Here is a 115343-nt window from a genome sequence, read left to right on the forward strand (position 1 = left end):
CCATCAAACGGCCCTGAAGGTCAACCAGACAAACCAATACCGTATCAATCTCGCCAGACGAAACCTCAGCCTTCAAATGCTCAAATGTCAGTGTCGCGCTCACGATGCGCCCTCCCTGATCGTGATATCGTTCAGCGCCGGTTCAAGCAGCGCCAGTATGTCCCGTGACATGTTGGCAACCTGTATTTCATTGCCCAAAAGATCATTGCGTACTTCGATCATCACATTGGCCAGCCCCCGGCTCAGCGCATGGAGACGGAGCGAATGCGTTACACCGTCAGCGGGGCCATAGGGCTGATTGCGTTCCGTGCGGCGATGCGGGATCTGATCCATATGATCCAGCATGGCATCGACCAGACGGCTGTCCTCGTCATGAAGAAGTCCAAGTTCAATCGCGCGCGGCTTACCAAAATAGACTGGCGTGAAGGAGTGAATAGTCACAACGACTGTATCCGGACCGCGCGCATCCAGAACCTGTGCAACAGCCTGACAGAACGGGGCATACACTGCCTGGGTGCGTGCATCGCGTTGCGATTGATCGAGGCCCACATTACCCGGCACTTCGATCAGTTCTGATTTCTCGGGCATTGCGCTTGCCGCCTCGGGCGGACGGTTGCAATCATAGACCAATCGCGAGACGGTCGAGGCCACGACTGGAGCATCGAGCGCTGTCGACAGCGCCCGTGTCAGCGCCATTGCGCCCGGATCCCAAGCAGCATGGCTGACGCGCGCGGATGCGGACAACCCCAAATCATCAAACTCTGCCGGAATGCGGTTGCTTGCATGTTCACACAGCAGAACGACGCGCCCAACGCCCGCCTGGTTCAGGATTTCGACCGATCCGGTCATCCTTTGACCTCGGTATCCGCATCCTGTTCCATCTGCGGCATTTCTTCGATCAGGCGGGTTTCAAGCAACTGCCCGTTGCGATACAGGATCGGATAGGCGACGGCCGCGATGTGACTGTTGAATTCGCGAAAGGCGCGCAGCGTTTCTAGGTGGATGTCGCTGGTTTCAAAGCTTTCTGCGCTGCCATGTTGCAAGCGTTTAAGGTGGCGTTTGCGACTGTCACGCTCGGCCCGCTTGATTTCGGTTTTTTCCAGGCTCAGCAGTCGCGCGCTTTCCAGATCGTCCGAGATCAGCACGTTCGAGGCCAGTTTCAGGTTGGCCACAATCCCCTCGTGCATTTCGACCAGCTCTGACCAACCTTCTTTCGAGAACGCGGCCCCCTTTTTGCGCATGTCATCCGCCAATGCCGTCAGGCGTTTGGCCACCACGTCGCCCGCGGTTTCCAGGCGAATGGCATATTCCATTAGGTCCCGCGCAATCTTGGCATTTTCCTTGCCGAACGCATCAGCGGGGATAGCCGCCACATATTGCCGGATACCAGAAAGGCAATCGTTCACATCAGTATCCATGTCCCGAATGGCCCGGATCTGCTCCTTGTCGCCGCTGCGATAAAGCTCCAGCGCAGGCCGGAACATCGAGCCAACCATGTCGCTCATCCGCAGAAGCTCGCGTTTGAGGTTAGACAGGGCCTGATTGGGTCTGCTGAGGGAGTCGAGATCAAGTGCGCTGATCGGTTGCCCGGGCTGCGCGCTGCTTTCAGGACTTTTCGGATCGGGCAGCAGTTTTTCGAATGGCGCGCGCAGCATGCCGCAGAACGGCAGGGCCAGAACCAGAAGCGAGGCGTTGAAAATCAGATGTGCATTCACCAGCATCTGCCCGCCTTGCAGATCGCCCAATACTCCGGTTCGCAGCGCCATGTTGGCAGCAAACAGCGAGACAATTGACCAACTGCCCCGCAGCGCCAAATTAGCGAAGGGAATGCGCCTTGCAGACAGGGCCATGCCGCGTGTCAGCCAAACCGGGATGAAGGCGGACCCGAAATTAGCACCCAACACCAGCGAGAGCCCGGCGGCAAACGGGATCGCCCCGATTTGCACCAGGGTCACACACATCAAGATCGCAGCGACCGAAGAATGCATGACAAAGGCCAGCGCTCCACCGACCAGGAACGCTGTGATGTAATCACGCGCAAGATACTCGGCGATGGCGGGTAGAAAGGCGCTGTCACGGATTGGGTCCATCGCCTCGCGCAGAAAACGCAGCGAGATCAGAATGAATGCGACACCCATCAGAATACGGCCCAACTGGCGCGGTTTCTTGGCCTCTGTCTTGACGAACAGATAGCCACCGACCGCAAGCAGTAGCGGCACCAACCAATCCAGTTTGAAGGACAGAACCTGAATGATCAGCGCCGAGCCGAGATCGCCACCCAGAACCATCGCGAGCCCTGTCGGAAAGGCCAACATCCCGCCCGCCGCAAATCCGGCGGTCAGCAATGCAACCGCGGCCGAGCTTTGCAGGACGACGGCCATTGTAAGCCCTACCATCGAGGCCTGCGCATAGCTGCGCTGCCCCGTCATCACCCGCTGAAACGATGCACCATAGCTACGCTCGATGCCCGTGCGCACCATGCGCACAGCGTAGAGCAGCAGCATCGTTGCACCAGCCAGACTTATGAGGAAACTGACAATCGCCATTCCGTTATCCGTTCACCAGATCAAGCAGCTCGGAATGCAGTTGCGGCGTGGCCGCCGATATGACTCGGCCGTCGGAGTTCAGACCTAGCGGCTTACCCTCCCAATCGCTCATGATCCCGCCCGCAGCTTCAACTACGGCGGAAACCGGCAGATAGTCATAAGGCTGCAGATCATAATCGATGACCGCATCAACATGGCCCATCGCAAGCAGTGCATGCGGGTAGCAGTCATAGGCAAAGCGTCGGGTCTGTCCCGAATTCATCAACCGATCAAACAGGGCCGGTTGATCCCGGTAAATCTTGTCGCCTTCGTTGACGAAAAAAACTGCGTCGCTCAATTGGCGTGTAACGCTGACCGAGACAGGCTTGCCATTCAGTGTGGCCCCTTGACCTTTCATGCCGATCAGAAATTCGTTCAGGGCAGGCATGCCGATGACCCCCAATCGGGGAACACCATTCGTGAGATATCCCAACAGGAACCCAAACAACGGATGCCCCGACAGGAATGACCGGGTGCCGTCAATGGGATCTACAATCCAGACATTCTGCCGATCCTGACCTTCGAACCCCTGTTCTTCGCCAAAGATACCGTCATCTGGAAAGTTCTCAGCCAAATATTGTCGCACCACGGCCTCGACACCCTTGTCCGCCTGTGTGACCGGGCTTTCGTCCGCCTTGAACTCAACCCCCAAACGTCCCCGAAAGTACCCGCGCGCAGCCTGCGCAGCGATATCGGCGATTTCGGCGGCGTGAATCGCGATATCTGACGTACCTTCGGGCGTTGCAACGGTATTAGGTGGGGTTAGCATCTGTTTTTGTCCCTCATTGCAATGCCTTAAGCAGTATTCAGAGACGCCGTCATGGTACAGGTAAACTGGATGACTAACGGATCGCCATTGCACATGGGTGTTCCGGTTGTATCGTCACTCTGCGATGCTGCATTACGCAACATCTTTTAAGCATCAACGTCACAAAACCCCACACAGCACAGCAACATTAACCCACAAAAAACAACTTATTCAACCAAATTATTCCGTTTTTGGTTGATTAGCGGTTTCGTTTGTGGATTTTTGAGCGGTGGGTATCGCCATTCCGAGGCAAAGCAGGCAATACCGCCGCGTAGTTTTGGCAGGAATACACGCGCAGGGCCAAGGATTCGGTTCAGCGATCAGGAGCACCGGGATATGACAGACAAACACAACGTCCTGTTTATCATTACCGACCAGATGCGGGCGGATTGTTTGTTTGGGGCATTGGAGGCCCATGTTGACCTGCCTCACATGCGCGTGTTGATGGAGGACAGTGTTTCTTTCACGCGGCACTTTTCCGTTACCAACCCCTGCGGGCCATCGCGCGCCTCATTGCTGACCGGGCAATACGCGATGAACCACCGGTCGGTACGAAACGGCACGCCCCTGCGCCACGATGCACCGACCATCGCCAGCGAGATGCGCAAGGCAGGGTATCTGCCGATGCTGTTTGGATATACCGACACATCACAGGACCCGCGCGTGTTTGATGCAAAAGACCCGGCGCTCAGGTCATATGAATTCCACATGGCCGGTTTTCAGGAAATGCTGGAAATGCGGTTGGAGATGTCATTCCCATGGCGTTCTCATCTGAAAAACCGTGGATATGAGTTCGAAAACTATATTGATGTGTTCAAACCGGTCGCACCCGATGGCGGTCAGCCTGCGCTGAATGACCCGGCCTTCTACGCGGCCGAGGATAGCGATACCGCCTTTCTAACCGATCGGTTTCTGGAAACCATGCCGGCATATGCGGATGATGACCGGGGATGGTTTGCGCATCTGACCTACATTCGCCCACATCCACCGCTAGTTGCCCCAGCACCATATAACCGGATGTATGACCCTGCCTCGCTACCATTGCCATCGCGACTGCCGAGCGCCGAGGCTGAAGAGGCGTTGCATCCGTTTTTCGCCCCGGCACGGGCCAACAGCACGGTTGCCGGATTTGTTGAAGGCTTCCCGGACCTTGAACCTACGGACGAGGTAGTGCAGACGCTGCGTTCAATCTATCTGGGTCTTGCCACGGAGGCAGATCATCATATCGGCCGCGTGGTTTCGTTTTTGAAAGAAACCGGGCAGTACGACAACACATTGCTGGTGGTCACCGCAGATCATGGCGAGATGCTGGGGGATCGGCACAGTTGGGGTAAGATGTCGGTTTATGATGCGGCCTATCATACACCCTTGATCGTGCGCATGCCCGATGGAGCCCGTGGCAAACGGGTCGAGGCACCCACGGAATCGATTGATATCGTTCCGACGATTCTCGAATGGATCGGGCAGACAATACCGGATTCCATGAATGGGCATTCGCTGTTGCCCTTCCTTCAGAGTGAATCCTCAACCCCGGCTAACTGGCGCCGCTATTCATTCTCGGAGCTGGACTTCGCTGATCCGCTGAACCCAACCCGCTGGCAACGCGATCTGGAAACGGGGTTAGAGGACAGCTGCCTGAGCATCCTGCGCGACGACCGGTTTACATTGGTTGAGTTTGCGGCTGATCTTCCGCCCATGCTGTTTGACGGTGAAGGGCAGGGTGAGATGGAGAACGTAGCAGAACATCCTGAACACGCCGCCACATTGGCGCGCATGACACGCGACATGTTGCGTCACCGGATGCGGAAAATGGACAAGACCCTGTCAAACTGGATGATCACCCCGGATGGTCCGCGCCATCCGTGACGTTCCTATATGGCTGAGGATCGTCAACCACCCCAGGTTACAGTCATCAGCATATCCTCGAACTCTGCGGTGTCGAAAAACAGCACGATTTCACCCGTTGGGCCTGCGGGTAACGGAACCGTCGCCAACTGACCAACCGCCAGATCGCCCAGTTCCGGACGGCGGGTCAATGTGTCCTGAACCACACCTCCGTCGCTGGTATCAGAACGATCAGACACCGTGATTGTTGCCGGAGCAGCATCCAGACTGCTTTCAGCAAAAAGATCGCACCGTTTGAGCGTCGTGAGGCGACCAGCCGACCAATAGGGATAGTGCTCGGGTCGGAGTGTCAGCCGCAGCTCGTGACGCCCACCCGCAGCGGGTGTTTCGCGGCGGAAGCGTGCCCATTCTGTCGGGAACTCGTGCCGCAGTGAAAATAGCCGCACATTTCCCACAGTCCCGTCTGCCGCAATGTCAGCCTTCAGTTGATCAACGGCTGCATTGCGCACAGGCCCACCGCCATCCCGCGCAGTGTAGCGCAGGTGCAAGACGACGTCCGAGATCGTGTCATAGTCGAACTGCTGCGGATCGCCCTGCGTTGGGTCCGCCGGCAGCTCTAGCCGCCACTCGCTGACTGCGCCCACATTTTCGAATGGTAAATAGCGATCATCGGGCATGCCCTCGAACTGACCGGTTTCCATCTGTGCCGCACTGAAAACATTGCTTTCCGCACTGTGGTTATCGGCAAAGCGGTTGTCTTCGGGTCCCGTGCGAACGTAGCCATCCCCGATGTCCGGTCGCTGCCGGATGCTGCTCTTGAGATGCACAAGTTTCGCATGGGTCCCGATATAGGGCCCGGAAACACAGGGCAGGCTGAGCGCAACACTCTTGATCCGGCGGAAATAATGGCCCGGCCCATCCAGATCGAACTGCGCCTCGGGGATTTTAAAGGTACACCGACCTGTTCTTCGCAGATTGACCAGGGCCAGCGGATCGATTTGTAGCAGGCTGACATGTTTGGTCAGCTCGTATTCGTTGCGATTGTGCTCGTGATACGCAAGCTCCATCCGCTTGACGTCCAGCAGCAGCGCCTCGCCTGAAAGAAGCCCCTTGCGACCGCCATCCCAATAGTTGAACTGCACCAGAGTTTTCTGATCCAGCTCGGGCCGCATCAGTTCGGCTTTCATGGTCTGCTCGGCACGCCGTGCGGTATCAAAGGCAAAGCGGTAATACTCGTAATACAGCTTTGACAGCTCGCCCTGCAGCCAGCCGTATAGTTCTTCGTTGGTATACTTATCCTGCAGGAAATCGCGGGTCTGTTCGGTCAGACGGATTGCCTTTTTGACGTTCAGATATTCGCGATGCTGCGCCTGTTCCGCGATCAACGATGTCAGAATCTGACGCCCGATCTGCATCACATCATGGGCCGCCAGATTGTGCTGCAATATCCATTCGTCGGCGCGGCGTTCATAGGCGGCAGCGCGAGCCGCCATCCCGGCCTGATCACGGTTCCAATCCGCGATCATCCCGGATACATCCCCCGCGATCCGCATGACCGAGGACAGCACGGTTCCCACCTTAAAGTCGATGGTGCCACCGAGGCCCCAATAATGCAGGTCCAGTTTCGGGTCGGGGATCGGGGTAAGCGTTGCCGAGATCGAGTGGAACACCGATTTGGCCAACGTTGTGTCCCGGGCTATTGGCAGCAGGATGTTAAGTTCTTCATTCTCTTTTTTCGACAGGTGAAGGTCTCCGTCCCCGGTTTGGCCTGACGTCTGCGCGCCATCGCCATCGCCCGGACGCTCAAGATCGGGAAACTCCAGCCGCTGAACCGGGACGTCATATTGCGCAACAAGTGCTTCGTAGGCTTCGTCGAAATTGGCCTTTGTCAGGGTCTGACGGGTCAGCTCCAGGGTCTCGGGCGCATTTGGATCAGCTTCCTGACCCAGCAGGCGCTTGTAATAGTTCAATCGCTCAAGCGCCGCGCCACGACTGCCTATCAGCGCTTGCGTCGCTGCCTCGGTGTTTTTCCATTGAAGGTAACGAAGATCGACCTGCAGTTTCTGCAAGCTGACTTCGTGACCTTGCCGCAACAGGGCCAGTGCCTCGGCGTCGCGTTTTTCCAAGGCGGTCAGCAACGCCGACCCGATATTTCGGACCTCACCAGCCAATTCCGCCGCCTTCTCGATCAACACGCGCGAGCGGACGGGGCTGACCGGTTGATTCAAACCCGAAACGACAGATCCGATATCCAGCCCAGCCGCCGCCGCCTTGACCAGCATTCCGGGATCGATCGGCGGGTCGAACAGGGCAAGCGGACGAACCTGCCCTTCGATATCCATACAGTTGCGGATTTTGAACAGCCGGTCGGCAACCGTATCCCAATAACCCAGCAGCTTTTCATTATGCGGGATGCAGAAATACAACGTGCGGGCCATACCGAATAACGGCGCAGCGCTGTCGCTGGTGCCCGCACCTGTTGGCGTTGTGAAATTGAAGGGGAACGCGCCTTCAAGCTCGACCAATGCATTGCCCATCGGATCAAGCCCTTGCGCCCGAAGTTGCGCAAAGGTGCGTGGCGTGGTTGTTCCACCCGCAGGTGAACGCTGCGGCTTGTCGCCCAGTAAATTCGAGGCGAGCACATAGATCTGCAGCGCTTCCATGATGGCTTCGCGCGTGAATTGCTGGAACAGGTTGTCACCCCAGGCAATCAGATTGTCGAGGTACTTCATCACCACGTGCATCATGAATGAAATCGTCCGTGTGCGCGCGACTGCAAAGGGCTGAAACGGGGTGTTTCGCACCGCTTCATACCCATTTAGGATCGCTTCTTTCTCGGCCAGCTCCGCGTCGGTGCATTCGTCGTTTGGGTTGCTGAGCAGGGTCAACAACGTATCGATGGATTGGGCTTCGCCCTCGCGAAAGGCAAGGAAACGCCAATAGCGTGTGGGCACCGGTACATCGGGGTCATTCTCGGTCGGATCGAAAATCAGATGGAACCAGCGTTGCGCTTCGGCGAAACGTTGGGTCTTGGACAAGTGCACCGCAATGGTCAGCGGCACATGGAACATCAGTTCCCAATTGTAGTTGGCATAAGGCCCACCCATCCGCGTGTCGATTTCCTTCGGGAACGAATGGATGTCGATCTTGTCGGTTTCCTGCGGGGAATAGAGGGAATTGAAGAATGACTTGCGCAAGCTTTTGTGAAACTCCGGGGACAACATCCCGGGCACACCCTGTATGTTCAGACGCTCGATCAACTCCGACACGAAGGGGTGGAAGAAGTTTTCAAACGTGTAGTCCCAGTGTTTTTCATAGCTGATAAGCTTGATCTTCTGGGGGCCGAAAATGTCCTGATCAAGCAGGTGATGGTAGCCGTAAGTGCTGATCTTGCTGGTATCCATGATCAAAGTCCTTTCCGGATCAAGTGCGACGCATGCGGACGGTGCTGCCCATCGGGCCGATGTCGCGGTCGCCAAAGCGGACCGTGCCACCGGTGCCCAGCGCTGTATGGACAAAGGCGTCTTCGGTCACGAATGCACGAAGAGTGCTCAGGTCGGCGCTGCCAAAGCCGGGGATTGCAGTCACCCGTTCAATCCGGTCGGGCTGCTCGGCAAACGGCTCGAATGCCAGCACCATGGTATCGATTGTCGGGTCAACCTCGGCCACGCGGCCAAAATCAAGCCAAGTCACAACTTCGACGATCCGCTGCTTCGTGGAAACGTAGAACACATGTCGCGGGTCGGCATAGAAGAACGGCGACTCCCAGGCTTCTCCATTGGTCGGGTGATGCGGCTGTGTGGCCTGATCGGGCGCCTTATTGGACAGCAACCGATGCGTGATCCCGTCATTGGAATAGATCGCTGTAAGGCGGTTTGACCCGGTCGACGTAATACGTTTCGGCAAGAAATGCGGCGCCTTCTTGGGTGAGCGCGTATCGGGTGTGCTAAACGTGTTGTACATAAAGAACGAAACGCCCAGCCAATCCTTGTACGAGATCGATATCCGCATCCCGTTGGTCCATGGGAATGAAGACAGGCGGATGCCTTTGCGGAAATTGCGCATCTCTCGGGCTGGCACGTTTTCGCGCAGCAACAGGGGCTCATCAGGATCCGAACTGCGCGGCGGTTGCCAAACGCCATCCACCCGTTCAGTCCAGTTCAGCATGACCTTGACGTCAAAGGTGGGTTCATCAACATCCATCAACGATGACGCCTCAACCTCGGCCAGCGGGCCTGATCCCGCATTGGGTGTTCCTTGTGCCGTGTTTTCCGGCATCATCTTGATCCAGAACAGGAACAGACGATTGTTCCAGACCAGCGGCATGACCGGATTATCCTCGATATCCAGCGGGATTTTCTCCCACGCGCTCCACGAGCCGTAGGCACGGGTCCGGTGGTAATAACTGCGTTTGGCCCCGGCGGTGCGCCCGATAACATGCAACACGTCGTCTGCAGCACCGGGATCGCCTTCGATCTTGTAGAGACCGCATACTTCCAGCTTGGCGACCTCTTCCAGTTTCTGCAGATACCCGATCAGCGAGGTGGCTGCGCGTTCCTCGGTGATGTCACCCTGCAGCAACTCACTCATCGCCTCGCGGAAGAAGGGTGACTGGTCGTCGCGCAATTCCGGCTCCATCCAGTTTTCAGGGTACAGGAAGATTTTCCGGTTTGCCTCCCACACGCGGTAACGCTTCATCCACTCCCAATGCTTGGACCGAAGGCTGGATGCAGCCACACGGGGTTCAAGGTTCATCAGGCAGCGCTCGGTAAAGATCTGTACCGAGGACAATGCGTGACGAACCCGCGAAGTGAGCATGCACGGCTCCATCTGCACATCCATCAGGAAGTATTCGAACAACTTTTCGGGCGTGTTGATATGCGCCGCATCCGGACGCCCGCGCAGATCGTGCAGGATATGCGCCACCAATGCATCACGCTGGCGCTTGCGCAGGCGGTCATTGATCGGTTGCAGGATTTTCAGCCAGTCGTCCGGGCTGTAACGCGCACGAAGGGCGGCGCGGAAATTCCGCACAATGGGTCCGGTTGGGGTGGGTGTTGCGGCGGCGATCAGCGCTGTCGCCGGAATCCCAAGTGCCGCCAGCCATTCGGCGATGTCATGAAGCCGCTCCAGAACGGCCAGATCGCCAATATCGGCTGGGGTGAGTCCGAAATGTACCAACAGGGCGGCGATATCCAAGGGATCCCAGCGCGTGACTTGGAACAACTCAGCCTCGGCGTCGGCGATGGCGACCGCTGGATTCTCGGCTATCGAAACCAGCCGGGCATTTTCAGGGGCATAAGCCGCCTTTAATCGCGCCATGCGCAGGTGCGCCGTTAGCACCCCCATCAGCGCGGTGGAGGTCGGATCATCGGGTGTACCGGTGATGGGCAGGCTGTTTGGCCAGGCCGCACCCGCAATCTGCAAATCGCCATGTGTCGTCAGGTGCAAGACCTCAGCGACGTCAAGTTTCAGCGTTTCGGACAACCGTGCAATGCGGCGCGTACGCAGGTAGGCCGCGCCCAGATGCGATACCGGATCAGCCGGGTAGAGATGCGAAGCGCCGATGACCTCAGTTCCTCGGCCCGGTGCACTCCAACGCAACGCCAGACGGTCGGTCACATTGGCCACGCCCAGCGCGATTTCGACCAAAGTGCCTGCGCGAAGCTCGATCGCGTTGGTGTTTGACCATATGCCGCCCGCCTCGGTTAGAAGAACAGGTTCGCCCGCGATGCTGAGTGTCACGGTCGCGCCCGCATCGGCCTCGACAGCAAAGTTGAAGAACCCGTTTTCAGGCGCTTCCAGATATCCCCGTAACCGGATCGAAATCGAAGAACCTGGTGTGGTTTGATTGTCTGGCAGCACTGTTCCAGTGGAGGCGAAATCAATCGCGCCAGATAAGGTTTCGACCCGCGCAGGCGGTGCAGTGTGGGCCGGACCATCGCTGATTTCAGCACTCAGACCCCCGGATTCGAGCATCAGGGCATCCTCAAGCGCGGAGCTGGCCGGATCAGTCGCCGCATGCAGAACCTCGGCCTTTTCGAACAGGACGGCTGCCAGATCAGCCTCAACTTCGATCGCGGTACCCAGAAGCTGCAGCGCCACCTGGCGTTTCCGTCTTGAGATCAGCTGCGGCAGGATTCCTTCAAGCAGGGCACGATAGGCCTCGGCCTTTGACGCAGTTGAGCTGCGGTATGCGTCGTGAAGCGGGAGCAGCTCGGGGAAGCGGGTGAAGAATGGCTGTGATTGTGCCTCGCTGGCGCTGAACAAAGCGTCAATTGCTGGCGTGAAGGCAGCAGGTGTCCCGGCGACGGCCTGCAGGGCATCTCTGACCGTCGTCGACATGAGCCCGTTGAAAACCAGAACCTTGCGGAAATCGTCATAAGCGATTTGATCGGGCGCCTCGGCCAGGATCGCCGGCTCTAGCGCAGGGGCAGAATGGTCATAGGTAACCTCGGCCGAGGATGTGGCCTCCAGATATCCGAAGAACTGCTCGGTCGCTTCGGCCCCATAGACCAGAGCCATGTGGGACCGGGCAATACCGCCATCGGGATCGTCCACCAGAACAAAGTCATTGGTGATAGCCGCAAACCCTGCACGCAGATCGCGTGCCAGGGTCGTGATGTTTTCTGCGGGCGGTGTCGTCTGGCCACTTGGGTCATGGTTCAACAGCAGCGCCAGCGCTGTTTCCAGCGACAGGCCTAGCTCGGACAGGCGATGCACCAGATCGATAACCGTCAGCAGAGCGGGTGCAGTGGCGTCTTGCGGGCCATAGGGGTCAAGACCGGTGGCTTGAAGCAAACGCTCCAATCCCGGCACGCTTTGCTCAAGCGCGCGCGCCAACCAGCCGCGACGGTAGATTGCGCTGACCGTCTCGATGGTCAGGGGTGTCGTGTCATCGAACCCCAAAACAGCGACGATCCGGTTAAATTCCGGACCCGTCAATGAAAAGGCCGCGCGCAAGGTTTCAACCTCGGGCAGCAACAGGGTCGCAGGGTCTGTAAGCACACCGCCAAAACCGTCCTCGGCAAAGGCGGGGTTTTCGCGAGCAGGCCGCTGGAACATTTCACGGAATAGCGCGGCGGTTCCATTGGTGCTGATTGGTCCAAAGAGGGCCAGGATCGGGCGCAGCGCGTCCTCGGGCCTTAGCTCCAGCGCATCAAGGGCCGACATGGCGATGCCCAACTGTGGCAGGAGCTCGGCAAAGCCGGCATCCATGCGAGCCAGGTCTACCTGCGCGTCGGCGCCGCCCGGCATCTGGTTCGTCGGATAAAGCGCCGAGATGATAGCATCCGTGTCGGCAATGCTAAGCTCCAGAACACGCAACAGGCGGACGAACCGGTTAATCCGGATAAAGTCATTCCATTCAAGGCGGTTGGACAGCGGATCAGGGTCTGGGTGACGCAGTTCAAGCGCGCTTAGGTCGCACATATCCGACGGGTCTTGCGGATTTGTAAGCACGATCAGACCCATGATCCGGTCGAAAGTAGTGTCATCAAGCAACCATGCCTCGATATCACCCCCAAAGCGTTCAGGCTCGACCCCTGCCGCCATCCGGCTTTGTAGTTCTGCGAAGTTGATCGCGCCGTCCCGGAAGGCCCGGATATCGTCGAAGCCCAGGCCAAGATGCTCAAGCTTCGGGATCAGCGCGGCTCCGGGGTTCACGAACTCGGTCTTTAGGATGTTCACGAGATCAACCGGCGTGATCTCGGTGCGGCGGCACAGGTCGCGCACGCTTTCCAAGCCATCACGCACTTCGGCTGCGCTGGCACCCGCATCAAAACCATAAAGCGAACGCACTGTCAGATCGGGTCGCGCTGACCCGGCAACTGACACGCTTTCGGTCAGGACGGCGTTGAGACCGCGCGAGATGTTCAAGCGCTGCAGCCAGATGTCGCGCCATCCGTACGGTGCATCGTCCAGCGCGTCTGACGAACGCAAGTCGGCCATAACCCGATGTAAAGGCGCGTCGAAACGATTGAACAGGGCCTTCAGTGCCTCCAACGAACGGTCAAACGGCAATGGGATGGGGAACTGGGCGGTGGCCAGCGTGGCATAGGCGGCATCGCGTACAAATTGAGGGCTGGCCAACAACTCGTCAGGCGGTGTTTGACCATCGGTCGAATGACCCTGATATCCACCCAAAGACATGCCGTTGACAACGAAATGCTCAAGCACCTCGTTCACCAAGTCGATGTATGGCACAGGCGTCAGAGTGTTTTCGCAAGTCAGAGGCAGGTGTTGAATATCAGGCCGCCGATCAAGCAACACATCAAGTGGATTGGTGAAGCCGTTCGGAATCTCGGTCGCGGGGCGATCAAGAAACAGCAGAAGATCGACAAGATAGGCTGCGGGGCTGAGGACTGACCGGCAATGCTCGCATCCGCAATAATCCATCGAACCGAAAAGCTCTTCTAATGTGGAGTATGCGAGCACATCGCCAAAATTGTCCGACCCGCCCGGGGTAGGGTTCAAAAACCCGTCAGCAGCGCCCACGCTGGGGCCGATCGCTGGCATCATCCGATGAGTCATATAGGCGGTGGCCAGATTCAGAACCGCTCCATGGACCTGTTCTGCCTTGCGGTAGATCTGCATCGCGACGGCCTCGTTCAGAACGGCCTTGTGGGCGCGCAGGAACTCATCTTGTGGCAGCGCCACGACCGTATAGGCCGAATCCAACCCTGCAGCCAACATGGCATTCATACTGCTGTCGTCGGGCGAGATCTGATAGACCCGCTGAATGCGTGAGATTTCGCGCACCACTTCTGGCGGTTCGTCCAGCGCATTTTTTGCAATAAAGCGCGCAACGGGCTGCTGGCCTATCTGGAAGGTATCGGCATGTTTTGCGAGGAAATCATGCACGTTATTCGACAGCCCTGTATCGACCAATGGCGTCTCCTGCGCCCGGACCATTTCCGCAACAACCGCAGTCGGGAAAGACAGCCGCACCTGAGCGGCCATGAATTCTGCATAGTTGGCGCGTCTTTCGGCGGCATCCCGGCCCTGAACTGCCTCTGGCACGGGGTCGGTGTCATCCATGATCGCGGCCCAGGCATCGGCTTTATGAAAACCCGCCTTCACTAGGCCTCCCAACGTACCGTCCGCATCGCCATCGGTGTCACGGTGCAAGCGTTCGACCAGCTTGGAGTTGTTGAGCGTCAGATAGGCAAGCTTGCCATCGGTCTGCAAACGGGCGGCTTTGTCCTGACCCAACTTACCCTCTACCTCGGTCCAGAATGTATCGAGATCATCACCATGCGCCGCATGGAGCGCGGCAAAAGTTTCGCGCTCGTCATCCCGCGTCAGCGAAAGTGCAAGCAAAGGCTGCATTCCGGCCAAAGCCCCGGGAGGGGGCGTATCCAGCCGCACGCGCGCGGAAACTTCGGTAAATCGGGCAAGGGAGGCATCTGTCTGATCCGCCAGTTTGGCGTCGATCAATCCTTCATCCAGCGCGGATTTCCAGATTTGCGCCACTTTAGCAGGGGGCGTGCGGAAAACCGCGGTGTCATCGGCGGGAACACCTGCACGTAAAAGCGCATAGAACAGGCCAGAGTCGATGCGTTGACCACGCCGTCCAGCGGTCTTGTCAGACAACTGCTGGGATAGCGACGCCAGTGCCACGGCGCGCGCGTCCCAACCTGTTTTATTGGCCAGATATGTGATGTCCTGACGGGTGTCGCTTTCTTCAAGTTTCGACAAGGCACCGTTGAACTGACCAGAGAGCGCCTTGGTCAGTGTGGCGTGTTCTGAAGACAGTTTTGCGGCACTTTCAGCAGGCAGAACCACGGAAAGCTCGGAATCCGGTCCGGCGTCATATTCCACCGCCGAAGCGGCAACCACATCGTCATTCAAACGCACCTGCACCTGAAGGTCTGGTGCATCCTTGCCGCGCTTGGTGATCTGATCTCCGGTAAACACAATCTCGAAGGCACCGCGTTTACCGGTTGTAGCCTTCCCCAGTTCAACGTCGCCGCCGACACCTTTGTCGACAACAACAACAGCAAGGCCATCAACAGCCGCACTTTGCGCACTTATAACGCGACCGCTGACACGGTAGGTGCCAAAATCCGTCGGCGTGTCCAGTCGAGCGACCAGATCGTTAATCACAGCTGCCGTTCTTTTATCGACACTGCCGGTCGGGGACAGATCGGCCTCTTTCTGAACCAGGCGAACGGCTTCAGTGGTGCCTTTTCCGTAGGTCGGTGTGCGGCCATCCTTTTCGCGCGACACGATATCGGCCAGCGCTCGGCGCGCGTTGATATCATTGGCCAGCAGCAAGCCTTCACGCAGCAGTGCCAGCAAAGCGGATTGCAGATCGCCCACCGTAGCGCGGCGCATTCTGGGCTTTAGCGGATGCGTAACTTTGGTCATGAGGAGGTACCCTTTCTGACAACTGCGTTCACCATTTCAAATGGCCTTTGATACCCTGGCCTTGCAGGATCGACATCGTGCCTGCCGCGCCCAGGCCAAGGTATCCAGCGGACCGTCGGAAGAAGCCGCCAACGCCGCCCTGACGATGGCCTGCATCGATTTCGTCCACCCAAAAATCGGCCGCTTCGCGCGCGGCGGTTTTTTCGCCTTTGATTGCGGAGCGAGCTTCGGTTCCGGCCAGTGCAATTGAGCCGAAAGCTGCGAGCCCGGCGGCAAGGACCGATCCGGCACCACCACCCGTGACGAGCTTGCCCGACACCGAGACCACGTTGAGAGTGCCCGAGGCTGTGCCCTCGACCACATTTGCAGTGCCCACGCCGGTCTCGCCTTCGGCGATTTGCGTGATCCCTGTGCCAACCTGAATGCCGCTGGCCGCCATACCGATCACCATGAGCCCACGGCCCATGACCCCTAGGATGGCGCGGCCCCCGGACAGGGTCTGCGACACTGCCTTGCTGCCCCGCATTGCTTTGGCGAGCTTGGAAATTGAGGTGATTTTGCCTTGCTTATTCACCATGTTCATGGTGTCGACTTTTTGCACCATCGACGCAGTATCGGGCGCAGCGCCCGGGCGGTAGACTTGCACGGTGCCCTTGATCATGCCGGTATTGGTGTCGAATGAGGTCAACATTCCGTTCCCCTGTTTCGGGATCTCGATCAGCGTCCAATTGCCGTTGCCATGCGCCACCAGGTGAGACCGGACTCCGGCGACCTTCACACCCTGGGCATGGGTGGTGTTGACGTCTGCAAAGGAAACCATGGCAGTGGGCGGGTGCGTGTGTGCGATAGCCGTCGTTCCCTTTGGAATCGAGACCTCGGGCTTGGTGGCCGTGCCCTTCAATATCTTGAACGTGTTGTTCTCTTTGATAAGGGCAAACTCCTGCACGCTGCCTTCGGTGTTCCTGACCTGAGTCGCCAGCGCATCAAGCGTCTCAAGACCCTTCTGCAACGATGCAACTTCAAGGCCTCCGTTGGGCACAGTGGGCGGCGCAGTGCCCTCGGGATCGTCGAGCGTTACCGGGTTGTTATAGGCATAGGCATAAAGGTTCAGCCCACCTTCAATTCCGATGGGATCGGCGCTGATCCATCGGCCGAGCCAAGGGGCGGCATAGCGGGCACCATGATGGTTAAGCCCGGTTTCGGCATCCCGCTCCATCGCGGTATATCGAAAACGTTTCGGACCTAGGCCAGCGGTGGCAACGCCTTGATAGGTGGTGCTGCCGAAGGGGCTGTATTCCTCGTAAGACAGAACATTGCCGTTCTCGTCCAGTTCGATCCCCACACTGCCCACATGGTTACTGTGCTGATAACGAATGACGCGGCTGACCGCACCACCGGCGATCGTCGTCTCAACCAATGCGATACGGCCAGCTTCGTCCCCCACATGCAGGGTCTCTCGGGTCCGCGGGTTTGCACCCGGTTCGCGGATAATGTCGAACCCACCCAGCGAGATCGTTTCGCGCCGAATGGCTCCTGCAGCGGTTTCTGTCACTTTTCGGATGCGAGTCCCGTCAGATGCGTAAACAAAGAATGTGCGGTCCCCTTGGTGCGCCAGGCCGTCCGCATCATCAGGTCCAACTGCCTGACGGCGGCACATGCGCAGTTGGTTGTCGTGGTCCCATGAGATCTGATCGAGATGAGAAAGGCGCAGCATGTTGCCCATCGCATCATAGCCGTCACCGCCCTGACTGATGATATCATTCAAGGCACCGACCGATGTTTGACTTAAGCGGTTCGAGGATACCCCCGCGGCCAGATCGCTGTCCTCGCCATAGGTGTAGGTCCGCGTCCAACCGGGCGCCACCGGATCAGAGCCCCGGTGGCGCATCTCAATCAAGTTGCCCGCAATGTCATAGTGAAAACGCTCAAGATACCGGCCAAGGGCGAAACCATCACCGCGGTGTGGCAGCCGGGTTCGCGCGGCGTCGTTATAGCTGTGGGCGCTGGGTGCGCCGCCTTGCTGGCCCAGATGTTCGCGGCCCGTCGCCTCGATCAAACGATGCAGGGCATCAAACGTATAGTCGTTAGAGGCATCAACACGGCGATTGCGGAAAAAGATCTGCTGTTGCGCGCTGTCGCGGATGTGGGTCACGTGGCCAGACACATCGTATATCATGTGCTGCGCCTGCAAGTGGCATCCTGGCCAGCCTGCAACTGGCGGTGTCGGACAGTCCAAGCCAAAACCCGTTGCATCGCGCCGGGTGATGATGCGTTCGGTGAGACGGGTCAACGGATCATGCAGGATTTCTGTTTCAACCGCGTTGCCATAGATGATGCGTTCGCGGTCGCCCCAAGGGTTATATGCAATGCTTGAGACCACGGCATGATCCGCAGTGGCGGGATCCAACAAAGTGTCAGGTGCCGCGGGTCGTGCGTGCCAGGTGTCCACCCGATCAAGCCGCGAGGACGGGTTATAGCGGTACTGCACAACCTGGATGCGCGCGCCCGGCGATTGCGATTGCAGCGGCACCAGTTGGACCGGACGGTCCAGCGCGTCAAAGCGGGTTTGCCCTGCGAAAATCTCGGGCTCAGTCGCCACGGGTGTGGCCCAATCGAGCGTGGTGCGAAACTCCTGCGCCAGTTGCCGCTGGCTGCGGATTGGGTTGCCTTTGAAATCATGGGCCAAAATTTCCATCGTGCCGGATTGGTCGCGGCTGATCGCAATGCGTTTGCGATGGTTCAGGGCTTCGGGCGTCGGCAGCGATTCTCCGTAGATCGTTTCATCGATCCGCAGCTCAGGACCCGCATTGATGCTTAGATGAGTGGCGATGGGTCGGCGCAATACATCGAATTCGTGGCGCAGCCGGTGGTCGCGCGCATCCCACGTAAACGCCGTTTCGCCACTTACATCCGTTAGCCGCCAACGGGTACCGCCCTCCATACTGTCGGTCCGAATGGCGGTGCTGAGCATGTCGAAAGCGGTACGCTGAACCTCGCGCCCAAGCTCATCCCAGGTTCGGCGCGTATTGCCTTCGATATCGATTTCGGTCGCAACGCGGTGGAGTGTCTCGGTCGGTAGGGTGCCCGGGGCCGTGTTGCTGTAGAGCGTGCGGTTCGTGGTGAGGCGCGCGATCAGCGCACCACGGGTATCCGCCAATGCCCGCATCGGTGTGTCATCATAAAGCGCCGATTTCGATGCAGCCTCAGTGGCGCGCTGCCGGTCTTCGGGATCGGGGAAACGGGTAGCCAACGCCTGCGCTTGCGCCGGATCAGTGCGCAGCGCGTGCCAAGTGGGTAAATAGGCAGCCTGCGGCAACCTACGGAAATGGTCGCCAAGATCGGGGTCTTGGGCGGGATCCGAAATCAGTACAGTATCGCCCGGGTCCCATGTCGTCTGGTCCCAAACAGAAAACCGGTGTTTGCTCCATGTATGATCGGGATTCAAAATCCCGATCTCTCTGCCCAATGCGTCGTAGAAGAAAATTGGGCTTACACCGATGCGGATGTCGGACTCATAGGTCGGGCGATCTGTGAAGAACGGTTCGAACTGTCGAACAATATTGCCTTTGTTGTTGCGCACTTGCCAGCTGGTACCGACCCAGCGTGGCGACGGCGATGCGGACATAACCGGTCGACCATCAGGACCCAACAGGATGTTCCCCGAGCCATCACGCGTTGGGACCGGACCGTCTTCGGCCTGAATCTTGCGTTGAATTTCCTGCCCCATCCCATCTGTAAAGGTAAGTTCGGCCAGGAACGGTGTGGTTTGACCCGGCAAAAGATCACTGTCGTGAACCTCTCGATGCAGGGAAAGACCGATGACGGGTGATGGGACAGGATCCCCACGAGAGTGATAATAGGCCCAGGGATCATAAACATAACGCATTGTCGCGCGCCCAAGTGCTGCCAGAGCTTCAGGTCCACGCGGATTAGTCAGCACTTGGGTGCGTGCTGCAGGCACCAGTGTCGGATCAAAGCCATCCAGCCTGTCACCTTCGTCGGGCCCATCGACCTTGCCCATTCGGGCCATGCCGGTCACGCGGCCATAGGCGTCAAAGACCACCTCGCTGCGATTACCGTTCTCATCGGTCAATACCAAGGCTTGCAAAACGCGATAATCCTGTCGGCGTTCGGTGATTGCGCCTGCTGGACCGGTCGAGCGTACCCCTGCCGACATGCGATTGCCCAATGCGTCCTGCGTTTCCTCGATCAGCAGGTCGAAAGCGTCATAGCGGGCTGTTGTTTCCGTATGTGTTGCAGGCTGATGGAACGGGTCCCGCAGGCGATGTGGTCGAAAGAAATGCTGTCGTGCAAATGCCAGCTCTTGCGCGGGCGTATCACCGCTTGAGGGCGACAAAAGCTGACGGTCCGATGGGCGCCACCACTGGCCGTCGCCGTCAATCTCGGTGTATCCCGCCTGCGCCATCTCGGCCGCACCAACGCGGCCTCCATAAACCTGCGTGACAAGACCCGGCGTGAAGGCCAGTTGGAAGCTTTGATGGAGAAGCCCCAAACTGCCCATCTGGCCAAGCGGCAGTGGGCCGGTCAGCGTATCATCCCTGAAGTACTGACGGCGGTGTTCGATCAGACGACGCTGCACCTGACCCGCGGTTGGGGTCGCTTCATAAGCAAGATCGGCTGCAGCGTTCGCCTCTGTCTCGATCTCATCAAAGGACAAACGCGTACCCGGCGCTGGGCTTAAGCCGGTAAGCTCAAAGCTTTGTTCTTCACATGACACCGGGGCGCGGTAGGTTTGATCTGTCGCGATCAGGTCCGTGACGCGCCGCGTGTGTAATACCGCATGTAACTGCGCCTGACGCGCCTGATCTTCAGGCGTCAGCGTCGGATCAGGTGTTTGCCGGCCATACATGACATCGACGCGGCGCAGTTCAGTCCCAAACGGGTCAACCTCCAGTATGACCTGATGCTGAAGGCGTGGGTCATCGGGGATCCGCTCATAATGCGCGGTTAGACTTTCCCGGGCATGGGTCAGAAACACGGCATGACGGTTGGGTCCACGGGATTGCAGAAGATGCACAGTCTGCGTTTGCTCGACCACCTGATAGGGGTGACCGTTGGGATAGCCGGGCTTCGCCCTGCCATCGAGCGCATAGGTTTCACGCCGAAGCACCGTGCCGCGAAGCGCGCGCGCAGCCTCGCGGGTTTCTCCGGTTGTCAATCCGGGTGGCAACACCGTGTCTGGCAAAAGCCGCCGTCGCGCTTCAACATCGTCGTCACGCCAAGCGGGTGCGCGCCAGTATTCCCCACGATCCTGCCCATCAAGCAGACCAGCCAAGACATCGGGCAGACTACCTTGGTCGAGATACACGCCGGTATGAAACCATGTTCTGGTCAGTACGGGCGGAACATGAGATGCCGGGTCTTCGTTTGATGCCAGTGGCCCCAGCGCATCTGACGAGAGCGTCGCAAATTCCTCGGTGTCCCATTGTTCGACCATGCCGAACCCGCGAAACTCGCGCTCGACCCCGTCGAAATGACCATGGTGAAAGGCAAAGCGAGATACGAACCGTGTCTGCGCCACACGATCATGTGTGACGATGCGATCAACGACCTGCACGGGGAAGGGCAGCCGGGTGGCCCAAGGACGACCCTCATAAAGGTCCTGCAGATAAAACCGCGACGACGAGGCATAGCGCAATTCGGTCTCGCCACCGAAATTGTTGACATATCGGGTCATGAGGTGCGGTTTTTGTCCGCCCATCAGATCGACGTAACGCAGAGGCTGACCTGCGTCGCGGGACAAAGTAGAGGACCACACAAGACAGGCGGTGCCCGTTCCAAATAGATCGAGCAGATCAACCGAAGTTTCGGTATCAAGCGGCGGCACATTCCCTAGGCGTCGACGCGGTGCAAGCCGGTTGCCAGACATGTTGAAATAGAGGTCGATACCTTCTGCACCCAGATAGACAATGTCGGTGGTGCCCGAGCCGTCGATATCCGTCAGGCGCAGGCGGCTGCGGTCGAACATCTCGAGGCGATCAAATTGCGGCGCGTCGTCCATAGCCACTTTGGTGCCGAAACGCCCATATCCGCAATTGGGCCAATAGGCGACTTCACCACAGCGGATACGAACCAGATCAGACAATCCGTCGCCGGACATATCCGCCAGAAAAATTGCAGCCTCAGGATCGGAAAACACAAGTCGGGGTCCGTCAGTGTCGTTCCATGGCTGCGCTTGCCTGCGCGCGGGGCCAAACCCGGCCTCGCCTTCAGAGGGGTGCCAGACAAAAGCGGTGTCCTCGGTCAGAAGAATGTCTGCAAGGCCATCGCCAGTCAGGTCAACCATCTTCATGCTGTCATTGGACGCATCTACATGTGGCCAATATTCAAACGCGCGGAAGTCGGACCAACCTGATTGCGCGTCGCGCTCATGGAACCCCGGGGTTGTCCGGTCCATTACCACCAGATCCGGGCGACCATCACCAGCAAGGTCCATCCATTGGCCTGACTCAGCAAATGCAGGCCGCTCGGCAACCAGCACGGGGGCCGCAAAGCGCGCCGTGCCGTTCATTGGCCCAAGGTTGCGAGTGTAATGCCAGGCACCCGGGGTCGAGGTCAGAATTCCACCAACACCGTCACCGTCCAAATCAACCCAGTTTGCCGGATCGGTAAGTCCGGCCGGAGCGCCTTCGGTCTGCCCGCGGTCAAGGCTGTGCACAATATCGTTCACCTCGGCCCGGCTATATGTGAATTCCACGGGCGGAATCGCCTGACGCCGATAGGCAAGGAACGTGGCTCCGTTCACATCGCGCGGTGCAACAGTATCGTCCGGAGCGAAGCCCGACTGCGCGACCGCCATGAGGAATGAGCCATAGCGCGTACTGCCGAGGTGCTGACGCTCGTCATCAGTGTCAGCACCGGGAGGGGTGAAATCGTCATAGGAAAACTCAGTTGCCTTCACGAGACCGCGATAGCCCGGTTCGCCCGTCGGCAGGTCGGGGATATCGTGAAATGTCAGAATTCGATGGCAGCGGCGATAGCGCCGAACCTCAAAGCCCGCGCGGTAGCTTGATGTGGGGTCCGGGCGCACTTGCCAATTTCGGCCGGGATCAGCGGATGCATGGACAAACTCATTCTGCGCGTCCGCCGCCACGTTGGGATCAGGTGCGATTGGCATCAGGTGGTCTTCGCCATAATCGAATACGACCGTGAACAGCCATCCAGCTGCATTCACATCCGGATCAACCAAACGAGAGACCCGATTACCATAGCGGATGCGTTTCAGGTACCGCTCGGCTGTGCGGGACCGATTGGCTTCGTGCGCCTGCGCCTGATCGATGCCAACTGCGTCTTCGGCGACATGCTCGTATCGGATGGCGTTGCCTTTGTCGTCGAAGGTCTCGGACAACAACCAGCGAAATACACGGGCGGGGTCGTTCGGGTCTGCCACCCTTGATAGGCCTGACGCGCCATAGATCGAAGTGACGTTTTCGCGCGACGTGACACGCCAATGCGCGATACCCGTCGCCTCGTCTGTCCACCGCTCAATGCGGGCAAAAGTGCTTTCGATCCGTGGGTGGAACCTGTGGATGGTCACACCTGGAAACCGCGCGCGATCTTCCCATTGTGCCCCCTGAGAATCGAGCAGCGGCACCAGATCTTCAGACCCCGAAATCAGGAAGACATCAGATCCGGCGGCATCGTCGTATTGGGGCAGGCCTTTTTCCGTTTTGCGCGTGATCTCGGGCAGCGAAAGTGACCATCCAAAGCCGAAAATGCCGCTGCTGGTGCCAGCCTCATAGCTCAGTTGCAACTCTGGTGTGAAACCACCGCGCCCGGGGCTGACAGGAACCGGAATCGTCAAAGACGCAGACCCGGTCACCGGGTTCGAGGTAATCTTTTCACCAATACCAGAAATCGCGCCACCGCCTTTCGGCAGATTGAGCGACAGCACATCTTTGTTGGCGCCATTGTCACCTGAAATGGCGGAAGCTTCCGACCTTTGGGGTCGGGAAATGGCAGTGGAGCCTAACATTTGGCCACCATAAATTCGTCATAAAAATATCAGCGCCACAGGGGTGCTTTACGTAGGGTAAGCAATCGGAAACCGCTGGGTCAATGCAATCAGATGGGATCGGCGATTGTCTGCCATACCGTTCTGGTTGTGTTGTTAAGCACAACCTCGCAAGCCTTGGACAAGGCTACAAAGTTTCATTGCGCCGGTGGTTTATCACCGGGTTGCTGGGTCCGAAAGAAACAGAACCGGTACGGGTAAGGCAGGCTTTGCGGGCGATGCCGATCCATGTGGACCAGCTAGAATCAGCGATCCGGCTAGCGGACGCGCCTGAGGTAAACGTAATAGGCGCCATCACCGCCATGGCTTATATGTGCGGGTGTTACCTGCAGCACCGCTTGTGCAAGTGGCGGAATAGACAACCAGTGGGGCACCTGATTGCGCAAGACCCCACGCGGCGTTGGAATGGGTCCCGGTTCGTCCCGGTCCTTGCCCTTGCCGGTGATGACAAGCACCAGCCGTTTGCCCTGTGCCTGTGCGGTCAGGACGAACCGAACCAATGCGGGATGGGCTGCGCTCATGCGCATCCCGTGCAGGTCCAGCTTGCCTTCGGGCTTGAGCTTGCCGCGTTTCATGCGACCAAAAGACTTGGTGTCCATCTGCACCGGATTTGTCCGTAAACCTTCGGTGATCGATGGCTTCAGGTTATTCCGTGACGGTTTGGTTGGCGCAGTCTGACCCAGTTCAAAGGCTTCTATCCGCGCCTTGGGCGTTTTGGTCGGTTTGGGCTTGGGCAAGGTAGTGGGGTGCACAGTCTGAGGCAGTTCGGGGTGCAAACGCTCAGCCTGTTTGGCCACCTTGCGCCACAAATCGATCTCATCCGCAGTCAGTTTGCGCCGGGTCATCAGAACTCATCCGGTAACAGGGCGTAGGCCCTCTGGATCGGCAACAGCACAACCATACGGCCGGGATCCTTCAAGCGACCGGCGGCCTGCCCGGCATCATCCCCTGTGCCAAAGAAAATGTCGGCACGTTGCGCACCCTTGATCGCCGATCCGGTGTCTTGTGCGATCATCAATCGGCGCAGCGGGTTTTTGCCATCCTTTTCTACCCAAACTGGCGCGCCCAAAGGTGTATAAGCCGGATCTGCCGCGATACTGCGCATCGTGGTCACTGAGCGGTTCATGGCGCCTAACGGCCCGAACTCGGGCGCGACACGCGTCACTTCACGGAAGAAAACATACGAAGGGTTGTGTAGTAACAGCTCAGCCCCGGCTTCAGGGTTTTTGCGTACCCAGGTCCGGATCATCTGCGCGCTGACCTGGTGCGCGCCCAGCGCACCCCGTCGGACCAGTTCCGCGCCGATCGAGCGATAGGGATGCCCATTCGCACCGCCATATCCAACCCGCAATGCACCGCCATCGGGCAGACGTATCCGGCCCGAGCCTTGAATTTGCAGAAAGAACAGCTCAACAGGGTCATCGACCCACGCTATCTCAAGGCCCCGACCTGTCAGGGCGTCACCGGTCAGCAGGTCACGGCGACTGAGCCACTTGCCCGCCTCTCGCGCCTCGGGCGGCATCCGGTAGAGTGGATAGCGGTATTTGTCAGTTGGGGTTTTCGACCCATCCAGTTCAGGTTCAAAATATCCGGTGAACAGGGCGTCATCGCCGTCTTCGACCAGAACAGGACGAAAGAACAGCTCGAAAAAAGCCCGCGCCGCGCCAGGTTCATAACTCTGAGCCACGCCACACAGCGCCTGCCAATCAGGATCGTCCAGATCACCACAGGTGTTCAGAAAAACCGAAAGGGCCGCCCCGTGATCGTCGGCGGCCCAGCCATCGAGGTCATCGAATGACAGGATGGATCGCGTCGCCTCGGCTCCGGCGGCGCTGGCAGTGGTCATGACGACCCCCAGAAATAGCGACCGGAGCGCTGCAATCATGCGTCCGTGGCAACAAGCAGCCAGTTCGGATCGTCCGCGCCCATGACACGGGCAAAGGTCCAGCTGTCCTTTTGGCGTTTGACGGTGTTCGGGTTGCCTTCGACAATATCCCCGCCGCGATCGCGCACGACCGACGTCAGCTCACCGATAAAGCGCATGGTGATCTCGGCCTGATTGGTATCCTTATCGAAGGTCGCATCGACCAGTGTGGTTTCACGCACCCCGATGAATTCGGCTTCGATGGTCAGACCTTTGTCTTCGCGATCCGCAACAACCGATACAAAACTGTCGAATACTTCTTCGGACAGGAACGGCTGGATTTCGTCCAGATTGCCCTTTTCAAAGCCCATCACGATCATCTCATAGGCGCCGCGCGCGCCCTGTACAAATTCGCTGACAGAAAAACTGGGTTCGACCCGCTTCATTGCGGCCAAAGTTTGCGCCTGTTCACTGTCTTCGGCTACATGGTCGGTGATGTCGTGATCTGGCCCGCCTTCAATCACTTCGAAATCACGGCGCGCGCCATTGGTATCAGGCTGTTGCTGAAGGGGCGGTTTCTCAAAACCTTCGCGTGTACCCAACACGCTTTTCAAGCGCAGGATCAGGAAAATGGCAATTCCGGCCAGCACCAGAAGCTGGATCAGGGGTGAGTTCATTTCGTCCTCTTTTCAGAACCCGGGCTTTGTATACGCTGCCCTCTGCCACTATGTAGGTGACAGTCGGGGCCAAGTCCACAGCCCGGACCATGCTAAAGGATACCGCAAATGTACTTGTTCTTGGCTTTTTTATTGGTTCCGATCATCGAGATCGCCCTGTTTATCCAGGTTGGCGGTCTGATCGGGCTTTGGCCGACGCTTGCAATCGTGGTTCTGACTGCCGTTCTGGGCACGGTTCTGGTGCGGACACAAGGTCGCATGGCGCTGGCGAATTTGCAGCGATCCTTTGCCGAATTGGACGACCCAACCGAACCGCTGGCCCATGGGGCGATGATCTTACTGTCCGGTGTTTTGCTGCTGACACCTGGGTTTTTTACCGATGCCATTGGTTTTGCGCTGCTTGTTCCCGGCATCCGGGTCGCAGTGTTCCGCTATCTCAAGTCTAAGGCGACCATCACGCATTTTCAAATGGGCAGCGGCGCACAATTCAGGTCGGGGCCAAACCCGTTTGATCAGGACGATGTGATAGATGGCGAATTCACCGAGGTTCGCCCTCGCCAGAACTCCGGAAAGCCGTCGAAGTGGGTGGAAGGCCCGCACCAGCATTGAGCTATCCGGCCCAAATTGCTAAGCAGTGCCGAATTTCAATTCCGGAGAAGTTTCATGGCTGACGAAAGCCCTGCAGAAAACACCGCCGCACAGGCAGCCCCTCAGATCCAGATGCGCGTTCTGGGACAGTTCATTCGCGACATGTCCTTTGAAAACGTCATGGCGCAAAAAGGCGTCTCAGGCGACGTACAGCCCGAGATTTCAGTTCAGGTCAACCTGGACGCAAAGAAGCGCACGACCGAGCACCAGTATGAAGTCTCGATCAAGCTAAAACTGACATCCAAGGCCAAGGGCCTGGAAGACGTCCTGTTCCTGTGCGAAATCGACTATTGCGGCCTGTTCCACGTGGAAGGTGTGCCCGAAGATCAAATGCATCCGTTCCTGATGATCGAATGCCCGCGCATGCTGTTCCCGTTCCTGCGCCGCATCGTCAGCGACATCACACGCGACGGTGGCTACCCGCCGGTCAACCTGGATAACATTGATTTCGTGGCGCTCTATCGCAACGAACTGGCGCGCCGTCAGGCGGCCGCTCAAGAGCAAAAAACCGACGCCTAAGGTTTTGGTCCGCGTCTGGTTCGTGTCAGGCGCGGGTCCACAGGGCGTTCTCGCCCAGCTTTTCAACAAATTTCTGATGTGCTGCGCGCTCATCCTCGGTGATCCGGGATGGCAGGGCATCCGGTCGCGCTGTCGGGCGCCATTCCTCACCACCGCCAGACGCTGCACTTGCCGACGTTGACAATCCAAAGTCGGGCTGACGGCCTCCGATCAGCTCCAGATACACTTCGGCCAGAATTTCCGAGTCAAGCAGCGCGCCGTGCAGCACCCTGTTCGAATTGTCGATGCCAAACCGGCGGCACAATGCATCCAACGAAGCGGGTGATCCCGGAAACCGTTTGCGGGCAATGGCCAGCGTGTCGATTGCCTGATCCATCGGGATCAGCGACACCCCCATCCAGCCCAGTTCGGCGTTCAGAAACTTCATGTCGAACGAAGCGTTGTGGATCACCAGCTTGGCGTCACCCACGAATTCACGAAACCCTTGCCCAACCTTGGCAAAGACAGGTTTGTCCTTCAGCGTCACTTCGCCCTTTTCCGGCGGGCGCGGGTTTTCCAGCAGGTCGGGGCCGATGCCATGCACACCAAATGCCTCTTCCGGCATAGAACGCTCGGGGTTGATGTAGACGTGATAAGTTTCTCCTGTGGCAACGTGGTTCCACAGCTCAACCGCGCCGATCTCGACGATCCGGTCGCCGCTTTCGGGATCAAACCCTGTGGTCTCGGTATCGAGTACAATCTCACGCATCTGCCAACCCTGCCCGTATCTGCCTGACGATATCCTGCACCTGCGCGCGAGCATGGTCCAGAGTATCCGTGACAATCACGAAATCCGACCGCCCGCATTTCTCTTCGTTTGGCATTTGCTTGGAGCGAATCTGCTCAAACTGCGCCTCATTCATCGTGCCGCGCGCCATGACCCGTCTTTTTTGTTCTTCAGCAGAGATTGAAACACAAGCAACAGCATCCATCGCCGCATCACCACCGGTTTCAAACAACAGCGGAATGTCGAATACCAAGATATCGGCGGACGACGAAGAACGAAATGAGGCGCGATCCGCCGCTACCAGAGGGTGTACGATTTTTTCAATTGTTTTTAGCGCGTCAGGATCATTCGCAATGATTTGCTTCAATGCATCCCGGCTGACCGCATCCTCGGCAATGGCGGTGGGAAACGTAATCCGCACGGGCTCAACCGCCGCGCCGCCCTTTGCATAGAGCCGATGCACCGCAGCATCCGCATCCCAAAGCGCACAGCCTTCATCTGCAAACATCTGAGCGGTCGTGCTTTTTCCCATTCCGATTGATCCGGTGAGCCCCAGCGCAAAACTCATGCCAAGGCCGCCGCGCGGGTTTCAGCGTCCACTTCGGGGCGAACACCGAACCAGCGTTCAAACCCGGGAACAGCTTGATGCAGCAACATTCCCAGCCCGTCGACCGTTGTACATCCAACCTCTTCCGCCTGTTTTAACAGATGCGTTTGAAGCGGCGCGTATACCAGATCGGTGACAACAGCGCCGGGTTGCAATCCATCCAGTGGAACGCGTAACTCTGGCTGCCCTTGCATACCCAAAGACGTGGTGTTCACGACTAGTTCTGCGTCTTCGATCACATTTCCCGCCTGCACCCAGTCAACGACCGTAATCCGTTGGCCGAACTCTTCCTTCAAATGATCCGCACGGGTGCGGGTGCGGTTGGTCAACAGGATTTCAGGCACTCCGGCTTCTGCCAGCGCTTGAAGCACCGCCCGCGCAGCACCGCCCGCACCAAATACAACCGCAGGCCCATCCTGCGGGTTCCAATCGGGCGCACCGCTGCGAAGATTGGCCATGAACCCGTAGCCATCCGTATTATCCGCGTGAATTGAACCATCCTCGCGGAATACAAGCGTATTTGCCGCCCCGATGACTGAGGCACGGTCCGAGACATGATCCGCCAACCGCAAAGCAGCCTCTTTATGCGGTACGGTCACGTTGGCCCCAACAAACCCAGCCTTGGGTAGTGTCCGCAGAACGGTTTCCAGATCGGCCGGGGCGGCATCCATTGGGATGTAGTGCCCCACCAATCCATAGGTTTTCAGCCAATGCCCGTGCAGTTTTGGCGAGCGGGAATGTGCAATGGGTTGCCCAATCACGCCGGCCAGAGGAACGCGATGCTCCGTCATTGATCGATTACTCCCTTTGCGGCCAGAAAATTGAGCAACTCTAACAGGGGCATACCCAAAACATTAAAATAGTCGCCGTCAATGGTAGCAAACAGGCGCACGCCTTCTTCTTCCAGTTTATAAGCCCCCACTGCGTGCCGAATACTGTCCCAGTTCCGCGCCACGTAATCACGTAAATAAGCATCCGAGCTGGCCCGCATCCGCAAACGCACCTGACCGACTTGCCGCCAGATGGGCTCACCATCCTGATAGATCACCGCCGCCGACAGCAACATATGTCGCTTGCCGCGCATTGCTTTAAGCTGCGCCAGTGCTTCTTCCGGCGTTTCCGGCTTCGACAGCATCTGACCTTCGAAATCCAGAACCTGATCGCAACCCAGAACCATAGTGCCGGGCACTTTGTCACTGATCTTACGTGCTTTCATTTCGGCAAGCGCATCGGCAACATCACGGGGCGGAGCTCCCTCAGCCATCAGGGCGCGTTTGGCTGTGTCTTCATCCACCCGCGCGATCTGAACCGAAAACGGGACGCCTGCGTTTCTGAGCAACTGCGCGCGGATCACGGACCCTGAGGCAAGGACTATGGGGACAGTCATGTGGAAAACCCCGTGTGCAAATCAATGAGTAGTCTCGAATGGTTTGTATGGCTTTCCGGTTGACACGCAACCCCGGGAATTTGGCGCAAGACTTCCCCGAGTCGCCCGGATCCTGTCCAGACGGGACAAGGATAAGTTGGAATACTCGGATAAGCATCCCGTCCTGGATTGTTCCAATGGTTATCCACAATTCAGCCCGAGCTTTTATCTCATAATTTATTGTTATTAATAATTTTTTTTTCTTGATCAACAGATTCTGCGCCGATGTGCTTCACTTTTTCCACCTGGGGAAAAAGGCAGGACAAAAAAGTAATCCACCGAATTTGACCTCCCTACAAAACCATCATCCTTTTTCTTTCTTATTTTTTTTATTAGGAGGGTTTCAGGTAAGCCCGGAATACCCAATGACCGATATTCTTTTCGCAATATACCCTTGGGTGAAATCGCTGCACATCATGGCCGTGATTTCATGGATGGCTGGTTTATTCTATCTGCCCAGATTGTTCGTGTATCACGTTGAAAAGGCGCAAGCCGTAGAGGGTGCGCAACAGATTTTCTTTGAAATGGAAGAAAAGCTGCTGCGTGTGATCATGCGCCCCGCAATGGTCGTGGCTTGGGTTTGCGGGCTGATCATGGTGTTCACGCCTGGTATTGTCGGATGGGATTGGAGCTGGCCGTGGGTCAAAGGCGCAGCAGTGATCGGCATGACATGGTTTCACCATTGGCTTATGGCTCGGCGCAAGGACTTTGCTGAGGGGCGAAATAAGCTGACTGGGCGGCAGTACCGCATGATGAATGAGGTTCCGACCGTTCTAATGGTTGTTATCGTTCTAGCGGTCGTTGTGAAGTTCTGAGGGCCTGTTTGACTCTTCTTAGGTAAGCGCTTATCTAACGCGTAACGCGCCCGTCCGGGCGAGGTATCTTCCGTTCTGAAATTCCACTCTGGTGCCGCGATCCAAGCGGCCGAGGTTCGTATCATCATGACAACTGAATCCCTGAATCTGGCCGATCTGAAGGCCAAAAGCCCCAAAGACCTTCTGGCCATGGCCGAGGAGCTTGAGGTCGAAAACGCCTCAACCATGCGCAAGGGCGAGATGATGTTTCAGATTCTGCGCGAACGTGCGGATGAGGGCTGGACCATCGGTGGCGACGGCGTGCTGGAGGTTTTGCAAGACGGGTTCGGGTTTCTGCGTTCGCCCGAAGCGAACTATCTACCCGGACCGGATGACATTTACGTTTCGCCTGACATGATCCGCAAGCATTCGCTGCGCACTGGAGATACGGTTGAAGGTGAGATCAAAGCGCCTGACGAGAATGAACGTTACTTTGCGCTGACAAATGTCACCAAGATCAACTTTGAAAATCCGGACAAGGCCAAACACAAGATTCTGTTCGACAACCTGACGCCTCTGTATCCGGATGAGCGTCTGAAGATGGAAATCGAAGATCCGACCATCAAGGACAAGTCTGCTCGCGTGATCGATTTGGTTTCGCCGATTGGTAAAGGTCAGCGATCGCTGATCGTGGCGCCTCCGCGGACTGGTAAGACGGTGATCCTGCAGAACATCGCGCATTCCATCGAGCAGAACCACCCGGAATGTTATCTGATCGTCCTGCTGATCGACGAACGCCCGGAAGAGGTGACCGACATGCAACGCTCGGTGAAGGGTGAGGTTGTGTCTTCGACCTTTGATGAACCCGCGACTCGCCACGTGGCCGTGTCGGAAATGGTCATCGAAAAGGCCAAGCGCCTGGTCGAGCATAAACGAGATGTTGTTATTCTGCTCGATTCGATAACAAGACTTGGTAGGGCATTCAACACTGTGGTGCCATCTTCGGGTAAAGTTCTGACCGGTGGTGTGGATGCAAATGCTCTGCAACGGCCCAAGCGCTTCTTTGGTGCTGCGCGGAACATCGAAGAAGGTGGATCGCTGACCATCATCGCCACCGCCCTGATCGACACCGGCAGCCGGATGGACGAAGTGATCTTCGAAGAATTCAAAGGCACCGGTAACTCGGAAATCGTTCTGGATCGTAAGATCGCAGACAAACGCGTGTTCCCGGCAATCGACATCCTCAAATCCGGCACCCGGAAAGAGGATCTGCTGGTCGACAAGGGTGATCTGGCCAAGACATTCGTTCTGCGCCGCATCCTCAATCCGATGGGCACAACAGATGCAATCGAGTTCCTGTTGTCGAAGTTGAAACAAACCAAGACGAACGGCGAGTTCTTCGATTCAATGAACACCTGACAAGGTTCTGGCACTGACGCGGGGGCTATCAATGGATACGATTTTCGCCCTGGCCAGCGCCAAGGGCAAAGCAGGCGTGGCTGTGATCAGGCTTTCTGGTCCGCAGGCACATGCCTCCGCCAATGAGTTGTCTGGCGGGGGCCTGCCAAGGCGTGGAATGACAGTACGAACACTCAGCGCGTCGGATGGATCGCGGTTGGATGAGGGCTTGGTTCTGACGTTTCAGGCCCCGTCCAGCTTTACCGGCGAAGACGTGGCCGAGCTTCAGATTCACGGAAGTATGGCGTCAGTCAACGCTGTGCTGACCTCTCTTTCGGATATGGACGATCTTCGGCTGGCCGAACCTGGTGAGTTCACGCGTCGTGCACTGGAAAACGGCAAGATGGATCTGGCGCAGGTCGAAGGCCTTGCTGATCTGATTGATGCAGAAACCGAAGCACAACGGAAACAAGCGCAGACGATTTTGGCTGGTGCTTTGGGCACATTAGCAGAAGGTTGGCGGCGTGATCTGATCCGCGCGGCCTCCTTGTTGGAAGCCGTGATTGATTTTGCTGATGAAGAGGTGCCGACAGATGTATCACCTGAGGTTCGGACGTTGATCTCTGGTGTGATGGCCGAATTGACCCAAGAAGCCAAAGGTGTTCGGATCGCCGAGCGCATTCGCACCGGTTTTGAGGTCGCCATAGTTGGTCTTCCGAACGCAGGAAAATCGACCTTGCTGAATGCGTTGGCAGGGCGGGAAGCCGCTATTACCTCGGAATATGCCGGGACAACCCGTGATGTGATTGAAGTTCGTATGGACTTGGACGGATTGCCTGTCACGCTGCTGGACACGGCTGGTTTGAGGCAAACCGATGATCACGTTGAAAACCTGGGAATTGAACTGGCGCGCAAACGGGCAGAGGCGGCCGATCTACGAGTATTTCTGTCGGATGAGCCTGATCAGCTAGGTGTACCGATGCAGGCAGATGACATTCATGTTCTGCCAAAATCTGACCTGCGTGAGCCCTTTTCCGGTGGTATATCGGGGAAAACCGGGCACGGGATTGACCAGTTGATAGACAACATATCGCGTGTACTGACTGTTCGAACAGCTAGCCATGGTGTTGCAACGCGGGAACGTCACCGTATTGCGATGACTAAAGCATCGGACGCACTTGCGGCTGCGCGAGATGTTCTGGAATCAGGTCCGGACATGTATGATATAGCTGCTGAAGAGTTGAGAACGGCAATTCGGTCGCTTGAATCTTTGGTTGGCAGGATTGATGTCGAAACCCTTTTGGATGAAATCTTCGCAAGTTTCTGTCTGGGAAAATAGGGAGTGTTTCACGTGAAACATTCGAGATTTGATGTTGTAGTCATTGGCGCTGGACATGCCGGTACCGAAGCTGCCCATGCGGCAGCACGGATGGGTGCGAACACGGCGCTGGTTACTTTGTCCGAACAGGACATCGGTGTCATGTCCTGCAATCCTGCGATCGGAGGGCTAGGGAAAGGTCATCTGGTCCGTGAAATCGATGCAATGGACGGGGTCATGGGTCGTGTGGCTGATCGTGCCGGCATTCAGTTTCGTCTATTGAACCGACGTAAAGGACCAGCTGTTCAAGGCCCAAGGGCGCAAGCGGACCGTGCGCTTTATCGGACCGCGATGAAGGAAGAAACGAAAAAACAAGACAATTTGTCGGTGATCACTGGGGAAGTGATCGATTTCCTAATGGATGGTGACTGCGTAATCGGTGTCAAACTAGCCGACGGTTCCGAGGTCCCAGCTCAGACAGTTGTTCTGACGTCGGGTACATTTCTGCGCGGTGTAATTCACATAGGAGACGTTACAAGGCCAGGTGGACGCATGGGGGATCGTCCATCGGTTAGGTTGGCTGAGCGCCTTGACGCTTTTGAATTACCGACGGCACGGCTGAAAACAGGTACGCCACCGAGGTTGGACGGACGAACCATAAATTGGGATATACTTGAACGACAGGATGGCGATGCAGAGCCAACACTGTTTTCATTCATGTCCCAAGCGGTGACGGCGCCGCAAATCGCCTGTGGAATAACTCATACCAATGCTCAGACGCACGGAATAATCGAGAAAAATCTATCGCGATCAGCAATGTATGGAGGTCATATTGATGGTGTTGGTCCCAGATATTGCCCTTCAATCGAAGATAAAGTCGTCCGATTTGCGGAAAAGGAGTCACACCAGATATTTCTGGAACCAGAAGGCGTGCGGGATCATACGGTGTATCCAAACGGGATTTCAACGTCTTTGCCCGAAGATGTACAAGTCGAATATGTCCAATCCATCGTAGGATTGGAAAGCGCGGTAATCCTACAACCCGGATACGCGATTGAATACGACTACGTTGACCCGCGCGTTCTATCTGCGTCTTTGTCTGTGCCCGATGTTCCTGGTCTATATCTTGCAGGACAGATCAATGGGACCACAGGATATGAGGAAGCGGCCGCGCAAGGCCTCGTTGCAGGTTTGAATGCAGCTCTGGAAACACAGGGACGTGCGCCAATACATTTTACACGCTCAGACAGCTATATTGGCGTGATGATTGACGATTTGACAACTCGGGGCGTTGCCGAGCCTTATCGGATGTTCACATCCCGTGCAGAGTTTCGCCTATCACTTCGTGCTGACAACGCAGATCAAAGACTGACTCCGATTGGCGAGCAGCTGGGCTGTGTGGGTGAACTCCGCCGCAAGGTTTTTGCTGAGAAATCAGAAAAGCTTGAAAAAGCAAAGAATAAACTGACAGAGACCACATATACGCCAAAGCAAATTCGCGAAGCTGGTATCAGCATAAATCAAGACGGAAACCGGCGTGATGGAATGGCGGTTCTTGCTTTTCCAGAAGTATCGTTTGAAGACATGGTTTTGCTCGAACCCGATCTACAGAATACAGACGATGAAATTCGCCGTCAGGTCGAGCGCGATGCGTTGTATGCAAACTATATTGCGCGCCAACAACGGGATGTCGAAGCAATGAAGCGCGATGAGGCGCATGAAATTCCTCGGGATTTCAATTATTTTGCGCTTGATGGTCTGTCGAATGAAATGAAGCAAAAGCTATCGCAGGCGAAGCCTGCGAATATTGCGCAGGCGAGTCGGGTAGAAGGTGTCACGCCTGCGGCTTTAACTCTCGTCCTGGCGAAGCTCAGGCGTGATGTGAAAGCCAGAAAAGCATGATTTATCAGAACGTCGCTTCTGCGGAGGCTCTGGATGTTTCACGTGAAACATTCGAACGCCTGGTGATCTATGTATCTCTGCTTGAAAAATGGAACCCAAAAATCAATCTGGTTTCAAGAAATAGTCTTGAAGAGATTTGGATTCGCCATATCAAAGACTCCATTCAAGTTTTTCAGAACGCAGATCGGGTAGATCATTGGGTGGATTTAGGCAGCGGAGGCGGCTTTCCTGGCATGGTCTGCGCCATCATGGCAATTGAATCTGCGCCTGAAACGCGTTTCACACTAGTCGAAAGCGACCAACGTAAATCCGCATTTCTTCGAAGTGTGACCAGAGAGAGTGGCGCCAATTGTTCCGTGATCTCTCGTCGAATTGAAGCCATTGATCCCTTGCATGCGGACGTGCTTTCAGCTCGGGCTCTGGCTGATCTGACCACTCTAATGTCATTTTGTGACAGGCATTTAAGTAAAAACGGTACAGCGTTGTTGCCAAAAGGCGCAACCTGGAAAAAAGAGCTGGAAGATGCGCGCAAAGAATGGAAATTCGAGGCTGAACCCATTAAGAGTTCAACAGAACCCCAAGCCGTTATCCTGAAAATCAAAGGAGTTGCACGTGGTTGATCTGTCTCGTCCTGCTGGGCCTCGGATTATCGCGGTTGCTAATCAAAAGGGCGGGGTCGGGAAAACCACTACAGCGATCAATCTGGCAGCCGGATTGGCCGAGGCCGGATGCAAGGTTCTTGTGGTCGATCTCGATCCTCAGGGAAATGCCTCTACGGGTCTAGGGGTCGAAGATCGCGACTGGACGACATATGATCTTCTTCTCGACGATGCACCCTTGGAAGCTGTGGTGCAGGAGACCGAGATCGGTAATCTTTTTGTGGTTCCGGCGACCGTAGATCTCAGCTCGGCAGATATTGAGCTGATCTCGAATGAAAAGCGCAGTTATTTGCTGCATGACGCGCTTCGACAGACTGCAATTGATGCTTTCGATCTGGACTTTGTGCTGATTGATTGTCCGCCGTCCTTGAACCTGCTCACCGTAAACGCAATGGTAGCAGCACATTCCGTCCTTGTACCATTGCAAAGTGAGTTCTTTGCGCTGGAAGGCCTGTCACAATTGATGTTGACCATTCGCGAGGTTCGTCAGACCGCCAATCCTGACCTCAGAATCGAAGGTGTTGTGTTAACGATGTATGACAACCGCAACAACTTGTCCCGTCAGGTCGAAAAGGATGCGCGTGACAATCTGGGTGAGATGGTATTTAAAACCAAGATACCCAGAAATGTGCGGGTCAGCGAAGCACCATCTTACGCGCTTCCTGTGCTGCAATATGATTCGGGTTCGCTCGGGGCGATGGCTTACCGGTATCTCGCCCGAGAGGTTATGCACAAGAACAACAAGGTAGCCATTTAAGTGGCCGTGAGGAGGGCAACATGAATGCCAGGAAAGGAAAACCCCGAGGATTAGGTCGCGGGCTATCTGCGTTGATGGCTGATGTCGCGCCAGAAGCTGACGGTCGGATTGTATCTGAACCCCGCCGTCCGGATCTCACGGTACCGATCGAAAAACTGCAGGCGAACCCAGATCAGCCGCGCCGCCGTTTCGCGCAAGAGCAATTGGATGAGCTTGCGGCCTCGGTCAAGGAAAAGGGTATTATCCAGCCGCTGATTGTCCGCAGCATCGATGGTGGCCAATACGAAATCGTTGCGGGTGAACGGCGCTGGCGTGCTGCGCAGATGGCGCAACTGCATGATATCCCAGTTATTGTTCGCGAATTTGATGACACCGAAGTGCTTGAGGTCGCGATTATCGAGAACATTCAGCGCGCAGATCTGAACGCGGTGGAAGAGGCGGCAGGCTTTAAGCAATTGATGGATCGCTTTGGTCACACGCAAGAAAAGCTGGCCGAAGCGCTTGGTAAAAGCAGAAGCCATATCGCTAATCTGCTGCGTCTTTTGTCACTCCCATTGGATGTACAATCCCTTGTAATAGAAGGAAAATTATCCGCCGGTCATGCAAGGGCATTGATCACGGCAGAAAACCCATCGGAGCTGGCGAAACAGGTGGTTCGTGAGGGCCTTTCGGTGCGTGCGACCGAGGCATTAGTGAAAAAGCAGCAAGGTGGAGCGGATAAGCCGGCTCCGAAATCCAGAAACCTGAATGCTGGGAAGGACGCAGACACCCGAGCGCTTGAAAAGGATTTGTCTGCGATTCTGGCGATGAAGGTGACGATCAACCATAAGGCCGGATCTGAATCCGGGCAGGTTGTGTTGGCTTATGAGAACCTGGATCAGTTGGATGATCTGTGCGCGAAGCTCAGCCGTTAGGTCGGGTCCAGATAAAGAGCATCACAGCGCTGAGCACAATGGCCTGAATGATCAGGACGTGAGAAGGAACCGACAGTAGAACCGATAAGCCAAATACGGCGGCAACCGAAAGGGTGGCCGCCTTTTTTGCGCCGGGTCTGATTGCGCCAGAGCTTTGCCAATCGACGATCATGGGGCCAAAGGTTCGATGGCTCAGCAACCAGTTATGCAGCCGTGACGATGAGCGGGCAAAAAAGAACGCGGCCAACAGTAGAAATGGTACCGTCGGCAGCAGCGGTAGAGCGACTCCGATCATGGCAAGCGCAACGCATAGTAACCCCAATCCGGCCCAGAGAAATTGCATCTGTTACTCCAACAGCTCTCGGATTACCGCATTGAGCACGGCGCGCCCATTTGAAGTGGCGCGCAATTGATTGCGATCAAGGGTTAGCATGCCCAGATCGATTAGTGAATCAAGTTTGTCATGCGAAAGTTCTTCACCTGCAAGCTGAGTATATCTGTCTATATTAAGGCCCTCGACCAAACGCAGACACATCATAAGGTATTCTGAGGCTTGTTCACGTTGGCTAAGCTCGAACCGATTGCTTTCGCCGTGCCCGTTGGAGGCAGCCTTCAGCCATTTGTTTGGTGAAAGGTGAGTTTCTGTTGCGAATTTTTGGCCACCCTTTGTGATCCGCCCGTGCGCGCCGGGTCCAATACCGATGTAATCACCATAGCGCCAATAGATGAGGTTATGCCGTGATTCCGCTCCGGGCCGGGCGTGGTTTGAAATCTCATAGGCAGGCAGCCCATGCGCTTCGCAGATTTCCTGCGTTGCCAGATACATATCTGCGGCGTTGTCATCCTCGGGCAGACCGCGCAGCTTGCCCAGGGCATAGCGATCACCAAACGCTGTGCCTTCCTCAATGGTCAGTTGGTATAGCGACAGGTGATCAACTGCCATCGATAGGGCTTCGGTCAGCTCAGCACGCCAGGCGTCCAGAGTTTGATGCTGGCGGGCATAGATCAGATCAAAGCTCACACGGTCAAAGCAAGAGCGCGCGATATCGAAGGCAGCGCGAGCCTCGGCAACCGTGTGAATGCGCCCCAGACGACGCAGGTCATCGTTGTTCAAGGCCTGAACACCCATCGAGATGCGGTTCACGCCCGCATCATGATAGGCGGCGAACCGCCCGGCCTCGACCGAGCCTGGATTGGCCTCAAGCGTGATTTCCATATCGTTGGCCGATCGCCAAATGGCGCGGGCCTTGTCGATGATAGCTGCGACGGTCTCAGGCGCCATCAGTGATGGAGTTCCGCCGCCAAAGAAGATTGTGTTCAAAACCCGGTCAGGAGTTTCTGTGGCCGAGAGGCTCAGTTCACTGAGATAACACTCAAGCCATTGTTTTTGATTAATATTCTTGGAAACGTGGCTGTTGAAATCGCAATAGGGGCACTTGGCCTCGCAAAAGGGCCAATGCACATAGAGGCCAAAGCCCCCGTTTCGCCAATCATCCGCCAAAGCAGCCTTTCACGAACATCTCCACCGCGCGCCCGCGATGGCTGATCTTGTTCTTTTCCCAGCGATCCATTTCAGCAAAGGTAATGTCGTGCCCCTCAGGGACAAACATCGGGTCATAGCCGAACCCGTCCTTGCCACGGATCGGCCAAGTCAGGTGACCGGGCGCGATGCCCTCGAACACTTCGTCATGCCCGTCGGGCCAGGCCAGAACCAGAGTGCAGCGAAACTGGGCCATACGCGGGTGGGGGGCGTTTTTCGCCTCTAGCTCATTATGGGCGCGAGTCATCGCCATCAGGAAATCGCGGCCACTGCCGGTTTCGGCCCAATCGGCGGTGTAAACACCGGGTGCGCCGTCCAATGCATCGATGGTGATCCCGGAATCGTCCGACAAGGCAGGTAGGCCGGTCGCCTTTGCAGCTGCGTGGGCTTTGATCCGGGCGTTACCGACGAAGGTGTCCTCGGTCTCTTCCGGTTCTGGCAGGTTCATTTCGCCCGCGCCGACAACCGTTACGCCAAAGGGCTCAAGCAGATGCGCCATCTCCTCGAGCTTGCCTTTGTTGTGGGTGGCGACCAGCAGTCGATCACCTTCGAACCTGCGAGTCATGCGGTTGCAGCTTTCTGGGCAGCAGCAAGTTCACCCACGCCTTTCTCGGCCAGGTCCATCAGTTGATCCATTTGCGCGCGGCTGAAAACGGAACCTTCGGCGCTCATCTGCACTTCGATCAGCTTGCCCGAGCCGGTCATGATGAAATTGCCGTCAACGCCAGCTTCGCTATCTTCGGGATAGTCCAGATCTAGCACGGGCTGACCGGCATAAATTCCGCATGAAACGGCGGCAACAGGGTCTAATAAAGGGTCAGAGATCACATCGCCTGTTTTCATCAGCTTGTTCACAGCCAGACGCAGCGCCACCCAACCGCCAGTGATCGAGGCACAGCGGGTGCCGCCGTCGGCTTGAATGACATCGCAGTCAACAGTGATCTGCCGTTCTCCCAAGGCAACCCGGTCTACACCGGCGCGCAAAGCGCGGCCGATAAGGCGCTGGATTTCCACGGTGCGTCCGCCTTGCTTGCCGCTGGCAGCCTCGCGCCGCATCCGCGTATTGGTCGCGCGGGGCAGCATGCCATATTCAGCGGTGACCCAGCCCAGGCCCGAGCCCTTTATAAAAGGCGGCACCCGATCCTCAATTGTGGCGGTGCACAGCACATGCGTGTCGCCCATCTTGATCAGGCAAGAGCCTTCGGCATGTTTGGTGAACCCCGTTTCAATTGAAACGGCGCGCATTTCGTTTAGATCACGTCCTGAGGGTCGCATGAGAAATCCTTTATCTGCTGGGTTGGGGATACCGTCCTGCGGCGTTACGATGCAAGCCCGATTGACCTTTCATTTGCCTGCGATTTAATGACGATCCAGCAGAGGGCCGCCGATGAGCGAAGCAAGCAAAATTCTGGACGAGATGAATGACCGGTCGCGTGAGGTGTTCCGGTTGATTGTCGAAAGCTATCTGGAAAGCGGTGAACCCGTGGGCAGCCGGACTCTGACGCGCACATTGTCCGAGAAAGTCAGTGCTGCGACCGTACGCAATGTGATGCAGGATCTTGAATTTCTGGGTTTGCTCGACAGTCCGCATGTCAGCGCTGGTCGAATTCCAACACAGCAGGGGCTGCGCATGTTCGTGGACGGATTGCTGGAAATGGGCGATCTGGGTGCGGATGATCGGCAGAAGCTGGACGAAACACTAGGCTCTAACGCGGGCGATGTAGGGGGTATGCTCGATCGCGTGGGCTCGGCTTTGTCACACGTGACACAAGGGGCTTCGCTGGTTCTGACGCCAAAGCATGAGGCCGAGATCAAGCATATCGAGTTCGTCTCGCTTGGTCATGACCGGGCCTTGGTGGTTTTAGTGTTTTCGGACGGGCAGGTGGAAAACCGGCTGTTTACACCTCCGCCTGGCCAAACACCCAGTTCGATGCGCGAGGCAGCCAATTTTCTGAATGCACTCATCGAAGGTCGAACGCTTGGCGAAGTGCGGCGGCAGATGCTCTCGCAGATCGACGCGCGGAAACAGGAAATCGATGTTCTGGCGCGTGAGATGGTCGAGAGCGGCATTGCCGCATGGGACGGGGACGGTGGCGACTCGGCCCGGCTGATCGTGCGCGGGCGTGCGAATCTGTTAAATGAGCCGGGTCAGGCAGAAGAGCTTGATCGAATCCGCACCCTGTTTGACGACCTTGAACGCAAACGCGATATCGCCGAATTCCTTGAATTGACCGAAGAAGGCGAAGGTGTGCGCATTTTTATTGGCTCTGAGAACAAACTTTTCTCACTTTCGGGTTCCTCTTTGGTGGTGTCTCCATATATGAACGCTGATCGTAAGATAATCGGTGCGGTTGGGGTCATTGGACCCACACGTCTGAATTACGGGCGAATCGTACCAATCGTGGATTATACGGCGCAACTGGTCGGCAAGCTGATTTCCGACCGGAGCTAGAGGGTAAGAGATGGCAGAGCCCAAGAACGAAGATTTTCTGGACGACATCATGTCCGCCGAGGCGGAAGAGTTTGCCGAAGATTTTGCTGAGATCAGCGATGAGGCGCTTGAGGTCGATCAACTGCGTGCTGAGCGCGATGATTACAAAGACAAGTTCATGCGTGCGCTGGCCGATGCCGAAAATGCGCGCAAGCGTGGCGACAAGGCGCGTCGGGATGCGGAACAGTATGGCGGGTCAAAACTGGCCCGCGACATGCTTCCGGTTTACGACAATATGAAACGCGCGCTTGAGGCCGCGACGGATGAGCAGAAAGAGGTTGCCGCCGGCTTGCTGGAAGGTGTCGAGTTGACCATGCGCGCGCTGAAGGATGTGTTCCAGAAGCATGGGATTGAGGTGATTACGCCTCAGGTCGGGGACAGGTTCGACCCGAATGTGCATGAGGCGATGTTCGAGGCCCCTGTGCCCGGAACCAAGGCCGGCGACATCATTCAGGTGTCGGCAGAAGGCTTCATGCTGCACGACAGGTTGTTGCGACCGGCGCAGGTTGGGGTGTCGTCAACGCCCGCAAGCTGAACAGTTCCTGGGTCAACCGGGTTCGAGGCGGTCAGGATCTGGCCGCCTCTTTCAGTTTGTAGATCAAGTCCAAGGCTTCGCGGGGGCTGAGTTCATCTGGAAGGATGGTTTCCAGCATATCAGCAACGGGCGAGGTTTTTGGCGCAGGGGGAGGCGGCGGCGCAGCTGAAAACAGGGGCAGATCGTCGATCAGTGCTTTCTGCTTACCGCCTTCACGTTCGGTTTTTTCTAATTGATCCAACACGATACGGGCGCGGTCCACGACCGAGGCGGGCAAGCCAGCCAATTGTGCAACCTGGACGCCGTAAGACCGATCGGCAGCGCCTTTATGTACCTCATGCAGAAAGATGACTTCACCCTCCCATTCTTTGACTGCAACGGTCGCGTTTTCTACACCGTTCAGACTTCCAGCGAGTGCAGTTAATTCGTGGTAGTGGGTGGCGAACAATGCGCGACATTGGTTTGCCGCGTGTAGGTGTTCCAGTGTGGCCCAGGCAATGGAAAGGCCGTCGTAGGTCGCGGTGCCTCGGCCGATCTCATCAAGGATTACGAGCGCGCGGTCGTCGGCCTGATTCAGAATAGCTGCGGTTTCGACCATTTCGACCATAAAGGTCGAGCGGCCCCGCGCCAGATCGTCTGACGCTCCGACGCGGCTGAACAATTGACTGACTAATCCGATTTGCGCCCGTTCCGCCGGAACATAGCTGCCCATCTGCGCCAGTAGGGCGATCAGCGCATTCTGGCGCAGGAAGGTTGATTTACCGGCCATGTTGGGACCGGTGAGCAACCAAATTGCAGCGCCTGCATCGGCGCTCAGATCGCAGTCGTTGGCGATGAAAGCATCGCCGCTTTGCTGCCTCAGGGCATGCTCGACCACCGGGTGACGGCCTCTTTTGATGTCGAATGCGCGTGACCCGTCGACCTTTGGACGGCACCAGCTTTCGCCGCGAGCCAGATCGGCGAGTGCAGTGGTTAAATCCAGCTCAGCCAGTCCGCGCGCGGCCTGATTTAGCCGTGCGGCAACATCCAGAATAGCCCTAGAAAGTCTTTGATAGAGCCGTTTTTCGATCTCTAACGCGAGATTTCCGGCATTGAGAATCTTTGTTTCGATCTCGGACAGCTCCACCGTGGTGAAGCGCACCTGATTGGCGGTGGTTTGGCGGTGGATATAAGTCTCGCTAAATGGCGGGTTCAACATTTTCTCGGCATGGGTTGCCGTGGTCTCGATGAAGTAGCCAAGCACATTGTTGTGTTTGATCTTCAGTGACGTGATGCCGGTATGCTCGGCGTATTTCTGTTGGAAACCTGCGATGACCGAACGGCCTTCGTCACGCAAGGTGCGCGCTTCGTCCAATTCGCTATCAAACCCGGGGGCGATAAAGCCGCCATCGCGGGCCAGCAAGGGTGGATCGGCAACCAATGCTTCGTCCAGCAAGGTCAACAGATCGTCAAATCCGACAAGGTTCTGGACGGCAGTGGCCAGCAGAACAGGCAGATCCTGTGAGGCACAGGTTTCGGCGATTGTTGCGGCTTGTTCCAATCCATTGCGGATAGCGGCCAGATCACGGGGGCCGCCTCGATCCAGCGAAAGACGAGACAAAGCGCGATCCAGATCGGGTGTTTTGCGTAAAGCTTCGCGCAGATCTGAGGCGATCAGGCTATCTTCGACCGCTAAAGATACTGCGTCCAGTCGGGCGTGGATCACATCCAGATTACGCGAGGGGCTGGACAGTCGCTGTTCCAGAAGTCTTGCGCCACCTGGCGTTACTGTTCGGTCGACCACGGACAGCAGCGACCCGGCGCGTCCACCAGACAGTGACCGGGTCAGCTCCAGATTGCGTCGCGTTGCGGCGTCGATCTGAACCACGCGATCCTCGGATTCCTTCAGGGGAGTTTGCAGCAGGGGCAGTTTGCCCTTTTGCGTGATCTCCAGATAATCGATCAGCGCGCCCATGGCCGAAACCTCGGCGCGCCCGAAGTTCCCGAATGCATCCAGAGCGCCCACGTGAAACAACCCGCAGATGCGTTTCTCGGCTGCAGCGCTGTCAAAACTGGCGCGTCCGACAGGCGTAAGCGATATGCCAAGGTCCATGACGGTTTCATGCAGCTTTTCCTCGGACCCATCGGCCACGATCAGCTCAGATGGGGCCAGCCGAGCGAGTTCAGGGCTCAACCGGATTGACGTCAGCGGCATCACGTGAAATGCACCGGTTGAGATATCGGCCCAGGCCAGTGCGGCTTCGTCCCGAACCTCGGCATAGGCGGCCAGAAAGTTGTGCCGCCGCGCCTCTAGCAAGGCATCTTCGGTCAGTGTGCCGGGCGTCACCAGACGCACAACACCGCGCTTTACCACCGATTTAGAGCCTCTTTTCTTGGCTTCCGCCGGGCTTTCCATCTGCTCGCAGACCGCGACGCGGAACCCTTTTCGGATCAGGGTCAGCAAGTAGCCCTCGGCAGAATGCACCGGCACGCCGCACATCGGGATATCGTCGCCATTGTGTTTGCCGCGCTTGGTCAGCGCGATATCCAACGCCTCAGCCGCGTTCACCGCATCCTCGAAGAACATCTCGTAGAAGTCACCCATGCGATAAAACAGCAGGGCATCTGTATGAGCCTCTTTGATCTCAAGGTACTGCGCCATCATCGGCGTGACTATGGACAAATTCGGTCCCCTTCTGGCGTGTTCCGGGCGCGACCTTACAAATCCCGCATCTTCAGTAAAAGGTGAAAACTCATTCTCGTTGAGGCGCGGCCCCGCCTGCGTTATGAGGCAAAAGCCCCAAAGTCATGGAAACGACCTGTAAGATGCCCAAAGCGAAGATCACCAAAGAAGAGGCGCTGGCCTTTCACCTAGACCCGACCCCCGGCAAGTGGGAGGTGCAGGCCACCGTACCCATGACCACGCAGCGCGATCTTTCGCTAGCTTACAGCCCTGGCGTTGCGGTTCCCTGTGAAGCCATCGCTGAAGCACCAGAGACGGCGTATGACTATACAAACAAAGGCAATCTGGTTGCCGTGATCTCGAACGGTACCGCCGTTCTGGGCCTTGGAAATCTGGGTGCGCTGGGCTCAAAACCGGTGATGGAAGGCAAATCGGTCCTGTTCAAGCGGTTCGCTGATGTGAACTCGATCGATATCGAGCTGGATACCGAAGACCCTGACGAGTTCTGTCGCGCTGTGCGCCTGATGGGTCCGACCTTTGGCGGTATTAATCTGGAAGATATCAAAGCACCCGAATGTTTCATCATCGAACAACGCTTGAAGGAAGAGATGGATATCCCGGTCTTCCACGATGATCAGCATGGAACAGCAGTGATCTGCGCGGCGGGTCTGCTAAACGCATTGCACATCTCGGGCAAGAAGATCGAAGACGTAAAAATCGTCCTGAACGGGGCAGGCGCTGCAGGAATTGCCTGTATCGAACTGCTCAAGGCCATGGGTGCACGGCATGAGAATTGCATCGTCTGCGACACCAAAGGCGTGATTTATCAGGGCCGGACCGAGGGTATGAACCAGTGGAAGTCGGCCCATGCCATCACGACTGATCTTCGCACTTTGGAAGAGGCCATGAAGGATGCGGATGTATTTCTGGGCGTGTCGGTCAAAGGGGCGGTGACACAAGACATGGTCGCCAGCATGGCTGACAATCCGGTGATTTTCGCCATGGCGAACCCTGACCCGGAAATCACCCCGGAAGAGGCGCACGAGGTGCGCGTTGATGCGATCGTCGCGACGGGCCGTAGCGATTATCCGAATCAGGTGAATAACGTTCTGGGTTTTCCCTACCTGTTCCGTGGTGCGCTGGATATTCATGCCCGTGCGATCAATGACGAGATGAAAATCGCCTGCGCCCACGCTCTGGCGCGATTGGCGCGTGAAGATGTTCCGGATGAGGTCGCAATGGCGTATGGCAAGTCGCTGACTTTTGGGCGCGACTACATCATTCCAACGCCTTTTGATCCGCGCCTGATCCACCGTATCCCGCCTGCGGTTGCCAAGGCTGGTATGGATACCGGCGCGGCGCGACGTCCGATCATCGATATGGACGCTTATGAGCTGAGCCTGAAATCCCGCATGGACCCGACGGCCAGTATCCTGCGCGGCTTGAACGCGCGGGCGCGTCAGGCGCAAAGCCGGATGATCTTTGCCGAGGGTGACGATCCGCGCGTATTGCGCGCGGCCGTAATGTACCAACGCTCGGGCTTTGGTAAGGCTTTGGTTGTGGGCCGGCCAGACGACGTAAAGGAAAAGCTCGAATCCGCTGGTCTTGGGGACGCGGTGCGTGAAATTGATGTGGTGAATGCCGCCAATACCGCGCATCTCGAGGCCTATAAGGATTTTCTGTATCAGCGCCTGCAGCGTAAGGGCTTCGATCACAAAGATATTCACCGACTCGCTGCACGGGATCGGCATGTGTTTTCGTCTTTAATGCTGGCGCATGGTCATGCGGATGGTCTGGTGACAGGGGCCACTCGTAAGTCGGCGCATGTGCTGGACCGTATCAACCATGTGTTCGATGCGGATGCCGCCCATGGCGCGGCGGGGGTTACCGCATTGCTGCACAAAGGACGGATCGTTCTGATTGGCGACACGCTGGTGCATGAATGGCCGGACGAAAATGATCTGGCCAACATCGCAGAACGTGCCGCTGCCGTGGCGCGCCACATGGGGCTAGAGCCCCGGGCGGCCTTTGTCAGTTTCTCGACCTTCGGTTACCCGGTGTCTGAACGTGCTGAGAAGATGCACCGTGCTCCGGCGGTGCTGGACGAGCGCGGCGTCGATTTCGAGTACGAGGGCGAGATGACGGTTGATGTGGCCCTGAATGTTGATCAGCAGGAAGCCTATCCGTTCCAACGACTGACCGGACCAGCCAATATCCTGATTGTTCCTGCACGACACTCGGCCTCGATTTCGACCAAACTGATGCAGGAAATGGGCGGCGCCACCGTGATCGGCCCGATCCTGTCCGGCGTCGACAAGCCGATCCAGATCTGTTCGACGGTCTCGACCGCAAATGACATTCTGAACATGGCCATCCTGGCCTCCTGCGATATCGGGTAAATCATGACAATCTGGAACCTTGGCTCAATCAACGCGGATATGGTCTATGCCCTGCCGCATTTGCCCGAAGCGGGTGAGACACTGGCGGCCAGCGGGCTACAGAGGTTTCTGGGTGGCAAGGGCGCCAACATGTCTGTGGCGTCTGCACGAGCCGGATCGCGGGTATCCCATATCGGCGCGGTGGGCTCGGATGGCCTTTGGGCGCGGGATCGGCTGACCGAGTATGGCGTTGACACGCGGCATATTGCCGAGGTGGATGTACCGACCGGTCACGCGATCATCGCGGTAGATGCGCAGGGTGAAAACCTGATCGTTCTGTATCAAGGCGCCAACCATGCCATCTCGAACGACCAACTTGGGCAGGCGCTGTCCTCGGCGGTTTCAGGTGATCTGCTGGTGATGCAGAACGAAACCAATGCGCAGATTGAGGCCGCTAAACTAGGTTGCGAAATGGGGCTGACTGTCTGCTACGCCGCCGCCCCATTTCAGGCAGACGCAGTTCAAGCGGTTTTACCGTATCTGGATTTTCTGATCCTCAACGAAGTCGAGGCCGAGCAATTGCAGGATGCAACGGGTCTCGCCCCTTCAGACCTGCCGGTCGAACATGTGATCGTCACCTTTGGCTCAAAAGGTGCGCGCTATTATCAGCAAGATCATCAACCCCAAGCGTTTCAGGCCCATAAGGTCAACGCTGTGGATACCACCGGGGCAGGTGACACATTCACCGGCTATGTGTTGGCTGGAATGGACCGGGGTATGCCGATGGCGCAGGCGATTGCCCAAGCAAACCGTGCCGCGGCCCTGATGGTCACGCGGCACGGCACTGCAGATGTCATTCCTGATCTGAAAGAGGTGTGCGAAGCGCAGTTTGACTAGGACCCTGCAAAGGGCGCTTCGTTGCCCCACAATTGTTTGACCCGCGCATCGCGACCGCAGGCTTCGCGGTAGGCCTTATAGGCGTTCTTTTGGCGCTTGGGGCCAAAGCGGGTCAGTACCAGCTTGCTACCCTTGTAATAATCCTGGTGATACGCCTCGGCTGGATAAAACGTTCCGGCTTGCAGGATCGGCGTGACCACGGTCTGCCCCAGCGCGTTTTGTGCGCTGGTCTTGGCTTGCTGTGCCTGCGCCTTTTCCCCTTTGTTAGAGACGAAAATTGCTGTGCGATAGCTGTCGCCGCGATCGCAGAACTGGCCACCCGCATCCGTGGGATCGACTGAGCGGAAGAACATGTTCAGCAAGGTTGCACGGGAAACGCGGGCGGGATCGAAGGTGATCTGGACCGCCTCGTAATGCCCTGTTCCGCCTTTCGAGACCTGATCATAGGTGGGACTATCCGTCTTGCCACCGGTATAGCCCGAGACCGCGCCGATCACGCCGGGCACGGACTCGAAATCGGATTCCACGCACCAGAAACAGCCACCGGCGACTGTTAGCGTTTCAGTGCCAGCGGCCGGAGCAGGTAAAGCGCGCAGCATTGCTGCCAACAAGATCAGCACAAACAGAAGTGAAGGTTTCAGGCAATCAAGGTAAGTGATCCGGGTCATGGCAGGTCTCCTTCCGAAACCAAGCTGCCCGCAGATTTTTGCGCTTGCAATGCGCTGACATGATTTGTCACGCGCTGGTGAGACGAGTTTATCAGCCCAGCAGCTGACCCAGCTTCATCGCAACACCCATGTTGCCCGAGATTTTCAGCTTGCCCAGCGCAACCCCGGTCATTGGGTTCAGCTTACCGGTCAGCAACTTAGAGAGGTTCTCGCGCGAGATGCGGATAGTGCAGTCTGTGTCCCGATCCTGGGTTGAGGCAGTATTCTCCGCCAGAACGATCACGCCCTCGTCGCCACAATCGAACTTAAGCGATCCGTCAAAGTTTTTGCCGTTCAAACCCTTTTGAATTCCGTCGGCGATGTCTTGCAGCATTATTCGTCCTTCCCTGACTGACGTATGCGTAAAGACAATCGCCTGATCCGGGCAAGCCCGACCCGACGGAAACCCGGCAAAGAAAAACCCCGGTGCCTGATCAAACACCGGGGCCAGATCTAAAATTCTAAACGCTTACTTGCTCAGCCGTTTGTCACGCGCGGCCAGAAGCTTCAGGCGCAGTGCGTTCAACTGGATGAAGCCTGCCGCATCTTTCTGGTCATATGCACCAGCGTCTTCCTCAAAGGTCACGTGCGCCTCGGAGTACAGCGAATGATCCGACCAGCGGCCCACGGTTGAGGCAAGACCTTTGTACAGTTTCACGCGAACGGTGCCGGTGACATGCTCTTGCGACTTGTCGATGGCTGCCTGCAGCATCTCCCGCTCGGGCGAGTACCAGAAGCCGTTATAGATCAGCTCGGCATATTGCGGCATCAATTGGTCTTTCAGGTGCATCGCGCCCCGGTCCATGGTGATGGACTCGATCCCACGATGCGCTTCCAGCAGGATGGTGCCGCCGGGGGTTTCGTAAATACCGCGCGATTTCATGCCCACGAACCGGCCTTCAACCAGGTCCAAACGACCGATGCCGTGCTTGCCGCCAAATTCGTTCAGCTTGGTTAGGATGGTCGCGGGGCTCATCGCCTCGCCATTGATGCTGACCGCGTCGCCTTTTTCAAAACCGATCTCGATAAACTCCGGCTCGTTCGGCGCATCCTCGGGGTGGACGGTGCGCTGATAGACATAGTCGGGTGCCATATCGGCGGGGTCTTCCAGAACTTTGCCCTCGGACGAGGTGTGCAGCAGGTTGGCATCGACCGAGAACGGGGCCTCACCACGCTTGTCCTTGGCGATCGGGATCTGGTTCGCCTCGGCAAATTCCAACAGCTTGGTACGGCTGGTCAGGTCCCACTCACGCCACGGCGCGATCACCTTGATTTCGGGATTCAGTGCGTAAGCAGCCAGTTCAAAACGAACCTGATCGTTGCCCTTGCCAGTCGCGCCGTGGGCCACAGCGTCAGCACCGGTCGCTTCGGCGATCTCGACCAGACGTTTCGAGATCAGAGGCCGTGCGATCGAGGTGCCCAGCAGGTACAGCCCTTCGTACTGTGCATTGGCGCGGAACATCGGGAAGACAAAGTCGCGAACGAATTCCTCGCGAATATCTTCGATATAGATGTTCTCGGGCTTGATCCCCAGCAGCTCGGCTTTTTTGCGGGCGGGCTCCAGCTCCTCGCCCTGACCCAGATCGGCGGTGAAGGTCACGACCTCACAACCATACTCGGTCTGCAGCCATTTCAGAATGATCGAGGTATCAAGGCCACCGGAATAGGCCAGAACAACTTTCTTGGGCGCGGACATCTGACTTCCCTTTATGCGTAGAACGACTGGCCCCTAACGGGTTTTGGGCGTGGGGGCAAGCTGTGTGGATTGACGCAGCCCGGGAATTGGGGTGAAACGGGCGGATAGAGAACAAGGATTGGTTGAGAGGGCGGTATTTATGCTGGGATTAGAGATTTTCGTGCATTCGGTGAGGATGGTTCTTAGGAACCTGAAGCAGGCGCTACAGATTTCAGTCGTACCGGCGCTCATTGGCGGCTTTTTAGCCATCGGCCTGTTCTTCCTGTTTGGCATCCCTTTCGAAGAATTCAACAGTGAAACCAATGGCTTCCCTGAAGGCGTAACGGCCGCGTCCTTCACCGGATTTCTGCTCTGCCTTATGGCCGTTGTCTTTGGGGTCATGCTGTGGATTGTCGTGTCGTGGCACCGTTTTGTTCTACTTGAGGAATATCCAAGCGGTTTGGTTCCGCCTTTCAGGTTCGACCGTGTGCTCGCCTATTTCGGACGCCTTCTGATGCTCGGCCTAATCGCTCTTATCATCATGATACCGGGAGCGCTGATCATGGGCATGATGGCGCAATCCTCTGTGGCGCTGGGAATTCTGGTTTGGCTGGGTTTGATCATCTTTCTCACGATCGGATTCTATCGGGCCTCCCCGATTTTACCCGGCGCAGCGATCGGAAAACCAATAAAGCTGTCTGAAGCGTGGCAAGCAACCTCAGGCGCAAGCGGAGCCATCGCACTTCTGGTTGTCTTGTCCATCCTCTTCCAAATATTGCTTCAGCTACTGGCGTCTTTGCTGCTTTTCGTCCCAATCATAGGTGTCTTGATTGTCTTGTTTGCGAGCATGCTGATCGTCCCCTTGATCAATGTCAGTATCCTGACGACGATCTATGGTGTGTTCATCGAAAAGCGCGAGCTGGCCTAAGCCCGTACACATATGTATTCCTTGCCCTTTCGACGATGATGGGGCAGGGAATCCAACATGACTGATTTCACGACCCGCGCCCGCGCTGCCGAAAAGGCAATGCGCTCAGTGTTTCCAGCAACTCCGTTGCAGCGGAATGCTCATCTATCCGATCGATACGGCGCGGATATCTGGCTCAAGCGCGAAGACCTCAGCCCGGTGCGGTCGTATAAAATCCGCGGTGCGTTCAATGCGATGCGCAAGCAGCAGGGGCAGGACCTTTTCGTTTGCGCCAGCGCTGGCAACCATGCGCAGGGCGTGGCCTATATGTGTAAGCATCTGGGTGTGCGGGGTGTGATCTTCATGCCGGTGACCACGCCGCAGCAGAAGATCCAAAAGACGCGTATTTTCGGCGGCGACAATATCGAGGTTCACCTGATCGGTGATTATTTCGATGACACGCTGGCTGCGGCGCAAAGCTGGTGCGCAGAACAGGGCGGATATTTCCTGTCTCCGTTCGATGATGCGGATGTGATCGAGGGGCAGGCCTCATTGGCGGTTGAGATCGAAGAGCAATTGGGCCGAGTGCCCGATCATGTAATTCTGCCGGTTGGCGGCGGCGGTATGTCTTCGGGGGTGGCGACCTGGTTCGGGGACCGGGCGCATTGCCTGTTCGTGGAACCGGCCGGCGGGGCGTGTTTGCGCGCGGCGCTGGCAGCGGGGCACCCGGTGGCGCTGGATCATGTGGATACATTTGTCGATGGCGCAGCAGTAGGCCGGATTGGTGAGAAACCGTTTGAATTGCTGAAATCGCGGCATCTGTCGGATGTGCTGACTTTGTCCGAAGACCGCATCTGTACCACCATGATCGAGATGCTGAATGTCGAGGGCATCGTTCTGGAACCTGCCGGTGCATTGGCGGTTGAGGCCGTGGGTGACGTGCAAAGCTTTGTGCGTGGCAAGACGGTGGTCTGTGTCACCTCGGGCGGGAACTTCGATTTCGAGCGTTTACCAGAGGTCAAAGAACGTGCGCAGCGCTATTCCGGGGTGAAGAAATACTTCATCCTGCGCCTACCGCAGCGCCCCGGTGCCCTGAAAGAATTCCTCGGCATCCTCGGCCCTGAGGATGATATCGCACGGTTCGAATACATGAAGAAATCGGCGCGCAACTTTGGCTCGGTCCTGATCGGAATCGAAACCCGCAAGCCCGAGAATTTCATGCGCCTGTTTGCGCATCTGGATGAAGCCGGGTTTACTTATACGGATATCACCGAAGACGAGACGCTGGTACAGTTTGTGATCTAGCGCAGGTTTTCGGCCAGACCGGCCTGAAACAGTTTTTTCGACTCGTCGTAGGCCGCGATAATCGCCAGCAAATCAACGGCGGCGCTTTCACCAGCGGCTGCGCGTCGCTCACCGTCCTGGCACAGTTTCGAGAAACTATCAAAGCCAAGACTCAGCGCGCTGCCCTTCAGGAAATGTAGGTTCTGTTCGATCTCGGAGCGGGCAGTGTCATCGCGTAGCTTAGTGATAACTTCCTGAACCTCGTCCAAAAAGATTTCGACAACCTCGGTGAACTCGTCTGCGCCGACTTCATCACGTAATTGTCTGACTCTGGACCACTGAATCATGCCATCCTCTTGCGGTTGCATATTGTTAGACCGTCACGGGTAAAGATGGGGTTAAATCGCGGCCATTTGGTTTTTCATAGGATGTTAAGCTGAGAGGCATAGCGTTGCGACAACTGGAGAGTTGAGCAAGTACAGGGACTTCATGGTGCCGGATGCCAGTCAAGTAGAGGCCCGGGTCGAGCTGGATTTTGGCGCGATCCGCAAGGTTCTTGTTGTGGACGACAGCCGTCTGCAGCGGCGCATTCTGGTGGCCTCGCTAAAAAAGTGGGGATTCGAGGTTCTTGAAGCCGACAGTGGTGAAGCCGCGATAGAGCTTTGCACCTCGGACCCGCCTGATCTTGTTCTAAGCGACTGGGTCATGCCAGGTATGGGCGGGCTTGAGTTTTGTCGCGCCTTCCGAGAGCTGGACAGTGAGCAATATAGCTATTTCATTCTTCTGACCTCAAAAAGCGAAAAGCAGGAGGTCGCGCGCGGTTTGGACGCTGGGGCAGACGATTTTCTGATCAAGCCGCTTGAGGCTGATGAGCTGCGTGCGCGCATATCGGCCGGGGCGCGTATTCTTGACATGCAACGCGAATTGTCCCGAAAAAACCAATTGATCGAAACAGCGCTGAACGAACTGAAGCTTGCCCATGATGCGATCGATAAAGATCTGATGCAGGCCCGAAAGATTCAGGACTCGCTGGTGCCCGAATTGAAGGGAACCTTTGGCAACTCACAGGTCAGCCTGCTTCTGAAACCTTGCGGTCATATCGGCGGTGATCTGGTGGGGATGTTCTCGCCCGGTGTCAATCGGCTGGGGTTTTACAGCATCGATGTCTCCGGCCACGGGATCACCTCTGCGATGATGACGGCACGGCTGGGCGGGTATCTGTCCAGCACGCATTTCGATCAGAACATCGCGATGGAGCGTCGTTTTAATAAATTCTACGCCCTTCTGCCACCCGAAGAGGTCGCGTCGTTGCTCAACTCGCGTCTGATCGCCGATGCCGGGATCGAAGAGTATTTCACCATGGTCTATGCCATCATCGATCTGCGCAACGGACATCTGAAAATGGTGCAGGCCGGACACCCGCATCCGCTGTTGCTGCGCCGTGATGGTAAAACCGAGTTTCTGGGCGAAGGCGGGTTGCCCATTGGTTTGCTGCCTGAGGCGCAGTTTCAGCAGACGGAAACCTATATGCAACCGGGCGACAAGCTGCTCTTGCATTCGGACGGGTTCACCGAATGCCAGCTCGCCGACGGCAGTCTGCTGGATGATGACGGGTTGAAGGCGATGGCTGTTGAATGCGCCGCCGATCACGGTGGACCGGAATTCCTGGATGACATGTTCTGGCGTCTTACACAGGTGATGTCACCGGACAGCGGAATTGCGGATGATGTCTCTGCAGTGTTTTTTGAATATAACGGACCTTAAAGCCCATGCAGGTGGCGCTGGGCGAAATGGGCGTCGCCCTCATTGCCCAACAGATGAACGGCATCTGCGGTCTCCATCCAAATGGCCTCGTGAAGGTCTTCGGTCGGAGGGCCTAGGCGTCTGACCGGGTGGGCGCGGTAAATCAGGCAGACCTTCTCGGCCCACAGATCGTATTCCGGCATGTAGGTATATCGACGAAACGCACCCACTCTCCGGGGCGCGGCGATCAGCCAGCCGGTTTCTTCGTAAACCTCACGGTGAAGCGCTGTAATGGGTGATTCCCCCGGATCGATGCCGCCGCCCGGCAGCTGCAGATCGGGTCCGGGTTCCAGCTGACAGGTCAGCAGCAATCGGTTGCCTTGTGGCAATAGGGCATAAACGCCGGCCCGCCGGGTGTATTTTCGCTCTGCCTCGGGGCTTTCACCGAACCGTCTGATCATGTAAGGCCCCTTTCAACCCAAACTGTTCAACCTATATGGTGGCGGTATGCCAACCTGTGGCGCTTAAGGAAACCCCATGTCTATTGGAACCAAAATCGCGTGGGACGATACCGTCCTGCCCTTTCAACTCGATATACCCGACATGCGAGGCCGCGTGGCCCGGCTGGACGGCGTGTTGGGCGGCATCTTGAAACAGCACGACTACCCCGAGGTGGTCGAGGCGCTGGTGGCCGAGATGGCCCTGCTGACTGCATTGATAGGGCAAACGGTATCGCTGCGCTGGAAGCTGTCTCTGCAGGTGCAATCCAAGGGCGCGGTGCGGATGATCGCAACCGATTATTATGCGCCACAGTTCGAGGGCGAACCCGCGCAGATCCGCGCATATGCGAGCTTTGACCGCGACCGGCTGACCGATGCAGCCCCTTTCGATCAGGTGGGTGACGGGTACTTCGCCATCATGATTAACCAAGGTGAAGGTACACAGCCTTATCAGGGCATCACCCCACTGGCCGGGGGATCACTGAGCGCGTGTGCGGAAGCCTATTTCGCGCAGTCCGAACAGCTGCCGACCCGGTTTTCGTTGAGCTTCGGCAAATCGACTGAGCCCGGTGTCGGTGAACACTGGCGCGCTGGCGGGATCATGCTGCAGCACATGCCCAAAGCCTCGCCCTTTGCCGCTTCCGGGGAGGGCAGCGGAGAGATCCTGTCTGCCTCGGATCTGGTGGATGGTGAAGAGGGCGAGAACTGGGATCGCGTCAACATCCTGCTCGACACCGTGGATGATCTGGAGATGATCGGGCCATCCGTTGCGCCAACCGACCTTCTGGTGCGTCTGTTTCACGAGGAACAGCCTCGCGTCTATGATGCACAGCAGGTAAAATTCGGTTGCACTTGTTCCGAAGATCGCGTGCGCCAAAGCCTGTCGATCTATTCGGCGCAGGATATTGCGACAATGACCACGGACGAAGGCACCGTCACAGCAGACTGCCAATTCTGCGGTGCGCACTATGTGCTGGACCCTGCGACCGTCGGTTTCGAGGCCGAAGGCCCGGATGGCGCGTGATCTGATCACAGACCTTACCGAGGCGCTGAGCCGTGATGGGTCCGGGTCCAGTGACTTTGATCTGAACCCGGAAACGGTGCTGCCGGCGGGGCGCAAACTGCGCCCTGCGGGCGTGTTAGTGCCTGTTTCCGTGACCGGAGACGCACCCCGGTTGATCTTGACCAAACGCTCTTCGGCGTTGAAACACCATCCGGGCCAGATCGCCTTTCCGGGTGGAAAACAGGATGAGGGCGACATCGACGTTACTGCGACAGCTTTGCGCGAAGCACAGGAAGAAATTGGTCTTCCGCCAGAACTACCCAGTATTCTGGGTCATCTGCCCACTCATGAAACCGTGACGTCCTTTTCGGTCACGCCGGTTGTTGCGATCCTTGAAGCCAGTTTTGAACCAGTCGCCGAACCGGGCGAGGTGGATGAGATCTTCTTCGTTCCGCTTGCGCATGTCCTGAACCCAGAGAATTATGTCGTCGAGTCGCGCCGTTGGCGTGGCCAAAGACGGTATTACTATGCTGTGCCCTATGGCCCCTATTATATCTGGGGTGCGACGGCACGGATGCTGCGGGGATTGGCAGCGCGGATGAATGAATGAAGCGGATCACAGAAGATTGGTTAACCGACCAAGCCACGCAGGATGTATGCACCGCCCTGACCAACGGCGGGGCGCAGGCGCTATTCGTCGGTGGCTGTGTGCGCAATGCTCTGCTGCAGGCGCCGGTTTCTGACATTGATATCGCCACAGACGCTGGGCCGGAACACGTCGTGGAACTGGCGCAGAAAGCTGGGCTGAAGCCGATACCAACAGGGATAGACCATGGCACCGTGACGATTGTCAGCAAAGGTATCCCGCACGAGGTCACGACGTTTCGCCGTGACGTCGAAACGGATGGTCGGCGTGCTGTCGTCGCCTTTTCCGACAAGGTCGAAGAAGACGCCGCGCGTCGTGATTTCACCATGAACGCGCTTTATGCCAAACCTGACGGCACAATCCTTGATCCGCTGAACGGTTTGCCGGATCTACAGGCGCGTCGCGTACGGTTCATCGGGGAGGTCAGTGATCGCATCCAAGAAGACTACCTGAGATCGCTCAGATATTTCAGGTTTCATGCTTGGTACGGGGATGTGGACGGTGGCTTTGACTCCGCTGCACTGGATGCAATAGCTGCAAATTTGGACGGGTTAGAGACACTTTCGCGCGAACGGGTCGGGGCCGAGATGCTTAAACTGCTCGCAGCGCCTGACCCCGCGCCGTCGGTGGCCGCCATGCGCATCACTGGCGTTTTGGCGCAGCTCTTACCCGGGGCTGATGACCGGGCGCTGGCGATCCTGATTCAACTGGAACAAGACGCCCATGCAGCGCCCGAAGCGATTCGTCGTTTGGCCGCGATTGCATCGCCCGAAGTGGCCAAAACCCTGCGTCTCAGCCGCGCGCAACTGCAGCGTCTGGCTCGGATGCGCGACGAAGCGATGGCGACGACCAGTGTCGCAGAATTGGGTTATCGCTATGGGTCGGAAGGCGGATTGCACGAGACACTTTTGCGTCATGCATTTCTTGAACAGCCTTGGTCCGAAGACCTGAACCGAGCTTTGCAAAAAGGGTCCGCGGCCAGTTTCCCGATCAAGGCGGCGGATTTGATCCCCGCCTTCTCGGGCCCCGCGCTGGGCGCAAAACTGGCCGAGCTTGAGGCGCGTTGGATCGCGTCGGATTTCGCGCTTAGCCGCGAAGAATTGCTGGCCGACTGATTTGAAGTCTCAAAAAGGGATGACAAACCCGATTTGATTTGGCAGGGTGCGCCTGACTCATATGGAGGGAGGAATGCGAATGTATTACGGGATCTGGTTCGGCTAAAGCCCGGAACACTTTGACCCGTAGGGGTGGTGTTCTGGCGCCATCTTTCTTCGCATGACCTATTTTCTGCTCAATCGGAGCACTCTCCATGTTTCGCTACTTCGAAAATCTCATTGACCCTTTTGTTGCCTATGAACAGGTAGACAAGCCACCGACGCGGCTGTGGCCTTTCATGCTGGGTTACTCGCAGCCTTTCAAACGCGTTTTTGTATTGGCCGCGCTGATGTCCGTGGTCGTTGCGGCGGTCGAGGTCGGGCTGATCTTCTATATGGGCCGCGTTGTGGACCTGTTGGGCAGTTCTCCCGCCGAATTCTGGCGGGCGCATGGAACTGAGTTGATCGTGGTTGCCGCGCTGATCCTGTTCATTCGCCCGATCCTGCAACTTGTTGACGTGCTGTTGCTCAACAACACAATCTTGCCGAACTTTGGCACGCTGATCCGTTGGCGCGCCCATAAACATGTTCTGCGTCAATCGGTTGGCTGGTTCGAGAATGACTTTGCCGGGCGCATCGCAAACCGGGTTGTTCAGACCCCGCCCGCCGCGGGTGAGGTGGTCTTTCAAGTCTTTGACGCGATCTCGTTCTCGATCGCCTACATGATCGGTGCGGCCATTCTGCTGATGGCGGCTGATCCGCGACTGTTGCTACCATTGCTGATCTGGCTGGTGTTTTACGGTGCGCTGGTGCGCTGGACCGTTAAGCGGGTCGGCCCGGCATCTCAGGCGGCGTCGGATGCACGCTCGACCGTGACGGGCCGGGTGGTGGACAGCTATACCAACATCCACTCGATCAAGATGTTTGCCCATGACACTCAGGAACAGGACTATGCGCGCGAGGCGATTGCGGAAACCCGCCGCACTTTCCAGATCGAGATGCGGATTTTCACCATTATGGATGCCGCGCTTGTTGCGCTGAACGGTGTGCTGATCGTGGGAGTCGTCGGTTGGGCAATCCTGCTTTGGGCGCAAGGTAGCGCAACGGTGGGAGTGGTGGCCGCCGCCACGGCACTAACACTACGGTTGAATGCCATGACCGGGTGGATCATGTGGGCGCTGACCAGCTTCTTTCGCGAATTGGGTATCGTTGCCGAGGGTATGCAGACCATCGCGCAGCCCATCGATCTGTTGGACGAACCTGATGCGAAACCTTTGCGGCTTGGTAATGGCCAGATCGAAATACGCGATCTGTCTCATCACTATGGACGAGAAACCGGTGGTTTGGATCACGTCAACTTGACCATCCGGCCAGGCGAAAAGATCGGCCTGATCGGCCGCTCCGGTGCCGGAAAATCGACTCTAGTAAAGCTACTTTTGCGATTTTACGATGTCGAGAAGGGCGCGATCCTGATCGATGGCCAGGATATCTCGAAGGTTACGCAGGACAGTTTGCGCGGCCATATTGGTATGGTTCAGCAGGACAGTGCTCTGTTACACCGCTCGGTTCGGGCCAACATCCTCTATGGTCGGCCTGATGCGACCGAAGAACAGATGATTGCCGCTGCGAAACAGGCCGAAGCGCATGAGTTCATCCTCGATCTGCAAGACCCGGAGGGCCGCACTGGCTATGATGCGCATGTGGGCGAGCGGGGCGTGAAACTGTCCGGCGGTCAGCGGCAGCGTGTAACGCTGGCGCGGGTGATCCTGAAAGACGCGCCGATTTTGCTATTGGACGAGGCGACATCTGCCCTAGATTCCGAAGTCGAAGCCTCGATACAGGAAACACTCTACGGCATGATGCAAGGTAAGACCGTGATCGCCATCGCGCACCGGCTCAGCACGATTGCTCAGATGGATCGCATCCTTGTGATGGATGGCGGCCGGATCGTTGAACAAGGTGGTCATTCCGATCTGTTGGCGCAGGGAGGGCTTTACGCTCAGTTCTGGGCGCGGCAATCTGGAGGCTTCCTAAACCCGGAGGCCGCTGAATGAGGATTGCCGACCTCATCCAACCGTTCAAAGACACAGAAACGCCCCCGCCGCAAACGCTGGGGGCGTTCATCCGTTGGAGCTTGTCCGGCGCCTGGCCGATGCTGTTCGTCGCAGCAGCCTTCTCGGCGATCGCGGGTGCGATGGAGGCTGGCACCGCCTGGGTCCTGGGCCGCGTCATTGATCTGACCACCAACAGCAGTCCTGAGGCGTTTCTGACCGGCGGCAATCTCGCGATCATTTTGGGTGCTGTCGCATTCTTCATGCTTCTACGCCCCGCATTGTTCGGCCTGTCGTCGGTGGCAAACAACTACATCGTCATGCCCAACATCACGCCATTGGTTTTGGCAAAACTGAACCGCTGGACGCTGGGCCAGTCGGTGACCTATTTCGATGACGATTTTGCTGGACGCATCGCCCAAAAACAGATGCAGACATCAAACGCCATGACGCAAGTGGTGTCCGAAACAATCAGCGCTATTGTCTTCGCTATTGCCTCACTTACAGGCTCATTGCTTTTATTAGGGTCTATTCATCCGCTTGTGATGCTGCCATTTGTTGCCTGGCTTGTTGTCTATTTCTTGCTGGTCCGCTGGTATCTTCCACGCATACGCGTACGCTCTGCCGCGCGGGCGGGGGCGCGGGCGATGGTATCGGGGCAGGTGGTCGATACGATCACCAACATCAAAACCGTCAAGCTGTTTGCCCATTCCGAGTTCGAAGATCAAACCGCCCGAAATTCCATGGTCGACCTGCGTGAACGGTCGCTGGAATTCGGCAAGCTATCGGCCAGTTTCCGGTTCATCCTAATGACCCTGGCGGGGGTGCTGCCGGTCTTGTTGATCGGCGCGACACTGTGGTTGTGGCAGGCGGGCATCGCGACGGCCGGGGACATCGTGGCGGCCGGGGCCGTGGCGATACGCATCTCGCAAATGACCGGCTGGGTCAGTTTCACACTGATGGGCCTTTACGCAAATGTCGGTGAGATTGAAAACGGAATGCACACACTGACCAAGCGCGTTCGGGTCGAGGATGCTCCGAACGCATCGACACTTGTGGTCTCAGAGGGCGAGATTGCCTTTGACAGCGTCAGCTTTGCCTATGGCCGCGATATCGGTGGTGTTGCTAATCTTAATTTCACTGCCGCACCGGGTGAAAAGCTGGGCATAGTCGGGGCCTCAGGTGCGGGGAAATCCACTTTGGTTTCACTTTTGCTAAGGCTCTATGACGGGGAACATGGCGTTATTGCCATCGACGGGCAGAATGTCTCTCACGTGACTCAGGACAGCCTGCGTCAACAGATTGGGATGGTCACGCAGGAAACCGCGATGTTCAATCGTTCAGCGCGCGAGAACATCCTCTATGGTCGTCCTGACGCGACCGACGATGAGCTGATAGAGGCCGCGACCAAAGCCGAGGCGCATGAATTCATACTCGGTCTAGAAGATGCGCAAGGACGCAAGGGCTATGACGCGCATCTGGGCGAACGCGGCGTGAAGCTGAGCGGCGGGCAACGACAGCGGATCGCTCTGGCTCGCGCTATCCTGAAAGACGCACCGATATTGGTTCTGGACGAGGCGACGTCGGCGTTGGATTCCGAGGTCGAGGCAGCGATTCAGGCGGCACTGCACCGGGTGATGCAGGGCAAGACCGTGCTGGCTATTGCCCACCGCCTATCCACGCTTAGCGAGATGGATCGGATTATTGTTCTGGATCACGGTCATATCGTTGAAAGCGGCTCACATGAGGCTCTGCTGGAGCGTGGCGGGTTGTACGCCCGGTTCTGGCATCGCCAATCGGGCGGCTTCATTCAGGCCGAGGCTGCAGAATAAAGGGTTTTGTTGCGCTCAAACCCCAGTTATCAGGCCTCCATGACGCAGCAATACACAATAAGCCGCCTTGGACATCAGGGCGACGGAATCGCCGATGGTCCGATCTATGTGCCACGCACTCTGCCGGGTGAAGTGGTCAGCGGTACGTTGCTGGGTCAGTTTCTGAACGATATTCGCGTCGAAACACCCTCGGATCAGCGGGTCAAGGCACCCTGCCGTCATTACAAGGCCTGCGGCGGCTGCCAGTTGCAACATGCGACCGATAATTTTGTCGCCGAGTGGAAAATTGAGGTGGTGCGCAACGCGTTGGCCGCGCAGGGGCTCAATGCCCTGATGCGGCCCATTCACACTTCGCCTGAACGATCCCGCCGTCGGGCCACCATCGCCGTACGGCGCACCAAGAAGGGTACGTTGGCCGGGTTTCATGGTCGCGCTTCTGACACGATTACCGAAATCCCGGATTGCCATTTGCTGCACCCAACCTTGATTGCGGCCATCCCGGTGGCCGAAGCCTTGGCGTTGTTGGGTGGCAGTCGGAAAGGTGTGTTGGCCGTAACGCTGACCCTGTCCGAAGGCGGTTTGGATGTTGCGGTCAAGGGCGGCAAACCGCTGGATGGACCGTTGGAGCTGGCGCTCGCGCAAGCGACCGAGCATCACGGCCTTGCCCGGCTTAGTTGGGATGATGAGGTTATCGCCATGCGTGTACCTCCGATCCAACGCTTTGGAACCGCTGGCGTCACCCCACCGCCCGGAGCGTTTTTACAAGCCACAAAAGACGGAGAACAGGCTCTATTACAGGCTGTTTCCGACGCTACGTCGGGGGCAAAGCGGATTGTCGATCTGTTCGCCGGATGCGGGACATTCTCTCTGCCGCTGGCACAGACTGCTGAAGTTCATGCAGTCGAAGGTGAGACCGAGATGACGAAGGCCTTGGATCAGGGCTGGCGCAAGGCGCAAGGTTTGAAACAGGTCACAGTCGAGGCCCGAGACCTGTTCCGCCGCCCGCTCATGCCCGATGAACTCAAGAAATTCGACGCCGTTGTGCTTGACCCGCCGCGCGCTGGGGCCGAGGCGCAGGTGGCCGAGCTGGCGCAGGCCATGCGCCCGGTGGTTGTTTATGTCTCGTGCAACCCGATCACCTTCGCCCGTGACGCAAAAATGCTGGTTAACGCCGGATATGCCCTTGAATGGGTACAGGTGGTTGACCAATTTCGATGGTCGTCACACACCGAACTTGCCGCTCGGTTCATTTTGAACAAATAACCCTGAGATAAGGACCGCCCGCATGGTGATCGCCCAACGACTGCTGCCCATCATCGAAGCACCGGCTTTCGGGAAATTCATCACCGGTGTGATCCTGTTCAACGCGGTACTGCTGGGGATGGAGACATCGCCCACGCTGATGGACGCAGCGGGTCCACTGATCGTGACGTTGGACAAGCTGTGCCTTACCATATTCGTCATCGAAATCGTCATGAAACTGATCGCCACAGGGCGCCGGTTCTTCACCAGCGGCTGGAATGTGTTTGATTTCGTGATCGTGGGCGTCGCCCTAGTTCCCAGTGCAGGGGCGCTTTCGGTTCTGCGGGCACTGCGTATCCTCCGGGTCCTGCGCGTTATCTCGGTTGCGCCGCGCCTGCGCCGAGTGGTCGAAGGCTTCATCTCAGCCCTGCCGGGCATGGCCAGCGTGTTCCTGCTGATGGCGATCCTGTTTTACATCGGCGCTGTGATCTCAACCAAGCTTTTCTCGGGCACGTTCCCCGATTGGTTCGGTGATCTGGGTCTGTCGGCCTATACGCTGTTCCAGATCATGACGCTGGAAAGCTGGTCCATGGGCATCGTCCGCCCTGTGATGGAGGTGTATCCCTACGCCTGGCTTTTCTTTGTTCCCTTCATCATGGTGACCACCTTTGCGGTGGTGAACTTGCTGGTAGGTCTCATCGTGAACTCGATGCAGGATGCCCACCATGCCGAGGATGAGGTCAAGACCGATGCCTATCGTGATGAGGTTCTTGAAAGGCTGGAATCGATTGAACGCCGACTGACGGAACAGTCGAACAGCAAAAAGTGATTTAAGTTTCGCGAAAATCTGACATAATAATTGACAAAAAAGAGCATCAGGCAGTGAAAATAATGGATCGTCGAGCATTCGGAATGGGCGCAATGGCAACGCTGAGCCTTTCAGCATGTGCCTCAGCCAAACCCAGATTTCTTTCTTATCGCGGGCCCGAGGTGACCTCGATGGTCATCAACAAAGGTGCACGCAAGCTGTATTTGCTCCATAACGAGCAGATTTTGCGGGAGTATGATATCGATCTAGGATTTGCGCCCACCGGCACGAAAAACAAAAAAGGCGATGGCCGTACGCCCGAGGGTACCTATCTGATCGACCGCCGCAATCCGCGCAGCAGGTATCATCTATCGTTGGGTATATCGTATCCCAATTCGGAAGACTTGGCTAAAGCCAAGGCCGCAGGTGTTGATCCGGGCGGCGACATCTTCATTCACGGACAACCCAATCTGCGATCCGAGTTCAAGCGGGCGAAGAAGACCCCGGATTGGACGGCAGGTTGTATTGCGGTCAAGAATGATGAGATCGAAGAAATCTACGCAATGGTGAATGAAGGAACCGTGATTACTCTGCGTCCCTAAGCAAGGTTCAAAGCGGTTTCCAATCACCAAATCCAAATACTGTATAGTCGCGCTGATAGGCTTCTTGCGCCAGCGCTTCAAGCTGTGCGTCGTAAATCTGATCCAGTGAAAACGGCGCGTCCGGCTTGGCCTTGTTCGGGGTTGGCGCGGCTGTGTGCCCAATTTTGTAGGCAAGATCGGGCAGGGCGGTTGCCATCTCATCCTCGCGCAGGATCAGGTCGGGCATGGTGAAACCGGCCATGCCCTCTAGCGTTTGCGCTTGTCCACACCATTCCCCATCCACGCGGATCGGGGTCTGGCCCGCCAGAATACTGCGCAGCATGCCCAGAAAGGCCGCGAACGCCTCGGAATGCTGATCGCGGGTATAATTTCTGAGATCACCCTTGGCAGGCAGCGGCACCTTGTACCGTCGGCTCAGCATATTGCGAATGCTGACATATGCGCCGGGGCCTGTGTGCAGAATACGGTCGCAGAACACAGCGTGCGCGCGCGCCAGCGGATGGCGCAGCACCGTGAATTTGCGGTGACCGGGATGATCCTGCATCCATTGACGGGTCTGTTTTTGATTGCGGCCGGTGATCAGGTCGGCTTGAGACACCCCGTCTAGATCGGCAATCCACTGCACCACTTCAGCCTCGGGGCCGCCGCGCACCGGAAGGTACATCAGCGAAGTTTGCGCAGCACCCACATAGCGCGAAACAGCCGGCCCGCGGTGCGGCTCGTAACTTGGGATATGGTGTAGCTTGAAGCGGTCACGTTGCGACAGGGCCAGCTCCATATCATCCGGATTGGTCACTTTCGACCGGGCAGGCGCTGGGTTTTGACGTTTGAGATGCTGGTTCAGCTCCTTAAGACGTGCGCTGACGCCAAGCCACGCGGCAAGGCCGTTCAGAACGTCCAAATCTGTTAGATCGTCATAGTCGATGTAAAACGGTGTTTGCCCGGTGGTCTGCAGATGTTTGAGCACTGTTTGTTGAAATGCTTGCCGCTGGTCGAGCTGTTCGGCGAATTCTTCGGCATCGAAGGTGATCTGAGCCTCCCGCCGTTGCTTGATGTTCACTAACCGCCACTGCTTTGTTTCCAAGGCGATTTTCCACGATATGTAGCTATCCAGAGGGTTGCGCATCAGAATGATTTTGGCGCAGCGCGGATCATCCAGCGCCGGTGGCAGCGCCCGCGCATCGTGGTCGCTGAAAAAACGAAAGCCGTTCATCTCGCCCGGAGCCTTTCGGATGGCGTCGATCAGCGCCATCGGGTCGCGTTCACGATCTTCCAGGGTAAAGCCCAGAACGCTGTCCAGTTTTGGCAGGCCGACGAAATAGGGGTTAAACGCTTCTCCGTGACACGTGACGCCATCCAGCGTGTTCAGCTGTAATTCAAGCAGGTTCGAACCGGTCCGCATATCGGCCAGAACGATGAAATAATCGAAGCGGCGGGTCATTTTATGTTACTGCACCAAATAGGGCTTCTTGAACGATTTGGACTGTGCGCCAAACACGTCATTCACAGGGAAATCCCCCATCAGATAGGGATGCATCCCTTGGTTCTTGAGGTTTTGCAGGAACTTTCCGAACCCGGTCAGATCGACCATCGTCGGTGCCTCGGTCAGATGCGTGGGTTTGGGCGCGCCCATGTCCTCCAGAACGGTCTGCAGTTGTTCCATGGGGGATTCCACAAACTCTGCCATTGTCCATATTCGAATGCGCGTCTTTGCCCGAGCGGCATCCAGCAGCTTGAGCTGTTTGCTTTCGATCTGTTGTAGGCGGGCAGCTTCGCACCGGATATCGGCAAAATTCAGGTTCGAACGGAACAATGGAACCGCCCAGGCCCCCGAGATGACCGCAATATGTGCATTCTGGTCTTGCGTCAGGAATTCATTGATTTTCTGAATATCCGTTGGCCCGAATTGAAAGCACTGACGCTCGCCTCGTGTATTCCAGATGAGGTTCGACAGAAAGGCCGAGGGGTTATAGTCGCGTAGCGTGGCGCAATCGCTGAGCGCACCGTTGATGATCGTCTCATCTTCGGCAAATTGCGCCCGTTCGGGACCGAACAGGTGCCCATGCACCCGCCCGCCGATGGCGTTTGTCAGCCAAGGTTCGAAATCCTCGAACAACTCGGTAAAGCCTTGAAACACCGAATAGGGAAAGGCTGTCAGGCTGCGTTCCGTAGCCGCGCGGGGGAAACGGCTTTGCATATAAAGACCATCCCGTCCGCGAACGCGCCGCTCGACCGCTTTGGAAAACACCCGGTCGATCTTGCCGGGGTTGGGCTCGGCCGGGGTCAGTGCGCTGTCCTGGTCGGTCAGGAAGGTCTGATACAACCGGCTAGCGCTGTGCCAGACTTTGCGCGCCACGAAACAGTCGGACCGGCGCAGCAATTGTAGGTGATCGTCGTAGAACATGTGCGGCCGACCTTGATAGTCGAACTTCGACAGGGTCAGCGATCGGCTTTCGATATGGGTGGAATAGAGCCGTGCCAGTGTCTGAAAATAGCTTTCATCGGGAATCCAGACCTGGCGGAAATAGCGATCATATTCGGCGCGTTTTGGATCCTGAAGGATGGCCGACAAGGTTTGGCGGGTCAGACACCACCACTGGCTGCCCATATGGGGCACCAGACCGTCTGGAATTCTGCGGCGCAGACCGAGGGCGCGTTGCAACCGCACGTAGTTGTCAAACAGTTTTCGTTGCCTGCGCCATGAGAAGGGGAACCGCAGGGTGAAACGCTCCAGGTCCAGGCCGCCGATCGTCCAGCTGACGTCGCGCGTGGTGGCGCTTTCGATGAAATCGACACGGGGTCGGTCGGCCAGATAGTCGATCAGATCAGCGACCGGGCGCAGCGGCAGACACGCGCCCGAGGACAGATATACATGCCGGACGTTCGGAAACCTCTCCAACATCAGCGATGCGGCGGATTGTGATGCGGCGACAATACCCCAGCCGCCCCATTCACAAACATGGCGTTCGGAAAACAGAATAAGCGGTTCATCCGAACAAGCGGAGACAAAATCGGAATAAGCCGGATCGCCGACTTTCTGATCTACATGAATGACCACAGGACAGCCCGAGGCGGCCCAATGGCGCGCCACCTGCTCAACCCGATCCAGCGCGGTGTGCACCAGCATTACGATGCCCAAGCTGCTCATGCCCAGTTCCCCTTGGACATCAGGCCGAGGATCTCAATCTGTCGCCAGTTGATGTATTTCTCGGACCATTTGTTCCAGAAAACCGGATTATCCTCTAACTGCTTGGCATAAGCCTTGTACTCGCCCGACGCAGCATAGTGCTGTCCGCGCAGCAACTCTTCTTTAGCTTTTTCCCCAAGCGTATTGATCAGCTTTGCATGCAGCAGCGCTCCGCTGGTTTTTTCACCGCCCTGCTCTTCATAGACCTGATTGAGCCCGCGCGGCAGCAAGGCGTGGGTTGAGCTGACATAGGCGTAGCGCCGGTGCCATTTCACAAGAGGTATCTTGTTCAGGGCCGGAGCCTTCAGGGGATTGTTCTGAAAGAAAACCCGTGCGCGTGCACCGCCTTGAATCCACAGATTCCCATAGGTCGGGTTGCGGGTAATCATGAAGTTGCCTGAATCGAACCAAGGCGCGACTTCAAAGGGGTTCTGGCCCTCATGATAGGGCGCATCCATGATTCCAGTTTCGGGATACATGTCGATCAGCATGGTGCCGAAACTGCGCACACCAGTATCGTCCAGCCAGTCGGTCAGGGCGCGGATCGGGCGGGTATCGCAAAAAGGATAGATAAAGAATTCATCCGGATCGACCGTCAGAACCCAGTGCTTATGCGCATAGCGGCGCAGCAGGTAGTTGGACCAATCCAGACCAAAGGTCGCATTCTTGTAACCTACATCCGTCCACCACAGCGAAACGTCCGGCTGGCTGCTCAGGTATTCGTGGGTGCCGTCATCGCTGTTGTTGTCCACGCACAGGAAGTGATTGATGCCAAGCTTTCGATAGTAGTCTAAGAAATAGGGAAGGCGGATCTTTTCGTTCCGCATCACGCTCATCAACAAGATGTCGTTTTCTTTGATCTTGTTGGTGTTATCTTGCACCGCTTTCAGATCCCGACGCCGACGTAGGCAACGCAGCAGGCGGCGCTTGCGCCGCAATCTCATGCGATAGGAATCCAAAAGGCTCACGCGGCTGCCCAACCTTTTTTGATACGCGCGTCTGCCCGGGGCCGCCTGAGGCCTGAGTGGTGCCGGACATTAACGTTTTATGACATCTCTGCACCTTGTGAGGCAACGGGTTTAAATCCGGTTTACTTCCCCCCTGTGGCAGGAAATCCGCCCGCGTTCATGAGCCCAAGGTCTTGTAACTGTTGCCAATCACCTAGTTTGACCGAGTCAGAAGTCCAAAGATCAGGCCCGCTGATGATCCCGTCATAATAGGCGCCGAACCGATCGGGGTCGTGAAAATGTTGCCGCCTCTGTTTTTCGATCCGCGATTTGTCGACAACCTCAGGCAGGAATTTCGTATGGAGCAACACGCCCGAGGCGGTCTGCCCACCCGGACCGTCATATTCAAAATTCAAGAACCGGGGCAGCGCGGAATGGCACGAATTCACATAGGCCGTATGTCGTGACCACCGGGTCAGAGGGATCTTGTTCAGCGTCGGTGATTTTTGGGGCTGATCTGCAAAAAACACCCGCTCGCGTACGCCTCCCTGAACCCAAAGGTTGCCCATCGGCCTTTGGCGCTGGGCACGATAGGGGCCGGGGTCAAACCAGTTCAGGCAATCGGTTGGATCGGAATGCGGATCATAACTTTGCTTGCCCAGCCGACCTTTGGGATAGAGGTCCAGCATCATCGCCCCAAACGTGGTTTGACCGCGCGCGTCCAGCCATGCAGCTAAATCGCGCATCGTATGGGTGTTGTGATGGGCGTAGATCAGCAACTCATCGGCGTCGACCATCAACGTCCAGTGGTCGTGCCCAAATTTCCACTGCAGCCAAGTCAGCCAATCCAACCCGAACCGAGACGCGCGATAGCTTGCCGTAGTCCGCCACAGCGACACATCCGGCTGTTCAAGCAAATACGGGACTGAGCCGTCATCGCTGCCATTATCCACCATCAGAAAATGATCAATGCCCAGCGTGCGATAATGGTGAAAGAACCACGGCAGGCGGGTGATCTCATTCCGCAGCGTGGTAAAGGCCAGAATGGCGCCGGGTGTGATCTTTTGCGTGTTGTCAGTCAACGACTTCAGTTGATGGCGGCTGCGAAAGGATCGCCACAACAGCCGCTTGCGTTTCAGGCGCAGCTTGTAGCGCTGCACCCAGCTTAGCGGCTGATCCTCAAGCCTCACTTGGTGTAGCCGCCATTCTGATGCCAACGCCAGGCATCCGTGATCATCGTCTCTAACGTTGATCTTTTTGGTGTCCAGCCCAGCTCTTCCTTGGCTCGGACCGAGCCTGAAACTAGACGCGTGCAATCCCCGGCCCGGCGCGGGCCGATGCTATACGGCACCGCACGGTTGGTGACGGCTTTGGAATGCTCGATGACTTCCATCACCGAAAACCCCGACCCGGTGCCCAGATTGAACACGCGGCTTTCTTTGCCCTGTTCTAGCCACTTCAGCCCCAGTACATGTGCATCGACCAGATCACAGACGTGTACATAATCGCGGATGCAGGTGCCGTCGGGTGTGTCGTAATCGGTGCCGAATACAGTCAAGCCACCCCGCTTGCCATCGATGGCGTCCAGCATCAGCGGCACCAGATGGGTTTCTGGTTGGTGAAACTCTCCAACTTCGGCATCCGGGTCGGCCCCGGCCACGTTGAAATAGCGGAAGATCACGTGCTTCAGGCCATATGCGGCTTGGAAATCACGTAAGATGTCCTCGATCGCTCGTTTCGAGGCACCATAGGCATTCAATGGCTGCTGCTGAGTGCTCTCGTCCAGCACAACGTTGTCATGTTCGCCATAGGTGGCGCAGGTCGACGAGAACACAAAGTTCAAACATCCCGCATCCACAGCCGCCTGTATCAGTGTCAGCGAACCGGTGACATTGTTCGACCAATATTTTCCGGGCTCAACCATCGCTTCGCCGACCTGACTGAGGGCGGCGAAATGTATCACGGCGGCGGGTTGGTTTTTGGCGAACACTTCGTCCAGCCGGGCGCGGTCCAGCAGGTCGCCCTGCTCGAAAGGGCCGAATTTCACCGCGTCCTGCCATCCGGTGACAAGATTGTCATAGGTTACGGGCGTATACCCCGCCCTTGCCAGTGCCTTGCAGGCATGAGAGCCGATATAACCTGCACCACCTGTAACCAGAATATTTGTCATTCAAGCCCCATAGCGGCCATCATTTCTTCGATCTTGGCCACGTCCTGCGGGTTGTTCAGCTCCCAGAACTGACGACCTTTGGCTTCAACTTCGACACACAGAACCTTGCGGCCGTTTTCCATGAAGCGCAGCTGTTCCAACCCTTCCAGTGTCTCCAGCGGACCGCTAGTCCAGCCCGGATAAGCAGTCAGAGCGTCAGGCCGATAGGCATAAACTCCGACGTGGTGGAATACCGGTGTCGGGTCACTGCTGGCATAGGTCTCGGCTGTGAAAGGGATCACTTCTTTCGAGAAGTAAAGCGCGCTGTGGTCATTGCCGAACACCGCTGTAGTGCCCCCGACCCGGCCTTGCTTGCGATCGTTCAGTAATCCGTTCAGTGCGTCCCCGTCACAGCGCAGCACGGGGGTGGCCACACCCGCATCTGGCGCGTTGCGCAGACCCGAGATCAGGTCTTCAACAAACCAATGCGGGGTCAAAGGCGCATCCCCTTGCAGGTTGACGACGATGTCATAACCGCCACCCAGAGCCGAGTGCGCCTCGGCGCAGCGTTCGGTACCGTTGCGGCAGGTGTCTGAAGTCATCACCACCTCGGCACCAAATCCCTCTGAGACTTCGCGGATACGGTCATCGTCGGTTGCCACAACCACGCGATCTACGCCTGACACGGAAATCGCAGCGCGCCAGGATCGTTCGATCAGAGTCATGCTGGTTCCGTTTGCCCCGGTCAGCGGAACCAGAGGTTTGCCTGGATAGCGGGTCGAAGCGTAGCGCGCGGGAATGGCAATCAATACTGACATCAGGCTTCCTTCAGCTCAACGCCTGGAGCATAGGCGATGAAAAATGGATTGGCATAGCCGTCTTTGCCATAGGTCAGCGGCGAATGGTCGTCAAAGCGCACCACATGTCCGCCCGCACCGGCCAGAACCGCGTGGCCCGCAGCGGTGTCCCACTCCATGGTGCGGCCAACACGGGGGTAGAGGTCGGCCTCTCCCGTCGCCACCAGACAGAACTTCAGCGACGACCCGGCACTTTTGCTGTCGCGCACCTGATATTTGTTGATGTAATCCTCGGTCGCCTGATCCCGATGCGACTTGGATGCAACGATCATCAGCGCCGAATTGTCTGGTTTAGAGACTGATATTGGCGTCAACACACCCGGCTGATCTTTGTCCAGTGCGCCGGTTTCCTCGACAGCTTGCCCATCGGCTTGCGTATAGAACATCCGCCCCCGCGCCGGTGCGTAAACCACACCGCGCGTCGGCACGCCGTTCTCGACCAGAGCAATATTTACCGTAAAATCGCCCCGCCGGTTGACGAACTCTTTGGTGCCGTCCAAAGGATCAACGATCAGAAAGGTTTCACCCTTTTCGGAATGCGAAGCTGCCTGTTCCTCGGTCACCAGCAGGATATCTGGAAAAGTCTCGCGCAATCCGGCCGAGATCAAAGCATCCGCCGCCTCGTCCGCCTCGGTTACCGGGCTTGAGTCTGACTTGACCTTGACGTCGAAATCATCCGCTTCATAGATCTGCATGATCTTGTCGCCTGCCTGCAAGGCCAGCCGCCGGATGACGGGAATAAGCGCGTCATAGGTCACAAAAAAGCTCCGTTCCTGTGGTTTGTTGATCAGGGCATCTCACGGACTTATGATGCGATGGATACGGAACAGCAAGAATTTCGTGCCAATTTGCGGCTGACACAGCAGGAAAGAGTATTCGAGTGTTTCACTACAAGCGAAATCAGTCGTTGCTGGGCGGGGTTTTCACCACCGCCGAGCTTATATTCCATGCGGTGGTCCGCAATATCCGCTCGCAGCATTCAAATGCGGTGATCGCAATCCTGATAAACATTGTTCAGGTCGTTCTTCTGGTGACGGCGTTTTATATACTTATGACGCTAATTGGTCGAATGACCGGCATGGCCAAAATCCGGGGCGAGATGGTGTTGTTCCTGCTCTCCGGAGTTTTTCTGTTCCTGACGCATATCAAGTCTGTCGCTGCTATCGCCGGGGTTGGATCCGGCAACAATCCGATGACACTGCATTCGCCGATGACCATGATGGTGATGTTGTCAGCATCTGCCTTCGGTATTCTGTACACGCAGCTTGTCTCGATCCTGGTCATCCTGTTCGTCTACAGCGTAGCCGTCTCGCCCCTTGTAATTCAGGAGCCCGGCGGTGCTTTTGGGATGCTTTTGCTGGCATGGTTTGTAGGATGCTCAGTCGGTCTTGTGTTTCTGGCGCTAAAGCCCTGGTTTCCAAATACGGTAAGCATCCTGACAAGTATGTACCGTCGTCTGAACATGATATTTTCTGGCAAGATGTTCGTCGGCAACGCATTGGGTGGGTTCATGCTGACTATGTTTGCGTGGAACCCGCTGTTTCACATCATAGATCAATGCCGTGGTTTTGTGTTCCGAAACTACTTTCCCCGCAACTCCAGTTGGGAATACGCGCTTTGGGTCGGGATAATCCTGACGATGATCGGCCTGCTGGGCGAGTTCTATACCCGTAAGCAGGTCTCGAAAAGCTGGGATGCGCGACGCTGATCTTGGCGGTGCACACTTTATCCTGAAAAGCTGATCCCGAATTTGGATTGTGTTTCACGTTGCGACTCTCAAAGTCAGGTTGATGCGTCCGCCCTTTGGCAAAAGTTTGGATGATCCAAACCGGATGCGATCAACCCCGTGATAGGTCAAGCGTGCCGGGCCGCCCATGATCACCACATCGCCCGAGCTCAGCCAGATCGACTCGGTCTTGCCGCCCCGTGTTGTATTGCCGATGCGGAATAGCGCGTCATCGCCCAATGAAATCGACAGCACGGGCCACGAGAAATCGGCCTCATCCTTGTCCTGATGCAGGCCCATCTTGGTGCCTTCACCGTAATAGTTGATCAGACAGCAATCGGGCCGGCGATCCGCGCCCGTCAGGTCCTGCCAGATGGTCAAAATCTCATCTGGAATCGCGGGCCATGTCATGCCCTTTGGGTGCGTGTCCTGATACCGATAGCCCGCCCGGTCAGTGACCCATCCCAGCGCCCCGGCCGAGGTCATGCGCACTGACATTTCCTTGCCCGAAGGTGTCACGGGCCGATAAAGCGGTGCCACTTTCAGAATCGGCCTAAGCAGGTCAACTAGATGCGACTGCGCCGCCGCATCCAAATAGCCTTTCCGTATATCAAATCCGCGCAATAACAGCCGCGCCATTCCAGAATCCCCAAACCTTGCCAAAACCTTGCCAAAAAAGGCCACAGATTCCCGAAAACCTGCGTTTCTGAACGCTTGCAGGCCCCTGTTCTCGCCCTTATATACGCCTCGACGCGCGATGGTGTAGTGCTGTCGCGCACATCAATCGGGGGCAGGATGCCGCAACGGGTCCAACCCTCGGGACATCGCCTTGAATGGAAAGGGATTGAAAATATGGGAAAAGTAATCGGGATTGACCTCGGTACCACCAACTCGTGTGTGGCCATCATGGACGGCTCGCAGCCGAAGGTCATCGAAAACGCCGAAGGGGCGCGGACCACGCCCTCGATCGTCGCTTTTACAGAAGATGAGCGTCTGGTCGGTCAGCCTGCAAAACGTCAGGCGGTCACCAACCCCGACAACACGATCTTTGGCGTCAAGCGTCTGATCGGTCGTCGTGTGGATGATGCAGAAGTCGAAAAAGACAAGAAAATGGTGCCCTACGCCATCGTTGATGGCGGCAATGGCGACGCCTGGGTTGAAGCCCGCGGTGAAAAGTACTCCCCAAGCCAGATCTCGGCCTTCACTCTGGGCAAGATGAAGGAAACCGCAGAAAGCTATCTGGGTGAGGAAGTCACGCAAGCAGTCATCACCGTTCCGGCATACTTCAACGATGCTCAGCGTCAGGCCACCAAAGACGCCGGTAAAATTGCCGGTCTGGAAGTGCTGCGGATCATCAACGAGCCGACAGCGGCTGCTCTGGCCTATGGTCTGGACAAGGAAGAAACTCAAACCATCGCGGTTTATGACCTTGGTGGTGGTACTTTCGACGTAACCATTCTGGAAATCGACGACGGTCTGTTCGAAGTCAAATCGACCAACGGTGACACCTTCCTGGGTGGTGAAGACTTTGACATGCGCATCGTCAACTACTTGGCGGATGAGTTCAAAAAGGAACACGGTGTCGATCTGTCTGCCGACAAGATGGCCCTGCAGCGTCTGAAAGAAGCTGCTGAAAAAGCCAAGATCGAGCTGTCCTCGACCTCGCAGACCGAGATTAACCAGCCGTTCATCTCGATGGGCTCGAACGGTCAACCGCTGCACATGGTCATGAAACTGACCCGTGCCAAGCTGGAATCGCTGGTTGGCGACCTGATTAAGAAGTCGATGAAGCCTTGCCAGGCTGCCCTGAAAGACGCGGGCCTGTCGGCTGGCGACGTGGATGAGGTTGTTCTGGTCGGTGGTATGACTCGCATGCCGAAAGTGATCGAAGAGGTCACCAAGTTCTTCGGTAAGGAGCCGCACAAGGGTGTGAACCCGGACGAAGTTGTTGCTATGGGTGCCGCCATTCAGGCCGGTGTTCTGCAGGGCGACGTCAAAGACGTGGTTCTGCTGGACGTGACCCCGCTCAGCTTGGGCATCGAGACGCTGGGTGGCGTATTCACCCGTCTGATCGACCGCAACACGACCATTCCGACGAAAAAGTCCCAGGTCTTCTCGACCGCCGAGGACAACCAGAACGCCGTGACCATCCGCTGTTTCCAGGGTGAGCGCGAAATGGCTGCGGACAACAAGATCCTGGGTCAGTTCAATCTGGAAGAGATCCCGCCCGCACCGCGCGGCATGCCTCAGATCGAGGTGACTTTTGACATCGACGCCAACGGCATTGTCTCGGTTTCGGCCAAGGACAAAGGCACTGGCAAAGAGCAGAAGATCACCATTCAGGCCTCGGGCGGTCTGTCGGACGAAGATATCGACAAGATGGTCAAGGATGCCGAGGAAAACGCCGAGGCGGACAAGGCGCGCAAAGAGCTGGTCGAAGCCAAGAACCAGGCCGAAAGCCTTGTCCACGCGACCGAGAAATCGATCGAGGAACATGGCGACAAGGTCGACCCGTCGACCGTCGAAGCGATCGAGCTGGCCGTTGCTGCGCTCAAGGATGAGCTGGAAACGGACAATGCCGACAAGATCAAGTCGGGCATCCAGAACGTGACCGAAGCGGCCATGAAACTGGGTGAGGCGATCTATAAGGCACAGGCGGAAGAGGGCGAAGATGAGCCCGCAGCCGCAGATGCCGCGCCGGGTGACGATGACATTGTCGACGCCGAGTTCGAAGATCTGGACGACGATAAGCGTAATTAACGGGTAACCGGGCCAATTTGGGCCGGTCCGGTTGCCGGGCCGGCCCGATTACGTTGAGGCAGAAGGAAATACTGATGTCCAAACGCGACTATTACGAAGTGCTCGGCGTGTCCAAGGGCGCTTCTGCGGATGAGATCAAAAAAGGCTTTCGCTCGAAAGCCAAACAGCTGCATCCCGATCGCAACAAGGACAACCCCGATGCCGAAGCGCAGTTCAAAGAGGCCAACGAGGCTTACGATGTTCTGCGCGATGCTGACAAGAAAGCCGCTTATGACCGCTTTGGTCACGCCGCGTTTGAAAACGGCATGGGCGGTGGCGGCGGCCGTCCCGGTGGCGGCTTCGGTCAGGGCGATTTCTCCAGCGCGTTCTCTGACGTGTTCGACGACCTGTTCGGCGACTTCATGGGTGGCCAGCGTGGGGCAGGCGGGGGCCGTCGCGCCGCACGCGGTTCAGACCTGCGCTATAACCTGCGGGTCACGTTGGAAGAGGCTTATGCAGGCCTGCAGAAAACCATAAACGTTCCTACGGCTGTGGCCTGTTCCTCTTGCGAGGGAACTGGTGCCGAAGGTGGTGTTGAACCTACCGCATGTCCGACTTGTTCCGGCATGGGCAAGGTTCGCGCGCAACAGGGCTTTTTCACGGTTGAGCGCACCTGCCCGACCTGCTCTGGTTTGGGTCAGATCATTAAGAACCCTTGTAAGTCGTGCCAAGGTGCGGGGCGCGTTGAAAAAGATCGCGCATTGTCCGTGAACATCCCTGCCGGTGTCGAGACCGGCACCCGGATTCGTCTGGCTGGTGAGGGTGAGGCCGGAATGCGTGGTGGTCCTCCCGGTGACCTCTATATTTTTGTCGAAGTTTCCGAGCACAAGCTGTTCGAACGTGACAGCGTGAACCTCTATTGCCGTGTGCCAGTCAGCATGGCCAAGGCAGCACTTGGCGGTTCGATCGAGGTGCCGACCATCGACGGTGGTCGCGGTCGTGTTCAGATTCCTGCCGGCAGCCAGTCGGGCCGCCAGATGCGCCTGCGTAGCAAAGGCATGCCCGCCCTGCGCGGCGGAGGCATCGGGGATATGTTCATCGAACTTGCCGTGGAAACTCCGGTCAATCTGACCAGTCGTCAGAAAGAACTTCTGCGTGAGTTTGACGATTTGGGTGAAGATAACCACCCGGAATCTAAAAGCTTTTTCTCTTCTGTAAAGTCCTTCTGGGATGGCATGAAGGGTTAAACGGTTAAGCAAGGGGGCTCTGCCCCCATCACCCTTTGGGCGACCCCCCCGAGATATTTATGGCCAGATGAAACAGGGGATCCGTGTGTTGCCGATCCGGCGGGCAGGGATAAGGCGCGTTAACTTTTCGGAAACCGATTCTGCGTCAGAGTGGTGTTATGACCCAAGACGCCTTTGCCGAAGCCCCCATGCTGTTCGATACGGATGAAGCACCGGCGCAGCCGCTGCCCGTTGGTCGGTTACCCTCCTACATCAAAGACCATCGCAAGCGGCTGCGCGAAAGGTTCATGTCTGGCGGATCAGCAGCGATGCCGGATTATGAACTGCTGGAACTTGCTCTGTTCCGATCCATCCCGCGTCAGGATGTGAAACCGCTGGCTCGGGCACTGATGGAAGAGTTTGGTGATTTCAATCGTGTGTTGACTGCACCCGAGGAACGGCTGCGTCAGATCAAAGGCGTTGGGGACACGGTGATTACCGATCTGAAAATCCTTGAGGCCTGTGCCCATCGCATGGCGCGTGCCCGGGTGATGCAACGGCATGTGATCTCGGGATGGGATGCGCTTCTGGACTATTGTCACACCACGATGGCGCACCGCGAGATCGAGCAGTTTCGTGTGTTTTATCTAGATCGCAAGAATGTGCTGATTGCGGATGAAGAGCAGGCCAAAGGCACGGTGGATCATGTGCCGGTCTATCCGCGAGAGGTCGCGAAGCGGGCGTTGGAACTCAATGCCTCGGCTCTGATCCTGGTCCACAATCATCCATCCGGTGATCCGACGCCGTCGCAGTCGGATATCGATATGACCAACCGGATTCAGGATGCGTGTTCCGCCCTTGGGCTGACTTTGCATGATCACCTGATCATCGGGAAATCGGCCGAACTGAGTTTCCGCTCGCAAGGCTATTTGTAAGGGTTATCGGATCCAAACTTCGACCCGACGATTCACCTTACGGCCCCATTCGGTGTCGTCGCAGGCCATCGGCATGGCCTCGCCAAAGCCCTCGACACTGATTTCGATGCTGTCGGGGAGGCTGGTTTCGACCGATGCCAGCACTGCGTTTCGGACGGTTTTGGCTCGCTGCAGGGCAATACGTGAATTGGCGACCGCCGCGCCCTCGCCGTCACTAAACCCAACAAAGATCAATTGACGCGCCTCCAACGTTCCGCTTTCCAAAGCTTGCGCAAGGTTCAAGATGTTTGACCGGGACTGAGCATCGGGCCGCGAAGACCCCGGTTCGAACCGAAAGGACAAAGATAGCCGCGAAAGTGGACGGAGAGTTTCGATCATGCGCTGCAACTCTTCCAACCCGACCTCAGCTCCACCGGTGCTGATCGCATTGGCCAGCCGATCGCCTTGCAGCCCAACCTGGATTGTTTCAAGGGATTGATCGACAAATCCGGCTTGCCGGATGACCATCTGTGCGGCGCTGCTTTGGGTATAGGCCAAAAACTGTCGCGCGACTTTGGGCAATCGTCTTTGTGGCAAATAGAAAAACATGGGTGAGGTCAGCGGATAATCTTCAGTCTTGACCGACTGCCGCGTTGCCGGCAAGGCATGTCCGCATCCACCGGTCAGAGGCAGGGCGCGTGCAGCCCCGGCTTCGGCAAGGCTGGCGATGCCGATCGCGAATGGGTCGTTCGAGACTGCGCGCACCAAATCGCTGTTGCGGGTATGGCGTATGATCTTTGTGGTCATTGGTGCGTTCGTCGGCGACAACAGCAAATCCTCGACCGCCTGATCCAGCCCGGAACCGACCTGTGGCAGATGCAGAGAGATCGGCGCATCAGGCCCACCGAGATCGCCCCAATTTGCGACCTCGGCGGTGAAAACCTTCACCAGATCAGCAAGCGATATCTGGCGCACGGGATTGTCAGCCGACACGATTGGCACGATTGCATCCAGAGCCAAGACGCGCGACCGACGGGTTTGCGTCAGATCTCCGAGCCCAGCGGCTTTGGTCAACTCCAGTTCGTCTGATCGAATTTCCCGCTGCGCCAACACGACATCTGCGTTGTTCTCAACCAGATCGATAAAGCCGTCAGCCGTATCCGTTGCACGAAATATGAACCTCGCCAAAGGCGCCTGCCGATCAGGCTGATTCAGGGCGTAGACCCGCAGGTCTCCGGTGCCCTCGGGCTGTGACAGGGTTAACCCTTCCTCGATGGCAAAGCCCTGTGCAAGCGCGGGCAGCAGTGCCTCGGCGATTACTGATGAGCCAGAGAAACGAACTTCGGCCACAAAATCCGTCAGGTTGGGGCAAGCTGGGCCGTCGCAGGTGACCCCCGATCCATCGACCGTCAGCTCTCCGAATTGCGTATCGACACGGTAGAATTCACCGTCGTAACCAAGAAGGGTGCCGACCACTTCTACCTTGCCGTCATGCGAGGTCAAAGTGATGTCCTGCGCGAATACGCTTTGTGCCAAGGATAAGGCAAAAAGCGCGGCGAACGCCGCACGAAGAATGTTCATTGGAAACCGTAGATCTGCCTGCTGCTTATTTGGCAGCGATTGTCAGGTCTGAGAACAGATTATTCAACACCAGAAAATCGCCAGCTGCCTCACAACCGGGCATATCCAGCGACAGGTCGCGTGAGCGTAGCCGTTCCGCGCGCCATTCCAATGATTGCACGTTTAGGGGCTTGCCGCAATTTGCTTCAGTGACCTCAGTTTCAACCGACAGTGTGATACTTCCGGCCTCGGTTGCGGTCTCGATGGGGTATGAATAAACCTCGATGTTGCGCGCGACGTCCGAACCGCCCTGACCCAGATGGATCACCGAGCCCGCGCCGCCGGTCTGGGACCCTGACCACACGTGGCCTTCTTCCCCGTAACCTGCGCCGAATTCCAGCGCATGAAGCTGCAGATCGGTTTCGCCCTGCCACTGCAAGGCAACCCGGTTGAAGCTGTTGATCTCGGGCACATGCGTCGTCGCAACAGTGCCTTTCTCATCCGGCAGCGAGATCAGGAAAATAGCGTATTCTGACAGCGCCGGGATGGTCAGGTTCAAGCCGCCAAGCGCATCGGTCTCGGTGCTGAAAACCAGCCCGTTGTGATGAACCTCGATGGTCTCATTGGCGTGGCAGGGGGCCTTGACCCGCAGCCGTACGTTGGCGCCGGGCACAGCCATGGCGCGCGCGCTCATATCGCAATTCGAAGGCAAACGGCTGGTTTCTGGCGCTGAGCGTATGGATTGAGATAGATCCTTGGGACGCGTTTCTGTCGGGGAAGAAGAGGTCAGGACAACGCTTTCCAGTCCGGTCAGGTCCGAGTCCTGTTCCGAGATCGAAGCGACGCGTTCACCGCTCGGCTCAGCATTGGGTTGCTGCGCCGATCCGCTTTGCATCAAATATCCAATGGCCAGAGCGCAGGCAACGGTTCCGCCCGTGGTCACGTAGTTCTTAATGACAAACAAGACACCCTCCCCAGTTGAAGGAGCGAGTCGCAATTTGCTTCCCAATCAAGGCCAATATGTGGCCGTGAGGCGGACTCATTGTGGTGGAAAGCGGGTGACGTTAAGTCAACCTGCCGTGGCAATGTTTGAATTTTTTCCCCGAGCCACAGGGGCAAGGATCATTGCGTGACGGGTTACCCCAAGTCGAAGGATCATCCTCAACAAAACCCGGACGACTGTCACCAGACGCTTCAGCTTCGGCGATCGCCTCAGCATTCCCGGCAGCTTGATCCACAGCTTTCTGCGCCTGTGCCTGTTGCGCCGCCATCTGCGCGAGCATTTCCTTCTGTTCTTCTTCGCTCAGCGGGCGCACGCGCGACAATTGCTGAGTGACGGTTTCGCGCAAGGAATCAAGCATCCCTTCGAACAGCTGGAAGCTTTCGTTCTTGTACTCGTTCAGCGGATCGCGCTGTGCATAGCCACGGAAACCCACGACCGAGCGCAGATGCTCCAGCGTCAAAAGATGTTCGCGCCATTTGCCATCGATAGTCTGCAGCAGAACCTGCTTTTCGATGTTGCGCATGTTTTCCGGGCCAAAGGCCACGGCCTTCTGCGCCATCATCTCATCGGCGGCCTTGATCAGACGTTCGCGGATTTGCTCGTCATCCACGCCTTCCTCGGCGGCCCAGTCCTGAACCGGCGCATCGATGGTTAGCTTGTCTTTGACCGCTTCGTGCAGACCTTCTGTATCCCATTGATCTGCATATGATTTTGGCGGCATGAATTCGTCGATCATATCGTCGATCACCTGCTCACGCATATCGGACACGACATCCGACAGATCATCCGCTGACATGATTTCACGCCGCTGGCTGAACACGACTTTCCGCTGATCGTTCATCACGTCGTCGAATTTCAGAACGTTTTTGCGCATGTCAAAGTTGCGACCTTCGACTTTGGATTGCGCCCGTTCCAGCGATTTGTTCACCCAGGGGTGAATGATTGCCTCGCCCTCTTTCATGCCCAGCGTGGTCAGGACCTTGTCCAAACGTTCCGAACCGAAGATGCGCATCAGGTCATCTTCCAGGCTCAGGTAGAACACGGTGCGGCCCGGGTCACCTTGGCGTCCCGAACGCCCGCGCAGCTGGTTGTCGATCCGGCGGCTTTCATGACGTTCGGACGCCATTACGTAAAGACCACCGGCCTGCAGCACCTTTTCCTTTTCTTCCGCGTGCTTGGCTTCTTCTGCCGCACGCAACTCGGCCGGGTCAGCCTCGGGGTTTTCGGCCAGCGCCTGCAGCACCTTCATCTCGACATTGCCGCCCAGCTGAATATCGGTGCCGCGGCCCGCCATGTTGGTGGCGATGGTCACCGCACCCAGACGGCCTGCATCGGCCACGATCTGGGCTTCCTGTTCGTGCTGACGGGCGTTCAGCACATTGTGCTCGATACCCTCCTTAGTCAGCATCTGGCTGATCACTTCGGACTTTTCGATCGACGTGGTGCCGACAAGAACCGGCTGACCTTTTTCACCGGCCTTTTTGACCTGTTCAATAATGGCACCGTATTTTTCGGCTGTCGTGCGATAGACCTGGTCGTCTTTGTCCTCACGCGCGATTGGCTTGTTGGTCGGAACCTCGACCACACCCAGACCATAGATTTCCTGAAATTCTTCCGCCTCGGTCAGCGCAGTGCCGGTCATGCCGGACAGCTTGTCATAGAGGCGGAAATAGTTCTGGAATGTCACGCTGGCCAGCGTCACATTCTCGGGCTGAATCTGTACGCCTTCCTTGGCTTCGATGGCTTGGTGCAGACCCTCCGACAAGCGGCGGCCCGGCATCATCCGACCGGTGAATTCGTCGATTAGCACCACATTGCCATCCCGAACGATATAGTCCTTGTCACGTTGGAACAGTTTATGCGCGCGCAGGCCCTGATTGACGTGATGCACTACAGTGGTGCTTTCGGGGTCGTACAGCGAATGCCCCTCGGGCAGCAGACCCGCTGAAAGCAATTGCTGCTCCAAAAACTCGTTGCCTTCATCGGTGAACGTCACGCTGCGGCTTTTTTCATCGAGCGAGTAATGATCGTCCTGCAGCGTCGGGATCACGGTATCGATGGCAGTATAAAGGTCCGATCGGTCTTGTGCCGGCCCCGAGATGATCAGCGGCGTCCGCGCCTCATCAATCAGGATCGAGTCGACTTCGTCGACGATCGCGAAATTGTGGTGCTTCTGATAGACCTGTTCCAGATCGGCCTTCATGTTGTCGCGCAGATAGTCAAAGCCCAACTCATTATTTGTGGCATAGGTGATGTCACACTTGTACGCCGCCATCTTCTCGGCATCCGGTTGGCCCGACCAGATCACACCGGTCGTCATGCCAACGGACGCAAACACCTTGCCCATCCATTCCGAGTCGCGCTTGGCCAGGTATTCGTTCACCGTGACCACATGCACGCCCTTGCCGGTCAGTGCATTCAGATAGGCGGGGAAGGTGGCGACCAGGGTTTTGCCTTCACCCGTTTTCATTTCCGAGATATTGCCCTGGTGCAGGAACAAACCACCCATCAACTGCACATCAAAGGCCCGAAGACCCAGGGCGCGCTTGGCCCCTTCGCGGACATTGGCAAATGCTTCCGGCAGCAAGTCATCCAGCTTTTCACCGTCCAGCGCTCGTTTGCGCAGCTCAGCGGTTTTCTCGATCAGGCCATCGTCGGTCAGGATCTCGAACTCCGGCTCCAGCGCATTGATCTTTTCGACCAGCGGGCGGGCCGCCTTGATCTTGCGGTCGTTCGGTGTTCCGAACACCTTTTTGGCGAGCGTTCCGAGTCCCAGCATGTTCACTCCAGCGGATCTGTTTTTTTCTTGGTTGCGACAGGCTTGCCCACCTTGCGCGCAGCCCCTAGATACGGGGGGTGAAAGGCGGCCCTGTCCAAGGCTTCAAAGCGATGTAAGGGGCAGGTTCCACAGTGTCAACGCTGCGCCCTGTCGCGGCAAAGAAATAGGATAATTCCATGCCCAAAGGCCTCACTTTTCTGCCATCGCTTGCGCTTGCTGCCGTGATGGCGTTGCCGCTGGCCGCCCAGGACGCACCGGATGCCAACACCGTGGTTGCCCGCGTGAACGGCGACGAGATCACATTGGGTCACGTCATCGCCACCGCCTCGGCGCTGCCGGCGCAGTATCAGCAGCTTGAAGATGAGGTGCTATATGATTTCATCCTCGAGCAACTGGTCCAGCAGCACCTGCTGAGCCTTGAACAGGAAGAGCTGAATACACTAAACGCCCTTCGACTGGAAAACGAAACCCGGTCCCTGCGCGCCGTACAAACCGTCGAAGCGCTGACAGCCGCCAGTGTCACTGATGAGGCCATACAGGCCGCCTATGACACGCAATTCGCCGAGTTTCAGGGCGAAGACGAGTTCAATGCCAGCCACATTCTGGTCGAATCCGAGGACGAAGCCAAAGCTGTCAAAGCCCAACTTGAAGAAGGCGCAGATTTCGCTGAGCTAGCGAAAGAAAAATCCACAGGACCCTCTGGCCCCAATGGCGGTGCGCTGGGCTGGTTCGGCAAAGGCCAGATGGTGCCCGAGTTTGAAGGTGCCGTGCTTGGCCTTGAAAAGGGTCAGGTCTCGGATCCGGTGCAAACCCAGTTTGGTTGGCACGTGGTCACGCTGAACGACAAGCGCAAGACCGAGGCCCCCGAATTGGCGGTCGTGCGCGATGAATTGGCTCAGACCATTCGGCAAGAAGCAATTCAGGCCAAGATTGACGAGTTGACGCAGCAAGCGCAGATCGAGCGTCCCGCGCTCGAGGGCGCCGGCCCCGAGGTCATGCGCCAGCTGGAGCTGCTGCAGGAGTAACCCCGTGGCCACGATAACCAAGGTTTCACCGCTGGCCCCGGCGGCCTTCCCCGAATTGCCCGCGATCGACGGTGTGCGCTTCGCCACTGTCGAGGCTGGTGTCCGATATCAAGGCCGCACCGATGTGATGCTGGCCGTTCTTGATCCGGGCACCTCGGTGGCCGGAGTGTTCACCCGCTCGGCCACCCGTGCGGCCCCCGTTCTGGATTGTCAGGACAAGATCGGCGGGCCCGGCGACGGGCCTGCAGCGATCCTTGTGAATTCGGGCAACGCCAATGCGTTTACCGGCCATTACGGGCAGACCTCAGTGGCCGAGGTGACGCAAGCCGTCTCCAAAGCTACCGGTGTTGAGGTAGATCGGGTTTTTACCTCGTCGACCGGTGTCATCGGCGAGCCGCTGCCCCATGACCGCATCGTTGCACAGCTTGAGGCGTTGAAGGCGGGCCTCAGCTGTCACGCGATCGAGGACGCGGCGCGCGCGATCATGACCACCGACACCTTCCCGAAGGGGTCGTCGGCGCAGGTCGATATTGGCGGCCAAACAGTCTCTATTGCGGGGATAGCGAAGGGTTCCGGCATGATCGCGCCCGATATGGCGACGATGCTGGTTTATATCTTCACCGACGCTCAGATCGAGCAGACAGCGCTGCAGGCGATGCTGGGCGCGCAGACCGACCGGACCTTCAACTGCATCACCGTGGATAGCGATACCTCGACATCCGACAGCCTCTTGCTTTGCGCCACCGGGGCATCGGGCGTCGATGCCACCGGCAATGCCGCTTTCGCGCAAGCGCTGGAAACAGTGATGTTGGACCTTGCGCAGCAAGTGGTCCGCGACGGCGAAGGGGCCACGAAATTTGTCGAAATTCGTGTGACCGGCGCCGCCACGGATGCTGATGCCAAAACCCACGGGCTGGCTATCGCCAACTCCCCGCTGGTCAAAACCGCCATCGCGGGCGAGGACCCGAATTGGGGCCGCATCGTCATGGCCATCGGCAAATCCGGTGCTGCTGCAGACCGCGACCTTTTGAGCATATCGTTCGGAGACATCCTTGTGGCTGAAAAAGGCTGGGTCAGCCCCGACTACCGCGAGGAAGACGCTGCGGCCTATATGAAAGGTCAGGATTTGGTGATCGCAGTCGATCTGGGACTGGGTCAGGGCGCTTCCACCGTCTGGACCTGCGATCTGACCCACGGCTATATCGAAATCAACGCGGATTATCGCTCGTGAAGACAGTATTGGTGTCTGCTGTCGCTCTGATCGACATCGAGGGCCGCGTCCTGCTGGCCCAACGCCCCGAGGGCAAATCCATGGCCGGTCTGTGGGAATTCCCCGGCGGCAAGATCGAGCCCGGAGAAACCCCCGAGGCCGCCCTGATCCGCGAATTGCACGAGGAACTGGGCATCGACACCTGGGCCTCGTGCCTCGCGCCGCTGACCTTTGCTAGCCACAGCTATGACGATTTCCATCTTCTTATGCCGCTATTTGCCTGCCGCAAATGGGAGGGGATACCGCAATCGAAAGAAGGTCAGGCGCTGAAATGGGTGCGTGCGAATGATCTGAGGAACTACCCGATGCCTGCGGCAGATGTGCCGTTGATCCCGATTTTGCGGGATTGGCTATAAGCCCCTGAAAAGACTCTAATCTGACTCAACTGGCAAAACGACAAAGCTTGGCAAATCACTGTGGTGCATGTCATTGCTGAACATATCGTTACGAAGGCAACCGACGTATTCTGCTTGAGGTTCCCTTTGTTCGATCCGGACTGGCCCGCCATCACGCGTAGCAATTCCCGCATGCACCGCGGCCATACAAATGTTGCTCCACCAAGCGTACACTTCGCATCCCTGTACATTGAACGGCCGTATCCGTTGCGCCTCTTTTGTGCACATGCACTCAATGGGTAAGTCAAGTTCACCAATATGGCCGGGGCAATCCTTTAACTCATCGGCTGAAATCGGTCGACTCCCGCTACCAGCGATCACAAAAATCGCGATGGCCACAAATATGATCTGCTGAGCTCTATGCATTATCAATTCTATCACGAACTCACGTATTGCCCAAAATATACGCGGCGGTTGTATTCGCTTTTGGCAGCGCTGGTTTATCCAGTTCAACGGTTTTTACATCTTGTACAACTCGGAACTTCACTCCTCCGCCCCTGTTACAATTCGTAAGAATTGAGAAAACATCAGGCAAAACTTGACGCTGATCGTTACGACGTCCCTTATCGGGGCATTGGCGTTCGGGCACCATCCCGAACCCGCCATTTTCGGCCCGGGGAGGGGTCGGATGGGGAGGAGAGAAAGATTGGCTCAGACGCAGTCGGGCGCTGAAGGGATGGACTCTCTTCCGGCGCTATTACACCGCAATGTGACCCAGTTCGGGGATGCCCCGGCCTATCGGGAAAAGGAATTCGGGATCTGGCAATGCTGGACCTGGGCGGAAGCCGCCAAAGAAATCCGTGCCATCGCGCTTGGATTTCTAGAACTTGGCGTTGAAAAGGGTGACCATATTGCTGTGATTGGTCGGAACCGTCCCGCCCATTACTGGTCGATGGTTGCCGCTCAAATGGTAGGCGCGGTGCCGGTGCCTCTGTATCAGGACTCGGTCGCCGAAGAGATGGCCTATGTGCTGGAACATTGCGGCGCGAAATATGTGGTCTGCGGTGATCAGGAGCAGGTCGACAAGGTCATTGAAATTCAGGAAAACCTGCATCAGGTCAAACACATACTCTACACCGACAAGCGCGGGATGCGGAAGTATGACCACTCCCAGATGAACGCGCTTGAGGACATCATGGCCGAGGGCAGCGCGGGTCACGCGCGGTTTGATGCGGAACTGGACAAGCGCATTGCGGCAATCACCTATGACGATACCTGCGTGATGCTCTATACCTCGGGCACCACGGGCAAGCCCAAAGGCGTGGTGCTGTCGAACCGGAATGTTATCGAAAGTGCTAAGAACTCGGCGGAATTCGATCATCTTACCCGGAACGAAGACATCCTGTCTTACCTGCCGATGGCTTGGGTTGGCGATTTCATATTCTCGATTGGTCAGGCTTATTGGTGCGGCTTCTGCGTGAACTGCCCCGAAAGCGCCGACACGATGATGACCGACCTGCGCGAGATCGGGCCGACCTATTTCTTTGCCCCGCCGCGGGTGTTCGAAACCCAGCTGACCAATGTGATGATCCGGATGGAGGATGCGGGCAAGCTGAAGCAGCGCATGTTCCATTATTTCATGGCCCATGCCAAGAAGGTGGGTGGCCTGTTGCTGGACGGCAAGCCGGTGGGCTTTGGCGACAAGCTGAAATACACGCTGGGCAATTTGCTGGTCTATGGCCCGCTGAAAGATACGCTTGGCTATGGCCGGTTCCGTGTGGGCTATACGGCGGGTGAAGCGATCGGGCCGGAAATTTTTGATTTCTACCGCTCTTTGGGCATTAACCTGAAGCAGCTTTACGGTCAGACCGAAGCGACCGTGTTCATCACCGTGCAGCCGGATGGCGAGGTACGGGCGGATACGGTTGGTGTTCCGGCCCCAGATGTCGAGCTGAAGATCGATGATAAGGGCGAGATTCATTACCGCTCACCTGGCGTGTTCGTCGAGTATTACAACAACCCGGATTCGACGGCTTCGACCAAGGATGCCGAAGGTTGGGTGGCGACGGGGGATGCCGGGTTCATCGAGGAGAATTCCGGCCATCTACGGATCATTGACCGTGCCAAAGACGTGGGCAAGATGGCTGATGGTTCGATGTTCGCGCCGAAATATGTCGAGAACAAGCTGAAGTTTTATCCCGATATTCTTGAAGTCGTGCTGTTCGGGAATGGCAAGGATCGATGCGTGGCTTTCATCAATATCGATTTGACAGCGGTTGGAAACTGGGCGGAACGCAACAACGTGGCCTACGCGTCCTATCAGGAACTTGCGGGACATCCTCGTGTGTTAGAGACGATTCGGAGCCACGTTGAAGAGGTAAACAAGTCGGTCGCGGCGGATGAAATGCTATCGGGCTGTCAGGTGCATCGCTTTGTGGTTCTGCACAAGGAACTGGATGCCGATGATGGCGAGATGACTCGGACCCGCAAGGTGCGGCGTGGGTTTGTCGAGGACAAATTCAGCGACATTATTGCGGCGTTGTATGACGGGTCGTCGAGCGTTTCAACCACGACTGAAGTGACCTATGAAGATGGTCGTAAGGGATCGATTTCTGCGACGTTGGAAATTGTCGATGCGCCAGTGGTTCCGGTCGCGCAGCACAAGGTGGCGGCGGAATGAGTGGGCTGACGCGCGCCGCTCGACCTGCGGTCATCGCCCCGCCCGCCGTCCCGTTTTTGTGTCAGGGAGGTTCTGATGCTGGATAACTCCGAAGGATATGTCACCGAAGACGGCCGCAAGATCGGCGGTGTGGTGATGGAGATGAAGAATATCACCCTGCGCTTTGGCGGCGTGGTGGCCATCAAGGATATCTCGTTCGACATCCGTGAGGGTGAGATCCGTGCGATCATCGGGCCAAACGGGGCGGGTAAGTCCTCGATGTTGAACGTGATCTCGGGCTTTTATGTCCCGCAAGAAGGTGAGGTTTGGTTTCACGGCTCCAAGCGCCCTCCGATGCGGCCGTTTGAGGTGGCGCAGCAGGGGATCGCGCGGACGTTTCAAAACATCGCTCTGTTCGAAGGCATGAGCGTGTTGGATAACGTGATGACCGGGCGTTTGGGTTTTATGAAGACCAATATTCTTCAGCAAGCGCTGTGGAAGGGCAAGGCCGAGGCAGAAGAGACCGAGAACCGCGAGGCGGTCGAGAAGATCATTGATTTCCTTGAGATTCAGCACATCCGCAAAACGCCGGTGTCCCGCCTGCCTTACGGGTTGAAGAAACGCGTCGAACTGGCGCGCGCGCTGGCGGCGGAACCGAAACTGCTGCTGCTGGATGAGCCGATGGCCGGGATGAACGTCGAAGAGAAAGAGGACATGAGCCGCTTTATCCTCGACGTGAATGACGAGTTTGGCACCACGATTGCGCTAATCGAGCACGATATGGGCGTGGTAATGGATCTGAGCGACCGTGTGGTTGTGATGGATTACGGCAAAAAGATTGGTGACGGCACCCCGGATGAGGTGCGCAACAACCAAGAAGTCATTGATGCCTATTTGGGGGTCAGCCATGACTGAGGTCCGGGCAGAATTGGGGAGGGGCTGGCATGCCTGAACAATTAATCTTCGCGATGGAGGTCATCCTCAACGGTCTGATGGCTGGGGTGCTGTATGCGCTGGTCGCACTGGGCTTTGTGTTGATCTACAAGGCGTCGGGGATTTTCAATTATGCCCAAGGGGTTATGGCCCTGTTTGCGGCGATGACGCTGGTCGGAATCATGAATGGGCAGGTACCTTTTGCGCATCTGATCAACGCGACTTTCGGCACGCATGTCTATAATTTTGGTTGGAATGTGCCCGCGTTGCTTGCGATTATTCTGACCATGGCCGTGATGGTGTTGCTGGCCTGGTGCGTGCAACGGTTCGTCATGCGCCATCTGGTCGGACAGGAACCGATCATCCTGTTCATGGCGACCATTGGTCTGGCCTATTTCCTTGAGGGCGTCGCCGACCTGATGTGGGGGTCCGAGATCAAGACGCTGGATGTGGGTCTGCCGCAGGGTATCAACCTGTGGATTGACGAGACGACCTTTAATATCTTCGACTACGGTTTCTTCATCGACAATCTGGACATCGTGGCCACGATCATCGCAGCACTTCTGGTGGCGGCTCTGGTGGCGTTCAGCCAGTACACCAAGCAGGGTCGGGCGATGCGTGCGGTGGCGGATGACCATCAGGCAGCGCTATCGGTCGGGATTTCGCTGAACTTCATTTGGATCATGGTCTGGTCGGTCGCCGGGTTTGTAGCGCTGGTTGCGGGCATCATGTGGGGCACCAAATCGGGCGTTCAGTTCTCGCTGTCGCTGATCGCGCTTAAGGCTCTGCCGGTATTGATGCTGGGCGGGTTTACCTCGATCCCCGGGGCCATCGTCGGCGGTCTGATCATCGGTGTAGGCGAGAAACTATTCGAATTCGCGATCGGTCCGATGGTTGGCGGCGCAACCGAGAACTGGTTTGCCTATGTATTGGCGCTGATCTTCCTCGTGTTCCGACCTCAGGGCCTGTTCGGCGAGAAGATCATCGAGAGGGTGTAGGGCGTGACCAAGCTGATTGCCATCATCAACGTGATCGCATGGGCGGGGTTTTGGGCTTTCGGCTACATCGCCCTGACATCAAGCGATCTGACCGAGGGCCAACTTGTGATCGCTGTAATTCTGGCCTTTGCCGGGCTGGTCATGGGCATCCTGGCTTACATGAAACTGGTGCGCGCTTCCGAGGCCACCGGATATGCCAAAGGGTCCAATCAACTGGACGCCGCTGCCCGCAATCGGGCGCAGGAAGAATGGGGAAAGTAAGATATGTTCTATCGTGAGGCCGGGGATTTCAAAACCTCATATATCGCCGACAGCCAGACTTTCCCGATCAAGTTTGACCGGTATAGGTACTATGTCGTTCTGGCGGTGGCGTTCGGAATAATTCCGTTCATCATCAACGATTATTGGGCCAATGCGCTGCTTCTGCCATTCCTGATCTATGCCATCGCTGCGATCGGGCTGAACATTTTGGTGGGCTATTGCGGGCAGGTCTCGCTGGGCACCGGCGGGTTCATGGCAGTGGGGGCCTATGCCTGCTACAAGCTGATGACGGCCTTTCCCGATGTCAGCATGTTCATCCATGTGATCCTTGCTGGAGGGATCACTGCGATTGTTGGTGTTTTGTTTGGTCTGCCATCTCTGCGGATCAAGGGATTCTATCTAGCAGTCGCTACGCTGGCGGCTCAGTTCTTTCTTGTGTGGCTGTTTAACCGGGTGCCGTGGTTCTACAACTACTCGGCCTCTGGCCAGATCAATGCGCCGGAACGCGATGTGTTCGGCATCATTATCACTGGCCCGAATGCTCCGGCATGGGCGACTTATCTGTTCTGCCTGATCTTCCTGACCGTCTGCGCCATCATCGCGCGTAACCTGACGCGCGGCACCACTGGTCGAACCTGGATGGCAATCCGCGACATGGACATCGCGGCCGAGATCATCGGGGTGAACCCGCTCAAGGCCAAGCTGACAGCTTTTGCCGTCAGCTCGTTCTTTGTGGGCATCGCCGGGGCGCTGTTCTTTGCGGTCTATCTGGGCGCGGTCGAGGTTGGAGAAGTGTTCGGCATTCAAAAATCGTTCCTGGTGCTGTTCATGGTGATTATCGGCGGATTAGGGTCTATTTTTGGATCCTTTGCGGGGGCTGCCTTCCTGGTTTTGCTGCCGGTTGTACTGAAGCTGCTGGGCGTCGATCTGCTGGGCTGGCCCACGGATATCGTCGCGCATCTCAACCTAGTCATCGTCGGTGCTCTGATCATCATGTTCCTGATCCTCGAACCGCATGGTCTGGCGCAGCTCTGGCGTGTGGCGAAAGAGAAACTCAGACTCTGGCCATTCCCGCACTAAGGACCGGCCCAACGAAAAGACGGGTGTGAAACCCGAAACCCAACATCGGATCAACCAAGGGAGGAGACACCCGATGAAAAAGAAACTGGCAACCCTGGCGCTGGGCGCCGTGATGGCCGCAGGTCCGGTCATGGCCGACCTCGTATTCCCGTCGCTCAGTTACCGGACCGGGCCTTATGCGGCCGGCGGTATCCCATTTGCGGACGGATATGCCGACTACTTCACACTGCTGAACGAACGCGATGGCGGTATCGGCGGTGTTGCGGCCAACGTGATCGAATGCGAGACCGGATATAACACGGAAAAAGGCGTGGAATGTTATGAATCGACCAAGGGCGAAGGTGCTCTGGTCTATCAGCCCCTGTCCACCGGCATCACCTATCAGTTGATCCCTAAAGTGACCGCAGACGGCATTCCGCTGCACACAATGGGTTATGGCCGCACCTCGGCGGCGAACGGTAAGGTGTTCAGCAACGTGTTCAACTATCCTGCCAACTACTGGAACGGGGCGTCGGGCGCGATCAACTATCTGCTGGACGAAAACGGTGGCGACTTGAGCGGTAAGAAGATCGCGCTGGTCTATCACAACTCGGCCTATGGCAAGGAACCGATCCGTACGCTGGAAACACTGGCTGAAAAACATGGCTATGACCTGACCCTGCTGCCGGTCGACCACCCCGGTCAGGAGCAGAAGTCGCAGTGGCTGCAAATCCGCCGGGAAAAGCCCGACTATGTGATCATGTGGGGCTGGGGCGTGATGAACCAGGTCGCCGTGCAAGAAGCCGCCAATATCCGCTTCCCAATGGAGAACTTCATCGGTGTCTGGTGGTCCGGGGCCGAGTTTGATGTTGAGCCTGCGGGTGATAAGGCCACCGGCTACAAAGCGCTGACCTTCACCGGTCTGGGCGACGACTATCCTGTCTATGACGACCTGAAGAAATATGTCGTCGATGCGGGCAAAGCTGCAGGCGCCGGTGATCAACTGGGTACGGTGCAGTACAACCGCGGCCTCTATGCTGCGATGCTGGCCGCAGAAGCAGTGAAAACCGCGCAAGAAATGCACGGCACTGCCGAGATCGACGCATCGATGATGCGCGATGGCATGGAGGCGCTGGAGATCACCAACGCCAAGATGGAAGCGCTGGGTATGGCCGGTTTCGGACCTGAATTCGCGGTCTCATGCGAAAACCACGGCGGCCCAGGCCTTGTCGGTGTTGTTCAGTGGGATGCAGCGGCGGGTACCTGGAACTCGATTCAGGGCTTCGAACCGACTGACGCTGAGGTCATCAACGCACTGATCGACGAAGACTCGGGCGCATATGCTGCTGAGAACAATATTTCTCAGCGCTGCGAATAAGGTGCTCTGAACCAAACGGGGCGGCGGATCGCTGCCGCCCCGAACCCCACACTCGCACAAGGACACGCGCTGATGTTGGATGCGGCACAAACCACTGACGTGCAGGCGGAAACCCTGCTTGAGGTCAACAATATCGAGGTGATCTACAACCATGTGATCCTTGTTCTGAAAGGCGTCAGCCTGACTGTGCCCAAGGGCGGCATCACAGCCCTACTGGGTGGCAATGGTGCGGGCAAGACAACCACATTGAAGGCCGTGTCGAACTTGCTGCATTCGGAACGGGGCGAGGTCACCAAAGGCTCGATTAAATATCGCGGCGAGGGCGTGCATGAAAGCGACCCGGCTGCCTTGGTGGAGAAGGGCGTCATTCAAGTCATGGAAGGCCGCCACTGTTTCGAACACCTCACAGTCGAGGAAAATCTGCTGACCGGTGCCTATACCCGTAAGGACGGGTCTGCCGCGATCCAGCAGGACCTGGAACTGGTTTACAATTACTTCCCACGCTTGAAGGAACGCCGTCGTAGTCAGGCCGGTTATACTTCGGGTGGTGAGCAGCAGATGGTTGCGATGGGCAGGGCTCTGATGTCACGGCCCGAGACCATCCTTCTTGATGAACCCTCAATGGGTCTAGCCCCGCAACTTGTCGAAGAGATTTTTGGCATCGTAAGGGACCTGAACGAGAAGGAAGGCGTGTCCTTCCTGCTGGCTGAGCAGAACACAAATGTGGCTCTAAGGTTTGCTCATTACGGTTATATTCTGGAATCTGGCCGCGTGGTGATGGACGGCCCCGCCGCTGAATTGCGCGAAAACCCGGACGTAAAGGAATTTTATCTCGGCATGTCTGACGAAGGCCGAAAAAGCTTTCGAGACGTGCGCTCATACCGCCGCCGCAAGAGATGGCTGTAAGCGGGTGGAGGATATTTCAATGACCTATTTTGATAAGCTTGAAACCCGATCCGCTGACGAGCGCACCGCTGATCACGCGCGCGCCTTGCCAGAACAGATTGCCCGCGCTCAAAAAGCGCCCGGATATGCCGGCATCCTGTCCAACGTGGACGCCGGCACAGTGACAGACATGCAGGCGCTGGCACAACTGCCGGTTCTGCGAAAATCCGATCTGACAAAGGCGCAGGGCACCCGGCCTCCGTTTGGAGGGTTCACCGTCAAACCGGCGCGGAATTTCCAGCATGTCTTTCAATCACCGGGGCCAATCTATGAACCCGGCAGCACTGATCACGACTGGTGGCGCATGGGCCGGTTCCTGAATGCAGCCGGGGTTGGTCCGGGCGATATCGTTCAGAACTGTTTTGGCTATCATCTCACCCCCGCGGGCATGATCTTTGAAAGCGGCGCTCAGGCTGTTGGCGCGTCGGTCCTGCCTGCAGGTACAGGTCAGACCGAGTTGCAGGTGACCGCTGCGCGCGATGTGGGTTGCACCGCATATGCTGGCACGCCCGACTATCTGAGAGTCATTCTGGATAAAGCCGAAGCCATGGGCGTCGCGCTGAAATTTTCCAAGGCCGTTGTGGGTGGCGGGGCGCTGTTTCCAAGCCTACGACAAGATTACGCCGATCGGGGCATCGTCTGCCTGCAATGCTACGCGACCGCTGATCTGGGCAACATAGCTTATGAAAGCCCTGCGATGGAGGGTATGATCATCGACGAACACGTGATCGTTGAGATCGTCACCCCCGGCACAGGAACCCCGGTTGCACCTGGTGAAGTAGGTGAGGTGGTTGTGACTACGCTGAACCCCGATTACCCGTTGATCCGATTTGCCACCGGTGATCTGTCGGCGATCATGCCCGGAGAGTCTCCGTGCGGGCGCACAAATATGCGTATCAAAGGCTGGATGGGTCGCGCCGATCAGACCACCAAGATCAAGGGCATGTTCGTCCGCCCCGAACAGGTGGCCGCGCTGGTCGACAAGCATGATGAAATCGTCAAGGCGCGTGTCATTGCGGCGCGACAGGGCGAGATGGATACCATGACCGTTCAGATCGAAAGCCCCTGCGAGAACGATGGTGCCTATGCAAAATCGGTGGTCGAAGTCCTGAAACTGAAAGGCGCGATTGAAGTTGTGGCGCCGGGCTCATTACCAAAAGATGGCTTGGTGATCGAGGATCAGCGCGTTTATGAATAGGCATCTGCGGCGAACATTGCCGCAGTTTTTGTTAGTCCGCCCACTGGTGTTTCTTAGAGTTTTAGTCGATTAAAGGCAGACCCTACGGGATTCTCAGTCAAACGCCATGGCCGAAGTCGAATATTCAGAACACGGAACGCATAATCGCGGCGCACTAGGCACACGCTTTGTGGGCGGCATTGCCTATGTCGTGGCAGCCGCCTGTCTGTTGCCAATGGTGGCGGTTGTTCTGGCGGCGGTGACCGGTGGCACCGACACAATTTCCCATTTGTTAGAGACTGTTTTGCCTGGCTATGCGCTGACCACGGTGATCCTGGTGGTGCTGGTCGCAGCAGGGACGTTTTCGATTGGCGTCGGCGCTGCGTGGCTGGTCACGATGACCCGCTTTCCCGGAGTGCGGTGGCTGGAAATCGCTCTGGTCCTGCCGCTGGCCTTTCCGGCTTATGTGCTGGCCTATGCCTATACCTTCATTCTGGATCACCCCGGAATCGTTCAGACCACGCTGCGGGATGTGACCGGCTGGGGCCCGCGCGACTATTGGTTCCCCGAGATTCGCTCGACCGAGGGTGCGGCGGTGATGTTGATCCTGGTGTTGTATCCCTATGTCTATTTGCTGGCGCGCGCGGCGTTTCTGCAGCAAAGCGCCACGGCCTTTCTGGCGGCCCGGGCGCTGGGCAACGGCCCCTGGCATGCCTTTTGGCGCGTATCCCTGCCGATGGCACGCCCGGCGATTGCGGGGGGCGTCTTGCTGGCGGTTATGGAAACCATCGCCGATTTCGGCACAGTCGCCTATTTCGGAGTGCAGACTTTTGCCACTGGCATCTACACAAGCTGGTTTTCCATGGCTGATCGCGCTGCTGCGGCGCAACTCGCCCTTTGTCTGTTGGGTTTTGCGCTTGTCATGGCCGTGGCCGAGCGGACACAGCGCGGCAAAGCCAAATACTATCAGGCAGGCAAGCGCCACGCAGGTCTGCCAGCGGCGCAACTCAAGGGATGGCAATCACTTGCGGCATTTCTGCTATGCGCAATTCCCGTCCTGTTCGGATTTCTTCTGCCTGTGGTTATCCTGGTGCAGATGGGGTTGGAATCCGAGCAGAACCTGCTGTCGCGCCGATATATCGGGTTCATACAGAACTCGCTGACACTGGCGGGGGCTGCGGCGGTTATCACCGTCAGCGCGGCGATTTCGATAGGATTCTTCCAACGCCTGCGCCCCGGGCGCGGGTCCGCCATGGCGGCTTATGTGGCGCGGTTGGGCTATGCGGTGCCGGGTGGCGTGATCGCCGTGGGGCTGATCGTCCCCTTTGCGGGATTCGACAACGCACTGGATGCGTGGATGCGCCAAACCTTTGGTATCTCGACCGGACTGCTGGTCACTGGATCCATCTGGTTGTTGATCGCGGCCTATATGGTGCGCTTTTTGGCCGCCGCGCTCAGCGCCTATGAAGGTGGGCAGAGTACCGTTCACGCCAATATGGATGCCGCCGCGCGGTCACTGGGTCAAACCCCGTTAGGAACGCTGCGCCGGGTACATCTGCCGATCCTTACGCCTTCATTGCTGACGGCACTGTTGATTGTCTTTGTGGATGTGATGAAAGAGCTGCCCGCGACCCTGATCATGCGGCCTTTTAACTTCGACACGCTAGCAGTGCAGGCCTATCGTCTGGCCTCGGATGAGAGGCTTGAAGGTGCAGCGGTTCCGTCGCTGGTTATTCTGGCTGTCGGGTTGCTGCCGGTGATCTTGATTTGCCGTCAGGTTGGGCGCAGATAGCGGGCGGGCGATCCAAAAATACAACACCTTGATGCCAGTGGGCTTGATTCGACGGCGATTTCCGGCAAGGCTTGTCATATGAACATGCAGCCTCCCAGCCGGTTCGGGTCCGGCTCTGCCCAGATGCCGGTCGCGTTTGACCGGCGCGAGATGTCTCAAATCCTGTCTGTTTATGGCCGAATGGTTGCTGCCGGTGAATGGCGCGACTACGGAATCTCGAACCTGCGGGATATGGCGGTGTTTTCGATCTTTCGGCGCACGGCGGAACATCCCATTTACAGGGTCGAGAAGCACCCGCGTCTGCGGCTACGTCAGGGCATGTATTCCGTGGTCGGCATGGATGGGCGTATTTTGAAGCGCGGGCACGATCTGCGCGCGGTTCTGAGGGTTCTGGAACGCAAGCTTATCCGTGCGGTTGACCTGGATTAGAGCCTTTTGTGCGCTGTAACCGGCCCGTCACCCTGGGCAGCGATCCGGGCAATCGCTTGATCCATCGGTTCGAGCGCGACGGCCATGTGATAGGCGTTGGCGTGAAGTAGAAGGTTTTCGGCGGCAACCCAGGCCACATGGCCTTTCCAGAACAGCAAGTCTCCGCGCCGTGCGGGATCGCCCTCGGGCACCGATCCACCAACTTCGCGTTCCTGATCGCCGCTGTCTCCGGGACAAGGAACGCCGCAGGCGAGCAGTGCGAGCTGTACGAGGCCCGAGCAATCCAGCCCGAATCGACTGTTACCACCCCAAAGATAAGGGGTGCCGAGAAAAAGTTCGGCCGCGGAAACGGGATCGGTCAGCAGGGAATAAGCGGGCACGGCATGCACCCCCGGAATGAACCCGATTGGCGTTTCCAGAAACCCGCCCTCCTCAGACAGAGCCCTGATTTTACTGCCAAAGCTAAGAGAGGTCAGATCGCGGCTTTTTATATCGGGCTTCTCATAGGCATGGGTCGAAGCGGCGACGATCCAGTGAGTCTGTGGCTCAATTGGTCCCAGATGGTCCGTCGCCACCCATCCGGTATAGCCGTCCTTGCTGGCTGAGATCTTGCTCCAGCCGTTTTGGTCGTCCAAAACAGTGACCATGTCGCCGAACAACAATTGCCGGTCGCGCGGACCGTCAGGGTGGCGTAGCAGGTCTATGACCGGTTGAATGATGCGCGCCTGAGTCATAGGCCAAGGATCTCTGGCAATGCCCCCAGGAGGGCACGCGGGCCTTGGCCCAAACCACCCTTGCTGCGACCGGGTTCCTTACTGCGTTGCCACGAATAGATGTCAAAATGCATATAGCGACTTTCGGCAGCGAACCGGCGCAGGAACAGTGCCGCGGTGATAGAGCCCGCAAATCCACCAGAAGGCGCATTGTCGAGGTTAGCGATGCCGGGTTCGATCATCGCTTCATAGGGGTCATGAAAAGGCATACGCCAGACCGGATCAGCGGCAGCCCGGCCAGCACGCGCCAGCACGTCCGCGGCTTTGTCGTCATCGGTATAAAACGGGGCCAAATCAGCGCCCAATGCAACCCGGGCCGCGCCAGTCAAAGTGGCCATCGAGATGAGCAGGTTTGGTGCCCCTTCATGCGCCAGAGCAAGGGCATCGGCCAGCACCAACCGACCCTCGGCATCAGTGTTGTTTATCTCAACCGTTAGCCCATTGCGCGCCGTCAGGATGTCGCCGGGGCGGAGAGCATTGCCCGCTACTGCGTTTTCGACCGCCGGGATCAGGACCCGTAATTGCACCTTCAGATCCAGCGCCATGATCATACGGGCCAGACCCAGCACATTGGCCGCTCCGCCCATATCTTTTTTCATCAACCCCATCGAAGCACCGGGTTTCAGATTCAGGCCGCCGGTATCGAAACAGACCCCTTTCCCAACTAATGTTAGTTTTGGCCCGTGGTCACCCCAGTTCATCTCGATCAGACGCGGGGCCTGTTCGGCAGCACGCCCCACCGCGTGGATCATCGGAAAATTCTGTTCCAGCAACGCATCGCCTGTGATGACCGAGATGTCTGCGCCGTGTTCCCGTGCCAGTGCCTCAACCGCGTGTTGTAATTGCACCGGGCCCATGTCCGAAGCGGGTGTGTTGACCAGATCCCGTGTCAATGCCTCGGCATTGGCCATGATTTCGATCCGCCGGGCATCTACGCCCTCGGGCGCGATCAGCGTGGCGTTAGCCGGGCTTTGCGCTGCATAGCGATCAAAGGCATATCCCGTCATCAGCCAGCCCAGGCATTCAGCCTCAAGCACATCTGCGGGAACGCCCGAGGCGATATGATAGGTGCCCTTGGGCAGCGATTCTGCGGCAGCGGCTAGCGGAAATCGCTTGCGTACCCGTTTTGCCGCGCTGCCATATCCCGCCATGGCAAACTGCGGATTACCATCTGTGCCGGGCACCAGAAGTGTTTGACCCAGAGCTCCGGAAAACCCATCGGCCGCAACCCAAGCTCGGATATGATCCGGCTGATCGGTCAGCCAGCTTTCAAAATCTGATTGCTCTAACACATGTAGTGGCAGCGATGGGTCGGAGGCAGGGGCGAAGGACAGGGTCATGCGTGTCTCGGCTGGTTGGATTTTCGCCCAGACTATCTGTCTGCGGCGCACTCGCAACCCCCTCTCAGACAGATAGATCTTGTTGGTCCCAGACGGCAGTCAGCGATCGCTCGCCCACCCGGATCAGGCGGCTCAGAGTCGCCCCTGTCGCGACCGCATCGCCAGCGTCGACAGTACAGGCTACATCGCCTGCCACACGTGCCAGTGCTGTCATGCCGATTTGCTCGGATATGGCTACGAGAGATTTTGCGCATTTGCGCAGCCCGGCCCAATCGCGTTGCCGCCAAAACCGTTCACAATTCGACAGCCGCAACGCCAGTTCTTCAACCGTGCGGCACAGCACGTCCATGGCGTTGGTGTCGCCGAGCTGATTGTACAGGCTGCTCAGGCGGTCCGGGTCCAGACGCACGGGTTCCTTCTGTTCCAGTGTGATAATCTTGTCCACCACATTCACCCCAATTGAAATGCCCCCACGGCACAGTCAGAGATTGGCGGCAAAATACTTTGCAAAACCTTGCACCGGTTCAAAAGAATGGGTCGAATTTTCTGAGAATTCAGGCTTCCACGCGGTTCTGTGGGCAAAACCGGGCGAGAGTCCGGTCACACCTCTTGCGTTGACGCTCACTTGCTGCCAGTACCATAGAAACCGGACAGAGAAGGACAGGATCATGCCGATTACCACTGACGAGCTGGCCGCTGCCCGTACCGCCTGGGGCGATGGGTTGATTGCGATCTCCAAAGCTTTTGAAGACGGTGGGATCGATGCGGCCCGTTCCGTTGCCGAGGGTGTTCTAGATGCGGCATACGGCTATAATCTGGGTCCGGTCCTGTTCAAACCAACTATGGCATCCGGAGATCAAACCTTTCGCCCGACTCGCCACGGTGCACTGGCCTATTTTGTCGGTCACGATGCCGAATTTCCGCTTGATGGCGGTTTCGGAATCAAGGGTTGGCGCGAAATGGCAAGTGAGACATCGGCCAGCTTCGTCGAAGGCGATGTCGCCATGTGGATGGGCAAGGTCATTCTGACGGATAGCCAAGGTAACATCACGCAAGTCGACAAAAGCTTCGGCTACAAAAAAGACGCTAACGGAGTGCTTCGCATCGTGCTGCACCATTCGTCGCTGCCTTACCAGCCACCGGCCTGATCCTGCGGGTCATACGATCGGGCCTCTGAAATTACGTCGATTTTTTGATATGTTTCCGATGATGTTGTCAGAATCGGATCGAGCTCATGAAATTGATTAAACGTATTCTCGTCACCCTACTGGTGATCATTCTGGCGCTTGTCGGAGTATCATATCTTTTGCCTGGTCAGGCCGAGGTGTCCCGCAGCATCACAATCGACGCACCAGCCTCGGCGATCTTTCCCTATGTGAATTCGATGCAGGAGACCGAGAAATGGTCCCCCTGGCTGTCCCGAGACCCCGAAACCAAGCTGAGCTATAGTGGCCCGGAAGCGGGTGTCGGAAACACGCTGAACTGGGCCTCGGACAACCCGCAGGTGGGAACCGGTTCGCAGGAAATCACCGAGAGCACCCCGGATCAGTCCGTGCAAACCGCACTGGATTTTGGCCCGATGGGGACAGCCACCGCCTCGTTCCAGTTGCGGCCAGAAGGATCAGGCACACAGGTTACCTGGGGATTCGTATCCGACCTTGGTATGAACCCCATGTCCCGCTGGATGGGCCTAATGATGGACAATTGGGTCGGCGGAGATTACGAGCGCGGGTTGGAGAATTTGAAGACGCTGGTTGAGGGACAGGGGTGAAGGATCAGGCAGTAGGCATCTCTCTGATGACTGCTTTGAGGCCATACCAGAAACGATTGTTGAAATGTACGTGCGCTCATAGCAGTCCCTTTGCCGCGCAGGAGGCTGGGATCAAGCCATCGTGCAGCGCAAATAACCTCCGCTGACGCGGTGTTCAACTCGGTTCAAGCCCATACAGAACGGGGCGTGGATCGTTTGGTCCTTCGCTTCAAAGCCATTTGTAGTGCCTACCATTTTGACGACAGCTTAATCGGGGCGACCACCGACAACCCGTCTGTTATTGAATATCAAATCGTGAAGACCGTAGGTTCGAATGTGCAAGTTGGTTTCTCGAAAGCCACAGATTCGATTTTGATGCTCTGAACATTTGGAAAGGTGTGTTTATGAGGCGAACGGTATTGATGTTAGCTGTTTTGGCATTAGCGGGATGCGCTTCAACCACCACTCCTCCATCAGCACCTATTCCAAACCCCGGTCGCGCGAGCGCGCCCGTCAGTTCACAACAGGCACAAATAAGGTTCCGTCAGGTCGCCTCACGAATAGAACCTGTGGCAGAACGAGAATGCCGCCGCCGCACTAAGAATGTGAATTGTGATTTTTTGATCCGCATTGATCCAGACAAAAAAGCACCCTCAAACGCGTATCAGAGTTTAAGCAAGTCGGGGCGCCCCGTTATCACAATGACTCAAGCGCTGATACGGAATGTAAACAACACTGACGAACTTGCATTTGTTATGGCGCATGAGGCCGCTCACCACATTCAAGGGCATTTGGCGCGACAGGCCCAAAATGCGGCGGCTGGTGCGGTGCTTTTGGCCGGTCTAGCAACAATTGCGGGGTCAGGGCCGAATGACATTGCCGCAGCACAAGACATTGGAGCCTTTGTTGGTGGGCGCAGCTATTCAAAAAACTTTGAATTGGAAGCTGATCGACTAGGCACTGTAATAGCCTACAAAGCGGGTTATGATCCACTCAAGGGTGCGCTGTACTTCGCACGAGTTCCTGATCCTGGTGATCGCTTTCTGGGGACGCATCCCCCAAACTCTCAAAGATACCATGCGGTAAAAGCGACAATGTCCCAGATCGGTGGCTGACCAACTGGTGCTGGATAGGCAATGGCAACGCATGCACAGGGCGGCTTTGTCCCGCAATTTTGTCATCTCTGCCCGTCCACAAAATAATAAACCCCACTGGCGGTGCAGCGGGGTTTAATAGAGTCATAACCAACTGGCGAAGGTTACCCCTTCTTTAGAACTTCACGGCCCAGCAATTCTGCAATTTGAACAGCGTTCAATGCCGCGCCTTTGCGCAGGTTGTCCGAAACGCACCACAGGTTGATGCCATTCTCAACCGTCGAATCCTGACGGATGCGGCTGATGAACGTGGCGAAATCGCCCGCGCATTCGATGGGCGAGACGTAACCACCGGCTTCACGCTTGTCGATTACCATGATGCCCGGTGCTTCGCGCAGGATGTCGCGGGCTTCGTCTTCGTCGAGGAACTCTTCGAACTCGATATTCACCGCCTCGGAGTGGCCGACGAATACCGGAACGCGAACGCAGGTTGCGGTGACCTTGATCGACGGATCGACGATCTTTTTGGTCTCGACAACCATCTTCCACTCTTCCTTGGTCGAGCCGTCTTCCATGAAGACGTCGATCTGCGGAATGACGTTGAAGGCAATCTGCTTCTGGAATTTCTTCGGTTCAACCTCGGTGGTCGGGTTGTAGATGGCCTTGGTCTGATCCCAAAGCTCATCCATGCCTTCCTTACCGGCGCCCGACACCGACTGATAGGTCGACACAACCACGCGCTTGATCTTGGCACGGTCATGCAGAGGCTTCAGCGCGACGACCATCTGCGCGGTCGAGCAGTTGGGGTTGGCGATGATGTTTTTGTTTTTATAGTCGTGGATCGCCTCGGGGTTACATTCCGGCACGATCAGCGGAATGTCCGGGTCATAGCGATAGAGCGAGCTGTTATCGATCACCACGCAGCCAGCCGCTGCCGCCTTAGGGGCGTAAACCTTTGTGGCCTCGGAACCCACAGCAAATAGCGCCATGTCCCAACCAGTGAAATCGAATGTGTCCAGATCTTTGGTAGTGAGCGTCTTGTCGCCAAATGTCACCTCAGTACCCAGCGAACGACGGCTTGCCAGAGCAGCAAGTTCATCGACGGGGAACTGGCGTTCTGCCAGGATGTTCAGCATTTCGCGGCCCACGTTGCCCGTGGCGCCGACGACTACGACGCGATAGCCCATTTCATGTCTCCAAAGTTAAGGACGCGCGTTCATAGCCGCGTTGTGGCAAAGAAAAAAGAGGGGTTTCGGCTTATTTCACCCCGTCACACCGATTTGACACAGTTCAGTACCGTTCAGGGTTGTTTCAGCAAGGATCGATAAACTTCGACAATCGCCTGCGCTTCGCCTTCGATTCGAAAATTCTGCTCGACATGGGCGCGCGCGGCTAGTCCCGCAGCGGCCAGCGCAGCGCGGTCCTGCACCATATCCTCCAGCGCGTCGGCCAGTGCAGGGGCATTGTCTTTCTCGACCAGTCTTCCGGTCTCACCATCCTTGATTTGCGCACTGAACGCTCCGACCCCGTGACTGGCTATGGCGGGCACGCCCGAGGCCATCGCTTCAAGCGGTGTAAGGCCGAACCCTTCGTGCCGTGCGGGCGCAACGAACAGATCGAGCGCGCGATAGGTCTCGACAATCTCATCCCAAGGGCGCTCACCCAGAAAATGAACGCGGTCGCCCAGCCCGGCGTCCTGCAGCTTTTGCTCCTGCTCAGCCTGAAACGCCTCAAATTCGTTGGTGGTACGCCCGGTGAAGATCACATGCGCATCGGGGTGATTAGGCAGCACCTTCAGGGCGGCATCGACCAACAAGTCGACCCCTTTCTGAGGGCGGATACGGCCAAAACACCCGATCAGCAGCCCGTCTGGCAGACCAAGTTTTTGGCGCAGGGCGCTTTTGTCCTCGGCCGGGTGAAACAGCTCGGTGTTGACGCCATGCATGATGACAGTAGCGGGATGTTCCAGAAAGGAAGCGGCCTGTGGCGTCGTCGCGATCAGTGCGTCCATTTTCGAAATCAGCCGCTTGGTGAACCCGGAATGATCGCGTTGCGCGGCCGAAGTGAACAGCAGTTTATAGTTGCGTCGGAACACAGTGCGCAGGATCAGACCCATCAGCATCTCGGTATTCCGGCGTGCATGCCAGACCCGTTTGCGATTGGGCAGAAACAGTAGTTTCCAGAGTCTGATATGGGGCAAATCCGCCGGCAGGCCGGGGCCCGTGGCGCGGATGCCGATCATCTTCTGCTGGATTGGCAACAGTCGGATCACCGTCGTTGTCACGCCCGACAGGGAATGCTTCAGATTGGGTGCAATCACCTCAATATCTTGCACAGGCGGTCTCCGGTTTCAGTCTATGCTGTCCCGACTGAATAGATAGATCGCGCAACCAATGGCAAGGGTGACAGCAAAAAAGCCGAAAATCGCAGTATACGGCGCGGCGGAGCCGATCCCGTCGTTAGCGGCATGGATACGTCCGGTGGCAAATTGCGCCAGACCAACGCCGCCAACGCCGAAAAGGTTCAGCAGGGTGACGCCCCGCCCGACCAGATGCGGCGGCACGAAGGCCCGGCCATGGGCCATGATCACCGGAAAACTGGCGCCCAGAAAGCCGATCAACGCCAACAGCAGCACCGAGACCCAAACGCCGCTGTCAATCCACAGGCACAGCAGGCCCAGTGCTGCGACGCCCAAGGTATTACCGCTCAGGATCACCCATTTCCGGGTGCCCAGGATACGGTCCAGCGGCCCATAGGCGAAGGTTCCCGCGATCATCGCGGCCCCCATGATCAACGTAGCCGTCCCGATCTGAGCGGTGCTGAGCCCGAACACGTCATTCAAATACGGCCCGGCCCAAAGCCCTCGTATCGCACCCGATGGCGCATAAGACACAAGCATGAGAGGCAGAATGGCCCAAAGTGCAGGTTCTTTCAGCAGGTCTAGAAGTGATCCTTTTTGTTCGGTTTTTACCTTTTCAGGGTCATGCACCGTCAGCCAGATCCCCGCAGCCACCGCAGCAGAGATAATCGCCAGACCGGCCAACGTAGCGCGCCAGCCCATCAGCTCGACCGCCAGCGCCGTGGGGTATGAGGCGACCAGATTGCCGACAGAACCCACACCCAGCATCACCGCGGCGAGCGTGGCAAATTTGGCGGGTGGAAACTCTCGTGCGAAGATGTAGTAGGATGCCATCAGAACCGGCGAGCATCCTACCCCGATCAGCGCCATGGCGAGCGCCACATGGAACGGGGTCGTTGCGACCGCGAACAGGCCAGCCCCGCCAGCCCCGCCGATCAGTAGCAGCACCGCAGAACTGCGCCGAGGACCGACGCGGTCCAGTGCCCAGCCCACCGGAATCTGCATCGCCGCAAAGATTAGAAACCAAAGACCTGAAGCAAAGGCGAGGTCTTCGGGTGTTGCGCCGATATCGCGTCCCAGATCGGTAGTCAAAACTGCCAGAAAAGCGCGGAAAAACTGGCTGAGTACATAGGCCAGACACAAGATCACCAAACCTGCCTGCATTTCTTGACCTATTGTCTAGCTGCCCCGCCCCGATGCTTTGCACGCCGCGTTGATCGGCACAAGTGCCATGATTGAATCGATTGGGGCGGACATTCTTCACAATTGAGCTATCATCACGGCAGATTTTGGATTTCCCGAGTGTGTTATGACCCTCTCAGACTCTGTATTTTATGACTCCGTCCCCATTTCGGACAATTTCCTCAGCCTCAGTGACCCCGCGCAGTTCACACCTTTGCCAGAGACATGGGTTCTGGGCGTCGCCGATATCGTAGATTCGACCGGTGAAATCGCGCGGGGCCGGTACAAGACCGTCAACATGGTGGGGGCGGCCGTGATTTCAGGCATGATCAATGCGCTGGGTGGGCGCATATTTCCGTATGTCTTCGGTGGTGATGGTGCTGGATTCGCCGTATCGGGTGAGGATGCCGAGATCGCGCGGGATACGCTGGCAACATTGCAAAGCTGGGCCGAAACGGAATTCGCCATCACTCTGCGCGCGGCGCTGGTTTCGGTGGCCGACATCCGCGCCGCTGGACGTGATCTGCGTGTTGCTCGCTTTGCGCCTTCCACCGGCGTTGACTATGCGATGTTTACCGGCGGGGGACTGGCCTGGGCCGAGGCTCAGATGAAATCCGGGCAACGTGTTGTGCAACCAGCCGGACCTGACGCGCAGCCCGATCTGACCGGCCTATCTTGTCGTTGGTCCAACAGTCCAGCGAGGGTTGGTCAGATCGTTTCACTGGTTATTCAGCCTACATCAGAGTCTAATGAGGCTGAATTCGCCGCCCTGACCCAATCCATCCTGTCCGTCGCCGAAGGGCTAGAACGCGCCGGTCACCCGGTTCCGGCCAAAGGACCTCCGATGAGTTTCCCTCCGCCCGGCGTCGATATCGACGCCCATGTCTCACGCGCAGGTCGGAATCTTCTGATGCAGAAAACACGCTTGATGATCGGGAATATGTTGATCGGCTTGTTGTTCAAAACCGGGATGCGCCTGGGTCAATTCGAACCCAAGCATTACAAAGAGATGGTCAGTCGCAACGCTGATTTCCGAAAGTTTGATGACGGTCTGAAAATGACGCTGGATTGTGACTCGAGCACGTTGGAACAGCTCACTCAGATGCTGGACGACGCGCAAACAAAAGGCAAAATCAGATATGGAATGCACGCCCAGCAAGAGGCGATGATGACCTGCTTTGTTCCCTCGGCCATGCGCGACGACCATGTGCATTTTGTTGACGGGGCCTCGGGGGGATACGCGCAGGCTGCAGCGTCAATGAGGGCCTAAAGCCCTCGAGCGATTTCAGTGATCACGTCAAAGGCCATCATCACGTCCTGTTCTGTGGTTTCAAACTGACCGGCCTGAAAGCGGATGACCAGATCGCCATCCACGCGGGTCTGTGTCAGGTAGATCCGCCCATCATCATTGATTGCATTCACCAGCCGCAGGTTCAGATCATCCAGATCGTCGGCCCCATCCGGCTCGTATCGGAAGGTCCAAAGAGACCACATTGGAGGCGTCACGATCCGAAAATCCGGTTCTGCTGCTAGACGATCATGCAGTGCGCGCGACCAATTGACGTGATTCCGCAGCCGTTCGCGCAACCCCACCAGCCCATAGGTGCGGATGACGAACCACAGTTTCAGCGCGCGGAACCGACGTCCCAATGGCACCGACCATTCCGAGTAATTGATGATCCCGTCCTTGCCGTGGGTTTTCAGATATTCCGGGCTGATCGCAAGCGTGCGGACCAGATCATCGGGGTTTTTCAGGAAATGCGCACAGCAATCGAATTGCACGCCCAGCCACTTATGGGGATTGAATACAATGCTGTCGGCCTGATCGATCCCCGGCCAGTAGTGACGATATTCGGGGCAGATCATCGCCGACCCCGCCCAGGCTGCATCGACATGGGTATAAAGGCCGTATTTCTGTGCGATCGCCAGGCAGTGATCCACTGGATCAGTTGCCCCGGTTCCGGTCCCTCCAACACAAAGGATCACGCCCGCCGGGTGGAAACCAGACTCTAAATCTAATTGAATCGCTGCTTCAAGCGCATCGGGGTTCATTCCACGCCAATCACCTTGCACGGGGATGCGCACCAGATTGTCCTGTCCAATCCCCGCAACCCAGATGGCGCGGTCGATTGAGGTATGAACCTCGGAAGAGCAATAAATGCGCAGTGGCTTTTGACCGAACAGCCCCAGCGTGTTGCCCTGCCAGTTCATCGCCTTCTCGCGCATGGTCAGCACAGCCGCCAATGTCGCAGATGACGCCGAATCCTGAATGACCCCGGCAAAACCTTTGGGCAGGTCCAGCGCTTCGCGCAGCCAGTCCATCATTCGTGTTTCCATCTCGGTTGCGGCGGGCGAGGTCTGCCACAGCATACATTGCGGCGCGATGGCGCTGGCCAGGAACTCGGCCAGAACAGACGGGGCCGAGGCGTTCGAATTGAAGTAGGCGAAGAACCGAGGGTGTTGCCAATGGGTAATGCCGGGCATCACGATTTGTTCGAAATCATGAAAGATGTCCTCGATCGGCTCGCCCTGCTCAGGGGGATGCGCGGGCAGAGCATTCAGGATATCGCCCGGCTCGGTCCGGGCGCGCACGGGCTTGTCGCCCACCGTCAGGTGATAGTCTTGCGTCCACTCGGCAACCTTCTTGCCCCAATCGGAGAATTCATTCCATTTCATCTTATCCGCCTCGGTAGCCTTTTGTCAGTATCATATGCTAAACAAGTTAAGTAAAGTCCAGTAAACGAAACTCAACCACAACCAACGTTCTATTGCGAAATATTTGGAATTGCGCGAAAATTCCATATGTCAAAGAACTTACCACAGACGTCCCGATCATTGCCGATAGCGTTGTTGCGCGCTCGGGAAAAGGTGATGGGGCCTATTCGTGGTGTGCTAACGGATGCTGGCGTCACCGAGCAACAATGGCGCGTTCTGCGCGTTTTGCAGGAAGAAGGACCTCAGGAGCCTACTCAGATCGCCGAGCGCGCCTGCCTCTTGTTGCCCAGCCTGACGCGCATTCTGAAAAAGCTAGAAGACAGCAAGCTGATCATGAGGCGGCCGGATACCAAAGACCGCCGCCGACAGATTGTCGAAATCAGCGAGAATGGGTTGCAAATTATCGACGCAAATCTGGCGGAAATGTTGGAGCTGGCGGAACACACCCGCTCTTTGCTCGGGGCAGAGCAGCACGAGAAGTTGCTGGACCTTCTGGTAGAGCTTCACCAGCTGGAAGGCTGAGCGCAATGCTCAGAACAGGCTCTAACCAAGTTGTTTGCCGTCGTTCAGACCTCGTTTTAGGCCCCAAACTATAAGCATTGTGGGCGGAGAAGGTAATATTCGTTGCCCGTAGATGGTTCGCGTCGTAGCCTCATCCTTACCTTTAACAAACGGTTCAATGCAGATGGATGGGCCCAAACCGCCAGAACCGGCACCGCCTGCACATATTGCAAAGCAGGATTTGAGCGAACGAGTGGGCGCGCGTGTACGCCGGGCGCGTCAAATGCGAGGCATCCCGCGCCGGATCCTGTCTGAGAACTCGGGCGTTTCCCCACGCTATTTGGCGCAGCTTGAGGCGGGTGAGGGCAACATCTCGATCGGCGTGTTGCACCGTGTCGCACAGGCACTGGATTACAAAGCCGAATGGTTGATTGGTGAAGATGATCCGTGGGATTCGGATGCTTTGCAGATAGTTGAGCTTTTCCGACAAGCCAGCGACGACGTCAAAGAAAGCGTCAGGCGTGCATTGCAACCTCACCCAGATGAGGATGCACGTGCGCATCGGGTTTGTCTGATTGGGTTACGCGGAGCGGGTAAGTCAACTCTTGGCGCTATGCTGGCTGCCGCACAAAGACTGCCGTTTGTTGAGCTCACAGCCATGATTGAAGAGATGGCCGGCATGCCCATGTCTGAAGTGATGGCGTTCTACGGGCAAGACGGGTATCGCAATCTGGAAGCGCAGGCGCTGGATCGGGTGATTGCAGAGCATGATCGGGTCGTGCTGGCAGTCGCGGGCGGGATCGTATCAGAGCCTTCGACATATGCGACCCTGCTTGGCCGGTTTCACACCATCTGGCTGCGCGCGTCACCGACCGAGCATATGGACCGCGTGCGCGCCCAAGGCGACGAACGCCCGATGGCTGGAAATCCCAAGGCGATGGAGCAGCTCAAGAACATATTGGCCAGTCGCGAGGCTTTGTATGGGCGGGCAAATGCGCAGCTAGATACATCGGGCAGGGCGCCCCATGTTTCGCTGAACGAGCTGCGCCTACTGATTGAGGAACAAGGTTTCCTGATCGAAAAATTGGGTTCTATTTAGGATCTTTCAGCCAATCCTTTTCAAATTCCACCCCGTCCAGTTCCGCAAATCGCCGTACCCGGTCCAATTCGGCCTGCAGGCGGCGGGTTCTTGCGTCAGACCAACGCACCGACCGTTCTGGCCATACGGATCGGACTTGCAACAGTCCACGGTCTCGCTGGGCCTTCATGTCGATGCGTCCGATCAACCGGTGCCCTTCAAGCAACGGAAAGACATAATAGCCGTAGGTACGCTTGGGTTCGGGTACGAACACCTCGATCCGATAGTGGAATCCGAACAACCGCTCGGCCCGGTTCCGGTCACGCAACATAGGGTCAAAAGGGCTGAGAACTCTGATCCGGCCCGGCGCATCGGGCAGCTCTGTAGCGTGTTCACATAGACCGGGGCGGGCGAACACTTTTCGTTCCCGCCCGTCTGCGCATTCGACGCAGATCTCTTCGATTTCATCCTGTGTTAGAGCCTGTTGGCACCAGGATTTTGCCTCGGCAGCGCTTACCGTATCCCAGAACGCGGCAAGCTCTCCCGATGTGGCGAACCCCAGCCGGTCGAGTGCGGCGTTACACAACCAATCCACAGTTTCATTTGCGTCGCAATGCAAATTGCCGGGGCAAAGTTGAGTTTCTATAACCCGCTCTGTCAGGTCATAGCGTTTCTGAAACCCATCGCGTCCAACCACGGTCAGCGCGCCGGATCGCCAGAGATATTCCAGCGCGGTCTTGGATGGATGCCAGTCCCACCAACCGCCAGATCCCTTTTTCTCGTCTTTTCCGACATCGGACGAGCCAACCGGACCATGGTCGCGGATATGTTGTAGGACGGTTTCGAACTTTTGCTCAAACCCGTCACGCCGCCAGTTCTTCCAGCGGGCTTTCAACATGTCGGCATCGCGCAGGAACCGCAGATGCCAATGGCGATAGAATTCCATTGGGATCACCGCCGCATCGTGCGTCCAATGCTCAAACAGCGCGCGGTCGCGTTCGTAGAGCTGCTTGAGGTAGCGCGAACGATAGCTGGCCTTACGCGCATATAGGATCATGTCATGCGCGCGGGCGACGGTGTTGATACTGTCGAGCTGGACAAACCCTAAACGATGGATCAGCTGTAACAAGTCATCGCCTTTGGAACTTCCAGTAGGCTGTTCCAAAAGCGCGTGCCGATCCATGAACAGCGCCCGCGCCGCGCGGTTGTCCAGACGTTGCAGCGCCATCTGGCGTTATCGCCGTTTCAGCGTGTCGCCATAGCTGATCTTGGGGGTCAGGGTAACGCGGGTTTCAACCTCGGATTCCGGATCGGCCAACTTCGCCGCAATGATCTCGGCCGCGGTGCGCCCAATCTCGGTCCGGCAGGCATCCATCGTGGCCAGCTTGCGCGGCAGCCCCTGCAGCAGCTCTACATTGTTGAATCCGGCTAAACCGATCTGACCGGGCACGTCGATCCCTTGATCCAGCAAATACAACAGCCCACCCGCGCCGATCATATCGTTGGAATAATACAGAAAATCCAACTCGGGCGAGCGTTCAAGCATCGCTTGTGTCATCTCGCGCCCCTTGGCCAGCGCCGAGCCACCCGAATAAAATTCACGGTCCTCAATCTCGATCCCGTGCTTGCCCAGCACTTCGGTGAACCCTTCGAACCGTTTACGGGCACGGTGGTCCAACGGCATCTTGGTGCCCATAAACCCGATATGCTCATAGCCCGCCTTCAGGATTGCCTGCGCCATTTCGCGCCCGGCGCGGCGGTGAGAGATTCCCACCATCGCATCCACCGGTTTGCCATCGGTATCCATGATCTCGACCACCGGTATGCCAGCTGAATCCAGCATAGCGCGCGCGGCTTCGGTATGCTCCAGCCCGGCAATGATCACGCCTGAGGGCCGCCACGAGAGCATCTCGTACAGCACTTTTTCTTCTTTTTCTGGCAGATAGTCCGTGACGCCAACCACCGGCTGCAGTTCAGTATCTTCCAGCACCTGATTGATACCGGTTAGAACTTCGGGGAAGACCATATTTGACAATGACGGGATGATCACAGCGACAAGATTCACCCGGCTTGACGCCAATGCTCCCGCGATCTTGTTGGGCACATATCCCAGCTCTTTTGCGGCGGCCAAAACACGGGTACGGGTGGCATCCGACACATCCCCGCGATTACGTAGCACCCGGCTAACGGTCATTTCGGATACTCCGGACGCTTCCGAGACATCACGAAGGGTAAGCGGGCGTTTTGTTTCTGTTGTCACCGAGATACCTGCATTGTTTGTTTGGCCGATGGTAGCGTGAACAGGGCGAATTGTTCAACTGTTGTGCAAAGCCCATGACAATCTGAAAAAACCCCGCTAGAGAAAACGACGCGCGGCCCCGTGGCTCAACTGGATAGAGCAGCCCCCTCCTAAGGGGCAGGTTGCAGGTTCGAATCCTGCCGGGGTCGCCAAGCTTTTCTGAACGTACCCGCTTAAATGCGTTACAGATCAAGCGTTCTAAATCTCTGCCCTTTGGGAGACGAAGAAATTATACCCTCGTCACTTCTTGCCGGGTGTGCCGTCGAATTTCTTTTCGATGTCGCTCCAACAGTCGATGTAATCGTCCTGCAGTGGTGCCTCATTGGCGGCGAACGCTGTGAGATGCTGCGGAAAGCGGGTTTCGAACATGAAGGACATGGTGTTTTCCAGCTTGTCTGGCCCTAGGTTTGAATTCGATGCCTTTTCAAAGGCTTCGCGATCTGGGCCGTGGGGCAGCATCATGTTGTGCAGGCTCATACCGCCGGGAATAAAGCCCTGCGGTTTCGCATCATATTGGCCGTAAATATTGCCCATCAGTTCGGACATGATGTTCTTGTGGTACCAGGGCGGGCGGAAGGTATCTTCCATGACCATCCAGCGCTCGCGGAACAGAACAAAGTCGATATTGGCGGTGCCGGGCTGGCCTGAAGGTGCGGTTAGAACGGTGAAAATCGACGGATCCGGATGATCGAACAGGATGGCTCCGACCGGGCAATATGTACGCAGGTCGTATTTGACGGGTGCATAGTTGCCGTGCCACGCCACCACGTCCAGCGGGCTGTGACCGATTTTGGTCTGGTGAAACTGACCGCACCATTTGACGGTCACGTTTGAGGGCACTTCGCGGTCCTCAAACGCCGCGACCGGTGCTTTGAAATCACGCGGGTTGGCCATGCAGTTGGCGCCGATCGGGCCGCGGCCAGGCAGTTCGAATTTCTGGCCGTAGTTTTCGCACACGAACCCGCGCGCAGGGCCTTCCACAACTTCGACCCGGTAGACAAGGCCGCGTGGAATGATAGCGATTTCCTTGGGTTCAAGGTCGATGATCCCTAATTCGGTGTAGAATCTCAGAACGCCCTCTTGCGGCACCACCAGCAGCTCGGAGTCAGCCGAGAAGAAGTAATCATCCTGCATCGAAGTGTTCACCATATAGATATGGCTAGCCATCCCGACCTGAGTGTTCACATCCCCGGCAGTGGTCATGGTGCGCATGCCCGTGACCCAGGTTGTCTGTTCACCGGTATGGGGCACCGGATCCCAGCGGTATTGTCCCAAGCTGACAACGTCAGGATCTACATTGGGCGCTGATTTCCAATAGGGAACATCGATTTTTTCATAGCGATGTGAATGCTTTACCGACGGGCGGATACGATAGCACCAGGTACGCTCGTTCTGGTGCGAAGGTGCCGTGAACGCAGTGCCTGAAAGCTGCTCACCATAGAGGCCGTAATTGCATTTCTGCGGGCTGTTCATACCCTGGGGCAGAGCATCAGGAAGCGCTTCGGTTTCGTAATCGTTGCCAAAGCCCGGCATGTACCCTTCGTGCGGCCCTTTCAAGGATGGGGCAACTGTCATGCGTTCATTCTTGGTCAGCTCATTCATTTTGCACGTTCCTTCCGGACAGATACGATCGAATTTAATGGGTGTGGTAATAGTTGACTTTGTAACTAACAAGCGCGACGGGAAGGTATCTTCAAAAAAGATGAGTTTGATTTGCAGGAAATTGCCATAGCCTTGCACCATGTCCTTCTTCGACTGGCAAAAGGTAGTGCAACAGAGATTGTTAATTCCGGTACCTGCGGGTCGATTCTCGGGGTCAAACAAAGAAATTGACTCAGACAGGCCAAACCAGCCTGATTGTACATCGGTCAAGTGACCGGAAGTGCCAGGGGTTCAAGTTTTATGGAGATTTTGGTGCCCAGGAGAGGACTCGAACCTCCACGTCCATAAGGACACTAGCACCTGAAGCTAGCGCGTCTACCAATTCCGCCACCTGGGCAGGTGTCGTGGAGGGGCGTTTAAGCTGACTGGCAGTGGGCGTCAACCAGATTCGGGGGTGTTTTTGAAAGTTTTTTGATGCGTGCCCCAACTTCTGGTTAACGCGACGGATTTTCAGAGAAGCGCGGCGTTATTGCGCCTTGTTCGACGGGCTCGTGGGCGCTAGATCAATTCAGACCAAGACAGCAGGAGCGCCATCATGTCGAAACTCGTCACGATTTACGGTGGATCGGGCTTTGTCGGCCGATATATCGCGCGGCGTATGGCTGCCGAAGGCTGGCGTGTCCGCGTCGCTGTGCGGCGGCCCAATGAAGCGATGTTCGTCAGACCCTATGGCGCGGTTGGTCAGGTCGAGCCTATCTTGTGCAATATCCGTGATGACGCCTCGGTCGCTGCAGCGATGCATGGTGTGGACG

The 115343-nt window shown here is 57.1% G+C and carries 95 protein-coding genes and 2 tRNA genes (1 of these 97 running past the window's edge); 50 read left to right on the top strand and 47 right to left on the bottom strand.

Annotated features, from left to right (window positions below; translation table 11 throughout):
- Window positions 1–99: 99 nt before the first annotated feature.
- The 3 genes from ACR0AW_RS19105 to ACR0AW_RS19115 are packed head-to-tail and all read right to left on the bottom strand — an operon-like array spanning window position 100 to window position 3354.
- Window positions 100–849, bottom strand: a complete 750-nt coding sequence (locus tag ACR0AW_RS19105; RefSeq protein WP_170734054.1) for an N-formylglutamate amidohydrolase — start codon at window positions 847–849, stop codon at window positions 100–102.
- Entirely contained in the window at window positions 846–2546 is a 1701-nt protein-coding gene (locus ACR0AW_RS19110) for a Na/Pi cotransporter family protein (protein WP_170734055.1), read from the bottom strand. Before ACR0AW_RS19110 ends, ACR0AW_RS19105 begins: the two co-directional genes overlap by 4 nt.
- A gap of 4 nt (window positions 2547–2550) precedes the next feature.
- Window positions 2551–3354, bottom strand: coding sequence for an inositol monophosphatase family protein (locus ACR0AW_RS19115; RefSeq protein ID WP_170734056.1), 804 nt, complete (start codon window positions 3352–3354; stop codon window positions 2551–2553).
- A 375-nt stretch (window positions 3355–3729) separates the two neighbouring features.
- Here ACR0AW_RS19115 and ACR0AW_RS19120 point away from each other — a divergent pair, with 375 nt between their 5' ends.
- Window positions 3730–5259, top strand: a complete 1530-nt coding sequence (locus ACR0AW_RS19120; RefSeq protein ID WP_170734057.1) for a sulfatase-like hydrolase/transferase — start codon at window positions 3730–3732, stop codon at window positions 5257–5259.
- A 23-nt stretch (window positions 5260–5282) separates the two neighbouring features.
- Here the strand turns inward: ACR0AW_RS19120 and ACR0AW_RS19125 are convergent, their stop codons facing one another.
- From ACR0AW_RS19125 to ACR0AW_RS19150, 6 genes are all read right to left on the bottom strand, one after another.
- Window positions 5283–8642: a Tc toxin subunit A-related protein gene (locus ACR0AW_RS19125; RefSeq protein WP_170734058.1), complete on the bottom strand. Its 3360-nt coding sequence runs from the start codon at window positions 8640–8642 to the stop codon at window positions 5283–5285.
- Window positions 8643–8661: 19 nt separating this feature from the next.
- Window positions 8662–15609: a neuraminidase-like domain-containing protein gene (locus ACR0AW_RS19130; protein ID WP_480439484.1), complete on the bottom strand. Its 6948-nt coding sequence runs from the start codon at window positions 15607–15609 to the stop codon at window positions 8662–8664.
- 28 nt (window positions 15610–15637) lie between these two features.
- Window positions 15638–23605, bottom strand: a complete 7968-nt coding sequence (locus tag ACR0AW_RS19135) for a SpvB/TcaC N-terminal domain-containing protein (RefSeq protein WP_170734060.1) — start codon at window positions 23603–23605, stop codon at window positions 15638–15640.
- A 296-nt stretch (window positions 23606–23901) separates the two neighbouring features.
- Window positions 23902–24489 (bottom strand): Smr/MutS family protein, encoded by a 588-nt coding sequence (locus ACR0AW_RS19140; protein ID WP_170515080.1) that lies wholly within the window; start codon window positions 24487–24489, stop codon window positions 23902–23904.
- Window positions 24489–25529 (bottom strand): murein transglycosylase A, encoded by a 1041-nt coding sequence (gene mltA / locus ACR0AW_RS19145; RefSeq protein WP_170408811.1) that lies wholly within the window; start codon window positions 25527–25529, stop codon window positions 24489–24491. The genes ACR0AW_RS19140 and mltA overlap by 1 nt, the downstream gene beginning before the upstream one ends.
- The gene (locus tag ACR0AW_RS19150; protein ID WP_170399461.1) at window positions 25526–26185 is read right to left on the bottom strand and encodes a Tim44/TimA family putative adaptor protein; all 660 of its coding nucleotides are present in this window, start codon (window positions 26183–26185) and stop codon (window positions 25526–25528) included. The genes mltA and ACR0AW_RS19150 overlap by 4 nt, the downstream gene beginning before the upstream one ends.
- A gap of 108 nt (window positions 26186–26293) precedes the next feature.
- Between ACR0AW_RS19150 and ACR0AW_RS19155 the strand changes: the two genes are divergently transcribed.
- Window positions 26294–26794, top strand: a complete 501-nt coding sequence (locus ACR0AW_RS19155; protein ID WP_170636831.1) for an FxsA family protein — start codon at window positions 26294–26296, stop codon at window positions 26792–26794.
- Between the two features lie 54 nt (window positions 26795–26848).
- The gene (gene secB / locus ACR0AW_RS19160; protein ID WP_170399455.1) at window positions 26849–27352 is read left to right on the top strand and encodes a protein-export chaperone SecB; all 504 of its coding nucleotides are present in this window, start codon (window positions 26849–26851) and stop codon (window positions 27350–27352) included.
- A 25-nt stretch (window positions 27353–27377) separates the two neighbouring features.
- On the opposite strand, the gene dnaQ is transcribed toward secB, so the two are convergent.
- The 4 genes from dnaQ to ACR0AW_RS19180 are packed head-to-tail and all read right to left on the bottom strand — an operon-like array spanning window position 27378 to window position 30112.
- Complete coding sequence (gene dnaQ, locus ACR0AW_RS19165; protein ID WP_170399452.1) at window positions 27378–28100, bottom strand: DNA polymerase III subunit epsilon; 723 nt, start codon at window positions 28098–28100, stop codon at window positions 27378–27380.
- Entirely contained in the window at window positions 28093–28686 is a 594-nt protein-coding gene (coaE, locus tag ACR0AW_RS19170) for a dephospho-CoA kinase (RefSeq protein ID WP_170734061.1), read from the bottom strand. Before coaE ends, dnaQ begins: the two co-directional genes overlap by 8 nt.
- Window positions 28683–29516: a shikimate dehydrogenase gene (locus tag ACR0AW_RS19175; protein ID WP_170734062.1), complete on the bottom strand. Its 834-nt coding sequence runs from the start codon at window positions 29514–29516 to the stop codon at window positions 28683–28685. The genes coaE and ACR0AW_RS19175 overlap by 4 nt, the downstream gene beginning before the upstream one ends.
- Window positions 29513–30112, bottom strand: coding sequence for a nucleoside triphosphate pyrophosphatase (locus ACR0AW_RS19180; protein ID WP_170734063.1), 600 nt, complete (start codon window positions 30110–30112; stop codon window positions 29513–29515). Before ACR0AW_RS19180 ends, ACR0AW_RS19175 begins: the two co-directional genes overlap by 4 nt.
- A gap of 404 nt (window positions 30113–30516) precedes the next feature.
- Here ACR0AW_RS19180 and hemJ point away from each other — a divergent pair, with 404 nt between their 5' ends.
- From hemJ to ACR0AW_RS19215, 7 genes are all read left to right on the top strand, one after another.
- The gene (gene hemJ / locus ACR0AW_RS19185; protein ID WP_170399440.1) at window positions 30517–30966 is read left to right on the top strand and encodes a protoporphyrinogen oxidase HemJ; all 450 of its coding nucleotides are present in this window, start codon (window positions 30517–30519) and stop codon (window positions 30964–30966) included.
- Between the two features lie 126 nt (window positions 30967–31092).
- Window positions 31093–32364, top strand: coding sequence for a transcription termination factor Rho (gene rho / locus ACR0AW_RS19190; protein WP_170399438.1), 1272 nt, complete (start codon window positions 31093–31095; stop codon window positions 32362–32364).
- 31 nt (window positions 32365–32395) lie between these two features.
- Window positions 32396–33682, top strand: a complete 1287-nt coding sequence (mnmE, locus tag ACR0AW_RS19195) for a tRNA uridine-5-carboxymethylaminomethyl(34) synthesis GTPase MnmE (protein WP_170734064.1) — start codon at window positions 32396–32398, stop codon at window positions 33680–33682.
- A gap of 12 nt (window positions 33683–33694) precedes the next feature.
- Entirely contained in the window at window positions 33695–35563 is a 1869-nt protein-coding gene (gene mnmG, locus ACR0AW_RS19200) for a tRNA uridine-5-carboxymethylaminomethyl(34) synthesis enzyme MnmG (RefSeq protein ID WP_170734065.1), read from the top strand.
- Complete coding sequence (rsmG, locus tag ACR0AW_RS19205) at window positions 35560–36183, top strand: 16S rRNA (guanine(527)-N(7))-methyltransferase RsmG (protein ID WP_170649056.1); 624 nt, start codon at window positions 35560–35562, stop codon at window positions 36181–36183. Before mnmG ends, rsmG begins: the two co-directional genes overlap by 4 nt.
- Entirely contained in the window at window positions 36176–36979 is an 804-nt protein-coding gene (locus ACR0AW_RS19210; RefSeq protein ID WP_170408801.1) for an AAA family ATPase, read from the top strand. The genes rsmG and ACR0AW_RS19210 overlap by 8 nt, the downstream gene beginning before the upstream one ends.
- 20 nt (window positions 36980–36999) lie before the next feature.
- Window positions 37000–37893: a ParB/RepB/Spo0J family partition protein gene (locus ACR0AW_RS19215; protein ID WP_170408800.1), complete on the top strand. Its 894-nt coding sequence runs from the start codon at window positions 37000–37002 to the stop codon at window positions 37891–37893.
- Here ACR0AW_RS19215 and ACR0AW_RS19220 read toward each other — a convergent pair.
- The 4 genes from ACR0AW_RS19220 to rph are packed head-to-tail and all read right to left on the bottom strand — an operon-like array spanning window position 37883 to window position 40708.
- On the bottom strand, window positions 37883–38236 hold the full coding sequence (locus tag ACR0AW_RS19220; protein WP_170408799.1) for a YbaN family protein: 354 nt from the start codon (window positions 38234–38236) through the stop codon (window positions 37883–37885). The genes ACR0AW_RS19215 and ACR0AW_RS19220 overlap by 11 nt on opposite strands.
- 3 nt (window positions 38237–38239) lie before the next feature.
- On the bottom strand, window positions 38240–39394 hold the full coding sequence (gene hemW, locus ACR0AW_RS19225) for a radical SAM family heme chaperone HemW (protein ID WP_170734066.1): 1155 nt from the start codon (window positions 39392–39394) through the stop codon (window positions 38240–38242).
- Window positions 39384–39998 carry an RdgB/HAM1 family non-canonical purine NTP pyrophosphatase gene (gene rdgB, locus ACR0AW_RS19230; RefSeq protein WP_170636838.1) on the bottom strand — a complete coding sequence of 205 codons (615 nt, stop codon included), beginning with the start codon at window positions 39996–39998 and terminating at the stop codon, window positions 39384–39386. Before rdgB ends, hemW begins: the two co-directional genes overlap by 11 nt.
- Complete coding sequence (rph, locus tag ACR0AW_RS19235; RefSeq protein WP_170399411.1) at window positions 39995–40708, bottom strand: ribonuclease PH; 714 nt, start codon at window positions 40706–40708, stop codon at window positions 39995–39997. The genes rdgB and rph overlap by 4 nt, the downstream gene beginning before the upstream one ends.
- A gap of 112 nt (window positions 40709–40820) precedes the next feature.
- Here rph and hrcA point away from each other — a divergent pair, with 112 nt between their 5' ends.
- On the top strand, window positions 40821–41885 hold the full coding sequence (hrcA, locus tag ACR0AW_RS19240; protein WP_170515497.1) for a heat-inducible transcriptional repressor HrcA: 1065 nt from the start codon (window positions 40821–40823) through the stop codon (window positions 41883–41885).
- 10 nt (window positions 41886–41895) lie between these two features.
- Window positions 41896–42459, top strand: a complete 564-nt coding sequence (locus ACR0AW_RS19245; protein ID WP_170399405.1) for a nucleotide exchange factor GrpE — start codon at window positions 41896–41898, stop codon at window positions 42457–42459.
- Between the two features lie 31 nt (window positions 42460–42490).
- Here the strand turns inward: ACR0AW_RS19245 and mutS are convergent, their stop codons facing one another.
- A complete protein-coding gene (gene mutS, locus ACR0AW_RS19250) occupies window positions 42491–45103 on the bottom strand; it encodes a DNA mismatch repair protein MutS (protein ID WP_170734103.1) in 2613 nt (870 codons plus the stop codon).
- Between the two features lie 161 nt (window positions 45104–45264).
- Between mutS and ACR0AW_RS19255 the strand changes: the two genes are divergently transcribed.
- Window positions 45265–47520 (top strand): NADP-dependent malic enzyme, encoded by a 2256-nt coding sequence (locus ACR0AW_RS19255; RefSeq protein WP_170466734.1) that lies wholly within the window; start codon window positions 45265–45267, stop codon window positions 47518–47520.
- Window positions 47521–47523: 3 nt separating this feature from the next.
- Window positions 47524–48396: a ribokinase gene (locus ACR0AW_RS19260; RefSeq protein ID WP_170734067.1), complete on the top strand. Its 873-nt coding sequence runs from the start codon at window positions 47524–47526 to the stop codon at window positions 48394–48396.
- Here the strand turns inward: ACR0AW_RS19260 and msrA are convergent.
- The 3 genes from msrA to ACR0AW_RS19275 all read right to left on the bottom strand — a co-directional run bounded on the left by msrA (window position 48393) and on the right by ACR0AW_RS19275 (window position 50799).
- Complete coding sequence (gene msrA / locus ACR0AW_RS19265) at window positions 48393–49064, bottom strand: peptide-methionine (S)-S-oxide reductase MsrA (RefSeq protein WP_170399396.1); 672 nt, start codon at window positions 49062–49064, stop codon at window positions 48393–48395. The two genes, ACR0AW_RS19260 and msrA, sit on opposite strands and share 4 nt — an antisense overlap.
- Before the next feature lie 91 nt (window positions 49065–49155).
- The gene (locus ACR0AW_RS19270) at window positions 49156–49437 is read right to left on the bottom strand and encodes an SCP2 sterol-binding domain-containing protein (protein WP_170598637.1); all 282 of its coding nucleotides are present in this window, start codon (window positions 49435–49437) and stop codon (window positions 49156–49158) included.
- A gap of 135 nt (window positions 49438–49572) precedes the next feature.
- Complete coding sequence (locus tag ACR0AW_RS19275) at window positions 49573–50799, bottom strand: argininosuccinate synthase (protein WP_170734068.1); 1227 nt, start codon at window positions 50797–50799, stop codon at window positions 49573–49575.
- 139 nt (window positions 50800–50938) lie between these two features.
- Here ACR0AW_RS19275 and ACR0AW_RS19280 point away from each other — a divergent pair, with 139 nt between their 5' ends.
- On the top strand, window positions 50939–51706 hold the full coding sequence (locus ACR0AW_RS19280; RefSeq protein WP_170466726.1) for a hypothetical protein: 768 nt from the start codon (window positions 50939–50941) through the stop codon (window positions 51704–51706).
- Between the two features lie 57 nt (window positions 51707–51763).
- Window positions 51764–52990, top strand: a complete 1227-nt coding sequence (gene ilvA, locus ACR0AW_RS19285; RefSeq protein ID WP_170649040.1) for a threonine ammonia-lyase IlvA — start codon at window positions 51764–51766, stop codon at window positions 52988–52990.
- On the opposite strand, the gene ACR0AW_RS19290 is transcribed toward ilvA, so the two are convergent.
- A complete protein-coding gene (locus tag ACR0AW_RS19290; RefSeq protein ID WP_480444264.1) occupies window positions 52987–53337 on the bottom strand; it encodes an Hpt domain-containing protein in 351 nt (116 codons plus the stop codon). The two genes, ilvA and ACR0AW_RS19290, sit on opposite strands and share 4 nt — an antisense overlap.
- A 121-nt stretch (window positions 53338–53458) precedes the next feature.
- On the opposite strand from ACR0AW_RS19290, the gene ACR0AW_RS19295 reads away from it, so the two are divergent.
- Entirely contained in the window at window positions 53459–54733 is a 1275-nt protein-coding gene (locus ACR0AW_RS19295; RefSeq protein WP_170399510.1) for a SpoIIE family protein phosphatase, read from the top strand.
- Here ACR0AW_RS19295 and ACR0AW_RS19300 read toward each other — a convergent pair.
- Window positions 54730–55173, bottom strand: a complete 444-nt coding sequence (locus tag ACR0AW_RS19300; protein WP_170734069.1) for an NUDIX hydrolase — start codon at window positions 55171–55173, stop codon at window positions 54730–54732. The two genes, ACR0AW_RS19295 and ACR0AW_RS19300, sit on opposite strands and share 4 nt — an antisense overlap.
- Before the next feature lie 76 nt (window positions 55174–55249).
- On the opposite strand from ACR0AW_RS19300, the gene hslO reads away from it, so the two are divergent.
- The 8 genes from hslO (at window position 55250) to ACR0AW_RS19340 (ending at window position 64490) form a co-directional block, all read left to right on the top strand.
- Window positions 55250–56236 carry an Hsp33 family molecular chaperone HslO gene (gene hslO / locus ACR0AW_RS19305; RefSeq protein ID WP_170734070.1) on the top strand — a complete coding sequence of 329 codons (987 nt, stop codon included), beginning with the start codon at window positions 55250–55252 and terminating at the stop codon, window positions 56234–56236.
- Entirely contained in the window at window positions 56226–56825 is a 600-nt protein-coding gene (locus tag ACR0AW_RS19310; protein WP_170734071.1) for a CoA pyrophosphatase, read from the top strand. The genes hslO and ACR0AW_RS19310 overlap by 11 nt, the downstream gene beginning before the upstream one ends.
- Window positions 56822–57976, top strand: coding sequence for a CCA tRNA nucleotidyltransferase (locus tag ACR0AW_RS19315; RefSeq protein ID WP_170734072.1), 1155 nt, complete (start codon window positions 56822–56824; stop codon window positions 57974–57976). The genes ACR0AW_RS19310 and ACR0AW_RS19315 overlap by 4 nt, the downstream gene beginning before the upstream one ends.
- A 194-nt stretch (window positions 57977–58170) precedes the next feature.
- Window positions 58171–60009, top strand: coding sequence for an ABC transporter ATP-binding protein (locus tag ACR0AW_RS19320; RefSeq protein WP_170734073.1), 1839 nt, complete (start codon window positions 58171–58173; stop codon window positions 60007–60009).
- Window positions 60006–61838 carry an ABC transporter ATP-binding protein gene (locus ACR0AW_RS19325; protein ID WP_170734074.1) on the top strand — a complete coding sequence of 611 codons (1833 nt, stop codon included), beginning with the start codon at window positions 60006–60008 and terminating at the stop codon, window positions 61836–61838. Before ACR0AW_RS19320 ends, ACR0AW_RS19325 begins: the two co-directional genes overlap by 4 nt.
- Before the next feature lie 39 nt (window positions 61839–61877).
- Window positions 61878–63101, top strand: coding sequence for a class I SAM-dependent RNA methyltransferase (locus tag ACR0AW_RS19330; RefSeq protein WP_170734075.1), 1224 nt, complete (start codon window positions 61878–61880; stop codon window positions 63099–63101).
- Window positions 63102–63123: 22 nt separating this feature from the next.
- Window positions 63124–63909, top strand: coding sequence for an ion transporter (locus ACR0AW_RS19335; protein WP_170515151.1), 786 nt, complete (start codon window positions 63124–63126; stop codon window positions 63907–63909).
- A 62-nt stretch (window positions 63910–63971) separates the two neighbouring features.
- A complete protein-coding gene (locus ACR0AW_RS19340; protein WP_170399336.1) occupies window positions 63972–64490 on the top strand; it encodes a L,D-transpeptidase family protein in 519 nt (172 codons plus the stop codon).
- A gap of 7 nt (window positions 64491–64497) precedes the next feature.
- Here the strand turns inward: ACR0AW_RS19340 and ACR0AW_RS19345 are convergent, their stop codons facing one another.
- The 7 genes from ACR0AW_RS19345 to cysQ all read right to left on the bottom strand — a co-directional run bounded on the left by ACR0AW_RS19345 (window position 64498) and on the right by cysQ (window position 72388).
- A complete protein-coding gene (locus ACR0AW_RS19345; protein ID WP_170734076.1) occupies window positions 64498–65931 on the bottom strand; it encodes a sulfotransferase family protein in 1434 nt (477 codons plus the stop codon).
- Between the two features lie 6 nt (window positions 65932–65937).
- Window positions 65938–67638: a DUF5927 domain-containing protein gene (locus ACR0AW_RS19350; RefSeq protein WP_170734077.1), complete on the bottom strand. Its 1701-nt coding sequence runs from the start codon at window positions 67636–67638 to the stop codon at window positions 65938–65940.
- Window positions 67635–68621, bottom strand: coding sequence for a glycosyltransferase family 2 protein (locus tag ACR0AW_RS19355; RefSeq protein WP_170408823.1), 987 nt, complete (start codon window positions 68619–68621; stop codon window positions 67635–67637). The genes ACR0AW_RS19350 and ACR0AW_RS19355 overlap by 4 nt, the downstream gene beginning before the upstream one ends.
- Window positions 68622–68767: 146 nt before the next feature.
- Window positions 68768–69784, bottom strand: coding sequence for a glycosyltransferase family 2 protein (locus ACR0AW_RS19360; RefSeq protein ID WP_480444265.1), 1017 nt, complete (start codon window positions 69782–69784; stop codon window positions 68768–68770).
- A gap of 26 nt (window positions 69785–69810) precedes the next feature.
- Window positions 69811–70794, bottom strand: a complete 984-nt coding sequence (gene galE / locus ACR0AW_RS19365; RefSeq protein WP_170734079.1) for a UDP-glucose 4-epimerase GalE — start codon at window positions 70792–70794, stop codon at window positions 69811–69813.
- Complete coding sequence (locus ACR0AW_RS19370) at window positions 70791–71591, bottom strand: 3-deoxy-manno-octulosonate cytidylyltransferase family protein (protein ID WP_170408777.1); 801 nt, start codon at window positions 71589–71591, stop codon at window positions 70791–70793. The genes galE and ACR0AW_RS19370 overlap by 4 nt, the downstream gene beginning before the upstream one ends.
- Window positions 71591–72388 (bottom strand): 3'(2'),5'-bisphosphate nucleotidase CysQ, encoded by a 798-nt coding sequence (gene cysQ / locus ACR0AW_RS19375; RefSeq protein ID WP_170734080.1) that lies wholly within the window; start codon window positions 72386–72388, stop codon window positions 71591–71593. The genes ACR0AW_RS19370 and cysQ overlap by 1 nt, the downstream gene beginning before the upstream one ends.
- 122 nt (window positions 72389–72510) lie before the next feature.
- Here cysQ and ACR0AW_RS19380 point away from each other — a divergent pair, with 122 nt between their 5' ends.
- The gene (locus ACR0AW_RS19380) at window positions 72511–73338 is read left to right on the top strand and encodes an ABC-2 transporter permease (protein WP_170408775.1); all 828 of its coding nucleotides are present in this window, start codon (window positions 72511–72513) and stop codon (window positions 73336–73338) included.
- Window positions 73339–73392: 54 nt separating this feature from the next.
- Here ACR0AW_RS19380 and ACR0AW_RS19385 read toward each other — a convergent pair whose 3' ends face one another.
- A complete protein-coding gene (locus ACR0AW_RS19385) occupies window positions 73393–73995 on the bottom strand; it encodes an alpha-ketoglutarate-dependent dioxygenase AlkB (protein WP_170734081.1) in 603 nt (200 codons plus the stop codon).
- 213 nt (window positions 73996–74208) lie between these two features.
- On the opposite strand from ACR0AW_RS19385, the gene dnaK reads away from it, so the two are divergent.
- The 3 genes from dnaK (at window position 74209) to radC (ending at window position 78256) form a co-directional block, all read left to right on the top strand.
- Entirely contained in the window at window positions 74209–76116 is a 1908-nt protein-coding gene (dnaK, locus tag ACR0AW_RS19390) for a molecular chaperone DnaK (protein WP_170399312.1), read from the top strand.
- 74 nt (window positions 76117–76190) lie between these two features.
- Entirely contained in the window at window positions 76191–77342 is a 1152-nt protein-coding gene (gene dnaJ / locus ACR0AW_RS19395; RefSeq protein WP_170399308.1) for a molecular chaperone DnaJ, read from the top strand.
- Window positions 77343–77500: 158 nt separating this feature from the next.
- The gene (gene radC, locus ACR0AW_RS19400) at window positions 77501–78256 is read left to right on the top strand and encodes a RadC family protein (RefSeq protein ID WP_170399305.1); all 756 of its coding nucleotides are present in this window, start codon (window positions 77501–77503) and stop codon (window positions 78254–78256) included.
- Between the two features lie 3 nt (window positions 78257–78259).
- On the opposite strand, the gene ACR0AW_RS19405 is transcribed toward radC, so the two are convergent.
- The 3 genes from ACR0AW_RS19405 to secA all read right to left on the bottom strand — a co-directional run bounded on the left by ACR0AW_RS19405 (window position 78260) and on the right by secA (window position 83577).
- A complete protein-coding gene (locus tag ACR0AW_RS19405; protein WP_170734082.1) occupies window positions 78260–79816 on the bottom strand; it encodes a phosphate ABC transporter substrate-binding/OmpA family protein in 1557 nt (518 codons plus the stop codon).
- A 25-nt stretch (window positions 79817–79841) separates the two neighbouring features.
- Complete coding sequence (locus ACR0AW_RS19410) at window positions 79842–80759, bottom strand: hypothetical protein (RefSeq protein ID WP_480439475.1); 918 nt, start codon at window positions 80757–80759, stop codon at window positions 79842–79844.
- Between the two features lie 100 nt (window positions 80760–80859).
- Complete coding sequence (secA, locus tag ACR0AW_RS19415; protein WP_170408769.1) at window positions 80860–83577, bottom strand: preprotein translocase subunit SecA; 2718 nt, start codon at window positions 83575–83577, stop codon at window positions 80860–80862.
- Window positions 83578–83753: 176 nt separating this feature from the next.
- On the opposite strand from secA, the gene ACR0AW_RS19420 reads away from it, so the two are divergent.
- The 3 genes from ACR0AW_RS19420 to mutT are packed head-to-tail and all read left to right on the top strand — an operon-like array spanning window position 83754 to window position 86228.
- Window positions 83754–84602: a peptidylprolyl isomerase gene (locus ACR0AW_RS19420; protein WP_170399297.1), complete on the top strand. Its 849-nt coding sequence runs from the start codon at window positions 83754–83756 to the stop codon at window positions 84600–84602.
- Between the two features lie 4 nt (window positions 84603–84606).
- The gene (gene argJ / locus ACR0AW_RS19425) at window positions 84607–85833 is read left to right on the top strand and encodes a bifunctional glutamate N-acetyltransferase/amino-acid acetyltransferase ArgJ (RefSeq protein WP_170734083.1); all 1227 of its coding nucleotides are present in this window, start codon (window positions 84607–84609) and stop codon (window positions 85831–85833) included.
- Window positions 85830–86228 (top strand): 8-oxo-dGTP diphosphatase MutT, encoded by a 399-nt coding sequence (gene mutT / locus ACR0AW_RS19430; protein ID WP_170334201.1) that lies wholly within the window; start codon window positions 85830–85832, stop codon window positions 86226–86228. The genes argJ and mutT overlap by 4 nt, the downstream gene beginning before the upstream one ends.
- A gap of 15 nt (window positions 86229–86243) precedes the next feature.
- Here mutT and ACR0AW_RS19435 read toward each other — a convergent pair whose 3' ends face one another.
- The gene (locus ACR0AW_RS19435; protein WP_170734084.1) at window positions 86244–86633 is read right to left on the bottom strand and encodes an LCCL domain-containing protein; all 390 of its coding nucleotides are present in this window, start codon (window positions 86631–86633) and stop codon (window positions 86244–86246) included.
- A 310-nt stretch (window positions 86634–86943) separates the two neighbouring features.
- Between ACR0AW_RS19435 and ACR0AW_RS19440 the strand changes: the two genes are divergently transcribed.
- The 10 genes from ACR0AW_RS19440 to ACR0AW_RS19485 all read left to right on the top strand — a co-directional run bounded on the left by ACR0AW_RS19440 (window position 86944) and on the right by ACR0AW_RS19485 (window position 97838).
- The gene (locus ACR0AW_RS19440; protein ID WP_170515296.1) at window positions 86944–88887 is read left to right on the top strand and encodes an AMP-binding protein; all 1944 of its coding nucleotides are present in this window, start codon (window positions 86944–86946) and stop codon (window positions 88885–88887) included.
- A 75-nt stretch (window positions 88888–88962) separates the two neighbouring features.
- Window positions 88963–89781, top strand: coding sequence for an ABC transporter ATP-binding protein (locus ACR0AW_RS19445; protein ID WP_170399285.1), 819 nt, complete (start codon window positions 88963–88965; stop codon window positions 89779–89781).
- A gap of 29 nt (window positions 89782–89810) precedes the next feature.
- The gene (locus tag ACR0AW_RS19450; RefSeq protein WP_170408767.1) at window positions 89811–90797 is read left to right on the top strand and encodes a branched-chain amino acid ABC transporter permease; all 987 of its coding nucleotides are present in this window, start codon (window positions 89811–89813) and stop codon (window positions 90795–90797) included.
- A 3-nt stretch (window positions 90798–90800) separates the two neighbouring features.
- Complete coding sequence (locus tag ACR0AW_RS19455) at window positions 90801–91058, top strand: hypothetical protein (protein ID WP_170408766.1); 258 nt, start codon at window positions 90801–90803, stop codon at window positions 91056–91058.
- Between the two features lie 3 nt (window positions 91059–91061).
- Window positions 91062–92138, top strand: a complete 1077-nt coding sequence (locus tag ACR0AW_RS19460) for a branched-chain amino acid ABC transporter permease (protein ID WP_170627000.1) — start codon at window positions 91062–91064, stop codon at window positions 92136–92138.
- 73 nt (window positions 92139–92211) lie between these two features.
- Complete coding sequence (locus tag ACR0AW_RS19465; protein WP_170408764.1) at window positions 92212–93495, top strand: ABC transporter substrate-binding protein; 1284 nt, start codon at window positions 92212–92214, stop codon at window positions 93493–93495.
- 72 nt (window positions 93496–93567) lie between these two features.
- Complete coding sequence (locus ACR0AW_RS19470; protein ID WP_170399269.1) at window positions 93568–94401, top strand: ABC transporter ATP-binding protein; 834 nt, start codon at window positions 93568–93570, stop codon at window positions 94399–94401.
- Between the two features lie 19 nt (window positions 94402–94420).
- Window positions 94421–95638 (top strand): acyl-CoA synthetase family protein, encoded by a 1218-nt coding sequence (locus ACR0AW_RS19475; RefSeq protein WP_170734085.1) that lies wholly within the window; start codon window positions 94421–94423, stop codon window positions 95636–95638.
- Between the two features lie 106 nt (window positions 95639–95744).
- Window positions 95745–97409 (top strand): ABC transporter permease, encoded by a 1665-nt coding sequence (locus tag ACR0AW_RS19480; RefSeq protein ID WP_170515416.1) that lies wholly within the window; start codon window positions 95745–95747, stop codon window positions 97407–97409.
- Between the two features lie 78 nt (window positions 97410–97487).
- On the top strand, window positions 97488–97838 hold the full coding sequence (locus ACR0AW_RS19485; RefSeq protein WP_170399260.1) for a DUF2794 domain-containing protein: 351 nt from the start codon (window positions 97488–97490) through the stop codon (window positions 97836–97838).
- Here the strand turns inward: ACR0AW_RS19485 and ACR0AW_RS19490 are convergent.
- The 4 genes from ACR0AW_RS19490 to ACR0AW_RS19505 form a co-directional block, all read right to left on the bottom strand.
- Window positions 97835–98572: an NlpC/P60 family protein gene (locus ACR0AW_RS19490; protein WP_170734086.1), complete on the bottom strand. Its 738-nt coding sequence runs from the start codon at window positions 98570–98572 to the stop codon at window positions 97835–97837. The genes ACR0AW_RS19485 and ACR0AW_RS19490 overlap by 4 nt on opposite strands.
- Window positions 98569–99951 (bottom strand): M17 family metallopeptidase, encoded by a 1383-nt coding sequence (locus ACR0AW_RS19495; protein ID WP_170734106.1) that lies wholly within the window; start codon window positions 99949–99951, stop codon window positions 98569–98571. The genes ACR0AW_RS19490 and ACR0AW_RS19495 overlap by 4 nt, the downstream gene beginning before the upstream one ends.
- A gap of 64 nt (window positions 99952–100015) precedes the next feature.
- Window positions 100016–100405, bottom strand: a complete 390-nt coding sequence (locus tag ACR0AW_RS19500) for a hypothetical protein (protein ID WP_170399254.1) — start codon at window positions 100403–100405, stop codon at window positions 100016–100018.
- Window positions 100406–100432: 27 nt separating this feature from the next.
- Window positions 100433–100621: a hypothetical protein gene (locus ACR0AW_RS19505; protein WP_170627010.1), complete on the bottom strand. Its 189-nt coding sequence runs from the start codon at window positions 100619–100621 to the stop codon at window positions 100433–100435.
- Here ACR0AW_RS19505 and ACR0AW_RS19510 point away from each other — a divergent pair.
- From ACR0AW_RS19510 to ACR0AW_RS19520, 3 genes are all read left to right on the top strand, one after another.
- Window positions 100620–101099: a phosphoribosyl-AMP cyclohydrolase gene (locus ACR0AW_RS19510; protein ID WP_170734087.1), complete on the top strand. Its 480-nt coding sequence runs from the start codon at window positions 100620–100622 to the stop codon at window positions 101097–101099. The two genes, ACR0AW_RS19505 and ACR0AW_RS19510, sit on opposite strands and share 2 nt — an antisense overlap.
- Before the next feature lie 86 nt (window positions 101100–101185).
- Window positions 101186–101722 carry an SRPBCC family protein gene (locus tag ACR0AW_RS19515; protein WP_170408759.1) on the top strand — a complete coding sequence of 179 codons (537 nt, stop codon included), beginning with the start codon at window positions 101186–101188 and terminating at the stop codon, window positions 101720–101722.
- Between the two features lie 401 nt (window positions 101723–102123).
- A complete protein-coding gene (locus ACR0AW_RS19520; protein ID WP_480444271.1) occupies window positions 102124–102816 on the top strand; it encodes a M48 family metalloprotease in 693 nt (230 codons plus the stop codon).
- Between the two features lie 143 nt (window positions 102817–102959).
- On the opposite strand, the gene ACR0AW_RS19525 is transcribed toward ACR0AW_RS19520, so the two are convergent.
- The 3 genes from ACR0AW_RS19525 to ACR0AW_RS19535 form a co-directional block, all read right to left on the bottom strand.
- Window positions 102960–103982 carry an aspartate-semialdehyde dehydrogenase gene (locus ACR0AW_RS19525; RefSeq protein WP_170598560.1) on the bottom strand — a complete coding sequence of 341 codons (1023 nt, stop codon included), beginning with the start codon at window positions 103980–103982 and terminating at the stop codon, window positions 102960–102962.
- 113 nt (window positions 103983–104095) lie between these two features.
- Window positions 104096–105130 carry a glycosyltransferase family 4 protein gene (locus tag ACR0AW_RS19530; RefSeq protein ID WP_170734089.1) on the bottom strand — a complete coding sequence of 345 codons (1035 nt, stop codon included), beginning with the start codon at window positions 105128–105130 and terminating at the stop codon, window positions 104096–104098.
- A 15-nt stretch (window positions 105131–105145) separates the two neighbouring features.
- Window positions 105146–106318 carry an MFS transporter gene (locus tag ACR0AW_RS19535; protein WP_170734090.1) on the bottom strand — a complete coding sequence of 391 codons (1173 nt, stop codon included), beginning with the start codon at window positions 106316–106318 and terminating at the stop codon, window positions 105146–105148.
- Window positions 106319–106463: 145 nt separating this feature from the next.
- Between ACR0AW_RS19535 and ACR0AW_RS19540 the strand changes: the two genes are divergently transcribed.
- Window positions 106464–107606: a DUF3095 domain-containing protein gene (locus tag ACR0AW_RS19540; RefSeq protein ID WP_170627020.1), complete on the top strand. Its 1143-nt coding sequence runs from the start codon at window positions 106464–106466 to the stop codon at window positions 107604–107606.
- On the opposite strand, the gene ACR0AW_RS19545 is transcribed toward ACR0AW_RS19540, so the two are convergent.
- The gene (locus tag ACR0AW_RS19545) at window positions 107603–109012 is read right to left on the bottom strand and encodes a pyridoxal-dependent decarboxylase (RefSeq protein WP_170734091.1); all 1410 of its coding nucleotides are present in this window, start codon (window positions 109010–109012) and stop codon (window positions 107603–107605) included. The two genes, ACR0AW_RS19540 and ACR0AW_RS19545, sit on opposite strands and share 4 nt — an antisense overlap.
- 126 nt (window positions 109013–109138) lie before the next feature.
- Between ACR0AW_RS19545 and hpaR the strand changes: the two genes are divergently transcribed.
- Together hpaR and ACR0AW_RS19555 are read left to right on the top strand one after the other, a co-directional pair.
- Window positions 109139–109573 carry a homoprotocatechuate degradation operon regulator HpaR gene (gene hpaR, locus ACR0AW_RS19550; RefSeq protein WP_170515396.1) on the top strand — a complete coding sequence of 145 codons (435 nt, stop codon included), beginning with the start codon at window positions 109139–109141 and terminating at the stop codon, window positions 109571–109573.
- Between the two features lie 163 nt (window positions 109574–109736).
- Window positions 109737–110651 carry a helix-turn-helix transcriptional regulator gene (locus ACR0AW_RS19555; protein WP_170567234.1) on the top strand — a complete coding sequence of 305 codons (915 nt, stop codon included), beginning with the start codon at window positions 109737–109739 and terminating at the stop codon, window positions 110649–110651.
- On the opposite strand, the gene ACR0AW_RS19560 is transcribed toward ACR0AW_RS19555, so the two are convergent.
- Both ACR0AW_RS19560 and ACR0AW_RS19565 read right to left on the bottom strand, forming a co-directional pair.
- Window positions 110644–111858, bottom strand: a complete 1215-nt coding sequence (locus ACR0AW_RS19560; RefSeq protein ID WP_170734092.1) for a DNA glycosylase AlkZ-like family protein — start codon at window positions 111856–111858, stop codon at window positions 110644–110646. The genes ACR0AW_RS19555 and ACR0AW_RS19560 overlap by 8 nt on opposite strands.
- A gap of 6 nt (window positions 111859–111864) precedes the next feature.
- Window positions 111865–112890, bottom strand: coding sequence for a LacI family DNA-binding transcriptional regulator (locus tag ACR0AW_RS19565; protein ID WP_170734093.1), 1026 nt, complete (start codon window positions 112888–112890; stop codon window positions 111865–111867).
- A 114-nt stretch (window positions 112891–113004) separates the two neighbouring features.
- Here ACR0AW_RS19565 and ACR0AW_RS19570 point away from each other — a divergent pair.
- A tRNA-Arg gene (locus tag ACR0AW_RS19570) sits at window positions 113005–113081 on the top strand.
- Between the two features lie 88 nt (window positions 113082–113169).
- Here ACR0AW_RS19570 and hmgA read toward each other — a convergent pair.
- Both hmgA and ACR0AW_RS19580 read right to left on the bottom strand, forming a co-directional pair.
- Window positions 113170–114531, bottom strand: a complete 1362-nt coding sequence (gene hmgA, locus ACR0AW_RS19575; protein ID WP_480439467.1) for a homogentisate 1,2-dioxygenase — start codon at window positions 114529–114531, stop codon at window positions 113170–113172.
- A 310-nt stretch (window positions 114532–114841) separates the two neighbouring features.
- Window positions 114842–114928 (bottom strand) — tRNA-Leu (locus tag ACR0AW_RS19580).
- Between the two features lie 198 nt (window positions 114929–115126).
- Between ACR0AW_RS19580 and ACR0AW_RS19585 the strand changes: the two genes are divergently transcribed.
- Window positions 115127–115343: the start of a complex I NDUFA9 subunit family protein gene (locus ACR0AW_RS19585; protein ID WP_170734094.1), read on the top strand. Its footprint extends 767 nt past the window's final position; the window shows 217 of its 984 coding nt (coding positions 1–217); its start codon is at window positions 115127–115129; the stop codon falls past the right edge of the window.

It is taken from the genome of Ruegeria sp. C5, assembly GCF_056537605.1.

Excerpts from the sequence above, each read along its gene's own strand:
- ACR0AW_RS19105 (WP_170734054.1), bottom strand. The coding sequence starts at position 849 with ATGACCGGATCGGTCGAAATCCTGAACCAGGCGGGCGTTGGGCGCGTC.
- ACR0AW_RS19110 (WP_170734055.1), bottom strand. The coding sequence starts at position 2,546 with ATGGCGATTGTCAGTTTCCTCATAAGTCTGGCTGGTGCAACGATGCTG.
- ACR0AW_RS19115 (WP_170734056.1), bottom strand. The coding sequence starts at position 3,354 with ATGCTAACCCCACCTAATACCGTTGCAACGCCCGAAGGTACGTCAGAT.
- ACR0AW_RS19120 (WP_170734057.1), top strand. The coding sequence starts at position 3,730 with ATGACAGACAAACACAACGTCCTGTTTATCATTACCGACCAGATGCGG.
- ACR0AW_RS19125 (WP_170734058.1), bottom strand. The coding sequence starts at position 8,642 with ATGGATACCAGCAAGATCAGCACTTACGGCTACCATCACCTGCTTGAT.
- ACR0AW_RS19130 (WP_480439484.1), bottom strand. The coding sequence starts at position 15,609 with ATGACCAAAGTTACGCATCCGCTAAAGCCCAGAATGCGCCGCGCTACG.
- ACR0AW_RS19135 (WP_170734060.1), bottom strand. The coding sequence starts at position 23,605 with ATGTTAGGCTCCACTGCCATTTCCCGACCCCAAAGGTCGGAAGCTTCC.
- ACR0AW_RS19140 (WP_170515080.1), bottom strand. The coding sequence starts at position 24,489 with ATGACCCGGCGCAAACTGACTGCGGATGAGATCGATTTGTGGCGCAAG.
- mltA (WP_170408811.1), bottom strand. The coding sequence starts at position 25,529 with ATGATTGCAGCGCTCCGGTCGCTATTTCTGGGGGTCGTCATGACCACT.
- ACR0AW_RS19150 (WP_170399461.1), bottom strand. The coding sequence starts at position 26,185 with ATGAACTCACCCCTGATCCAGCTTCTGGTGCTGGCCGGAATTGCCATT.
- ACR0AW_RS19155 (WP_170636831.1), top strand. The coding sequence starts at position 26,294 with ATGTACTTGTTCTTGGCTTTTTTATTGGTTCCGATCATCGAGATCGCC.
- secB (WP_170399455.1), top strand. The coding sequence starts at position 26,849 with ATGGCTGACGAAAGCCCTGCAGAAAACACCGCCGCACAGGCAGCCCCT.
- dnaQ (WP_170399452.1), bottom strand. The coding sequence starts at position 28,100 with ATGCGTGAGATTGTACTCGATACCGAGACCACAGGGTTTGATCCCGAA.
- coaE (WP_170734061.1), bottom strand. The coding sequence starts at position 28,686 with ATGAGTTTTGCGCTGGGGCTCACCGGATCAATCGGAATGGGAAAAAGC.
- ACR0AW_RS19175 (WP_170734062.1), bottom strand. The coding sequence starts at position 29,516 with ATGACGGAGCATCGCGTTCCTCTGGCCGGCGTGATTGGGCAACCCATT.
- ACR0AW_RS19180 (WP_170734063.1), bottom strand. The coding sequence starts at position 30,112 with ATGACTGTCCCCATAGTCCTTGCCTCAGGGTCCGTGATCCGCGCGCAG.
- hemJ (WP_170399440.1), top strand. The coding sequence starts at position 30,517 with ATGACCGATATTCTTTTCGCAATATACCCTTGGGTGAAATCGCTGCAC.
- rho (WP_170399438.1), top strand. The coding sequence starts at position 31,093 with ATGACAACTGAATCCCTGAATCTGGCCGATCTGAAGGCCAAAAGCCCC.
- mnmE (WP_170734064.1), top strand. The coding sequence starts at position 32,396 with ATGGATACGATTTTCGCCCTGGCCAGCGCCAAGGGCAAAGCAGGCGTG.
- rsmG (WP_170649056.1), top strand. The coding sequence starts at position 35,560 with ATGATTTATCAGAACGTCGCTTCTGCGGAGGCTCTGGATGTTTCACGT.
- ACR0AW_RS19215 (WP_170408800.1), top strand. The coding sequence starts at position 37,000 with ATGAATGCCAGGAAAGGAAAACCCCGAGGATTAGGTCGCGGGCTATCT.
- ACR0AW_RS19220 (WP_170408799.1), bottom strand. The coding sequence starts at position 38,236 with ATGCAATTTCTCTGGGCCGGATTGGGGTTACTATGCGTTGCGCTTGCC.
- rdgB (WP_170636838.1), bottom strand. The coding sequence starts at position 39,998 with ATGACTCGCAGGTTCGAAGGTGATCGACTGCTGGTCGCCACCCACAAC.
- rph (WP_170399411.1), bottom strand. The coding sequence starts at position 40,708 with ATGCGACCCTCAGGACGTGATCTAAACGAAATGCGCGCCGTTTCAATT.
- hrcA (WP_170515497.1), top strand. The coding sequence starts at position 40,821 with ATGAGCGAAGCAAGCAAAATTCTGGACGAGATGAATGACCGGTCGCGT.
- ACR0AW_RS19245 (WP_170399405.1), top strand. The coding sequence starts at position 41,896 with ATGGCAGAGCCCAAGAACGAAGATTTTCTGGACGACATCATGTCCGCC.
- mutS (WP_170734103.1), bottom strand. The coding sequence starts at position 45,103 with ATGATGGCGCAGTACCTTGAGATCAAAGAGGCTCATACAGATGCCCTG.
- ACR0AW_RS19255 (WP_170466734.1), top strand. The coding sequence starts at position 45,265 with ATGCCCAAAGCGAAGATCACCAAAGAAGAGGCGCTGGCCTTTCACCTA.
- ACR0AW_RS19260 (WP_170734067.1), top strand. The coding sequence starts at position 47,524 with ATGACAATCTGGAACCTTGGCTCAATCAACGCGGATATGGTCTATGCC.
- msrA (WP_170399396.1), bottom strand. The coding sequence starts at position 49,064 with ATGACCCGGATCACTTACCTTGATTGCCTGAAACCTTCACTTCTGTTT.
- ACR0AW_RS19270 (WP_170598637.1), bottom strand. The coding sequence starts at position 49,437 with ATGCTGCAAGACATCGCCGACGGAATTCAAAAGGGTTTGAACGGCAAA.
- ACR0AW_RS19275 (WP_170734068.1), bottom strand. The coding sequence starts at position 50,799 with ATGTCCGCGCCCAAGAAAGTTGTTCTGGCCTATTCCGGTGGCCTTGAT.
- ACR0AW_RS19280 (WP_170466726.1), top strand. The coding sequence starts at position 50,939 with ATGCTGGGATTAGAGATTTTCGTGCATTCGGTGAGGATGGTTCTTAGG.
- ilvA (WP_170649040.1), top strand. The coding sequence starts at position 51,764 with ATGACTGATTTCACGACCCGCGCCCGCGCTGCCGAAAAGGCAATGCGC.
- ACR0AW_RS19290 (WP_480444264.1), bottom strand. The coding sequence starts at position 53,337 with ATGCAACCGCAAGAGGATGGCATGATTCAGTGGTCCAGAGTCAGACAA.
- ACR0AW_RS19295 (WP_170399510.1), top strand. The coding sequence starts at position 53,459 with ATGGTGCCGGATGCCAGTCAAGTAGAGGCCCGGGTCGAGCTGGATTTT.
- ACR0AW_RS19300 (WP_170734069.1), bottom strand. The coding sequence starts at position 55,173 with ATGATCAGACGGTTCGGTGAAAGCCCCGAGGCAGAGCGAAAATACACC.
- hslO (WP_170734070.1), top strand. The coding sequence starts at position 55,250 with ATGTCTATTGGAACCAAAATCGCGTGGGACGATACCGTCCTGCCCTTT.
- ACR0AW_RS19310 (WP_170734071.1), top strand. The coding sequence starts at position 56,226 with ATGGCGCGTGATCTGATCACAGACCTTACCGAGGCGCTGAGCCGTGAT.
- ACR0AW_RS19315 (WP_170734072.1), top strand. The coding sequence starts at position 56,822 with ATGAAGCGGATCACAGAAGATTGGTTAACCGACCAAGCCACGCAGGAT.
- ACR0AW_RS19320 (WP_170734073.1), top strand. The coding sequence starts at position 58,171 with ATGTTTCGCTACTTCGAAAATCTCATTGACCCTTTTGTTGCCTATGAA.
- ACR0AW_RS19325 (WP_170734074.1), top strand. The coding sequence starts at position 60,006 with ATGAGGATTGCCGACCTCATCCAACCGTTCAAAGACACAGAAACGCCC.
- ACR0AW_RS19330 (WP_170734075.1), top strand. The coding sequence starts at position 61,878 with ATGACGCAGCAATACACAATAAGCCGCCTTGGACATCAGGGCGACGGA.
- ACR0AW_RS19335 (WP_170515151.1), top strand. The coding sequence starts at position 63,124 with ATGGTGATCGCCCAACGACTGCTGCCCATCATCGAAGCACCGGCTTTC.
- ACR0AW_RS19340 (WP_170399336.1), top strand. The coding sequence starts at position 63,972 with ATGGATCGTCGAGCATTCGGAATGGGCGCAATGGCAACGCTGAGCCTT.
- ACR0AW_RS19345 (WP_170734076.1), bottom strand. The coding sequence starts at position 65,931 with ATGACCCGCCGCTTCGATTATTTCATCGTTCTGGCCGATATGCGGACC.
- ACR0AW_RS19350 (WP_170734077.1), bottom strand. The coding sequence starts at position 67,638 with ATGAGCAGCTTGGGCATCGTAATGCTGGTGCACACCGCGCTGGATCGG.
- ACR0AW_RS19355 (WP_170408823.1), bottom strand. The coding sequence starts at position 68,621 with ATGAGATTGCGGCGCAAGCGCCGCCTGCTGCGTTGCCTACGTCGGCGT.
- galE (WP_170734079.1), bottom strand. The coding sequence starts at position 70,794 with ATGACAAATATTCTGGTTACAGGTGGTGCAGGTTATATCGGCTCTCAT.
- ACR0AW_RS19370 (WP_170408777.1), bottom strand. The coding sequence starts at position 71,591 with ATGTCAGTATTGATTGCCATTCCCGCGCGCTACGCTTCGACCCGCTAT.
- ACR0AW_RS19385 (WP_170734081.1), bottom strand. The coding sequence starts at position 73,995 with ATGGCGCGGCTGTTATTGCGCGGATTTGATATACGGAAAGGCTATTTG.
- dnaK (WP_170399312.1), top strand. The coding sequence starts at position 74,209 with ATGGGAAAAGTAATCGGGATTGACCTCGGTACCACCAACTCGTGTGTG.
- dnaJ (WP_170399308.1), top strand. The coding sequence starts at position 76,191 with ATGTCCAAACGCGACTATTACGAAGTGCTCGGCGTGTCCAAGGGCGCT.
- radC (WP_170399305.1), top strand. The coding sequence starts at position 77,501 with ATGACCCAAGACGCCTTTGCCGAAGCCCCCATGCTGTTCGATACGGAT.
- ACR0AW_RS19405 (WP_170734082.1), bottom strand. The coding sequence starts at position 79,816 with ATGAACATTCTTCGTGCGGCGTTCGCCGCGCTTTTTGCCTTATCCTTG.
- secA (WP_170408769.1), bottom strand. The coding sequence starts at position 83,577 with ATGCTGGGACTCGGAACGCTCGCCAAAAAGGTGTTCGGAACACCGAAC.
- ACR0AW_RS19420 (WP_170399297.1), top strand. The coding sequence starts at position 83,754 with ATGCCCAAAGGCCTCACTTTTCTGCCATCGCTTGCGCTTGCTGCCGTG.
- ACR0AW_RS19435 (WP_170734084.1), bottom strand. The coding sequence starts at position 86,633 with ATGCATAGAGCTCAGCAGATCATATTTGTGGCCATCGCGATTTTTGTG.
- ACR0AW_RS19440 (WP_170515296.1), top strand. The coding sequence starts at position 86,944 with ATGGACTCTCTTCCGGCGCTATTACACCGCAATGTGACCCAGTTCGGG.
- ACR0AW_RS19445 (WP_170399285.1), top strand. The coding sequence starts at position 88,963 with ATGCTGGATAACTCCGAAGGATATGTCACCGAAGACGGCCGCAAGATC.
- ACR0AW_RS19450 (WP_170408767.1), top strand. The coding sequence starts at position 89,811 with ATGCCTGAACAATTAATCTTCGCGATGGAGGTCATCCTCAACGGTCTG.
- ACR0AW_RS19460 (WP_170627000.1), top strand. The coding sequence starts at position 91,062 with ATGTTCTATCGTGAGGCCGGGGATTTCAAAACCTCATATATCGCCGAC.
- ACR0AW_RS19465 (WP_170408764.1), top strand. The coding sequence starts at position 92,212 with ATGAAAAAGAAACTGGCAACCCTGGCGCTGGGCGCCGTGATGGCCGCA.
- ACR0AW_RS19470 (WP_170399269.1), top strand. The coding sequence starts at position 93,568 with ATGTTGGATGCGGCACAAACCACTGACGTGCAGGCGGAAACCCTGCTT.
- ACR0AW_RS19475 (WP_170734085.1), top strand. The coding sequence starts at position 94,421 with ATGACCTATTTTGATAAGCTTGAAACCCGATCCGCTGACGAGCGCACC.
- ACR0AW_RS19480 (WP_170515416.1), top strand. The coding sequence starts at position 95,745 with ATGGCCGAAGTCGAATATTCAGAACACGGAACGCATAATCGCGGCGCA.
- ACR0AW_RS19485 (WP_170399260.1), top strand. The coding sequence starts at position 97,488 with ATGAACATGCAGCCTCCCAGCCGGTTCGGGTCCGGCTCTGCCCAGATG.
- ACR0AW_RS19490 (WP_170734086.1), bottom strand. The coding sequence starts at position 98,572 with ATGACTCAGGCGCGCATCATTCAACCGGTCATAGACCTGCTACGCCAC.
- ACR0AW_RS19495 (WP_170734106.1), bottom strand. The coding sequence starts at position 99,951 with ATGACCCTGTCCTTCGCCCCTGCCTCCGACCCATCGCTGCCACTACAT.
- ACR0AW_RS19510 (WP_170734087.1), top strand. The coding sequence starts at position 100,620 with ATGCCGATTACCACTGACGAGCTGGCCGCTGCCCGTACCGCCTGGGGC.
- ACR0AW_RS19505 (WP_170627010.1), bottom strand. The coding sequence starts at position 100,621 with ATGATCCTGTCCTTCTCTGTCCGGTTTCTATGGTACTGGCAGCAAGTG.
- ACR0AW_RS19515 (WP_170408759.1), top strand. The coding sequence starts at position 101,186 with ATGAAATTGATTAAACGTATTCTCGTCACCCTACTGGTGATCATTCTG.
- ACR0AW_RS19520 (WP_480444271.1), top strand. The coding sequence starts at position 102,124 with ATGTTAGCTGTTTTGGCATTAGCGGGATGCGCTTCAACCACCACTCCT.
- ACR0AW_RS19525 (WP_170598560.1), bottom strand. The coding sequence starts at position 103,982 with ATGGGCTATCGCGTCGTAGTCGTCGGCGCCACGGGCAACGTGGGCCGC.
- ACR0AW_RS19535 (WP_170734090.1), bottom strand. The coding sequence starts at position 106,318 with ATGCAGGCAGGTTTGGTGATCTTGTGTCTGGCCTATGTACTCAGCCAG.
- ACR0AW_RS19540 (WP_170627020.1), top strand. The coding sequence starts at position 106,464 with ATGACCCTCTCAGACTCTGTATTTTATGACTCCGTCCCCATTTCGGAC.
- ACR0AW_RS19545 (WP_170734091.1), bottom strand. The coding sequence starts at position 109,012 with ATGAAATGGAATGAATTCTCCGATTGGGGCAAGAAGGTTGCCGAGTGG.
- hpaR (WP_170515396.1), top strand. The coding sequence starts at position 109,139 with ATGTCAAAGAACTTACCACAGACGTCCCGATCATTGCCGATAGCGTTG.
- ACR0AW_RS19555 (WP_170567234.1), top strand. The coding sequence starts at position 109,737 with ATGGATGGGCCCAAACCGCCAGAACCGGCACCGCCTGCACATATTGCA.
- ACR0AW_RS19560 (WP_170734092.1), bottom strand. The coding sequence starts at position 111,858 with ATGGCGCTGCAACGTCTGGACAACCGCGCGGCGCGGGCGCTGTTCATG.
- hmgA (WP_480439467.1), bottom strand. The coding sequence starts at position 114,531 with ATGAATGAGCTGACCAAGAATGAACGCATGACAGTTGCCCCATCCTTG.